This is a genomic window from Kiloniella antarctica, assembly GCF_042682825.1.
Lineage (GTDB): Bacteria > Pseudomonadota > Alphaproteobacteria > Kiloniellales > Kiloniellaceae > Kiloniella > Kiloniella antarctica.
This window is the reverse complement of sequence record NZ_JBHUII010000001.1, coordinates 1076363-1191705: the sequence shown is the minus strand read 5'-3', so window position 1 is coordinate 1191705 and position 115343 is coordinate 1076363. Positions and strand designations below refer to the sequence as shown.

Sequence of the window (115343 nt, the reverse complement as noted above, 5' to 3'; positions counted from 1 at the left end):
TTCATAACCCAATCCGAAGACGGGAAGCACTTAACCCAGAGCTTTAATACGGCTGTTCATACGAGACAGCTTGCGAGCTACAGTGTTTTTAACCAGAATCCCGGCACGAACGCCACGGTGCATTTCAGGCATAGCAGCTTTAAAAGCTTCCTGAGCTGCAGGCTTATCGCCTTCGCTAATGGCAGTCTCAACACTTTTCACAAAAGTGCGGATACGACCAAGGCGAGATGAGTTCAATTCATAACGACGAGCGTTACGACGGATCCGGGTCTTCGCAGAAAGATGATTAGCCATAAGATTGGCGCCTATTCTTCAATAATAATGAATCTCGAAAGTTGCGGCGTTATAACGGTGCCCCGAGAGTTCGTCAAGTAAGATGAGTCGATTTAGTAAACAACAATGGCTCTAACTCAATGGATTTGAACTATAATGAACGATTATCAAACGATAATACCCTGAAAAACCCAAAGAATCTTGAAAAATCAACGATGCTTCCAGTTAGCTTTTCTCTTTTCAATAAATGCCATCATTCCTTCACGCCTATCTTCTAAAGCAAAAGTAGAATGGAAGGTCCGGCGTTCGAAGCGGAGTCCCTCACTCAAACTTACCTCATACGCACGATCAACAGCCTCTTTTGCAATCATCGTCGCAGGCAAAGAATAGCCTGCAATTTTCTTGGCAGCAGCAAGAGCTTCTTCAATCAAACTATCTACAGGAACAATACGGCTGACCAAGCCACTCCGCTCAGCTTCTTCCGCATCCATCATCCGACCCGTAAGGCACATATCCATAGCCTTGGCCTTACCAACCAAGCGTGTAAGTCGTTGTGTTCCGCCTGCACCTGGAATTGTGCCTATTGTAATTTCAGGCTGACCGAATTTTGCGTTATCCGCTGCGATAATAAAATCACACATCATCGCCACTTCACAACCACCCCCCAGTGCATAACCAGCAACAGCTGCAATGACTGGCTTGCGGGTGTTGGCAAGAACTTCCCAATCATCTGTGATAAAATCTTCGCGGTATACAGTTTGGAAATCCTTGTCGACCATTTCTTTAATATCAGCTCCGGCAGCAAAAGCTTTTTCAGAGCCAGTAACCACAAGACACCCAATACTATCGTCAGCTTCTAAATCAGCGACAGCCTTCCCCAACTCACCAATGAGACCGACACAAAGCGCATTCAAGGCCTCTGGTCTATCAAGTTTAATCAAGCCAACGCGGTCATATTTTTCAACAATAATATATTCGTACGACATTTATGGGGAGCTCCTAAATTTCTATCGCCAAAGTTTTCATCACCAAGTGCGAACGCTAAAATTTCCATATGCGGAATCTGTTCTCTAGAGTGCCGGATGTTTATTGGGAGGGCGCGAGTATAATTCGCAGAATCGATCTGCTATTTTCCACACCGTCCAGGATCTCAATTTTCAGCACCTCACCTTCACGCTGAAAAAGCCCCTCACCGAAAACACTCCACCCCAACTGCGGCAAAGTACGGCCATAAAAGCTTCTGATTTCAGATTGCTCTAAATATCCAGAGGCAAATCCCTCAACAATCCGACCTTCAGGCTTATCAAAGACAACACCGAGATCCGGCATTTCTTCCATTCCAGGAACAATGGGAACCCCGTCACTTCCTGTAAAAAAAGAACCTTCGAACGCCCAAACATTTTGAACGCTCAGCATCAATGCAAACGCCAAGAACATTCCCAAAATGGGGGAAACAAGTTTTGACCAACAACGCGAAATGTAAAACATAGCTACCTTGTACCCTAGTGCTGACACTCAGGACAATAGAAAGTCGAACGACCGTTCTGCTGAATCCTTTGTATAACAGGCTTAGCAGTCTGCCCAGAAAGCCCCCCTGACGGACAGTGCCGACAAACCTCACCCTCTCGGCCGTAAACAGTCCAAGAATGCTGAAAATACCCTAGCTCCCCCGATGCCTGCACATAGTCTCTCAAGCTCGACCCACCGGCTTCAATCGCGCGATTAAGAACATCCCGAATTGTGCTAGCGAGGATTTCAGCTTCCTTTTGGGAGAGCGTACTTGCAATTCGGTCAGGAGCCATTCTTGAAAGGTGAAGCGCCTCGCAGGCGTAAATATTGCCAATCCCTACAACCACACGTTGGTCTAATATGGCTGCTTTGATATTTGTTTTCTTGTTTTTGATTTTTTCAAACAAGACAGGTCCGCTGAACTCATTCCCAAGAGGTTCCGGCCCGAGGTCTCTAAATGCCTTATGCGCGCTAAGTTCCGATTGACACACCAGATCCATCATCCCAAATCGACGTGGATCACAATATCTAATTTCTTCATCGTCATCCGTTTCAAAAATAATATGATCATGCGCCCCCAAAGGTGGTCGTTCTCCTTTGGGTAAAATTGTCACACGCCCCGACATACCAAGATGAAAGAATAAAACCATATCATCATCAAGATGAGCCAATACGTACTTAGCCCTCCTACTCAATCGCTTTACCGTGCGGCCAGTTAACCGTTCGGAAAACCGCTCTGGCAAAGGAAAACGAAGATCGTCCCTGCGCTGAACAACTTTTCGGAGTACGCGCCCTTCAAGGCTCGGACGCAATCCTCGCATAACAGTTTCTACTTCGGGGAGCTCAGGCATGACCCTTAATTCCTTTGCGTTCGACAAGCTGCAGTACTATATCATTCACCCAGATACACTAAAGTGTATTGCTTTAGCCACAGTAATTAACACCGTTATTAGCACAGTTCTTAAAATGTTATTAGAACCTAATTCAACTCGTATTCAAACTACCCCATAAGCGGCCGGATTATCTTCATGGCAGATACAAAAAACACCCAAAGTTCAACAGCAACCACTCACTTTGGTTACGAAGAAGTTTCTGTAGGCGATAAAAAAAATCGTGTCCGGGGCGTTTTTGAAAGTGTCGCGAGTAAATACGACATCATGAATGACCTCATGAGCGGTGGAGTACATCGCCTGTGGAAGGCATCCCTGATTGATTGGGTTAACCCTCAACCAGGGGAATCCCATCTCGACGTTGCCGGCGGTACAGGCGATATCGCAATGCGTATTATCGACCGTGTCGGTCGCGATAAGGCTGGACTTGTTACAGTATGTGATCTTACCCGCGAAATGATGTTGGTCGGACGAGACCGCGCCATCGACCAAGGCATCCTCCAAGGTATAAGCTGGGCTTGTGGCAACGCAGAAAGTTTACCTTTTCCAGACCGTTCTATGCACTCCTATACCATTGCTTTCGGCTTGAGAAATGTCACCCATATCAACAAAGCTCTTGCTGAAGCACGCAGAGTTTTAAAACCTGGGGGACGTTTTTTCTGTCTTGAATTCAGCCAAGTTGTATTGCCCATATTAAGTAATATTTATGATCAGTACTCGTTCAAGGTTTTACCAAATATGGGGCAACTTGTTGCGAATGATCGTGAATCATATAAATATCTCGCAGAATCCATTCGTAAGTTCCCCCCCCAAGACGATCTCATAGACCTAATGAGAACCGCCGGGCTCGAGCAATGTAGTTATCGCAACCACACCGGAGGCGTTGCTGCAATCCACTGTGGCTGGCGCATCTGATAGGCAAAGGTAAAGAGCACTTTCATGTTCAAGAACATAGCGACACTTTTCCGCCTTATCGCCATAGCACGGGTTCTTGCTCGACACGACGCTCTTGCTGCGCTCGAAGAACAACGCCTTGTCCCTGGTCGGCTGGCAGCCATCGCTATCTGGTCTGGACGGCGCCTTTCGAAAAGAAACGTCAAAGGACGTCCGGGACAAAAACTGGCTGCTGCACTGACAGAACTTGGCCCCACCTTCATTAAACTCGGTCAGTTTTTATCAACCCGTGCAGATCTTTTGGGGGATCAACTTGCCGCTGATCTCTCGCACCTCCAGGACCAACTCCCGCCTTTCGATGGGGCTGAAGCAAAAAAAATTATTGAATCAGAGCTCGACGGCGATCTCGATCAATTATTTCTGTCATTTGATCCAACCCCTATTTCCGCAGCCTCTATCGCTCAGGTTCACTTTGCCGAAACGCTTGAAGGCGAACCTGTTGCCGTCAAAATTTTAAGACCAGGAGTTGAAAAAAGTTTCAGGAAAGATCTCAAACTTTTCTATAGCCTTGCTACACTCCTTGAAAAAGCTCGCCCATCATTACAACGCTTCAAACTACATGAGGTCGTCTCAACTTTTCATGACACCGTTCGTCTTGAAATGGACCTCCGCATGGAAGCTGCAGGAGCCTGCGAACTTGGTGATAATTTCAAAGGCGACTTCACCTACGACACCCCCGACATAGATTGGGAGCGGACGGCAAAGCGTGTCCTTACAATGAGTAGAATCGAAGGCATCTCTCTTGATGACCGCGACGCCTTGATTGCCGCAGGTCATGATCTGGAAGAGATCTTAACGACCGCTGCTGCAATTTTCTTCAATCAAGTTTTTAGAGATGGCTTCTTTCACGGTGATCAGCACCCAGGAAACATGTTTGTCGGTGACGATGGCCGAATTGTCGCCGTCGATTTTGGAATAATGGGCCGCGTAGACAAGACGACCAGATACTTTCTCGCTGATATGCTTATTGCATTGTTACAAAAAGACTACCTAAAACTGGCACAAGCCCATGTAACCGCAGGCATGATTCCTGCGAATCAGTCGGTAGAAACTTTTGCTCAGGCCCTTCGTTCTGTCTGCCAACCCATTATGGGAAAAGATTTAAGTAGTTTTTCTTTTGCCAAAATGCTTGGCCAAATGCTTCATCTCGCTGAATCTTTTGACATGATAATTCAGCCCCATTTACTACTTTTACAGAAAAATATGGTCATGGCTGAGGGGATTAGTCGCGGGCTTGATGAAAGCCTGAATCTTTGGACCATATCTCAACCATTAGTAGAAGAATGGGTTGTCAAAAATCGCGGTCCAGAAGCACGTATCAAAGAAGGATTATCAACACTGACAGATAGTATTGAAACCCTGCCAAGACTGATAACCAATTTAGAGACCGCCAGTGAGATGTTCTCTCAAAAAGGGTTGCGCTTACATAGCAAAACAATCCAAGACTTTCATCAAGAAAGTAGCGGGACAGCCAAGTGGGCTTTTATTGTCGCAATCGCTAGTTTTACATTCTCCATTGGATTTGCTGTAAATTTTATATTTTTTTATAGTTAATCTTTATTAACATTCTCTTGTTGACATCTGATCGTTTTGTCCAAAAAATTGATATTGTAACTTACGTAACCCTACAGTGAAATAGTTCGATTAATAATGATATCAGGTAAACGTATTCTACTGGTAGTTACTGGTGGAATTGCCGCATACAAGTCTTTGGAATTGATTCGCCGCCTGCGCGATAGCGGTGCTTTTGTTCGCGCTATCCTCACCAAATCCGGTACTGAGTTTGTCACTCCTCTTTCCGTTTCCGCTCTGACGGGCGAAAAAACATTCATTGACCTTTTTTCCCTCACCGATGAAACTGAAATTGGTCATATACAGCTTTCCAGACAATCTGACCTCATTGTGATCGTGCCAGCCAGCGCTGATTTTATGGCGAAGATGGCGCACGGGCGGGCAGACGATCTAGCCTCAACCGTCATGCTTGCGACAGACAAAGATATTTTATTGGCACCAGCCATGAACGTTCGAATGTGGGATCACCCTGCGACACAGGAAAACCTTGCAACACTAAGAAAACGCGGTATTCAGGTTATTGGCCCAAATGATGGGGCAATGGCTTGTGGAGAGTTTGGCCCTGGACGCATGTCCGAGCCAAGTGAGATTCTGGCGGCAATTGAAAGTTACTTTGCTCCAAAGACCACCCCCTTAGCGGGCCACAGTGCTCTTGTCACAGCGGGCCCGACTCATGAGGCTCTGGATCCCGTTCGCTACATTGCAAATCACTCTTCTGGTAAGCAGGGATATGCCATTGCACGGGCACTAAAGACACTTGGCGCGAATGTCACTTTGGTATCCGGACCGACTCATTTGCCCCCTCCGGACGGTATTACATATATTCCCATAACCAGCGCTCGAGAAATGCTCAAGGCATGTGAAAACGCACTCCCTGTTGATATTGCTATCTGCACCGCTGCCGTTGCCGACTGGCGCGTGACGGAGCAAAGCAATCAAAAGATCAAAAAGATATCTGGTGACGATGCGCCAACACTCAGCTTCATACAAAACCCAGATATCCTTGCGACCCTATCCAAACAAGGCCCAAAGAGACCAGGCCTCGTTATTGGATTTGCAGCAGAAACGGAAAATGTTGAAAGCAACGCCAAATCCAAGCGACAACGTAAAGGTTGTGATTGGATTTTGGCAAATGATGTGTCCCCAGAAACAGGTACTTTTGGAGGCGACGACAACACTTTATTTCTGATTGATGAGACCGGAACGGACTGCTGGGAGAAAATGAGCAAAGAAGCTTCCGCAGCAAAACTTTCCGTCCTCATTGCCGATAAACTTAAGCTCAACACTTGAAAACATTAAATAAGAATGCAGAAAGATTAGTATGAACGCTTTGAGCATACCTGTCGTTCAACTCTCGCATGGAGAAGGCTTACCTCTCCCAAATTATGCCACACCGCAGTCTGCAGGTATGGATTTACTGGCCGCGATTGATGGTACGATAAAGCTTGCTCCTGGGGATCGTATCCTGATCCCAACTGCACTCACAATTGCACTGCCGACAGGATACGAAGCCCAGGTAAGGCCTCGTTCCGGTTTGGCGCTTAAAAATGGTATAACCCTGGTAAACACACCAGGGACTATTGATGCCGACTATCGAGGAGAAATCGGCGTCATTTTGATAAATCTCGGAAGTGACACCTTCACCATAGAAAGAGGCGCAAGAATTGCCCAAATGGTGATCGCCCCCTGTATTCAGGCGAATTGGACACTTAGCACCTCCCTCGATGCGACAACTCGAGGTCAAGGTGGTTTTGGTTCGACAGGCGTTAATTCAGAGATCTAGAGGGACTGGGAAGACAACTATGCTTCGGCTATCAAAAAAACTACTCTTTGCAATAGAGGCTGTTGTAGATATCGCATATCACGCTGGGTCTAGCCCTGTGCGGTCAACAGAAATTTCACGACGCGAAGGTATCCCACGACGATACCTTGAACAGGTCCTCCAACAGCTTGTCCATAACGGCATTCTTGCCGGTCAACGTGGTCCTCGCGGAGGATATCGACTGGCCAGAGAACGTCGAAGGATATCAGTAGGTGACATCATTCGAGTTGTTCGCGATCACGAAGGAGCTATGGATCCTGCAAGTGACAATGAAGGATCCGAAATTGGGATTAATGTGGTTCGACCAATCTGGGTTGACATGCAAAGCGAAATAATGGAGCGTTTCGACAAGATAACCATTGAACAGCTTTGCGACGAAGCACGTAACCAAAACATCCCCAGTGAGGCAACAGCCGCAATGCCCGATTTCAGCATTTGAACGGGCAGGTCTCTTGGGTTGATTTTAGTGAGCAGCCATGAAGACCGAAAACAGCAAGTCCTCTTCTTCTTTTCGAGGTAAAATATACGATTCGATTCTCGATACCATTGGCGCTACTCCACTGGTTCGATTGCAAAAACTTGCTACTGCCCACGGCTCAAAAGCCGAGATTTTGGGTAAGTGTGAGTTCTTTAATCCATTGGCATCAGTCAAGGATCGAATCGGGTATGCCATGATTGAGGCCCTTGAGGAAGCCGGTGAACTGGACAAAGATACGGTTATTATAGAGCCAACGAGTGGCAACACAGGTATTGCCCTTGCATTTGTCTGCGCGGCTAAAGGGTACAGACTTATTCTCACAATGCCAAAAACCATGTCGGCCGAACGTCGCAAGATGTTGCGTTATCTTGGAGCAGAGCTTGTTCTAACCGACGGCGCAAAGGGTATCAGTGGGGCAGTCACAAAGGCTGAAGCCTTGGTAAAAGAGCTCCCCAAGGCCGTAATGCCGCAGCAGTTTATGAACAAAGCGAACCCTGCTATTCATAAAATCACAACCGGAGAAGAAATCTGGCATGATACTGTCGGAACGGTTGATGTCGTCGTTTGCGGTATAGGAACAGGAGGAACTCTCACGGGTGTTGGGTCTGCACTCAAAGAGCGAAACCCTGAAATCAAGATGGTTGCCGTCGAACCAGAAGACAGCCCGGTTCTTTCTGGCGGACAACCAGGCCCTCACAAAATACAAGGAATTGGCGCCGGGTTTATACCAAGCATTCTCAACACGAGCCTCATCGACGAAGTTATACGCATTGGAAATGACACCGCATTTAGAACTGCACGGGAAGCTGCTTCACTGGAAGGCTTGCCAATTGGAATATCCTCTGGCGCCGCTCTTGCCGCAACACTGGAAATTGGAGCGCGTCCTGAAATGGAGGGCAAAAAAATCGTCGCTATACTCCCCTCTTTTGCAGAACGTTATTTAAGCACAGAGCTTTTTGATAATATATAGTAAGACCTTTAACCAAACGAGTGGCATCGCGTGACACAACAGCCTGAAATTGAACTGACCGATAACCAAATTGATCGCTACGCGCGCCATTTGGTTTTACCAGAGGTTGGTGAAGAAGGTCAGCTAAAATTATTAAATTCTAAGGTGTTGGTCATTGGTGCGGGAGGGCTTGGCTCTCCTCTACTGCTTTATCTTGCCGCAGCTGGAATTGGCACTATTGGTATTGTCGACGATGATAAGGTTGATCTCTCAAACCTCCAACGCCAGATCATTCACGACACGGATCATATAGATCACCCTAAAGTTCTCTCAGCCGCCACAAGGCTCAAAGCCATCAACCCCGATGTTGCTGTTCACACTCATGAACTTCGCCTCACGGAAAAGAACGTCGATGCACTGGTAAAAGACTATAATCTCGTCGCAGATGGTTGCGATAACTTTAATACCCGCTACCTGATCAATGATGCTTGCTATAAGCAAAAAATCCCACTGGTTTCAGCGGCGATTATGCGGTTTGACGGACAACTCACGACATTCCGTGCCTTTGAAGAAGGCGACAAGCCCTGCTATCGCTGCCTTTTTGGCGATGAACAAGTTGCGGAAAAGGGAAGTTGTGCTGATGTCGGCGTCCTTGGTGCCCTTGCCGGAACAATGGGAAGCTTACAATCTGTAGAAGTGATCAAGGAATTGCTGGATATTGGAGAGAGCATGGCCAATAGCCTGCTGCTTTATGATTCTCTTGGTACTTCTTTTCATCGTATGAAGACCAAACGAGACCCTGCCTGTAGCCTTTGCGGTAATCATCAACCATCCTAGACGTAAAACCTTATAAAAGCTTCTCGATCGGATACCCGGAAAACTGCTTCGATGTATTGAGCACGACATGACTGCTGATATTCATCACACCGGGAGTGTCTGTGGCATCCAAAAGGTAATCGTTGATTTCGTTGTATCTCCCCATATCTGGCGCAACAATACGCAAGCAAAAATCAAATGACCCGCTTACCATATAACACTCCACGACTTCGGGAATATTCTGTACATAGTCTTGAAAGGCCTTGAATTGATCGCGGCTATGATCTTTCAAGGTTACGGTCGCAATCACCATTACGGACCGACAAACCCGTTCCAGATCGACCATGCCAAAATAAGGACCGATAAATCCACGTTCCTCAAGCTTTCTAACTCTGTTCAAACAAGAACTTGGAGACAAATTAACTCTGACAGATAGCTCCTGATTAGTAATACGTGCCTCTTCTTGGAGAATCGAAAGAATCTTTTGATCTAATCTATCCAATTGTTGATTAAGTGACATTTTCTTTCCTTAAACAGCACGTATTTCGTATTCTAAAATTATGCTCTCCGCCATCAAATCTCAAGACAATATCCATAAAATATTGCTTTTCTGATAGTATTTCAGAATTTCCACAAAACAAAGCTTCTCATACACAACGATAAATATCAGCACTAACAAAAACCGAAGATAATTTGGTACAGAGCGCTTAAACCGCAGTATCTGCAGTTAAAAGGAGTGACTTCGATAAGACCTTCGGCAGATCCTGCGGTAGAATCATGTGAAGCCATACAAAGTGGCAACCTGCGCAACAACCGCACAAATTACTACAGGGACACTCACTAGATAATTCTACTGAGGCTAGATCCACCAAAGGAGTAAAATATGTCAAACGTTCTTCCTGGCCGCGAAGCCATGATGACTACCTACAATCCCCCTAATATTGCGTTTGAAAAAGGTGAAGGCACATGGCTTTTCGCTGAAGATGGCAAAAAATATCTCGATTTTTACAGTGGGATTGCGGTTTGTGCCTTTGGTCATGCACATCCCCATTTGGTTAAAGCTCTTAAGGATCAAGCGGACAAGTTTTGGCATTGCTCCAATATGTTCAGAATTACTCAAACAGAAACACTTGCACAGCGTCTGACTGAGAACAGTTTCGCAACAAGTGTCTTTTTTAGCAATTCTGGCGCTGAGTCTAACGAGTGCGGCCTCAAGATTTTACGTAAATACCAAGAATCAAAAGGCCGCCCCGAACGTAAACGTATCATCGGCATGTCAAACGCTTTCCATGGCCGTACCATGGGGACAATCGGTGCTGCCGGAAATCCTGCGCATACTGCCGGGTTCCTGATGGACGATGAAGGTTACGATCAAGTTCCTTTCGGCGATCTCGCCGCTCTTGAAGCAGCGATCACAGACAAAACCGCTGGTATCATTTTTGAACCTATCCAAGGCGAAGGTGGTATACGTCCAGCGCCTGCTGAATATGTACAGGGCATTCGCGCTCTTTGTGACAAGCACGATATCCTTATGATGGTTGACGAAGTTCAATGCGGCATGGGCCGCACTGGTAAACTCTTTGCTTATGAATGGTCTGGCGTAGAACCTGATGTCATGTCCCTTGCCAAAGGCATGGGTGGTGGTTTCCCTGTTGGTGCATGCCTTGCCAATGACAAAGCCGCTGAAGCCATGATCTTTGGTACACACGGTAGCACATTCGGTGGTAATCCTCTTGCTGGTGCCGTTGGCAATGCCGTAATGGACCTGATGATGGAAGATGGTTTTCTGGCTTCTGTTACAGAAAAAGCCAACAAAGTACGCGCTCAACTTGAAGAGCTTATTGCCAAGCATCCCAAAGCGTTGGTCTCCGTACACGGTATTGGTTTGATGATTGGCTTGAAATGTGTTGTGCCTAACGGTGACATGCTTCTTGAGTTAAGAGACCAAGGTCTTCTATGCGCCAAATCTGGAGATAATCAGATCAGGTTCCTCCCACCGTTGAACGTTTCCAACGAAGAGCTCGACAAAGCTATCGAAGTACTCGATCGCGTCTGCTCTAAACTAACAGCATAGGAAAGAGCGGTCGATGACCTATACCCCTTCTCTCGAATGGATCGATCAACAACAGGATAAAATGTTATCCGAAGTGTTATCGCTCTGTGAAATCAATTCCGGTAGCGCCAATGTGCCCGGCATTGAACAGGTCGTCGACCGCCTTTCTGCTTTTGCATCATCTCTCGGTGCTGAAGAAGAACGTATTGATCTCGAACCACGAAGTGACGTCTTGGACAGTGGTGAGGTCGTTAAAAGCCAAAGCGGTCCTCTGTTACGTTTGACCAAATGGCCCAACGCAAATCGTCGTGTTCTGCTGGTTGGTCACAGTGATACTGTTTATCCGGTCGATCATAAATTTCAACGCTGTAGTAACCTTGATGAAAACACCATAAATGGTCCTGGTGTCGCCGACATGAAAGGGGGCATTGTCGTTATGATGACAGCGCTACAGGCTTTGGAACGTAGCCCCTACGCTGGCAATATTGGTTGGCAGATTATTATCAACCCCGATGAGGAAATTGGCTCGTTTGCCTCTGCACCTCACTTAGATCAGGCTGCACGTGCAGCAGACGTAGGGATGATTTTTGAACCGGCCCTGGCTGATGGCACTCTGGCAGGTGCCCGTAAAGGCAGTGGAAACTTTACCCTGATCGCACGAGGTAAAGCCGCTCATGCGGGTAGAGAACATCACCTCGGACGCAATGCCATTGCCGCACTGGCCAGAACAATTGCTTTGCTTGATGGTTTAAACGGACAGCAAGACGGCGTGACCGTCAATGTCGCCAAGCTTACAGGTGGCGGCCCCAACAATGTCGTTCCTGACTTTGCCCTTTGCCGCTTTAATATCCGTGTTCCTAGCCCAGAAGGGCAAGCGTGGGCAGAATCCCAAGTTCAAAAAATAATCTATGAGATAGAGCAAGAAAACGGCATATCGTTAGAACTACATGGCTCTTTCGGACGACAGCCAAAAGTAATGGATAAGGCCCATCAGCAACTATTCTCTCTTTTGAAAAGCTGCGGTGAAGACCTTGGTCTTTCCACAGAAGCCAAAGCCACAGGCGGTTGTTGTGACGGGAATAATCTCGCCGCAGCAGGCCTTGCCAATATAGACACACTCGGCGTTCGAGGCGGTGCAATTCATAGTACGGATGAATTTCTTCTCATCGATAGCCTAAGTGAACGCGCTAAACTTTCTGCCCTGCTTTTGCTCAAGCTGGCAGCTGGTGAAGCAAGCTGGCCCGACCGCGCAACAACCGCCTAAACAGGCTTATTGGAATTAGGGAACACTCCCGATGTTAATTATTAGACCAGCACGACAAAGCGATTTAGGTGACCTCATGGACCTATCCCATGCCGTCGGAACCGGTATGACGTCTATGCCTGCCAACGAAGGAGCCTGGCTCGAAAAGCTCACCCGCTCAGAAGCCAGTTTCAAAACTCCTGCTCAAGGTCCTCAGGGTGAAATTTACTTTATGGTTCTTGAAGACACCAAATCACAAAAGGCTGTAGGAACAACGGCTCTATATGCTGGTGTTGGATTAAAATCTCCTTTTTACTCTTACAAAATATCAACGCTTGTAAGTGCCTCTTCAGAGCTCGAAACCACTCGTAAATTGAGCGTTATGCTTTTGGTCAATGACTATACCGGAGCAACGGAAATAGGGTCGCTTTATCTTTCAAAACAATACCGTCAACCAGGCATAGGCCAGTTCCTTTCCCGATGTCGCTATTTAACTCTTGCTGACTTTCCTGATCGTTTTGGGGACATGGTAATGGCCGAGATGCGAGGATGGCAGGATAAAGATGGTGGATCACCTTTTTGGACACATCTCGGTGAGAAGTTCTTTGGTATCGCTTTTGAAAGTGCTGACAAGATTTCTTCGGTCAAAGGGACTCAAATCATATCCGATCTGATGCCAAAGTATCCGATTTATATCGACCTCTTACCAGAAGAAGCCCAAGAGGTTATTGGCAAGCCACACGAATCCTCTTCTCCAGCTCTGCGCTTATTGGAAAAAGAAGGCTTCAGTTTTAATGGCTACGTCGATGTTTTTGATGGCGGCCCTTCTGTTGAGGTTCCCACCCGGAATATTAAAACTTTGCAAGCCAGTCAGGTTACAAAGCTTGGCGACGCTGAAGAACAAGATCCGGCCGAAGATCAATCCAACCTCTACATGATCAGTAACGCCAATATCGCGACCTATCGCATGTGCCTTCAACCTGCAAAAATTGACTTGGATGGTACAATAAAACTTACACAAGAAACCATAGAAGCACTGCGCCTAACTTCAGGCGATCAAGTACGTTATGTAAAATTCCGGGAGAAAAGACCATGAACCAACAACAAAAACTATACATCAACGGTGAATGGCGTGTTGGACAAGGGGGGGAACTGAGCTCTCTTAATCCAGCAAGTAACGAAATTATCTGGAAAGCCACATCAGCGACAGAAAGTGATGTAGACGATGCGATCTCTTCAGCACGCGCTGCACTTCGCGGTTGGGCTCTGGCACCTATCGAAAGCCGGATCGAAGTCATCACCCGCTACCGTGACCTCCTCAAGGAGCGTCAGGAAGATATCGCTGTTGCCATTGCTATGGAAACCGGAAAACCGTTGTGGGAAACCCGCACAGAAGCTGCTGCCATGGTTGGTAAGGTCGCCCTTTCTCTTGATGCCTTTGAAAAGCGTACTGGTGACAGTGAAAACAAGATGGGCGAAGGTCTAAAGGCAACCCTGCGTCACAAACCCCACGGTGTAGTTGCCGTTTTTGGCCCCTATAACTTTCCTGGGCACTTGCCAAATGGCCATATCGTTCCTTCTCTTATTGCCGGAAACACCCTTGTCTTCAAACCAAGTGACCAAACCCCAATGGTGGCTGAGGTTATGGTGCAGACTTGGCACGATGCAGGCCTTCCCGCAGGCGTTCTCAATCTGGTTCAAGGCGCTAAAGAAACCGGTATTGCCCTTGCCGGTCATGATGGGATTGACGGCCTGTTCTTCACAGGAAGTTCTGCCACGGGCGAGCTGTTACATCGCCAGTACGCAGGACAGACAGGTAAAATTCTTGCCTTGGAAATGGGCGGAAACAATCCTCTTGTTGTCATGGATGCGGCCGATCATGAGGCTGCCGCCTACCACACCATCCAGTCTGCTTACATAACTTCTGGACAGCGCTGCACCTGTTCGCGTCGTCTTATTGTACCTATTGGGGCAGAAGGTGATAAGTTCATCGAAACCCTCACGCTGCAGATCAACGGTATCAAGGTTGGTCAGGATGACCCCGAAAATCCACCGTTTATGGGATCTCTTATATCCAATGCTGCTGCTGATGGTATTCTTGCCGCTCAAGACAATTTGGAACGTCTTGGCGGGAAGATTATTCATAAGGCTGAACGCCTTTTCGCAGACAAACCTTTCCTCAAGCCCGGTCTGATCGACGTTACTGACATTACCGATCTCCCCGATGAAGAATACTTCGGTCCTCTTCTCCAGATTATTCGCGTTGCAGATTATGACGAAGCCATCCGGGTTGCCAACAATACACGGTTTGGCCTGTCTGCTGGTATTCTCACTGATTCAAAAGATCTTTGGGAGAAGTTCTGGATTGAAAGCCGTGCGGGTATTGTTAACTGGAACCGCCCTCTCACCGGGGCCAGCGGATCTGCACCATTCGGTGGCGTGGGTGCCAGCGGAAACCATCGTCCGAGTGCTTTTTACGCCGCCGATTATGCTGCTTATCCTGTTGCCTCCCTCGAAGCCGAAACTCTGGATATTCCGAGCCAACTAACACCCGGCATTTCTCTGGGCATCTCTCTGGATGTTTCTCGGCAGAAAAAAGGATAGAGCCATGACCTATTACGAGGTCAATTTCGACGGTCTTGTTGGCCCTACCCACAATTTTGCGGGTCTGTCTTACGGAAATATCGCTTCTGATAAATCTGCCAAAGGTACATCAAGCCCAAAAGGGGCCGCCCTTCAGGGCCTGGAGAAAATGAAAGCCCTGTCAGATATGGGTATGAAACAGGGTGTTCTTCCTCCTCAAGAACGCCCCCATATGCCCACCTTGCGCGGCCTGGGTTATAGTGGGAGCGACAAAGACATTCTTGCAAAAGCTGCCAAGGCTGATCCTGCCCTATTTGCAGGTGCTTGCTCGGCCTCTTGCATGTGGGTTGCCAATGCCGCGACGGTATCTCCCCGGCTAGATACGCACGATGGCAGAACACACTTTACCCCAGCCAACTTGATCTCCATGTTCCACCGCTCTATCGAACACCCCATAACAGGGCGAACTTTGCAGACCATTTTTGCCGATGAAAAGCGCTTCGCCCACCATCCGGCGTTACATAGTAGCCCTCATTTCGGGGACGAAGGAGCGGCGAACCATACCCGGTTCTGCACCAATTATGGCGAACCCGGTGTTGAATTTTTTGTTTACGGCGTTGAGGCCTTGCGTAAAGGTGCTCCAGGTCCACAAAAATTCCCAGCCCGTCAAACCCTCGAAGCATGCCAAGCTGTTGCCCGCCGACACGGTTTGTCTGAAGACCGGACGGTTTACGCCCAACAAAACCCGGATGTCATTGATCAGGGCGTATTCCACAACGACGTTATCTCTGTTGGTAATGGCCGGGCACTTTTTCATCACGAAAAAGCCTTCCTCAACACTGAAGCCCTAAAAGAGGAATTGAACAGTAAACTACCCGACGGCGACATGATTTTTGTCGAAGTTCCCGATAACAAGGTCTCTGTAGAAGATGCGGTACAGAGCTATCTTTTCAACAGCCAGTTGATCGCGCCTGCGGGTAGCGGAAGCAACGCAATGACCCTTATTGCCCCAATAGAGTGTCAGGAGAATACCCGGGTTAAAAATTACCTGGATGACCTTGTCGCCCAAAATAGTGCCATAAATGATGTTAAATATTTCAATCTGCGCCAATCGATGAAAAACGGCGGTGGCCCAGCTTGTCTCAGGCTCAGGGTCGTTCTTAATGAAACGGATCTCAACCATTTAGGTGCCCGCGTCATTCTTGATGATAGTCTCTACACCGATTTGAGAGACTGGGTATCGCGGCATTACCGGGATGAACTAAGCCCGGATGACATTAACGATCCTGCCTTGCTTTATGAAGTTCGTGCGGCTTTGGACGAGCTGACCACCATTCTAAAACTCGGAAATCTTTATGAGTTCCAGCGGGCTTAAGTCAGGCTCCCGTCCTGATTTAAGCTTTTTATCCCGGGCAGTTCTTCTGCTCGGGATCTTTTTTATCATCAGGTATCATAAAGGTCCGAACGTGTTGGCGGCATGCCCGACAGCCCCTTTGTTCGCTTTGACGCAACCGTCTGAAAAATATTCAAGGTGCCGCGGGTAAAAGCCAAAGAAACCCCCGTAAGATAAAGTACCCAAAGCCGGTAACGTTCGGCCCCTGCTTCCGCAATAGCAGCATCTGAATTTTCCATCAAACGTCGCGCCCACAGCTCTGTGGTTCTTGCATAATGCTCCCGCCAGGCTTCAATATCATGAACTTCAAATCCATGAGCCTCAAGATTGCGCGCTGTCATCCCGATATGATCGACTTCCGCACCCGGAAAAATATATTTCAGCATTGAATTATATTCGGGGCGTTTACGGTTAAATTTGGCATCACTGCTCTTGCCACGTCGGGTAATGGCGTGGTGGAGATAAAGTCCTCTGGGTTTTAACAATCGATTTACCGTCAGATAATATTCACGGTGATTTTCAATCCCGACATGCTCAAACATGCCAATCGACGACACCTTGTCAAAAGCTCCCTCCAACAGGCGGAAATCTTTTAATTCCACCGAAACTTTATCTTCCAGTCCCCGCTCTTTAATTCGTTCTTGCGCCAAGCTAAGTTGCTCTTCCGAAAGCGTCACCCCCAATGCCGTAACACCGTAATGTTCTGCCGCATAACAAATAAGCGCGCCCCAACCACACCCAATATCCAGCAGACGATCCCCCGGTTTCAAGCGCAGCTTACGACAAATCATATCCAGCTTATCGGTTTGCGCCCTCGCCAGATCATTCGACCAGTCAGTAAAATATCCGCATGTGTAAACCATTTCCGGATCAAGAAAGAGCTCGTAAAAACGGTTTGAAACATCATAGTGATAGGCAATGTCTTCTTGAGCGCTACCCCGTCCCGATGTTGCGCCTTCGCCCTTGAGGTTCAAGTTTTGATTTTTGCTTCGGGCAAACATCAGAGGTAAAAATGTCTTGAGAAGAAGCGGCTTATTCAGGCTTTTGATCAGAGCTTTTGTCTTCCCCTTTGGGCGCTGCTCAGCAAGGTCAAAAAGCGTTCCGCCACGAATATCCAACCCGCCGGATAGATACAAATCAATCACGGTTTTCAACTTGGGACGGCGGAGAAGTTTTGTCAGAACGGACTGATCAGTCATAGCGAGACGAAGGCTATTTTCGCCATCCTTGGAAGCAGGAACCGTTGATCCATCCCAGAGTTGGAAGGCGAACGTCAATCCCAACTTTTCGTGTAAATGAGCCAACGCGCGCGTAACAGCTTCAAGTGTACGGTCTTGTCCCATCACAGACATCAATGATCCCTTGTAAAATAATCTGACGATAACACCACACTAAGCTCAAGCTTATCCAAGCAAAGGTTGTACGGCAATACCATTGCTCGCGTATCCTAAAGTTATGCCTGAAGACGTCCTTGACTTGTTTAAGACAGTAGGTCCGACCTTGTTTTCTTAATTTTTGGCCCCATTTCTTGCAGATCGAATTGGGTCGCAGGTTTAATTAAAGATTATAAATGTCATGATTATCGCGATATGACGGGTCTCTTGCTTGTAACCTCCAGCCCACACCTGTAGTCTATGCTCAAGTTTTACCAACAAATTCAACCACTCAACGATCAACAAATAGAGATAAACAAACTATGGACATCATTCTCGGCCCTTTGATTCAAGTTATATCGATCGCCCTAGACCTCTTCAAATGGGCTCTGATCATCTCTGCGATCATGAGCTGGCTGGTTGCCTTTAATGTTATCAATACAAGCAATCAGTTTGTAAATTCATTGGGCACATTCCTCTATCGCATCACAGAGCCTGCTTTGCGTCCGATCAGACGTTATGTGCCTTCTATAGGCGGAATGGATTTGTCTTTTATCGTCCTGCTTCTGATCATCATATTCCTACAGTTGATGCTTCATAATCTTTATGTGCAATTCGTTTAGATAAAACCTATCGTCAACAACAATTTCCAATAAGAAGGTATCGTTACAATGTCTCATTCTCTCGAATTGACCAGTACCGATATTCTTCTTGTTGTCGACGTCCAAAACGATTTTTGTGATGGCGGAACCTTGGCTGTTCCCAATGGAGATCAGGTTGTCCCTGTTATCAATGGCCTCATTGATTGCTTTCATCACTCCATTGCTACTCAGGATTGGCACCCAGCTGATCATCAATCATTTGCCTCATCTCATGAAAATCAGGAACCTTTCTCAACAACAGAGCTTTCCTACGGATCACAAATTCTTTGGCCAGATCATTGTATCCAGGGAGAGACGGGCTCAGGTTTTCACAAAGACCTCGACCAAGATTCTCTTGAGCTGATTATCCGTAAAGGTTTCAGAAAAGAGATCGATTCTTACTCCGCCTTTTTTGAGAACGATAAATCAACAAAAACCGGCCTTGCTGGCTATCTTCAAAATCGTGGCATCAAGCGTATTTTTCTTTGTGGTCTAGCGACTGATTTTTGTGTTTATTACTCTGCAATTGATGCCATAAAACAAGGTTTTGAAACCTTTGTTATCGCCGATGCCTGCCGCGCAATCGATATGGATGATTCTCTGGCAAGAGCCATGACACATATGCGGGAAGTTGGGGTTGAGATCATCAGTTCCGACGAACTTTAACCTAATTACCCGATCACTCGATCCGTAATTCAAAACAGATTGCCAAGCTCGCTTGAGATAAGTCATTGCATCGCTCGCGCTAAAGCCATAAGTAAGTCGAAAATTGGTGCGCTCCCTCTTTTATGGGACAAGACACCGGGATCGACGAACCGGGATTAACTAAGGAGATCTAGTGATGTCAACTGCGACGATTATCGACGGCAAGAAATTTGCTGCTGGCCTACGTGGCCGCATTGGGGAAGAAGTCACCCGCATTAAGGCCGAGCACAACTTGACCCCAGGTCTTGCGGTTGTTCTCGTCGGTGAAGATCCTGCAAGTCAGGTATACGTTCGCAGTAAAGGCAAGCAGACTCTCGAAGCCGGTATGAACTCTTACGAGCACAAGATGTCTCCTGAGACTACTCAAGAAGAGCTGCTTGCAAAGGTTGAAGAGCTTAACAACGATCCTGCAGTTCACGGTATCTTGGTTCAGCTACCTGTTCCTGCCCATATCGACGATCATGCAATTATCAATGCCATTGATCCAAACAAAGATGTCGACGGTTTTCACGTGATCAATTCAGGCCGTTTGGCTACAGGCGGCAAGGGTACCAGCGCGCCAATGGTGCCTTGCACACCTCTGGGTTCCATCATGCTATTGAAAGATCATCTTGGCGATCTCTCCGGCAAAACAGCCGTCGTTGTTGGCCGCTCCAACATCGTTGGTAAACCTATGGCCCAACTTCTTCTGCAAGAAAGCTGTACTGTTACCATCGCACACAGCCGTACCAAAGATCTCCCCGACGTTGTTCGTCAAGCTGATATCGTTGTTGCTGCAGTTGGTCGTGCCGAAATGGTCAAAGGTGACTGGATCAAACCTGGAGCCACAGTAATCGATGTTGGCATCAACCGTATTGAAGTTGATGGTAAGAACAAGCTGGTTGGCGATGTCGCAACAGCAGAAGCAATGGTAACCGCAGGAGCAATTACCCCTGTTCCAGGCGGCGTAGGCCCGATGACGATTGCTTGCCTATTGGCAAACACGCTAACTGCAGCCTGTCGTCAACACCACATCAAAGAACCCAAATTGCTCTGATATCCAACATATTATATGAATAAAAAAAGCCCTGAATTAAAAAATTCAGGGCTTTTTTGTATCTTCGGTATGAATGTTACTACTCTTTCTTATCAAGCCTAATTTTAAAGGCTGATTAAGGTCCTAAGAGATGTAATTAGTCCTTAGCGATAACGAGCTTAAACAGCCCTTTAATCGGCGCTTTAGGATCAGCAACTTCACCCTTGCGAATAATGTTGATTCTACCAGTACGCGCAAGATGCAAAGCTTGCTGGCGAATTGCTGGTAAATATTTACGCCAAGTATCAGGGCGTTCGTCTTTTTTGGCACGCGGCTTGTAGTAGGCACGTGCAAGGTTATCCGGGCTCACAGGTGCTTCTGCACCATGAAGTTCTCCAAGAATAAAGATGGCCACGGGGTCATCTGTTTTTTTCTTTTCTTCGCTCATGACGGTCTCTTTCATCAATAATTGAGCCTTCACTAACGTGAAACAGCCTTTTGAGCAAATACAATCGTTATTTCGGGTTGCGTGGCTGTCCTGTGAAAAAGGAATAAGGTTTCTTTTTCTCGTAAATATTCCAAATAAAAAAAGCCCCGCAAAAGCAGGGCCTTTTCTTAAACAAGGCAGAACAAATTATTTTTGTTTGTTCAAAAGCTTTAGTCGTAAAGCGTTCAGCTTGATAAAGCCTGCCGCGTCACGTTGATCATAAACCGTATCTTCTTCGAAAGTTACGTGCTCAAGACTATAAAGCGATTTCACAGACTGGCGCCCGTTTACAATCACATTACCTTTATAGAGAGAAAGACGAACCGTGCCTTCGACATGCTCTTGAGATTTATCGATCATCGCCTGAAGCATTTCACGCTCTGGGCTGAACCAGAAACCATTGTAGATAAGTTCTGCATATTTTGGCATCAGCTCATCTTTAAGGTGCATCGCGCCACGGTCCAATGTTATGGATTCGATAGCACGGTGCGCTGAGAGCAATATCGTACCACCCGGGGTTTCATAAATCCCACGTGACTTCATACCCACAAAACGGCCTTCAACAAGATCGAGACGACCAATACCGTTGGCACCACCAAGCTCATTAAGCTTGGTCAGAATTTCAGCAGGCGACATCGTTACGCCATTGATACCAACCGCGTCACCCCGTTTAAACTCAATCGTAATTTCTGTCGCTTCATCAGGCGCATCCATTGGGGAGACAGTGCGAGAATAAACATGCTCGCCCGCTGCAATCCATGGATCTTCCATTTCCTTGCCTTCTGATGATGTATGCAGAAGGTTGGCATCAACAGAAAACGGTGCTTCACCACGCTTGTCTTTGGCGATCGGAATTTGGTGCTTTTCAGCAAACTCGATAAGACTGGTACGGGACATCAAATCCCACTCACGCCATGGCGCAATTACCTTGATTTCCGGATTAAGAGCATAGCAGCTAAGCTCAAAACGAACCTGATCATTACCTTTTCCTGTTGCACCGTGGGCAACAGCATCAGCACCAACTTCTTCCGCGATCTCAATCAAACGTTTTGAAATTAGGGGGCGCGCAATTGACGTTCCAAGAAGATAAACACCTTCATAAACCGCGTTCGCACGGAACATCGGGAAAACATAATCACGAACAAATTCTTCGCGCACATCTTCAATGTAAATATCCTTAACACCGCAAGCTTCAGCTTTCTTGCGTGCTGGCTCCAGTTCTTCGCCTTGGCCGAGGTCAGCCGTAAAGGTGACAACCTCACAGTTATAAGTTTCCTGGAGCCATTTCAGGATTACTGAAGTATCAAGTCCGCCCGAGTAGGCCAGAACGACTTTTTTGATATCGCCCATAAGAGTTCACGCCCCTGTAAATAGTGGCTATGCCGCGAAGGCGGCATAATTGCCGTTTTTAGGTAAATCTGCGGGGAGTATAGGTAAATCTTGGTTTAGAGCAAGTATTGTCATCACCGATTACATGGAAAACCTTACAAAACACACCTAACTCAATTAGTCTTATTCAACCTTAAGACACCTGTGGCTGATTGGACCACTGATTAGAAGGTTCGGGCAAACGCATTAACTGACGGATATGTTGTGTGTTTTTCTCTGATGTCAGATTTGAAAGTAACTGTAGAGCAACCTCTACGCCTGTACCTGGTCCCGTTGAGCTGATCAGCCCCTTGTCCACAACAACAGCCATATCAACGAACTCTGCCCCAAAAGCTTCCAATTGATCTTTTCGCTTACCACCGGCTTGGTGATAAACTGTTGCCCGGCGATTTTTTAGAACGCCAGCGTGTCCTAGAGCAAGAGAAGCAACACAAACTGAGGCAATAGGTTTATTCTCGCTTTCAAAAAATTTAATAACATCTGAAAACTCGACAGAGTAGGCATCTTCGTAAAAACCAGCCCCATCAAAGCCTCCTGGGATTGCCAAAGCATCAAACTCAGTAAGATCGACTTCCTCCAAGACTTTATCGGGAATTGCAGAAAACCCGAATGTACATTTCAACGGAGATCGCAAGCCAACTGAAACAAGTTCAATTTTCTCTTCACCATCAATATCAGCCCATCCAAATACATCCGTAAAAGCAGCAGCCTCAAGCAATTCAAAACCATCGGCAAGCAGAAGTAATATTCGTTTCATTGTGGCCTCTTATATCTTTACCCAGTTTAGGAATCGCCTTTGCGCTTTACAGATCCAGGATCAATTCAGCTTGTTCATCAGTTTTAACAGGAACCGCTGAACAAAGCAGAACCTCACCATCAGTCAAACCAACAGAATGACCTCTGGGATAAATCACTGAGCCAGATTTAACTTTTGAAGTGCAGGCCCCACAATTCCCTGACCGACAAGAAAAATCAGGAGATAAACCAACTTCTTCCGCAAGTTGTAACAGGCTTCCTTTTTCAGAATTCCACTCTGCTTCAAGATTTGATTTAGCAAACCGAACAACAACTGGCTCATTCGGTAATTCCGTTGAATCAACTGTTTCTAGGTTTCTAATAGAAACACTTGCAGTAAAATCAGCCTCAGAAACTTGGCTTTTAAGAACCATCGCAGGTCCAAAACTCTCGTAACGGATCCGATCGTCTCTAACACCAAGCGCGACCAATGCTTCATAGAGAGAAGACATAAATGTAGAAGGGCCACACAAATAGAAGTCATAGTCATCAAGAGACAGCAAATTTTGTAATAATTTCAAATCAATACGCCCCTTACGATTAAAGTCTCTCCCCAGAATATCTCCGGATTGTGGTAGGGAATAACTGTTGTGTTCTTTCAGGCAATCAAACCAAGTGCCAAGCGCATTTAAATATTTTTCAAAGGCGTGCTCTGATCCATTTCGCGTACCATGAATGAAATGAATTTCCCGTTTACTTTGTTTGCCTTTAGCTTCTTCAAGTAAGCTTTCAAGCATCGCTATCATAGGCGTGACACCCACACCTCCAGACAGGAAAACGACAGGACGATTACTGTCCTTATCCAGGTGAAAGTCTCCTCGAGGCGCCTGCGCTTCAACAACATCACCCGGCTTAATTCGGTCATGAAAGTATTTTGATACTAAACCAGTTTCTTCGCGTTTAATCGACAAACGATAAAACCGCCCATTAAAAGCATTAGAGACCGTATAAGTTCGCCGTACCTCACGCTTACTCCCGTCAGATTCAGGAATTATCATCTTAATTGGGAGATGCTGTCCGGGCTCATAGTCAATCAGAGCTTTTTTATCTTCAGGGACGAGATAAAACGACGTTATTGTTTCACTTTCTTTCTCGATTTTCGCAACGACGTAACGTCGCCACGCATCGCGATCTCGAGTAATGGCAAGAACTTCATCCGCATCTTCCCAGCTCCCAGTCAAATCGAGGAAGGATGAATAGCTTTCAAATTTCCACCTCATCGGCAAGCTTTTCTCGACACGTACAGCTTCATCGATTGTTACTTGGACCATACGTTGAGCATCTGTAAAGGCCCTGACTTCTGGACCATCCCAGATAATTTCGGCAGTACCTGTAATATAAAGTAAATCGCCTGAGGTGAAGTCTGGGACCAAGATTCCTACCTTCGGATAAAGCTCTATATTTCCGATAGTATTAAAGTGATTATTGCCAGGAAAATCAGGAAAAAGTAAGGTTTTGTTATCAATAACTTTAAGAAATCCGGGCTTCCCTCCGCGATGCGACGCATCGACCCCATGTCGACGATCACTCTCATCTTCAAAATATGCAGATGCGATAAAGAAAGTATCAGCTTGAGAAATAATTGCCCGGCTGCCTGTATCTAAATCGCCGGATCGAAAGACCGATCTCTCGATCACATCAGAAGTTCGCGTTTCCTTCAACGAGGGTGTACGTGCTTGAATAAATTGAGGGCAGTTACCAAAGCTTTGGTCCACCTTAATGGCAAAACCACCAGATTCAGTTCCTCCAATGACCTTGCCTGTTAATCGATTTCTGCGCCGAGCATGAAATTCAATACCAAGGAATCCTAACGGATTGCCTGTTTTAAGGTTTTCTCTCAACGGATCTCCAAACAATGGAGCATTATCAATAACCATCGAATATCTATCAGGCGATCGAATGAATCCTGCTGGGCCAACTACCATCGATGCCCAAGGACGCCCTTGTTCATCGAGTGATCCCACTACAATTTGAGGGAGTTGTGAGTAAAATTCACGATGTTGGTCAGGAAGAAAATTTCGAACAAATTTCGGAGCATAACTGTGAACATTCTCAAGTACGCCTAGACGCCGCTGAACAGTTAACTCACCTTCGTGAAATGGTGTCGTTTTCGGGTCGAAGAAAGAATCACTCATCACAATACTCCTACTATCTGACATTGCCAGACCATGGCTTTAATCGGAGAACAATTTTGACTATTTATGCCTTTATGTTCCCCGACCTCATCATAGCGCTCTGCTTATGTCGCTTGGTTTAGGGGCGTTTTTTGCATACCGACAAAACCAGACAGGGTTTCGATCCGACTGATCCAGGCTTGAATGTTCGGATAACTCTCTAGTGAAACACCGCCCTCTGGGGCATGGGCGATATAAGTGTAAGCCGCAATATCAGCGATCGTGATTTTGGTACCGGTTAGATAAGCTTGATTTTCGAGTGTATTGTTTACAGTTCCAAACAAACCATTTGCACGAGCTTTGGCTCCCTCATGGTCAAGATCCGCACCAAACACCGTCACCAGACGCGCCGTAGCGGGACCAAAAGCAACTGCTCCTGCAGCAATTGAAAGCCAGGCTTGAACAGCGGCTTCTTCTGTTGCATTTGCTGGATTCCAAGTTTCTTTGCCATAAGTCCGAGCCAAATAAACCAAAATCGCATTTGAATCCCACAGTACTGTTCCATTGTCATCAAGCACAGGAACCTGACCAAAAGGATGCATTTTTAAAAACTCGGCATCTTTGTGCGCACCAGTCATAAGATCAACGTCAACTAACTGATAATCAAGGTTGAGGAGTGACAAGAAAAGTTCCACACGATGTGAGTGGCCAGAAAGAGCGTGACGATAGAGTTTGATCATTATTCTAATCCTTAATAGCAGCTGTTGAGAAAGTTTATAAAACTTAACAAGAACGGTGGGAGTTTTCATTCCGTCTGTAAGTAAACTAATTCACTAGCCATTCATTTACTATCCATAGATAATGAACATGATTATAAACAAAATAGATATAATTATGGATACAATCGATTCTATGCGTGCCTTCATCAATGTCGTTGAGCAAGGCGGATTTACAGCCGCCTCTAAACGATTGGGCATTTCAACTATGCTTACGAGTAAGTACGTAAAGCAGCTTGAAGAAAAGATCGACGCACGATTGCTCAATCGCACGACCCGACGGGTAAGTGTTACCGAACTGGGCCAAGCATATTACGACAGATGCCTTTCCATTATTGAGCAAGTCGACGAACTACAAGATCTCGTGAGCGAACAAACAGGTACAATCAAAGGACATTTGCGCGTCACGGCCCCTCGTGTTCTCGGAGAGGAAATTGTCGTGGATTGCGCCAATGATTTCATGAAGCTACATCCCAAAATTACCATGGACCTCCGCCTTGAAGAACGTACGGTAGATATTGTTCAAGAAGGAATAGATGTCGCCGTCAGGTTGGGGGCTCTAAATGATAGCAGCCTAATTGCCAGGCACATCGCCAAATACAAATATCTGTTGTGTGCTTCACCCTCCTATCTCAAAAAACGTGGAACCCCCACGCATCCAACACAATTAATCAATCACGATTGTATCGTGGGCTCAACGATCAGCCCAACCAACCAATGGGAATTTATTATAGAAGGCAAAAAAACGGTCCTGACAATCAAACCAAGGGCCCGGGTCAACGCTGCACAACCCATCCGTAAAATGGTATTGGAAGACCATGGAATAGGCATGTGTTTGATTTCAACTGTGCAGGACGACCTTGAACAGGGAAAGTTGGTGCGTGTATTAGAAGAATTCGAAGCTTATGATCGTAACGCTTATGTCATATATCCGCATAGGCGTCACCTTGCTCCTCGGGTAAAGGCTTTTGTCGATCATATTGCTCTTCACTTCAGACGATCTGACAAAGTCGAACACTAATGCGGAAACTCTCCAGCTTGGTTATAATTGTTCCAGGCAAACCAATAGGAAATATGACCGGACAATCTCGCCAATTTCACCCCTGAACTTGATATCAATTCATTTTCAGTAAGCTGCCAAGTATCATTTTCACTTATTAGAACAACATCGCGATTCCCTGCTGAAAAAACTTCCCCGTTTCCTTCATACGCTCGAACCGTTCTGGTTTCTTCGTCTCCAACAAGAATGATGGAAAGACCATCTATCTTATCATTTACGACTTTTGATTTCCCAAAGTCAGATAACGGCCAAGCCTTTTCTTTTCCACTGACCCTAAGAACAAAAACGTACGACTTTGCGGCATGATCATCTTCATTGACAGAAACAGGAAACATTAGTTCTGGTGAAGAAAAATATTTCCTGTAAGCAACACCTGATCCATAATCCCTCTGAAATCCAGTCTCAATCGAAAGAACTTTTGTATTGGGATTATGTTTTTTCCATTGCTGCCACGTTGTTATGGTCACTGGACGGGTTTTTAACTCAAGCTTGCTTCCCGCTAAATAGCCCACTACTGGACGTCCTGTGAATTGATTCCAAAGCGAGTGAGTCTGTTTGTCGTACATCAGCTTATTTGAACGGTAAAGAAACCCCGATGATCCAAAAACAATAGGCTCTTTCCCACCGCCTATATCAGTCTCATAAAGGATTCCAGATCCGCAAAGTGTACAATATGCCAATGCAACGGAAACACCACCGATCACATCATTAAACATTTCATGCCAGTTCATAATTCGAAGGGGATAAGCACGGGTATCACCGTTTATGGACACCCCGAACACTAAATCATCATCCCTCAGGTATTCTGCACCCTCTGTGCTTGTAAGCGCCGGATTATCAAGTGACGGAATACCATCCTTATTAACACCTCCCCATGCAATCTCTTCCAAACGAATAGAATGACGAACGCCTGGGTAGAGAAAAACAGAGAAGTTTGGATCAATGAGGGTTACAACCTTAGCCTTAACAAAATCAAAGCCCTCAAACGGTTTGATTTGTGGATTGTTCTCTTGCCAAAGCATCCAGTCACCCCAACTCTGATCAGGATGCCCTGTCAACTTAACAAGTGTCGCCCGCAGTTGAGAGTCTTGAGGATTAAATCTTAACGCCTGAATAAGGACAGCAACGACATCTGTTTTCCCCCTTTGCTCGAAGGCCATGAGACTCTCGCTACGATCTTCGCGACTACCCACCAGTATCTTCAAACTCTGTTCGACAATAAAGGGGGGATGGCGAACATTTTGTGCCAGAAGATGAAGTGGCATCACACAGAAGAACATAGACACGATCAGGGCATAAGCCCTTCTCGTAACAATCAAGATCAACATATTCTCACGACCTCCGAACTATATTCAGCGTAGGTCGCTTTCTTTAAAGCGTAAAAACACAGAACGTCACGCTTCTGTGACAGTTTGTGACGAACGAATCAGAACCGCTTCATTCTCTTCAAGTCAGAGAACTAATTACGATTGGGCCATATTTCATGATGACTATCGATAACAAAGGGATGCGCATGTCGATGTGGCGCATGATAGTGCGGATGGCGATGTGGTTCAGGTCCTTCCCAACCCTCATGATCATGGGAATGGTGTTCATCATGAGTGTGAAGATGCAGATGCGATACTTCAGGATGTAAATGCGTTAGCACCTCATTATCGTTTGCTGGCCATACCCAAAACGCAATCAAGAGACCAATTAAAACGCCCCCCGACGCAACCAAAAAAGTCTCATTCAATCCAAGATAAATCCCCAACCAACCAGCAACAGGATAGGTAATGAGCCAACAAGCATGTGACAAAGCAAAGTGAGCGGCAAAAATTGTGGGTAAATCTTCTTTATGCGCAGACTTCTTAAGCAATAACCCCCCGGGAGTCTGGATCAGGCACATTCCTGCTCCAATTACTCCCCAAATGATCAGTGCATAGCCATACCCGAGGTTCAAAGATGCAACAAATAAAGTAGGGAGTAACAAAACGGCACCACTTAGCATAATTTTTCTAGGCTTGAATATCGCCAATATCTTTCTAAGGCCAAGCGCAGCAACCATAGATCCAAGACCCGCCGCCGCAAGAAAAATTGCAACGTCTTCGTCATCACCAGAAAGGTTTTCACGTACATAAACCACAGTATTGACGATCACCATGACTCCCGCAGATGAAACCGCAAAACTGAGCGCCAACAGGCCTCGCAATCGAGGTGTCGCCAAATAAATTTTAGTCCCCCTAGAAACACGACGAAAAAAACTTGTTTCTTCTTCTGTTCGCTTTACTGCAGGCAACACGACAGTAACGACAAGAAATGCTGAGGCTAAAAATCCAAGAGTTGTTCCTAAAAAGAGCCAATGAAACGAGATAACAGTCAGTAATAACCCTGCAAATAACGGACTCAAAAGTGCTTCCAGATCGTAGGCTAAACGAGAGAGAGAGAGAGCCTTCGTAAAATCAGCTTCATCGGGTAATAGATCTGGAATTGTTGCTTGAAAAGTCGGAGTAAAAGCTGCTGAGAACGATTGAAATAAGAACACCAGTACATAAATTTGCCAAACCTCAGATACAAAGGGCAAAAATAAAATCATCACGGCTCGACAAACATCCAAAGATACCAAAAATGTCTTACGTGGAATCCGATCAGCAAAAGCACCAACAATGGGGGCAATACCTACATAAGCAATCATTTTCAAAGCCAAGGCTGTGCCCAACACCGCACCTGCATTTGCACCAGCAAGGTCATAAGCAAGCAACCCCAAAGCAACTGTCGTCAATCCACTTCCCATCAACGAAAGGATCTGTGCTGAAAACAAATGTCTATAAGCTCGGTTCGCAAGGATGCTAAACATAAAGTAATCGATATTCTGTCACAGTTTTGAAGATTGGATACTCTTACGCTATCCCCCTAGGGGGGATTGATCAAGATTGGAATCTAATTTTCCACTCTTATAATTTTTATTTTTATTTTTGGTCAAAATTTATTTCCTTCTTATCCCATTGTTTTTTATATATTTTTAATGAAAATGAAGAATTGAGATAAAATAAATTCATCTTCATGACAAAATCTTTACTTTTTCACTTCTAAGCTGCCTTCAAAATAATATTCGATACAAATGACCCTTCAAAATAATGAACCCAATAAAGTCCCAAAAGGTCATAGGCTAAGGAGAAGTACAAATGGACGCCGAAAGTGTGGTCAAAGTCCTGAACGATAAAGATGACGGCAATATACTTATTGAAGATACAGATACGGAAAATAATGCAAAAGAGAATCAGGCTCCCGAAATAAAATTTGGTATCGGTAAACGATTGATTCTCGCGTTTGGTATTGTCGCTTCAATGACCATACTTGTCAGTGGTATAAGTTGGTACAACCTCACAAAGTTGAACAAGACCCAAATAGCGCTTACAGAAGAATCTGTACCAGCAATCACTGCTGCTCTTAAATTGTCAGAAGAGATCTCCAGACTGGCCGCAACAGCCCCTCTCCTAAAATCTGCCTCTAGCACGCCCCAAAGGGATCAACGTTTTCTCGATCTCCAAAGCTCTATACTCTCCGCACAAGGATACTTGAGTGCTCTCAATGATTTGAATGTGAGCCCGGAAACGGTTACAAGTATTCAGGGCAGTCTTGGTGCAATTCAGCCAAAGATTGAAGAGCTACGTGATCTTGGCAATGAAAGTCAAATTTACGCCCTTCGTCGGCAGGAAATTGGAAGCCAACTCTCAACTTACCGTGATTTGGTTGCCAAAGAAATTGCTCCACACCTGATAAAAGTTCGCCTCGGTGTCATCGACGGTGAAGGCGAGATACTACAACTCTTCCAGTTACAACAAGGTCTTCTAGACTTTAAAGGTTCAACGAACTTGCTTTTAGGCCTTTTGGCAGAAGGCGGTCAGACAAATACCCTCCAGGGGATCGAAACAATTGAGCAGCTTTTCCTCACCTCCCTAGGGTCGATGGCTTCACCTCTTTCAAAACTTACTCAAACTCAGGAAGTACCTCAGCTGACAGAGCTGTTTCAAAACCTCCTAAAGCTTGGCAGTAAAGGTGACCTACAGGACAATATATTTAAACTCCGCAAAGCCGAGCTTACCGCTTTGAATAAAAGCGATGAGATCATGGAAACAACCCGGCAGCTGGCAGAGGCTCTCTCTGGCCAGATCAGTGATCTCGTCACCAATACCGAAACTGACATCGCCGCTACAGCAGAAGAAAATAAAGCCTCTTCTCAACAAACAGAACTGATCATGATTGCCATAGCCGCAGCTTCATTGATTATCTCGATTCTAATTGGTTGGTTATACGTAGTCAGATCACTTCTAAGGCGTTTGATGGGTTTGGTTTCCTCTATGGAGCAAATTGCCAATGGCGATTTGACAATCAGTATTCTTAGAAACGGCAACGATGAGATCAGCAAGATGGGATACGCTCTCGCAGCTTTACGTAACGTCTCACGTGAAGCTCAAGATTTGAAGGAAGAACAAGAGTTAAGCCAAACCCGCATGGAAGAAGAAAAACGACTTAATTCTCAAAAATTAGCGAATGATTTTGATGCTTCTGTTGGCTCATCGATTGCTATTCTTTCAAGCAACGTAACCGCCATGCGAAACCAAGCAAAAGAAATGCAGGGTCTTGCAGAAGAATCACAAAAAGAGGCTCAAGAAATCAGCGGTGCAAGTGATTCAATGTCGAATGATATCTCGACTGTTGCTTCAGCCACAGAAGAGCTTTCTGCTTCAATCTCAGCTATCTCAAGTCTTGTGAGTAAAAGTACCGAATGTTCCGGCGATGCGGTCAACCGTGCGACAACCATGAACGGCAACATTACTCGTTTGAACGAGGGTTCTCAAGAAATCGAAAATGTTATCAGTATGATTAGCGGCATCGCAGAACAAACCAATCTGTTAGCTCTTAACGCCACGATCGAAGCCGCTCGTGCAGGCGAAGCCGGTAAAGGCTTTGCCGTCGTTGCCTCTGAAGTTAAAAACCTCTCCAACCAAACGACTTCTGCGACAGAAGATATTCGTACACTTATCGGCAATATACAAAGCGAAATCAGCAGTGCAGTTGATGCTGCAGAACAGATCGATAGGGTGATTAAAGAAATTAGTGATATTGCCGGGGGAATCTCTACTGCCGTCGAAGAGCAAGGCGGCGCGACCAGAGAAATCAGCCGAACCGTCAACCAATCCGCAACAAACTGTTCTGTCATTGCGGAACGGGTGCAGGGCGTATCTGCTGCCTTGAGTAAGACCAATCAATCTATGGGCCAAGTCATCAATGGCGTACAGAAGATTGATGAGGAAAGTACATTGCTAACGGAGAATGTTGAACAATTCCTCAATTCTGTACGGGCTTAGCCTGAAAATCCTACTCTTTAGTATATTGAGCACAGCCCCAAAGTATTAAACTCAGATGGGCTTTAAACTTTGGGGCTGTGCTTTTTTATTGGTAAAAACTCGCCTAAGATATCGCTTGTGCCACCAATGAAATCGCAATTGTCCACATAATTAAGCCAACCAAACAGTCAAGAACACGCCAAGCGATTGGACGATTGAATAAAGGGGCTAACCACTTTGCGCCAAGACTCAAAGAAAAAAACCATAGGAATGAAGATAACACGGCTCCCAAACCAAACCAAAGGCGGGTTTCTTCAGGATAACGACCCCCGATGGATCCAAGCAAAACAACCGTATCCAAGTAAACATGTGGATTGAGTAAACTTACGCCAAGAGTTGTCACAATCGCCTTTTTGAGTGTTTGCTCTGCTGCGCCATCCTTAGGGGTCAGTACTCCAGGATTCAAAGCCGCCCGAAAGGCGTTCAGGCCGTACCAAAACAAGAATAGCGCGCCGCCCCAAGTTGCGAGGACCAGCAACATAGGATTTGACGTTATCAACACTCCCATTCCCGCGACCCCAAGGACAATCAGAATTGCATCCACCAGACTACAGGTAAAAGCAATGACATACTGATTATTGCGACGTAATCCCTGGGTCAAAACAAAAGCGTTCTGTGCACCGATAGCCATAATTAGGCTCGCCCCAATCCCCATTCCCTTTAAAAAAGGGGCTACTACTCCCAACATCTCTACCTCCTAAAACTCACTAAGTCTCTTTTCCATATTTGGAAACTCGGAATTGCATTTTAAGAAACGAACCGCCAGAAGTATTGCTAATATATTTTATGTAACATTAAATTTTTGAATGTCACGCTTCGTCTTCCTCAACAATCCACGGTTCAGCCTTACCAGCTGTTTCCCATTCCTGCCACGCAGGGAGGTTAGTCATGACAAAAGAGTACCGAACAACGATTGGATCATCACTCAGCTTATATTTGGCAATGCGATTAACAACAGGGGCAAACATGGCATCAGCATTGGAGAATGCGCCAAAAAGAAATGGTCCGCCCGAAACCTCCAGACAATCCCGCCAAATATCAATAATGCGTTTAACATCTTTGTACACACCATCTGAAACAGAAATAGCCTCTTCTGCTCGGCGCATATTCATGGGACATTCCGACCTCAACGACATAAAACCACCGTGCATTTCATGCGCTATGCATCGTGCTAATGCACGATCCTTTATATCTTTGGGCCACAAATTGGCTTCTGGAAATTTTTCGGCCAAGTACTCAAGAATAGCCAGGGATTCCCATACAGATATCTCATCGTCCTGCAGAACAGGCACCTTTTTCGTTGGTGAGAACTCCCCGAAATGTTTGTGCCCTGTCTCTTCATTAAACTGCGAAAAAACTTCTTCAAACTCAATGCCTTTTACTTTCAATGCAATCCAAGGCCGAAAGGACCAAGATGAGTAATTTTTATTAGCAACAATAAGTCTTAAAGCGCACATACGATGGTTTCCTTTGGTATTTTGACAACACGAAGCGGGCTCTATTCCCCCTTACAAACGACAGTCACTATGGTTTATAGAATCAGGCCGCACTAGAGGTCATGGTGCAATTGGCAAAAACGCCATGAATTTTGTCAGTATCCTAATAAAATACCTTGTTCTAAGAAACGTCATCTGCTGTATATTTAATATAAACCTACAATAATTAGCAGTTCTAATAATCATGTTTGACTATCGACAGCTCGCCACCCTCGCCGCGATTCTCGAAGAAGGCAGCTTTGACAGAGCCGCTCAAAAATTATTTATTACCCAGTCGGCAGTATCACAGCGCCTACGCCAGCTTGAAGACAAACTAGGACAAACGCTGGTGGTACGAAGCACACCTCTCACAGCAACATCTGCGGGACAGCGTCTTCTCAAACACTACAAACAGGTCAGCTTATTAGAGAACGAGCTCGATGAGGATCTCCAAAATCAGGACGAAGGAGGTTATACGACTTTAACAGTTGGTTTGAACGCTGATTCAATTGGAACCTGGTTTTTGGATGCTGTTCGAGATTTTGTCTTTGAGAACAATATCCTTTTAGACCTTAAGGTCGATGATCAGGAACAAACCCACCATCTCTTGAGAACGGGTGAGGTTCTAGGCTGTATCAGCAGCAGTGCTTCAGCAGTACAAGGCTGCCGATGTATTCCCTTGGGACAAATGGTATATCGCCCCCTGGCCTCTCCTGATTTCATAACCCGCTATGCCCCAGAAGGTCTTTCAACCGAAAATGCTTCCAATATTCCCGTCGCAGTGTTCAATCGTAAAGATCCCTTGCAACACCGTTATCTCGAACAAAAATTTGACGTTACCAAATTCCCCCATCACTTAATCCCTACTTGTGATGGCTTTGTCTCTGCGCTGATCAAAGGGTTTGCTTACGGCTTGATTCCGGACCAACAAGGGCAAGAACATATAAAATCTGGAGCCCTAGCCTCAATTGACCCAACTTATCAAATTGCAATCCCGCTCTATTGGCATGTATGGAATCTGCAAACAGATCTCATGAAGGGTTTAACACGCTCATTGACCTCCGAAGCACGGCGGGTTCTCATCCCTATTTCCGCTTAGTCCTCAAATATTAGAGCCCGTATTAGTGAACTCTTGAATGATAGCTAGTTATGACAATAAAAAATCGTAAATTTTATACCGACGCCAATCGTGCATCGTGGGAAGAAGTTGCCCCTCGTCATAGGTCTTCAAACCAAGAAGAGCTCTTGAACGCCGTTCGCGCCTCAGACTTTAACGCCTTGCACAAAGAGTTTGTAGAAACTTTGAATCTTATTGATATCAAAAACAAAAACGTCGCCCAAATCTGCTGTAACAATGCCAAGGATTTACTTTCGGTTATTAAGCTCGGTGCACGCAGCGGAGTTGGCGTTGACGCATCTGCAGGCTTCATTGACCAAGGCAGAGAAATTATCAACGCTGCGGGGCATCAGGACGACATTAAACTCATCGTCAGCGACGTATATGACCTCCCCAAAGAGCTCGAAGGCCAGTTTGATATCGTCATGACAACAGTTGGTGTTATGAGCTGGATGCCCGATCTTCCAGCCTTTTTTCAAATCATCAACAGTTTGCTTAAACCCGGCGGCCATTACGTGGTCGAAGAGATGCACCCCGTTCTTCTGATGTATGAAGCAGGCGATAAAGGAGCTTCGCGCCCAATGTATTCATATTTCAAAGATGACCCTTGGAAAGATACAGACGGTTTGGATTACTTTGGGCATGTTGAATACGAATCAAAGCCGAGTTACAGCTTTCAACACAAAATGGACGATATCCTGATGGCTGGGATCAATCTTGGTATGCGCCTGAAACATATAAGAGAAATTGGTCACGACATTTCAAATTTTTGCATGGATTTGCAACATCAAGAAGCCAAACCTCCTCTTGGGATCAATTTAATATTCGAAAAACCTGCCTAATGAAAATTTTCAAATGAGAAAGGCCTGATATGCTCAGGCCTTTCTCATTATATACACCCGTTTTTGACTTCTTTTCTACGTGCTATTCTACCACACAAGGTTTTCTGGTTTTTCTTTTGCGCTCTGATTCTGATTTTAACTGGCCGCAAGCAGCAAGAATATCTTCGCCTCGCGTGGTTCGAACCGGCGCAGAAATACCATTTTCAAACAGGAAATTAGAAAACCGGCGAATCTGGTTATTTGAAGAGCATTCGAAAAATGATCCCGGCCATGGATTAAAGGGAATCAAATTGATTTTCGCTGGAATGCCTTTGAGAACTTGAAGCAGCTTTTTCGCATCTTCCATCGAATCGTTTACATCCTTAAGCATCACATACTCAAAAGTAATACGGCGGGAATTGCTAACGCCGGGGTACTCACGACAAGCATCCAGTAGTTCTTTTAGCGGATACTTATTATTGATCGGCATGATCTTGCCACGAGTTTCGTCATCCGTGGCATGCAAAGAAACAGCAAGGTTAACTCCGAGCTCTACGCCGCAACGACGAATCTCCGGAACAACACCCGATGTAGAAAGTGTGATACGACGTCGTGAGATTGAAAGGCCTTCACCATCCATAACGATGTTTAAAGCAGCACGAACATTCTCGTAGTTATAGAGCGGTTCCCCCATACCCATCATCACAATATTGGTTACGCGACGATTAAGACCTGAGCTCGGCCATTCATCCATCGAATCCCGCGCGAGAATAATTTGTGACACGATTTCATTTGGAGAAAGGTTTCGAACGAGCGGTTGAGTGCCCGTATGGCAAAACTTACACGTAAGCGTACAACCAACTTGCGACGACACACAAAGAGTTCCACGATCTTCTTCGGGAATAAAGACCGTTTCAACCTCGTTGCCATCAGGGAATCGCAACAACCATTTTCGGGTGCCATCAGTTGAGACTAAATCTTCCACGACTTCTGGGCGTCCAACGACGTATCCCGCTTCCAGCTTTGCCCGGAACGGTTTTCCAAGTGACGTCATTTCTTCAAATGAACTGGCTCCACGGTTATAAATCCATTGCCACAACTGTTTGGCACGGAATTTTGCCTCTCCCATACCAAGAACTTCAGCTTCAAGTTCTGGGCGTGAAAGACCAACAAGAATCTTGCGTCCATCCTCTGCAAGTGAAGATGGAGGAGCAAAAGCCTTTGCGTGTCCTCTGGACGAATTTTCTACAGGAGCCGTGGTCATTGCTTTTCAATCCTTCTGGCAGATCGATTCATCTGCACCTGAGGCTTAAATAAAGCGAGTCGCTTCAGGGTTCAAGCTGATTCGCCCTGCACTTGTTGCATAGCAGAGCCATTAAGCCAGTTAATCTGCCTGATCGTGCGATAGAATTTTCGTACGCAAGCCCAATCAAGCCAAGATAAATGGATAATTATTTTTTACCACAGGCTTGGTTAATGGAGCGATAAGCTGCAGAAAAACCACTTAAAGAATAAGTATCTTTGGTTTTGGTTCCTCTCGCAGAAACACCACTTACAACCAAATTAGATCCCTTGACCATCGAACTGATGACTTTTTTGTCAACATCAGGATTATAGGCCCATGCAGAATCACCTGTCGTGAAAAATTTATATTGGTTCTTACCAACACTCAGAGTCGCTTCACTGCCTTTTTTGTACGCATACCCGGTCTGAATATTAACTTCGTCCCAACGCTTCTCGCCCGTACGGTGTGATACGATCAGATAAATATCGCCACGCTTTTTATATTTTCCCACGGCCTTCTTCGGCACAGAAGTAATAAAGCAAACCTTGTGACCATTCTCGCTATAGCTATAGGAAGCCCAGTCCTTATGTTCACCAATGACTTCAATTTTTTGAGCCTGACTTGATGTCATACTCAAGAAAAAAGCACCAAAGGAGATGGTTACCATAAGGGCCATACGAATGGCTGAATTCATAAACAATACTTTGCTCATCATCTTCCCTGTTACACTTAAGCTCAACACGTCAATTCTAATATACTCTACGGGTAATCCGTAAAGTTGGTAATTCTAAGGCAGGATTTTTAAATTCGCCCTGAACCTTTAATCTTTTTTTGTTCTGATAATTTGCCCGCCCTGAACATGTTTGGGTAAAGCAATTGTCTCAGCACGCGGATTAACCGGTCTACCGGGAAACCTTCCCATAGAAATCAGACGATCATAAAGCACGATTGCGCCCGCAACACCAACATTGACACAGAACTTCATGGGAATTTTCACAATAAAGTCACAACGCTCCTGCATCTCAGGAGACAGACTGCCCTTTTCCGGACCAAGAATATAAGCCGCCTGCATCGGATGACGAAAACTAGGTAATTCGATAGACTCGTCTGTTAATTCAACGCCCACCAACTGAACACCTTTTGGCAGAACCATTTCCTCAACATTATCAAAATTATATAGCGGCAAAGTTTTAGCCGCGTCAGAAGTATCTGACTGCCTGACCTGTTTACTGTCATATTTGGGCGCAACAGTAAAAAAGAAACTCGCTCCAAAACTATGTGCAGAACGTAGTAAATTCCCCAGGTTCATGGGCTTACTGCCACCTTCGACACCCATGCCGAAAAATCCTCTCATCGTTCTCTCTGCCATAGTCTTATCCGGTTCTTTCTTTGGTCTGTTAATGTCTGATACTTTCCGCCTATAATGCCAGCGAAATAGAATCATTGGTTGAATTAGGCTTTCTCCCACCAGAGTTTACCTCTGAATAGAGCCTAGCGTCCTTAACAAAAGAGTTTTCTAGTGTCGGATCAAACAAAAAACAACACATCATCCTCATTTGGGGAACAAATAAGCCCTGTAATGGTCGAAGTTACCCGTGGAAACATGGTCGAAAGTATCCATCGTGCGACTTATGTCGTCGTGGATGCAGCTGGTAAGGTCGTCCTTTCTGGTGGTGAATACGAAAGAATGACCTATGGCCGTTCCGCAATCAAGTGTATGCAAGCCTTGCCACTTATTGAATCTGGCGCCGCAGATGATTTTAATCTGACAGATGCCGAAATCTCTATTGCCTGTGCAAGTCACGATGGTCAGGCGCTACATGTAAAAACGGTTCAGGCATGGCTTGATAAAGTAGGCTTCATTCCTGATGATCTCGAATGTGGATCACATCTGCCTTACCACATCCCCTCTATGGTTGAGTTGCTCAAAAGCGGTGGCAGCGAATCAACGCTTCATAACAACTGTTCAGGTAAACACGCCGGATTTTTAACCGTGTGTAAACAAATGGGCGTCGACCATAAAGGTTACGTAAACTACGAACACCCCCTACAGCAACGTATCCTTGGTACGATGGAAAGTATGTGCGGTCTTGATCTTGGCAGCGCACCAAGAGGTGTTGATGGCTGTGGAATTCCTGTCATTGGCGCCCCTCTCGCTAACATTGCATTGGCTATGGCACGATTTGCGGACCCTTCTGATCAACCCGAAGCTCGGCAAGATGCCTGTGCGCGTATTATGAAAGCAATCGCAGCTGAGCCCTTTATGATTGCAGGGTCTGATCGCTTTTGTACGAAGATAGTTGAAGCCACGAAAGGCCGCGCCCTTATCAAAACAGGTGCAGAAGGTGTTTATACGGGCATTATCCCTGAGCTTGGCTTAGGCATCGCGCTCAAAGCAGATGACGGCGTTACCCGATCTGCGGAAACAGTCATTGGTATGATCCTTAAACACTTAAAGATCATCGATGATGAAACAGCTCTGGCGCTTAAGGACATCCTTGAACCACCTTTGTTTAATAGAGCAGGTATTCAGGTTGGCCAAACCCGTGCAGCACAAAATTCACCCTTTTAAGTCCTACGGATGAAGACACTCCCAGTTATGCGCATATCTATATATTTTTTCCTATAGGTTATTATTTGTGTAACGGGGAGCACAGTAGTTAAAGCCCCTACTGATCACGGTCATATCAACCCTAGGTCGGAGTAATCGGATTGACCATCCAAAATCAGCCTGAAGTTCAAGATCAATACGAAGCCTATCCCTATCCCTCACGCGATCCCAGGGATGAGAAAAAGCGCCTTATTACGGGTTCCCCAAGCAATCTCGCAGAACTCAATCACTACCTTTTTTCAGGCAATCGAGATTTCAGCCAGCCGTTTCGCGCTCTTGTCGCAGGGGGTGGCACAGGTGATGCCACAATTATGTTGGCACAACAGCTCGCAGATGCTTCCCCCGACGGTAAAGGTCACGAAGGTCAGGTGACCTACCTAGATTTATCCTCAGCCTCTCGAAAAATAGCTGAAGCCCGCGCTAAGGAGCGGGGCCTCACCAATATTACCTTTATGAACGGTTCCCTGTTAGATCTTCCTGGATTTGGCCTTGAGGCATTTGATTACATTGATTGTTGCGGCGTTCTCCATCACTTGAACGAACCCAAAGATGGCCTCAAAGCCTTGACCTCTGTCCTCAAAGAAGAAGGTGGTATGGGGTTGATGGTTTATGGAAAATATGGTCGTGAGGGAGTGTACGAAATGCAGTCTCTGCTCCGCGATTTAGGTAAAAATTGCACGACGTTGTCCGAACAGATAACACTCACCCGCCGCTTACTCGAAAAAATCCCTGCCAGTAACAGCTTTCACCGTAATCCCTTTGTTATCGACCATAAGGCCAGCGATGCTGAACTGGTTGATTTGTTGTTGCACAGCTGCGATCGCGCCTACACAGTACCCGAAGTCATCGAGCTGGTCAGTTCAGCAAGCTTGAACATAGCAAGTTTTATCGAGCCTATTCGCTATCAACTCGAAACATATCTCAAAGATCCGAAACTACAACAATCCTCCGTTGGACTAAGCAGAATGGAGAAAGCAGCTGTTGCCGAAAAACTTGCCAGTAACATGAAGCTGCATATGTTTTATGTAACACGCAAAAAAAATACCATTGCGGATCTTTCCACAACGGACCGATCTAAAATGGAAACTCTTATCCCAATCTTTCGCGACATGTCTGCGCAACAACTCTCCAACAACCTAAAAAAAACGACAACCCTGAAATCAAATTTGGATGGCGTTCCTCTCAATTTGCCACTCCCTCGCCTCGCTTCTGCAATCGCTCTACGCTGTGATGGTCGCAAAAATCTATCCAATATCTATGCCGAATTGAGAGAGTTGGACCAGCGTCTTGAATGGAGCATTTTTGCTCAACAATTTGAGATATTCTTCAAAACATTTAACAACCTCAACCACCTCTTTCTTCGCAGGTAATAACAAAGCCGATTTTCTCCAAAGTCAGATCTTATAGCATGACAATAATCTGAGACTAAAGTAGGGTTAAATTCCTTCAGCCGATCGGCCCTCATACCTTATGCCTGTTTCCAGTACGACTGCTTTTAAAAATATCCCTGTGCCAATTCAGGGCGCATTACTGGTTGTCATCGCCACCTTTGGCTTTTCGGTAATGAATTTGTTTGTTCGTATTGCCAGCGAAGAGCTCCCCCTTTTTCAGGTTACTTTTTTTAGAAACTTTTTTGCCTTTGCATTCATGTTTCCCTGGCTGTTAAAGGTTGGTTTTTCTGGTATAAAAACCGACCGATTGAAGTTACATTTCATCAGATCCGCAGTCGGCATTTCGGCCATGCTGATCTGGTTTGCATCCGTTAGCTGGCTCCCCATGGCACAGGCTGTGGCCCTGAACTTTACAGTACCTTTATTTGCAACAATTGGTGCGGCACTCATCCTAAAAGAGGACGTAAAGCTGCGTCGTTGGGGCGCAACGACAATGGGTTTTGTCGGTGTCCTTGTCATCATACGCCCAGGAGTCGGTGAGTTTAGCCTCCTGATGCTCTTGCCAATACTTGCAGCTCTTTTAATGGCAGGTTCCGTTATGGTGGTGAAAACCCTTACAAAAACCGAGAGCGCAAGCGTTACTGTTTTTTATACAACTCTCTTCATGACGCTGATTTCTTTCGGTCCTGCGGTAATGGTTTGGCAGTGGCCTAGTGCAGATGTTTGGGCTGCGGTCATTGGACTCGGAATAATCGGAGCTATTAGTAATCTCTTGATCACGAAGGCTTTGGCAATAGCTGATGCTTCCGCTGTTATGCCCTTTGACTACGCACGATTGCCCTTTATGGCTTTGATGGCCTTTATGGTGTTTGGAGAGGTTCCCGATTTTTGGACATGGGTTGGTGGAATAATAATCGCAGGTTCAGCAATCTATATCGCTCATCGAGAAGCTAAGATACGCAAACGTGCAGATGAAAAAAAATCTACCCGAGATACAATCAAAGCCGCAAGTGACGCGCCACAAGGCACGCCTTAATTAGCTCAGCTTGGATTGTTTATATTGGTCTTTTTTTTGTACTTCTCAAGAGCATTTCGCCACTTCTCAACAGTCTCAAGTGACGTACTCTTTGAAAAAGCAAGATACATATCATACTCACCAATTACCGCGATTTCGCTAACGGCACTCATTAAAACACCTTCTTCTTTTGCCATATAAGCCATAAAGACATCAGAGGTTTCTAAAATATCATATCGTCCTTTTAATAAGAGAAACAAAGACTTACTGACATTTAAAATTGGATTTAAATTTTGGAACTTTAACGTTGTTAACAACTCTTCGCCCGCACCCCCCAATTGAATAGCAACACTGCCAACTTTTCGAGCCTGTATGAGATTTTCTTCCCTATCTCCTGAATAAAGGTGCTTGTTTTCACTTTTAGTATACAGCCCGACCCTTACCGCATAAAGAGGCCCGACCCATTGAAAATCCGGTTCCCTTTTCGGTGTTCTCACAATAGAGAAAATACCCGTGTTCTTTTTTTCAGAAGCATATTTATAAGCTCGAACCCAAGGAAGCACAGTCATTTTCGGGTCTTCGCCGACATCTTTTGCTAAGGCACGAACGATTTCAGGACCAATGCCAACGAGTTCCCCATTTGTTATATAATTATAAGGGGGGAAATCTTCAGTATAAAGCTCAACGGCTTCTACTTTTACACCCATAAAAAACAAGAGCGCCAAGATACAAAATAGCTGTTTCATCATCACATTCATCCTCTGAGCCCCCTCAGATGTCAAACATAATAGAATAAAAGGATTAGAGATTACCTAAGATTTTTTGACAAAACGAAACTTAATCAAGATCTTTGAGCAAATCACCAGCCTTTTGCCTATGCTCTTCCTTTACGTGCGCATTGACTGAAGTAATAGCTGAAACAAGCACCGAAATATCATCTGTATAGCCAAGTCCTACCAAAAAATCCGGTATTAGATCGGCGGGAACCACAAAATATGCAAGAGCAGCCATAAGGATGGCCTTCACCCTTATAGGTGTATTTGTATCCATGGCGCAGAAATAAGCCGCGAGCAATTTTTCTGAAAAACTAATTTTCGCGGCAACTCTTTTAAGCTTTTGTAAAAATTTCTGCTTAACGAGCTTCTCATCATCTTCGAGCAGCACATCTTCAGGTTTATTTGGATCAGGTTTTCGTAATTGAATAAATCGCATATTAAACATATGGGGTATCACCGTCACATTAAAAAGGCTCTGTCCCATACAAATTCTTCTGGTTGAAGTTACACTATACTTTTGACGCAAAAAGATTCATTTTTTTGGCCAACTCAACATCCAGTACAGACAATCCGTCGCAATCATGTGTCGTCAAGACGATATCAACCTTGTTATAAACATTAAACCATTCAGGGTGATGCCCCATTTTTTCAGCTACCAATGCAACCCTGTTCATAAAGCCCCACGCCTGATTAAAACTCTTGAACATAAAAATTTTGCGAATAGCATCTCTATCTGACTCCATCGTCCACCCTTCAAGCGATGAAAACAGGTTCTTACGTTCGTCTGAGGTCAATTTTTCTGGTACCTGTCGACTGGTCATATTCATACTTCCTGTGATAACGAAATTTGTCCTTTTGTTAACAATAGCATAGAATAATTATCTGTAAGAGTGAACGATTTTTAAAATGTAGCGACAGTGTTAAACATTGACAGTGCCTCTGATTCTATGCCTATTGCCGTCCTTAGCATTTTGGATATAAGAAAATGGGCCAACTTCACAACGTAGAGCGTTTTACCACTCCCCCAGAGATCAGTGATATTGAATCTCTGGCACGTGAATCCTACGCCCATATGCCTGATGAGCTTCGGGATGTTGCGAGCCAAATCAAAATTGAAGTTCAGGAGTTTCCATCAGAATACATGATGGAAGCAATGGATTGTGAAACCCCTTTTGAAATGCTTGGCTTATATCAGGGCGTCGATCGCAAAAGCCCTACAGATAGAGATCTAAGTGAAGAAAAAGATACCGTATTTCTTTTCCGTCGTCCGATTCTCGATTTTTGGTGTGAAAACGGCGAGGACTTAAGTCAGGTCGTTAATCATGTCCTACTCCAGGAAATCGGCCACTACTTTGGCATCAGCGACGATGACATGGAACAAATGGAAAGCCGCACCCTAAGCCTTTCCTAGGTTTCTTTAGAAATTCTGACTAAGATTCTACAACGACTCCCGAACGCGCATGCGTAAGACAGGCAAAACCTCCTCTTCAAACCAGGGATGTTTTTTTAACCATGTCGCAGAACGCCAACTCGGGTGAGGTGTAACAAAATAATCTGGAAGATATTCCTGCCAGCAACGCACTGTTTCAGTAAGCGTTTTCTTTTTCAGTTTACCCAAATAATAGCGTTGTGCATATTGCCCGACTAACAATATAATTTGAATATTTGGCATCTGTTGTTTGAGTTTTTCATGCCAGAGCGGCGCGCATTCTGGTCTCGGCGGTGCATCACCACCTTTCTCTATCCGGCCAGGGTAACAAAAGCCCATCGGCATAATTGCAATTCGGCTTTCATCATAAAAGGTATTTGGATCAACACCCAACCATTCTCTAAGACGGTTCCCAGATGGATCGTTCCAAGGTATTCCGGTTTCATGAACCTTCGTACCTGGCGCTTGACCAATAATCAGAATTTTTGCAGTTTTAGACGCTCTGACAACAGGCCGCGGACCAAGAGGAAGATCAACTTCACAAACCCGACAAGCGCGTATTTTTATGAGTAAATCGTCCATCGTCCTTGTCTACCCTATCCAAAAAAACCTTACGGAGCTTCTGAGTAATTTATGAACGATGGAAATAGAAGATACAATTCAAGGGATTGTGAAGCTTGTGACGAAATCTAGAGTTTTGACTATAATAAGACCTTATTATCTATAAGCATAGGCGCCCATCAGGAAATCAACCACTTCACCATCCGAGGCCAATGGGACGACAATCGACTGAAAACAAACATGAGGTCGTCCGATAGAAGCCATTGATCCCTCAATTTCATAAACTGGTTCTTTGTTGTCCACTGCCTGCTTAAGGGTTGTAGATGCTGTAACAACAACCTCATCTCTTTCCAACTTACTCCATAACTCACCCTGTAACGGAGCTGACACGACCTCCCGGAGCTCATTCCCGCAGATCCTGACTTTGAAATCTTTGCCACCCTCAATAACCTCAAACAATATGATAAAGTTTAGAAGGCCGCGAAGTTCGACTGGGTCCATAGTGTCTTTATGGGGAAGCTTCTCGCCTTGACACTTTCCTTCCCAATAGGTCAGAAAACCCTGAAGAGGCTGATTTAAGAGAAGAGGTTCACTCTTCTCTCTGATAACTGCTTCTGACACCAATATTTCCCTTAAGGTTACGACTAAATTTTAACTACCTAAAAAATTGATTTATAAAAATATAAATCTACTATTTAGGTAATAAATAATGCCGATTGATGCTATAAGAAGCAAGCTTAATAATTGATAAATATAGATTAATTAGAGTTTCGTTACGAAACCAAAACGAAAGGTTATACTTAAGATTGCCATCTCAAATACCAGTACGCTCAAGAACACTTAACCAGTTTTCGCTGGCAATTTTTCGAATTAGTTGATTCCCGAACCCAGCAGAACGAAAACTCTCCATAAGCTTAGGCAGTCCTGCAACATCCTTAAGATCTGAAGGCACCAAGCACCCATCGTAATCCGACCCAAGTGCCACGCCATCCTCACCAAGCTTTTCCACAAGATAAGCTGTATGTCTCACCAGAACCTCAAGAGATGTATCCACATTATGGGCGCCATCTTCACGTAAGAAAGCAACGTGATAATTTATCCCGGCAAGACCTTTGCTTTCTCGTATCGCATCAAGCTGTTTATCTGTTAAATTACGTGCAGAAGGGCACAGAGCATGCGCATTAGAATGCGAAGCAACCAAAGGCTTTGTCGATATTTTTGCCACATCCCAGAAACCTTTTTCAGTGATGTGCGATAGATCGATCATTACGCCCATGCCGTTACAGTTTCTTATCAGTTCACAGCCCGTATCTGTTAGCCCTGTACCAGTATCAGGCGAACTAGGAAACGCCATAGGAACACCATCAGCAAATATATTTTTACGACTCCAAACTGGCCCTATGGATCTCAACCCGGCTGCATAGAGCACTTCTAAGGCATCAAAATTAGCATCAATTGCCTCTGCACCTTCTATATGCATGATCATAACCAGTTTACCCGCCGTCATTGCCGTCCGAGCTTCGGAAATTGACCGAGCAATAACGATCTCCCCCTTACTTTCTCTTTCCAAGCGCTGGGCCTTTGCAAACATGCTATTCGTAAAAATCAAAGCACCAGGCTGATCTATTGGAGCAAAGTTAGCAGGGTCATTAGGATCAAAAGGTACACCAGAAGTATCGTCATATTTCGATGGCGTAAACATGGCAAAAAGACCGCCAGTAAATCCACCTCTACGTGCACGCGGCAAATCAATGTGGCCTGTTTTATTTTCCTCAAAAAAAGATACTTGTTTTGAGGTACCTTCGTTCATGACGTGCCGCAGAAGTGTATCGTTGTGACCATCAAAAACCGGAATAAGTGTTTCCGTCATTTTCATTCCTGTTTGTTCTAATTTTTAAGTAAAACTTTATACCAAAAGGCTATTTTTTATGTTTGGCGTTAGTTTTACAGCTCCGGACGATAACCTTCACTGGCTTCGAGCAACTCACGTGTATATTCATGCTTTGGTGTTGAATGTCTCATAGTTTCCACATCCATAACCTCGACGATTTTACCATGGCTCATCACTGCGATCTCATCGCACATATGTGCAACAACAGCTAAATCATGAGTTACAAGAATATAGGTCAACTTACGGTTTTTACGAATATCCGAAAGTAGATTGAGTATCTCCGCCTGCACGGATACGTCCAATGCCGACGTTGGCTCATCCAACAAAAGAATAACTGGCTCCAACATTAAAGCACGCGCAATAGCAACCCTTTGACGTTGCCCACCTGACAACTGGTGTGGGTAACGAAACCGAAAAGAAGTTCCCAGCCCAACATCTATAAGCGCCTGATTTACCCGGTCATCAATGTTGTCAAATTTATGAAGACGTAACGGTTCGGACAAAGTCCGATCAATACTATGACGCGGATGCAAAGAAGCATAAGGATCCTGAAAAACCATCTGGATCGTACGACAATATGACATCTCACGTTTTTTGTTGATGTGCTCGCCATCAACATCAATGACGCCATCCCAGTCAGTCACGAGACCGCTGATCGCGCGAAGGACTGTGGATTTACCTGACCCGGATTCTCCGACAAGGCCGAATGACCCACCCTCTGCCACAGAAATAGAGACGTCCTTTACCGCTTGAAAACGGTCATGTCCTTCCCCAAAATAGACATTCAAACTATCTATCTGGAGTGCAATTTTTGCCTTACCCACGTTATTATGATTGGGTTCGATCGTTTTATCACGTGTGGGCATCGACACTGGGATCCTCTATCCACTTGGGGTCACGCTCAAGAACGGACAGTTGGTCTTTTGGTTTATGAATATCAGGTAATGCATTAAGCAAACCACGGGTATAGGGATGTTGAGCATTCTGCAATTCATCCGCTCGGCAAGTTTCAACTATTCTACCGCCATACATGATAATCACGCGATCACAGAACGACGCAACCAGGTTCAAATCATGACTGATAAAGATCAAGCCCATACCGCGTTCTTTGACAAGCTTATCCATGATTTGGAGTACCCGCATTTGCACGGTTACATCCAACGCAGAAGTCGGCTCATCAGCGATCAAAAGATCCGGCTCAGGAATAAGCATCATGGCAATCATGATACGTTGTCCCATCCCTCCAGAAACTTCATGGGGATAACTATCATAAACCCGCTCGGCATTACGTATTTGAACTGCGTTGAGCATATCGATCGCACGTTCTTTTGCTTCGGCACGAGATGCATTGGTATGCACACGGTATGCTTCTGCGATTTGATCACCAACCTTCATAACCGGATTGAGTGAAAATTTCGGGTCCTGCATAACCAAGGATATTTTATGTCCTCGGATACTCCGCATTTCCTTTTCGCTAAGTGCCTGTAAATCCTGGCCGTCAAAAATGATTTTTTTGGCTTCAACTTCTCCTGGAGATTTAATCAAACGTAGGATTGCTCTCCCCGTCATAGATTTTCCGGAACCGGATTCTCCAACAATACCGATACGTTCACGTCCGACAGAAAAAGAAATCCCACGAACCGCCTCGACGACACGCTTCTTGGACGGGAAACGAACCCAAAGATCTTCAACTTCTAAAAGCGGCTTGCTCATGAATCTGCTTTCTTTGGATCGAGAATATCGCGCAACCCATCTCCAAGTAAATTAAACCCCAGAGAAACAATAAAAATTGCCAATCCCGGCATTGTTGCAATCCACCAGTGATCATAAATAAAGGTTCGACCAGCTGAAATCATTGCACCCCACTCGGGACTAGGCGGTTGAGCACCCAAACCAAGGAAACCTAAGCCGGCTGCCGTCAGAATAATACCCGCCATATCCAAGGTTACCCGAACGATTAATGACGACATACACATTGGCCAGATATGGCCAATAATGATCCTTATTCTCCCTGCACCCTGCAACTGGATTGCAGCGATATAATCACTATGGCGTATCGTCAGAGTTTCAGCGCGGGCAATACGCGCATAAGGCGGCCAAGCAGTAAGCGATATCGCCAAGACGGCATTTTCAATACCCGCGCCAAGAGCTGAAACAAAAGCCAACGCTAGAACCAAACGTGGAAAGGCCAAAAATATATCTGTGATCCGCATCAAAACGGTATCAACCCATCCGCCGAGATAACCAGATACTGTGCCGACCAACAGACCAAACACAGGTGCCGTAAATGCAACCAAAGCCACGATAAACAATGTTATCCGCGAGCCATAGACGACCCTGCTCCAAATATCTCGCCCACTATCGTCGGTACCAAAAATATGACCGTCAGTTTGAGGGGGTAAAAGGGTTGCTTTTAAATCCTGTATTGAAGGGTCGTGGGTCGCTAATAATGGAGCAAATATCGCAACCAAAATTAACACAACAATGATTAAAAACCCTACAAAAGCGAGTTTGTTGGCACAGAGAGATTGCCATCCGGCATAAAGCTGAACCATTTGCGCATGAAAACGTGATTCTGGGGCATCGCTTGTCAGCCACGCCCGAACCCCTTGTTTTAGGGCAGGTGTATCAGAATTCATTGTCATTTCGCCCTCGGGTCTACGACTTTATAGAGAAAATCAGATAATAGATTGAGCCCGACAAAAATCATTCCAACAACAACTGTTCCTCCAATAACAGCATTCATATCAGCAGAAAGAAGCGCAGTCGTAAGGTAGGACCCTAAACCTGGCCAAGCAAAAATGATTTCAGTTAAAACAGATCCCTCAAGCAGGTTTGCGTAAGAAAGTGCAATAACCGTTATTAAGGGGATCATAACGTTACCCAAGGCGTGTCGCCAAACAACAGCATGTTCGGAAAGACCTTTGACTCTCGCGGTTGTGATATATTCCTGAGATAACTGCTCTAGCATGAATGACCGCGTCATACGGCTGATATATGCGAGTGAATAATATCCTAAAATAGAAGCTGGCAAAATTATATGGGAAAGTGCATTCCAAAAAATATCGATATCACCTTCGATAAGGCTATCGATTAACATTAGCCCTGTGACGACAGGAATAACGTCTTCGTAATAAATATCTAAACGACCTGGTCCACCAACCCAGCCGAGAATACCATAAAAGATAATCAGACCGACCAAACCAATCCAAAAAATAGGCATTGAATAGCCAAAAAGTCCGACAAATCGGACAACTTGATCTTGCCATTTCCCTTCGTTAACTGCGGCAACCACTCCCATTGGCACACCAAAGGCAACACCGAATATTGTTCCGAGCGAGGCGAGTTCCAGCGTTGCAGGAAATACCCGTAGAATATCTTCAGTTACGGGCCGAGCAGTCAAGTTGGACATCCCGAAGTCACCTTGAGCAATTTGATGCATGAAAATGCCAAACTGAACAAGTAAAGGTTTATCCAAACCAAGAGATATGTAGGCAGCGTCGTAAATTTCCTGCGAGGCACGTTCTCCAACGATTGCCAAAACAGGATCAACCGGCATAACACGACCGATAATAAAGGTAACAAACAACAAACCCACTAAAGTAAGCAACACGGAGAAAAGAACCGTGATCAAACTTTTCAGACGCTTTAGAAGCGGCGCGGTTCCCCCGCGCCGCTTCGGCGTCGCTGTATCAACAGCATTACTCATCAAATACTACTTTGTAACTGTCCAATAGAAGACCTGAGTAACAGCAGAACCTGTATAGAAGCCCTTAACATTGGCGCGTCTACCTGTTTGCTCATTTTTTTGGAACATTTCCACAAACGGAGAATTAAACTGATGATCTCTCTGCATATCAACATACATCTGAGCACGTTTTACTTTGTCCGTTTCTTGAGAAGCCGCTTTTGTCAAAGCAGTCAATTCAGGAATATCCCAAGCATTACGCCAAGCTAATTTACCAGCATGTTCGCCATTATTATCAGGGTTAGAGGCAAAAGTATCTGCATTTGTATGCGGATCTGGATAATCTGGCCCCCAAGCACCAACATAGATCTGGAAGTCACGCGCACGATATTTACCCAGAATTTGCTTACCAGTTCCTTGTGTCAGGCTGATATTTATCCCTGCCTGCTTAAAGGTATTTTGAAGCGATTGGGCAATCTGAATACGTTCTTGCGCATTACGCACAATGATTTCCGCATCAAAGCCGTCAGCATACCCAGCTTCTGCAAGCAGGGATTTTGCCTTGGCAACATTTAGACTGAACGGTTTGTCTTTCAACTCACCCATATAAGTCAGAGGCAAGAAGGCCTGATGAACAACGTACTGCCCCTTAAGGAAAGAATTCACCATTCCATCATAATCGATGAGATACCGAAGAGCCTCACGAACTTTCGGTTTCGAAAGAATGGGATCTTTCTGATTCATGGAGATATACATGATACGACCACGAAGATCGTTATCAACGGCAAGATCAGCGTTGCTCGAAATACCTTCGACATCTGTAGGTGTCAGATTACGGGCAACATCGATATCTCCCTTTTCAAGGAGAAGACGTTGGTTCGCAGATTCATCAATGTGACGTACAATAACACTTTTCATAGCTGGTTTATGCAGCCAGTAATCAGAATTAACCTTCAAGCGATAAGATTCACTTGGTTTCCAGCTAACAAGTGAGTAAGCACCGGAACCCGCAGAATTTGTCTGCAGCCATTTATTGCCCCAGTCGCCATCAACTTCGTGAGACTTTACAACCTTTGCATCAACAATAGAAGAAACCACTGCTGCAAAACAGTTCAAAACAAACGATGGCGCATATTTCTCATCGGTTTTAACGACTAGAGTATAGTCATCTGTTGCTTTGATAGTTGCTTCAAGATTATCAGCATTAAAACCAAATTGAGTGAGAATGAAAGAGGGTGTCTTTTTCATAGCTACAGCACGACGGAGAGAGAACTCTGCATCGTGGGCTGTTATTGGGTTACCGGAATGGAACTTCCGACCCTTAGCAATTTTAAACGTAAACGTTTTCCCGTCATCACTAATGGTCCAGCTTTCAGCCAAACCAGCAACGTAGCCTTTAGACAGGTCATTTGGATCAAAACTTACCAGCTTGTCATAAACGTTATTCGCATAGTCTGACCCGGCAAATTCAAACAAATCTTGTGGATCAAGCGATGTAATATCGTCAATTCTGTTGGCAACGACGAGAACATTATCTGGTGTTCCAGCATACGTAACAGACGTAGACAATGCGGTAGCGGAGACGGCCGTGGCAAAGACCAGGCCTTTTAATAAATTTTTTATTTTCACTTTGGACTCCCTGTATTAGATGCGGCGCTTTTTTAGGAGAACCTGAATCTGATTCTCAACGAGTGTTTATGCGTCGCTAAATTAGCGTTGCCGTTCTCAGGGAATTTGTCAACTTACAGAAGCCAGAACAAAGCTCCGTAATTAAAGGTTATTACTCAATTTTTGCTCTAAGTATTCAACCTATGAACGAAAATATGTAACAATACTATTTTTTAATTTGCACGTTTAACAAGATCTACATGTCATCTAGGTCCTTACTAATATTGACAAAATCATAAATTTTATAATTATTATAAAAATACGCGCATGGGCTGTCATCAGACCTCTTTCATCGTTTCAATCAAGTCAGCGTTCATTAAAATTTAAGATCCGAAAATAATTTATGACTCTCGATCCCTCACCTTATTCCCTTACGTGCAAGCTTCGTCATAAAAAAAGAGACATAAATCAAAATCTCTAAAGAAAAATTGTATACAATCATTTCTAGACAGCTTAACTGTCTTAGTCTTTAAATATACAAATCAAACGCATATACGAATAGGGTCTTCAACCAAAACCTCACAAATCACGCTTTATTTCAGGAATACAAGAGATGACGAAATACAAAGTTCTCTTTGTATGCACCGGGAACATTTGCCGTTCACCAAGTGCCAATGGAATTCTCCGCCATAAATTGGCCGAGGAAAGTCTTAGTCATCTCATCGAAACGGATTCAGTGGGCACTCACAGTTATCACATTGGCGAAGCGCCGACGTCTCAGGGACTTAAACTCGCATCACAAAGAGGTTATGACTATTCTGACCTGAGAGCGCGACAATTAAAACAGCACGATTTTCATGACTTTGACCTCATTCTTGCTATGGATTGTGGACATATGAATATACTGCAAAGTAAATGCCCCCCAGAGCATTTACCTAAACTATTCATGTTTTTAGATTTTTGTGATGAAGCGAATAAGGAAGTCAATGATCCATATTACGGCGGGCCATCTGATTATGAAACCATGTTGGATGTCATTGAAATTGGCGTTACAGGCTTAATTTCACACCTCAGTCAGAAATTTCATGAATAAGCCCCCAAATACAGGGAATACCCCCTCTGATAATAATCAGGATCGCATACTCCTTGGCATATTCCTTGCCATTGCCATGGTGTTTTGCACATCGGTTATGGACGGCATCGCTAAATGGCTCACGGCCTCCTATAGTATCGTAAGTATAATCCTAATCAGGAACACTTTTAGTCTGCCAATTGCTTTTATTCTGATGATAAAAACGGGTGGCCTAAAAAATATGAAATCGGATCGGCCTTGGTTGCTGGCCGCGAGGTCTTCTCTCATTATTTTTGCGGCAGGGTCTTTCTATGCCGCTCTTCCTTTTATGCCCTTGGCCGAGGCCTTTGCAATTGCTTTTGTTGCCCCCCTTTTCACTACCGTTTTATCAATTATTTTTTTAAATGAAAAAGTAGGACCTCATCGTTGGGCTGTCCTAGGCACTGGTTTTATCGGTGTGTTGATCGTCCTTCAACCTGGTACAGACAGTTTTCAACCGGCCGCAATTTTCCCAGTAGCAGCAGCTTTTTTTTATGCCGTCCTCATGATTATGACCCGACAGCTCAGGCACCACAGCACCTCTTCTGGCATGACTCTTTGGGGGACTATCGCGACGGTCTGTTTGGCATCAATTTCTCTCGTTCTACCTTGGGAACCTTTCGCTTGGACATTACCGAGCGGCAACGATCTTCTGCTTCTTGTTGGCATGGCGGGGGTTGCAACAACCGCACATTTTCTTACTGGTCAGGCTTATAGATATGCTCCCGCTGCAGTCATAGCCCCCTTTGACTATACAATGCTATTATGGGGTATGATATTTGGCTGGGTGTTCTGGCAGGAAATACCCGAAATTCATGTGCTGGCGGGCGCAGCTGTAATTATCTCCAGTGGCCTTTATCTTATATATCGAGAGTCTCAGGCCAAGAATAAAACGGTTCAGGATAATCCGCTTCTAAAAAGTAACACGCCCCCGACGGCGTAAGCTGACTAGAATAAAGTCCAAAACTTTCGACCACAAAAGGGGGATGAGAAAAAAGATTGTTCTCCTTCAAATAATTCCCAAAAGCAAATCCAGGATCATTTTTAAAACGACAAAGGGTTACGTGTGGGGTAAATTTTTCACGATCCAGTCGAATACCAATGGATTGGGCTGCATGTTCAACTTTACGCCTTAAATCTGCTATCTCAGGTGTTTTTTCGACCCCAACCCAGAGCATCCGCGGTCGGCTTTCTCTACCAAAAAAACCAACCCCACTTAAACGGATCTCAAAAGGGTTAAAGTGTAACCGACTGAAAACATCATCCAAGTCACGTGCTTGTCCACCATCAATATCGCCAAAAAAACGGAGCGTTAGGTGAAAGTTTTCAGGAGCCACCCACCGTTGGCCAGGTAATCCCTGGCAAAGTCCCAGAAGACGTAATCGAACTTCTTCAGGTAGAGCAATTGCCGAAAATAACCGCATGGGTGCCTCCTGTATATAAACTTAACGCGAAGCCTTTATTTCAACTGATGATCACAGATTACTGTGACATGCATAACTATTTAATTTTTAATAATAAACACTATAAATCAATAAGACTTAAGGACATGGAATAGTATGTTTTTTCCCCAATTCCTCAATCTCTTTCAACAAGTCTGTCGACAAAGTTATCTCAGCAGATTCAATATTTACCTTTAATTGTGCCATCTTTGTGGCCCCAATTATTGGTGCTGTAACAAAGGGACGTGATCGGACATAGGCAAGAGCCATTTGCGCCGGATCAAGGCGATGCTTTTCAGCCAACCCGATATAATCTGCGACAGCCATCTGGCCACGCTCGCCCATATACCTCGTATTATCAGAAAAAAGGCTCATCCGTGCGCCTTCTGGGCGGGCGCCATGAAGATATTTACCTGTCAAAACTCCAGCCCCAAGAGGAGCATAAGATAACAACCCGATATCTTCTCTCATTGCAACTTCGGCCAACCCGACTTCGAAGCTTCTGTTCAACAAGCTATAAGGATTTTGAATGGAGACCATCCGCGGCCCCTTACCTTCTTCTGCAAGTTGAAGAAACTTCATCGTTCCCCAAGGAGTTTCGTTCGATAATCCGACGTGGCGAATTTTACCGGCCTTCACCAAGTCATCCAGTACAGCCAAAGTCTCTTCGGGTTGAGTTATTCTTTCCTGATCGTTGTGTTCAAACCCAAGTTGGCCGAATAAGTTAGAATTACGATCTGGCCAATGCAGTTGATAGAGATCGATATAATCAGTTTTCAAGCGACGCAAAGAATTATCCAAAGCTGCGACGATATGTTTGCGGTTAAAACGGGAAACTTCCCCACGGATATAGGTCTGTGCCGGGCTTGGTCCTGCAACCTTCGAAGCGAGAATAATTTTATCTCGACTTCCCTTTTCCTGAAACCAGTTGCCGATTATTTCCTCTGTCCTTCCATAAGTTTCCGCTTTTGGAGGAACGGCATAAATTTCAGCAGTATCAAAAAAGTTAATCCCCTGATTGACAGCGTAATCCATCTGTTCGAAGGCCTCTTTTTGGGTGTTTTGCTCCCCCCAGGTCATTGTTCCCAAACATAATTCGCTGACTTTAATGTCGGTACGGCCAAGATTTTTATATAACATTCAATTTCCTGTGTATTTCGTGTGTAGATCAATAAATCTATGTAAATTAATAAAAGAGCGTCAGAACACCGGTATAACCATAAAGGCGGTCATGAGAAATTTCGCCGTTGGCAAAAAAACCAACCAGCGGCATATCCCCGAATTCTTGCCGAATAACATTTAATTCCTCGGAATTGGGTCCAAACAAAGCCTGACCGCGCCCTAGACATGAATAATACAATCCAGCCTTTGGCGGACTAGGCAGGCGTGCGCGCATCGCATCCAACAGGCGATTGAGATCTTTTCGGGCCCCTTCATTATCTCGACGGCAAAAAAAGAGCTCTTGTCCAACTTCGACTTCTTCTGTGATGTTCAATGAACCGTCACTGGTATCAATACTCATTAAGTTTCGTACCAGATAATCATCTTGGTCTGTTCCTTCAACGGGGAAACCAATAAAAATGTACCCCCCAATTTTACTCAGATCCCTTGCAAGAAGTTCCCCAATATCTTCCTTCATCACCTCTAGTGCCGGGCGTCCATCTATGGAAAATATTTTTCGTTCATCAACGGAAGTAACCCGCCTTTTCGGACCAATAGGGCTGCAACCCTGGGTCAAACCGGTAATCGCAGGCGCTGTTTCGTTAAAGAAAACTCCCGAAACTGTAGATTCCGTTAGATGATTTGCAATTTGGGGAAGATCGGAGCGAGAGGAGGACAAACCACCAACCAAATAAGTTTCCAGACCCGCGGCTAAAGATGAGAGTTGCAAAGGTAAATCGTAATTTCTCGGATCCCCATGGACAACACTAAGATAAGGAGTATTTGTCTCCAGCCATCGCTCTACGCCCTCGCCCGTCACAACGAGTTTGATACCCTCTTCGGTTTCAACCTGTCCAGATTCAAAAACCTGAAAGCTCCCCACTGGAAACGCCCCAACAAGAATCGTAAGTCCAGGAGCGTCATATATCTCTTGCGCTGAAATTCGCCCCAGCTGATCAGCGGCGGTTGCAGCAACACCAATGCCAACCGTCCCGCTCCAGTTCTCAATTCCTATTTTTTTCCGTAAATAAGCCAGGATACTCGACAGGTCATCGACAAGAATATCGGATATATAAATAAACCCGAGATTTGCCCCGCTTGGGATATCCCCAATACCCATAACAACTTCGTTACAGGCCTTTGCCCATTCAGGAGAAAGTGAACAAGCAGCTTTAAATCTTGGAGCGATAAACGGCATCGTTATTATGTCCTACCTTCGAGTAATGGCTCCAAGTAGGGAAGAATTCCTTTCACAATTTTATCCACACCATTTCGGTTTGGATGGATACCATCTGCTTGATTCAGTTCAGGGTTCAACGCTACACCACTCAAGAAGAAGGGATAAAGCTCAACGCCAAACTCCTTTGCGAGTTCAGGGTATATTTTATCAAATTCAGAAACATATTCTGCACCCAAATTTCTCGGAGCCTGCATTCCTGTCAGAAGAATTTTTGCGCCAAAGTTCTTAAAGCCCTGCAATATTTTACGTAAATTTTTGCGAGTTTCAGATGGCTCTAACCCACGAAGGCCGTCATTCGCACCGAGCTCCACAATAACCACTTCAGGTTTATCGATCAGCGCCCACTCTAATCGTGCAAGTCCAGACGCCGAAGTATCTCCGGAATTACCGCCATTGATCACTTCCACAACATACCCTGCTTCATTCAGAGCTGACTGAAGCCGATCAGGAAAGGTATCCCCAGCCTCCAAACCGTATCCATGAGTGAGGCTATCACCATAGGCGAGTAATTTGATGGAATTTTCAGCAGAAGCAGGACTTCCATAAACCATGAGAGAAAATAATAGAAACAAAGTGCTCTGAATAATTTTACGTACCATAAATTGATTCGTCCAATCTCGACAAAATGAACATGTTATTACACTGTATACATAGAAATGGGTTTTGTCTGGATAAGGAACAAGGATTTCCTTTAAATCTACAGTTAACATTCTGGTGATTGAATTCTTAGCTTAAAATACCATATAGCTTATTGATCAAAGCATTATGACATCGAAAAGAAAGTCCTGCCGCTATGAACTCTGGTTCTCCCAAGCTCGTTCATCTGTCAAACGTGAACCTCACCCTTGCATCACAAGCAGGCACCGTCGACATTCTTAAAAATATTAATCTCGATATTGAAACAGGCGAAACCGTTTCCGTCGTCGGACCTTCTGGTGCTGGAAAATCATCCATGATGATGTTGATGGCAGGTCTTGAAGCAGCAACCTCAGGGCTGGTCGAAATTGATGGGAACGATCTCGGCGCCCTGGACGAAGACTCTCTGGCCAGATTCAGACGGGATGCCGTTGGTATTGTTTTTCAGGATTTCCACCTGATTCCAACCATGACAGCCCTTGAAAATGTCGCCGTGCCTTTAGAGTTTGCCCGCAAACCTGACGCATTGTCGCGCGCTCAGGCTCGGCTAGAAGCCGTTGGACTCGGCCACAGACTGGATCACTTTCCGGGCCAGCTTTCCGGCGGAGAACAACAGAGAGTTGCCTTGGCCAGAGCTTTTGCCGCGGAGCCAAAGCTCCTGCTCGCGGACGAGCCCACGGGAAATCTCGACAGTGCAACAGGCGAAATAATTATCGACCTTTTGTTTCAACTTCAAAAAGATCACGGCACGACCCTCGTTCTGATTACCCACGACCAGCGGCTGGCCAAAATGTGTAACAGGACCATTACTCTTAAAGACGGCCGCTTGAGTGAGAGCAAACAAGACACCTCTTCCGCCTTAGTTCAGCAGGGATAATCTCAATGCGCCAGCGTTTGCCCTTTTCCCTTGCTTTAACCTATGCGTTTCGTGAACTCCGCGGTGGCCTAAAGGGCTTTCGTATATTTATTGCCTGTCTCTTTTTGGGCGTCGCCGCCATAGCAGCGGTTGGATCTATATCTGCTGCGATTGAACAAGGTTTACGAAACGATGGTCAAAACCTGTTGGGGGGAGATATCGCCCTAAACCTCGTTCACAAAAAAGCAACCGATGCACAGCTCAATTGGCTTAAGGATAAAAGTAAAGTCTCCTTGGTGCGAGAAATGCGTACAATGGGCAAACAAAATCGCGACGGTGGCAAACGCACTCTGATTGAATTGCGGGCGGTAGACCAGGTCTACCCGCTGTATGGCGATGTCATTACCGAGCCGACCCTGCCGTTGCACCAAGCCTTAGCGAAAACCGATCAGGGCTGGGGAACCGTTATCGCCCCCAACCTTATGCGCAAACTTTCTCTTCAGGTTGGCGACCAGATTATTATTGGCAACGGGAAATATCAAATTCGTGCCGCCTTGGTTAAAGAGCCGGACCTTTCAACACGGGCCTTTACCTATGGCCCAACTGTTATGGTCTCAGGAGAGAGTCTAGAAGGCACAGGACTTATTCAACCCGGAAGCCTTGTACGATATGATTATCGGCTCGCCCTTCCTCAAAATACAGATCTAAAAGCTTTTCAGGAAAACCTGACCACCACCTTCCCTGAAGCGGGCTGGAGAATCAGAAGCTCAGAAAAAGCAGCTCCAAGGATAAGCCAATTCATCGACGTCCTGGATATGTACCTTACCTTAATTGGCTTGGCCGCACTTCTGGTAGGCGGCGTTGGTATCGGTAATGCTGTAAAAAGCTTCATGGACAGCAAAGTCGGTGTTGTCGCGACACTGAAATGCCTCGGCGCCCCTTCACGCCTGATATTCCAGATATATCTTGCACAAATTCTGGTTCTGACCTTCTTTGGTACCTTGGCCGGATTGGCCGCAGGTGCTTTGGCCCCCTATTTGGCCGCCGAATTTGCCCAAGGCGTCCTCGGTTGGGAGATTGCTGCCAATCTCTACATTGAACCCCTGGCCCTCGCCGCGTCATTTGGTTTCCTTACCGCCTTCACCTTCTCGATCTGGTCATTGTCAAAAGCCGGCAAAACCTCTCCTGCCCGGTTGTTTAGAGATTTAACATCTCCCATCACGGGACGACCAACCTTCAAGGCGATGGGTGCTTTATCGATCAGTGCTGTTCTGCTGGCCTTAACAGCGATCGCCTTCGCGAATAATCCAAAAATCGCTGGATTTTTTATCGCCGGAACTATCCTAACTTTCATTATCTACAATCTTGTTGGTTTGTGCGTCACCAAACTTACAAAATTGCTTCCCCGTGCCACGCATCCTGCCTTGAGAACAGCTGTTGCCAATCTCCATAGACCCGGAGCGCCAACAACCAGCGTTATTCTCTCTATGGGCCTTGGACTAACCGTTCTGGTGATTGTTGCCCTGCTTGAGGGTAATGTGCGTCAAGCCGTAACCCAGAGCCTGCCAGAAGAAGCCCCCGGGTTTTATTTCATAGATATACAGCCCAATCAGGTAGAAGAGTTTGAAAAACTCGTCAACGCAACAGAAGGCGTAAGTGAACTTCGTCGTGTTCCCATGATGCGCGGCAGGATAACCGCTGTAAACGGAACCCCGCCCTCTGAACTTAAAATCCCCCCCGAAATTCAGTGGGTGTTCAGAAGTGATCGCGGACTGACCTGGTCGGCAGAAATGCCTCGTAATACGAATATTGTCGCCGGAGAGTGGTGGCCGGAAGATTACGACGGGAAACCCCTTGTCTCCTTGGATCAAGCTGTCGCAAAAGGCCTAAACCTCTCCCTTGGCGATAGTTTGACCATTAATCTCCTGGGTCGCCCAATCGACGTAGAAATCGCCAACTTGCGCAAAATTGAGTGGGGTGGTCTGGAGATTAATTTTGTCATGGTGTTCTCCCCCGGCCTGATGTCGCGCGCGCCCCAAACTCATATTGCCACCGTAAAGGCCGCGCCCGAGATTGAAGACAACCTTGAAATTGCGGTGACAGATACCTTTGCCAATGTGTCTTCCATTCGGGTCAAAGAAGCGCTTCAAGCCGCCACAGACTTACTCAGCCACGTTGCCATCGCCCTATCCGTCATCGCGTCTGTTGCACTGCTTGCAGGAACTCTCGTCCTGGGTGGTGCGGTTGCAGCTGGTCATAAACGTCGAGTTTACGATTCGATTATCCTCAAAGTGCTCGGCGCAAGCAGGCGGTCTCTCGCAGCCACTTTCTTTTTGGAATTTGGCATGCTCGGCCTGATATCCGCACTTGTCGCAACGGTTATTGGCTCAACTGCTTCTTGGGCCATCACGGTTTACATTTTAAAGTTGGAGTTTTCTTTAATAACCGAGGTTGTACTGCTAACTCCAGCCATCGCCTTGATCGCTACTTTGATCTGTGGGTATGCCGGAACATGGAGCGCTTTACGCCAACGTCCGGCGTCGCTACTCCGTAATGAGTAAGTTATTCGCAATTAAGATGATAAAAACCGAGTTTTTTGGTGGATTATTGTTGATTCTTTATCCGTAACACCCAATATTAGTCATAACTTTAAGTTAATATGAAACGAGGTTTCTTATGATTAACCGTTCCTCACACCGCAGTGTTGGATATGGTCAGACGGCAACAGCTGAAGAGATTGATGCTGGCCTACGTGCCTATATGCTCGGTGTATACAACTATATGACGATTGCTCTGGGCATAACCGGCCTAGCTGCTTTTGGTGTTTCACAAAGCCCTGAGCTAATGAATGTAATTTTTGGCACCCCATTGAAATGGGTTGTTATGCTTGCACCATTGGGAATGGTTTTCTTCCTAAGTGCCCGTATAAATAAAATTCAAGCCTCAACTGCTCAAATGTTGTTCTGGGTTTTCGCTGTGTTGATGGGAGTTTCTTTAGCTTCTATCTTTGTCGTATACAACATGGGCTCAATCGCTCGGGTATTCTTTATCACAGCCGCTGCCTTTGCTGGTTTGAGCTTAGTTGGTTATACGACAAAGAAGAACTTGTCAGCGATGGGATCGTTTCTCATCATTGGTCTTTTTGGTCTGATCATAGCAAGTGTTGTAAATATCTTCCTTGCCTCACCTGGCCTTGAATTTGTGATCTCTATCATTGGTGTTTTGATCTTTGCTGGTTTGACAGCTTACGATACTCAAAGAATCAAACTGATGTATATAGAAAGCGATGGCTCAGAGGTTTCACAGAAAAAATCTGTTATGGGGGCTTTGTCTCTCTACCTGAACTTCCTCAACATGTTCATGTTCCTTCTACAGCTCCTAGGGAACCGCAATTAATTCCAAACTAATTTTCAATTGGTTGCAACAAAAAAAGCCCGGTTCGTCCGGGCTTTTTTCTGTCTATCGAACTTTCAAATTCAACTATATTAAGTTTGGCAAACAAGCTCGACTTTCTCTTTCAAGGATGCTGCAACTTTTTTCAGAAGCTCTGGACCTTCTCCACGAATTTCATTGGATACAATGGACTTCATTGTTGTCAGGTGTGCTTCATACAGCTTGAGGAAAGCAGGGTTTAAGGTGTCCTGAGAGATTTGAAACTTCAATAGAGTATGATAGCTGAGCCCGATCTCGGTCATCAATGGATAGCCAAAACTCGACCCCTGACCCTTTACGTTGTGAACAATGCCTTGAGCCTGTTTCACAGCTTCTTCGATACTATCCCTATTATTCTGGCTATTATCGGTTTGGCTTTTCAGATCGTTTAACAAACCCTCGAGAACAAATAAATCTTCCTCGACACCTGTTTTATATAAGTCAGCAAGCTCATCATCAGTCAGAGGTACTTGGCTAGGTCCTGTCACTCACACATCCTTAATTTAACTAAGAGATACTGCAAAGTTACTCGAAATAAGTATTCCAAGACAAACCAAATGAACACATTACCAAGTTCTTGATATAATTATTGCGAGCAACCTGCCTAATGATAGCCCCAAATACTATACCATCTATTAACAAACCCTTTTGACCGACCACGACATGCTTGTCTATAAGCCATATTATGGATGCTATTGCCCCCCAAATACTGCCACACAAAGATATTCTAAGCCGTGTTTTTGGCTACGACAGCTTTCGTGGTGATCAAGAAGTTATTATTCGCCACGTCATTGATGGTGGCGACGCCCTCGTCTTGATGCCAACCGGAGGCGGAAAGTCTCTCTGTTATCAAATCCCAGCCATGTGTCGCCCAGGAGTGGCAGTCATTGTCTCTCCCTTAATCGCTCTTATGCAGGATCAGGTAACAGCCCTTCAGCAACTGGGGGTCAAAGCGGCCGCGCTGAATTCATCTCTGCCCTATTCAGAAATTCTTGCCACCGAACGCGCCATGCGATCGGGCGAGTTGGAGATGATCTATGTCGCACCAGAAAAATTATTAACGGAAAATTTTCTGAATCTGCTCGATCAATGTGATCTTGCTCTCTTTGCCATCGATGAAGCACATTGTGTTTCGCAATGGGGACATGATTTCAGGCCGGAATATCTCAAGCTCAGCCAGCTGAAAGAGCGTTTCCCCTGGGTGCCAAGAATAGCCCTTACCGCAACGGCAGACGGACCAACCCGCCAGGATATAAAAGAGCGTCTTCACCTCTCCGATGCCCGTGCATTTGTCGCAGGATTTGATAGACCCAATATCAGATACCGCATTGGCTTAAAAGCTGCCCCCAAGAAGCAACTCACAGATCTCCTAGAGCGTGAGCACGCAGGGCAGTCGGGCATTATCTATTGTATGTCGCGAAACAAGGTCGAAGAGATTGCACAATCTTTGTGCGAAAAAGGCTTTAATGCCCTGCCGTATCATGCCGGACTCGGCAAGGATATCAGGTCAGGCAATCAGGATCGTTTTCTAAAAGACGACGCTGTTATTATGGTCGCGACAGTGGCCTTTGGGATGGGAATCGATAAACCCGACGTTCGCTTTGTCATCCACCTTGATTTACCAAAAAGTCTTGAGGCTTATTATCAAGAAACCGGACGTGCTGGTCGAGACGGCCTGCCAGCTGAAGCCTGGATGATCTACAGCATGAACGATGTGGCCCGACTTTATCATATGGCTTCGCAGTCCGATGCTCCTGAAGCGCAAAAACGGATCGAAAACCGGAAGTTGGAAGCACTGCTCGGGTTTTGTGAAACCACTCGATGCCGACGGCAAGTTCTCTTGGAATACTTTGATGACAACCCTATAGATCCTTGTGGTAATTGCGATACTTGCCTCGATCCTGTAGAAAGCTTTGATGGCACTGAGGCTGCACAAAAAGCACTCTCCACAGTCTATCGTACAGGCCAACTTTTTGGTTCAGCCCATGTCATTGATATCTTGCTGGGCGCCAAGACCGAACGCATCGAAAAGCTTAGACATGATCAACTCAGCACCTTTGGGATTGGAACAGAATTCCCCAAACAGGAATGGCGCTCGATCTTTCGACAACTGGTCGCTCTTGGACTTCTAAAAGTTGACATGGAAGGGCACGGCTCTTTTCAACTCGGTGCAGAATGTCGCCCTGTTTTACGTGGCGAAACAACAGTTTTACTTCGACGCGACCCGCAGAAGAAAACCCGCGCAGCTTTGCGTGAACGCTACAAAAAATCCTTTGGGCCTGCTGCAACAATCGACGATCCACAAGACGAAGCACTCTTCCAAGCACTTAGGGCACGTCGTCTGGAACTCGCCAAGGATCAAGGTGTTCCACCCTATGTCATTTTTAACGATAAAACACTGCTCGAAATGGTGATGGCACGTCCGAGAGATTTAGGCGACATGGCCAATATTCCCGGCGTCGGCAAGCGCAAGTTAGAGCGCTATGCTGATACCTTCTTAAGCGTGGTCAATAAAGGCCGGGATTAACCCAAGGTAACCACCAGATTAACTTTGGGGATTACATCGGGGTTTACTTTTGTAACTCCTCAAAAAAAACTGTTCGCAGAAAAGTTAAAAGTTAGCCCCTTAATGAGATTCAGATTTTTTGGGATCCTCAGGTTCCGTTGTTTCTTCGTTTTCGTCTTCCCAAAACCCTGGACCGTCCTCAAGCATTTCATGGTGCTCGCTCGCGGTTGCCGCTTCGCTCTCGACAAGACCTAGTTCTGGATGCGCCTGTACATAAGCATGCTCCGCCTCGGCCTCGGCTTCAGCTTCAGCCTCTGCGATAACTTCTTCATACCACTCTTCACCTTCCGGAGTCATTGTCACAACCATGGTGGAAGATTCCAAAGGAACCCCGATATAATCACCCTGATCAGCAATTGGAACAGACTCGCGAACAGTCATACGATAAACGCCAAAAAAACCGATCATAAGCAACGTCAGTGAAAGACTATAAACGTATGAATTCGGTCCGAATTCCCCAATCAAGAATGAGCTCGTAATAGGGCCAATTACAGCCCCCACTCCACCGATAACGATAAGCGCACTTGTCGCAGCCACAATTTCTGAAGCTTCAAGGCGGTCGTTCGTGTGGGCAATCGCAAGTGAATAAAGTGGCATACAAAGCGCTCCAAACAACAAAGCACTAATCAAGAACATCGGTGTTGCTTCTGGGCCGGAAAACAAATTTAAAGAAAGGGCTACAACCCCGGCAAGAAGAGAAACAACGATAAGGACAATACGTCGATCGAAAGCATCTGAAGCCTTACCAATTGGGAATTGTAAAATAACACCTCCGATTGAAACTGCGCCCATAAACAGCGAAATGTCTTTCGGACTCATATTCAGCTCTCCACCATAAATAGAGCCAATTCCAAAGATCTGAGCTTGCGCGACGCCAACACCAAATGCACAGACAAAGCCAAGTGGTGATATTTCGTACACTCGCCGTAAACTTACAGGTGACGGACTTTCAAAAGCAGGAACTTGTGCCGCAGTTAACGCCGTGGGAACTAATGCCAAAGACACCACAACCGACATTAAAACAAAGGGCGTAAAGCTACCGGGATCTGAAATATTGATCATCAACTGTCCCAGAGCCACACATCCATACAAAACGATCATGTAGATAGAAAGAAGCTGACCGCGAGTTTCATTCGTCGCACTATCATTTAGCCAACTCTCAGCAACGATATAAAGCCCTGCAAAACAAAACCCTGTAATCAACCGCATTGCCGCCCAAGCGTATGGATCAATGAAAACCGCATGAAGCAAAGCGGAAGCTGAAGATAACGAAGCCAACGCAGCAAAAACACGGACATGGCCAACTCGGGACAAGGCTTTTGGGGTAACAAAGGATCCAACAAGATATCCCACAAAATAACAGGTCATCACAACACCTGTCGCCTCGGTCGAGAAGCCTTCCATTGAGGCACGCACCCCAAGGACAGTGCTCTGTAACCCATTGCCAAGCATTAGAAAAGCGACGCCGAGTAAGAGTGCCCATGAATTCGTTATAGCCGTCAGCATAATCTGTTTGTCCCTTGCCCGTGCAACCAATAAATCACGTAGTAAACCTGAATGATAAAAGAGTATATGGAGTAAAATATGAACAGCTTCTTATTTACCAGCGACTTTTCATTAATCAGTCCTGAGAATAATTCAACCACTCTCAACACATTGATTTACATTAATATTTTATAAAAAATCATTAAATTCGAATAAAGAAAGGCGCCCAAGATCAATTCTCGGGCGCCCAAAAAGTTCTAATCACGCCATGTTCGCCGTACTTATTGCAGGCGCTCTAAGCAAAAGGTGCTTCAAGCTTCTCTTGCTCAAAAGCCCGTACAACAGAAGGGCGTTCGCTGATTAATTTCACGTTTTTCCCAAGATATTTCATCGTGCTTGGTTTAACTTCCAAAAACCGACCCCAGCGCGAAAGCATCAAAAGATAAAAATCCAACAATGATGTAGCTTTACCCATCATATAAGGGCCTTTTTTTCCAAGCTGCGCATCAATAATACGGAAATAGTCCATCAACCGTGCCTCAGCTGACGCCTTAATTTCCGATGCATCACTCGTATCAGTGCTATAGCGTTCCGCGTAAAAATAGACCAAAAAATCGGTTTGCACAGTGTTGGTGAAAAACATCAGCCATTGGTAAAATTTCGCACGTTCAGGAGTCGAAATTTCAGGTACCATGCGTCCCTCGGGATGACGATCAGCCAAGTGTAAGCAAATAGCTGCGGTTTCAGAAATAACCATAGCACCATCTTCGAGAACAGGAATACGTCCCGTTGGATTGAGAGCGAGATAATCCGCACATTTATGTGCCTGATTATCGCGATCGACATAGACCAATTCATAATCAGCACCCAACTCTTCCAATAACATATGCGGTGTTACACTCGCATTTCCGGGGTAATAGTGCAGTTTATACATGAGCTGAAATCCAATGGTTAGATCAAGAAGAGTAACAATTCTGATAATAACCCCGGGTGGTCAAGTTAAATTGCTTTTATCTTTCTATATTATACGCGCAAAAACGTCATTACATGTTATCGAATTCAACTATAGAAATAAATTTATGAAAAAGCACAAAGTCCGAGAGTAAATGACCTTGAATCGAAAGGAATTGGTAAGAATTTAGCCCTAGAATCAATCACAGTTGTGAAATAGTGCAAGCGTAGGTAATGAACGAAAATAGACAATACAAACGGTATGCTGCCGGGGACTGTGCCTCCTTGGGCCTTGATGGGTCCTGGCATCCCTGTTCCGTCCAAAATCTATCCAGTAATGGCTTGTTTCTTGAAACCTTCTGCCGGCCTCCGATTGGTACAGTTGTTGAACTGAATCTGAGTAGCCTAGGCAGATATTGCGGAACTGTGGTTCGGCATGCCTGGGACGGTGTCGGCGTGCAGTTTCGAGATGGCAACCCTCATGCCATTCCGCTTCACGATCACAGACAAGGCGCCTTATTCAAAGATAACTAAGTCTTTAGAGATTACTATATCAAAAAATTCTTGATCTTTAAGCAGCAGGTTTTCTGTTTTTCAGTTTTAGTGCTGTAATTTTATAAATATCCAAACCAGTAATACTGGCTATTTCTCGAAGAGAAAGCTCTGTTTCTCGCAATAAAACCGCTGCATGAATTTTAGGTGGCATACCGCGTGGTTTTTTGCTTCTGATTTTTTTTGGACCCGCTAAACTTTTTTGAGGTTTATTATCCTTCGCCAAACCGCGATCATAAGCGGCTTTTAAAGCAGCCTCATGACGTGCTTTTTCTTCTCGAAGGTGCCCCTCCATCAAATGCAGTGAATTAGCAAAAACACGTTCTGTTGCAGACATACTATAAGACGCCGGGCGCGCTTTTTGCTTAGGCTCCTCTGCAGGACCACCTTCAGCAGCTTCCTCTAACGTCATGTTGTGTTTCTTAGCCATACGCTTGGCTGCAGCCAACGCATTATCTCTTTCACCCTCGTAAGGGCTTAATGCCGCAACCTGCAACAGGTTATGAAACCGGATACGTTCTGCTTCTGAAAATCCCTCACTAATTGCCTTGTTTCCTTAAATTCGAGCCAATCCGCCCATTATATTCAAAATTTACTTTAAGAGCAGTAAAAGTATTTAACTTTTCTTCGAGGGCACATCACTAATCTGTTTTTCTGATACGATCTTCTTTTCCCCTGATACTGGCTTACCTTCAAGCAAGTTCAGCAACAGAATAAAGGGGATAAAAAAAATCCACATAATATAATAGACTACGCGCGCCATAGAATTTTATTTTCGTTTGTTTGCATGAGAAGCATCATCACTCTCATCTACATTATCTTCCTCGACGGAAAAACGCCCCGCTGTCGTCTCATGAGCAATTCCAGAATGTAATGCAAGTAAGACTATGTCTGCATCCACACTTTCATCAAAGACCTTGGTCATTTCCAAACGGCGCAGCATATCTTTACTCAAATCAGCACCATTGGCATCTTCAAAATCTTCTGTACCTAAAAAACAATAGGTGAGAAAACAAGCGAGATCATGCAATACTTGCTCTGCATTATTCTGTAACAACCCCCGGTCTTTGGCCAAACCATAGAGCGCCAGTTTCACCGCATCCGATATAGATGAACTATAGGCCCCAGAATCCCTCAGGCCATCGTCGATCATATGGATTTCTTTTTTACGACCGAAAAAGCCAAAGATCATTGTTGGGACCCAATAACGCTAAAAATTCATAATACTGCAATTTAATAGGCCTCGATATTTTTAAAAACATCCAATTTAGCCTACAATTACTCACAAGAGCACAGATATAGTGCATCTACGTGAGAAAGAAAACTCTGCATCTTCACATAGCAATGAGATTTTGGAATATATTGTCGTGTAATTTGATTGCTCCAAGGCAAATGCCGCACTAGCCTGTGAACGCATATAATATAATATTTACATAATCGAGGCTCTTCATGTCCCAACCTGGTTTATCCCATCGCTTTACAAAAGCTATCGTCCGTCAGCCCAGCAAAAGTATAACTATGGGCCTGAGAGCCGATGATCGCGGTGAGCCAGATGCAGATCAGTTTGCCCAAGATCACAAGACTTACATTTCTGCACTTGAACGTGCTGGAGTATCTGTCAGCACTTACCCTCCCTTAGAAGAGTTTCCTGATTCAGTTTTTGTGGAAGATGCAGCTCTTTGTTTTCCAGAAGGCGCAGTTATTCTTCGACCTGGTGCACCAAGTCGAACGGGTGAAGCGGAAATCATGCACCAACTACTCGTTTCCTATTTCGAAGATATTGAGCGTATTGAGGACGATGAGGGCTATGTCGACGGCGGCGACATCCTTGTGACAGAGCATGCTGTGCTAGTTGGTTTATCTGAACGAACAAACCAAGCTGGGTTTGATGCTCTAAAGAAAAAAATCGCAAAATGGGGCTATGAAGCTAAGGCCATCAACACCCCAGAAGGCGTATTACATTTTAAAACCGATTGTGGTTTAATTGGCCCCAATGCTGTCTTGGCAACCTACCGCCTATCAGATGCAGAATGCTTTTCCGGGATGAAGATCGTAGAAGTTCCCCGTGGAGAAGAAACTGCAGCCAATGCCATCTGTGTTAATGATACGGTTCTTCTATCCGCAGGTTTCCCCAAAACCGAAGAACTGCTTCGAAGTGAAGGCTATCAGATTACTTTAATTCCAACACAACAGGCCGCTCTTGTTGATGGTGGGCCTTCTTGCATGTCCCTTCGGTTTAACCCAATTAAGGTCTAATTTTTTATTAAGAGCAACAGAACCCAGAAGATCTGAAAACTAGAAAAATGTGTGGACGCTTCGCTTTAACGACACCGATTGCAGACCTCAGCAGTTTAATGGGTTTTCCCGAACGTCCGAACTTGGAAGAACGCTATAATATCTGCCCGACACAGCCTGTAGCTGTCGTCATTTTAGCAGGTAAAGGTAAAAAACACTTCACTTTACATCACTGGGGCCTGATTCCGAATTGGGTGAAGGAACCCAACCTCAGTAAGCCAATGCACAATGCGCGTAGCGAAACTGTGACCGAAAAACCTTCTTTCAAAGGTCCTTTTCGTGGTCGTCGGTGTCTTATTCCTGCCAACGGATTCTATGAATGGCAGGCTGGACGGCAAGGCAAACAAGGCTATTACATTTCCAGGCCGGACAACGCGCCTTTTGCCTTTGCCGGAATCTGGGATGATTGGCTTGGTGCCGACGGCAGTGAAATGCAATCTTGTGCTATTCTAACGACTGACGCCGGACATGATACTTGTCATATTCATCACCGCATGCCTGTTATTTTGTCAAAAAACAACTACGACAAATGGTTATTTAAAGGAGGCCACGATCTGTTGCGACCACTTCCAATCAATAGTCTGAAAGCCACAGCGGTGTCTTCTTTTGTCAACAACGCCCGAAACGAAGGTCCCGCCTGTCTGGAGCCTCAAGCACTACAAACGAACCTCTTCTAAACAACCCCACACCCCACGAGTCAAAAAATGCCCGATCAAGTATCTTCAATTTCACGTAAATCGAAAAACTTCATGGGTGTTAAAGACTATTGCAAGAGTGACAATAGTCAGGCTGTCATTATGGGACTACCTTTTGATTGCGGGACAGATCCAATCCGTATTGGCGCGCGACATGGCCCTAAATCAATTCGAACCCAATCTCAAATTTTGGACCCTTATATATTTGGTTTTTCAGACATTAACCCCCTCGAAAAATTGAATCTTACTGACTTTGGAGATTTGGATCTTACTGCGGGTAAATTTGACGATGCCTTTGAAAAAATAGAAACAGCACTTGATTATCTGTTAATCAACAAAGTGATTCCTGTAACTTTTGGTGGCGATGGTATGGTAAGCTTGCCTCAAATGAGGGCCATGGCGAAACACTACAAAGATCTCGTTGTCCTACACTTTGATGCACACAGTGACGCCTATCCAATCCGTGAGGAACGATACAATACTGCCACAACCTTCACCTGTGCAGCCCACGAGAAACTAATAGACACTCGGAACTCTTACCACATCGGCTGCCGGGGGCCTGCCTCACAGCCTGCGCTGGCTGAATTTGCACGACAACTTGGTTATCGTGTCATCTCAATGGATCAATTGTTTGACGAAGGCCCCGTCCAAGTCATCAACACAATAAAAACCAACCTCGCCGACAGACCGGTTTATCTCTGTTGGGATATGGATTTTTTTGATGCGTCATGTGTCCCAGGTGTTTGCGAACCAACGTGGGGCGGTCCCAGCGCACGCGAAGGATTGTCTATTCTCAAGAATTTATCGGGGTTAAATATTGTGGGGATCGACATCAACACTGTTTGTCCTCCCCATGACCAGACAAACATGTCAGCACATCTTGCTGCAAATGTTGCGTTGCTTGCTCTGCACCTAATCGCACGAGACTAACAAGGCGTAAACATACTCAGCGGTGAAATCCATACAAAACAACCTTACAATTTCAGATCAAAATCATCTAGTCTTCGATAATTTCTGAAATTAAGATTTCTTCAATCCGCCCTGTTCACTCCGTATAAAATTGCTATTGTTTCTTCTTGCCGCCAAACAATTCCATATAAAGATTCCAATCAAAGAGGCCCAGAATGTCAGCAGCTGTTGTAAGTGATCTTCTCATATACCCTATTAAATCTACTGCTGGCTTATCAATGCACCAAGCCTCCATCTTGACGTCAGGCCTTGCCGGTGATCGTCGCTATCTCATTACAAAGCCCGACGGAACATTTGTTACGGGCCGCACCCACCCCAAAATCACAGCAATCACCTGCCAGTACAGAGGTCAACACATCAGTCTTTCTCATGAAGATGTTACCGATCTTGTTCTTAACCCTTCAGATTTTAACGACCAGTACCTCGACACCTCTGTTTGGGGCACGGATATGATCGGCCAAGAATGTGGAAAAATAGCCGATAACTGGATTAGTCAACTACTAGGCGAACCTCTCAAGCTTTTATATTTTGGTGATCGTTCAGAGAGATTTGTCAAACAACACCCGGAAAATGATGTCAGTTTTGCAGATGGTTTTCCGCTTCTGTTAATCGGTGACAGCTCTTTAATTGAACTTAACAACCGTCTTCTTGCACCAGTATCAATGGCCAATTTCCGCCCCAACATTACCATCTCTGGCACCAACCCTTTTGAAGAAGATAGTTGGTCTCAAATACGTATCGGTGATGTTAGGTTTGAGTTACCTGCACCTTGCGCACGCTGCGTATTTACCACAGTCGATCCTTACGCTCATGTTGCCGATAAAATCATCGAACCGCTAAAAACTCTAACAAAATTCAGGCAAGAAACAGGTGGTAAAAATGTCATGTTCGGCGAAAACATGATCCCAATAAATACTGGGTCTGTTCGGATTGGCGATCCTGTCGAAGTCCTTAAAACCAAGGGCAAACCCGTTTACATTGATAATTGGCAACCACAGTCAAGCCGCCTTTCAAACCATTTATCCCCTAAACCCTCAAGTAACTTTGACAAAAGTCCGATTTTGTTACGCTGTGTTCAAGTCATTGATGAAACGTCTGACGTCAAAACCTTCAAATTTACAGCGGACCCCGTACAAAGATTTGATTATAAACCTGGACAATTTTTAACTCTCTTTGTTCCGATTAATGGCACCATTATCAGCCGCTGCTATACAATCTCATCAAGTCCTTCGCGACCAGATCTATTGACGATAACGGTTAAACGGGTATCAGGCGGGACAGTGTCAAATTGGCTTCACGATCATGTAACTGTAGGTTCCAGTCTGGAAGCCAGTGGGCCCTCTGGTATTTTCCATCTTCAGGAAAAACAAAATCGGAAACTTCTGCTTATTTCAGGGGGGTCTGGCATCACACCAATGCTCTCTATGACGAGATTCATGGCTGATATTGGTTTAAATTATGATGTCTGTTTCCATCATTCTGCCCAAACACCCGCTGATTTAATTGCATGGCAAGAACTCAACCTTTTGGCCCGACAGCTCCCCGGCTTAACGCTTTCCTACAACACTTCCAAAAGCGCTCCAATTCCAACAATTCAAGAACAAGGGTTTGAGGGCCGACTATCGTCTGACATCATCAAAAAAATATGCCCAGACCTCTTGGAAAGAGAGGTCTTTGTCTGTGGACCAGACGGCTATATGAACGCAACTAAAGAGCTTTTAGTTGGCTTAGGTCTCTCTTTGGATAGGTATAATCAAGAAAGTTTTTCAATCGAACCGTTACCTATACCTGACGATGCTTCAAGTGCCTCTTATAGTATTGTGTTTGCCAAATCGGGTATAACTGCTGAAATCAAAGGCAATCAGACGGTGTTAGATGCTGCCGAAGCCGCAGGTATTGAAGTATCATATAGTTGTCGCGCAGGACTTTGTGGTACCTGCAAAAGTGATATCACTAACGGTAAGATACTCGCCAAAAATGCATTGGGATTATCGGAAGAAGACACGGCTAAAGGACGTTTCCTTGCTTGCTGTAGCTATGCTAAATCAAATTTAAAAGTCGAGTTATAAGTCTAGAAATACCGCCTATTCTTTCGAGACGTGTCCCGTTAGAATAGGCTCATCGAGAACTTGATCTGCCAACAGACATTAGTCTTCTTGAAGGCTTGGAATATTGTAATATAGATCCAAGGCTTCAGGATTGGCCAAAGCTTCTTTATTAGCTACTTCACGTCCGTTGATAATATCGCGGACAGCAAGTTCCGTGATTTTTCCTGAGCGCGTTCTTGGAATATCATTTACAGCAACGATTTTTGCCGGAACATGACGTGGGGTACAGCCTGTACGAATACGGGTTTTGATTTTTTTGATCAACTCATCGCTCAAATCACCAACACCATCTTGCAAGATGACACAAAGTACCACCCGAACGTCCTCGTCCCAATTTTGTCCAACGACAATGGCCTCCCGAATTTCATCAAGGGTTTCGACCTGACGATAAATCTCGGCTGTTCCAATGCGAACACCACCGGGATTAAGCGTGGCGTCGGAGCGACCGTGAATAATTAGGCCTCCATTTTCGGTTACTTCCAGAAAGTCACCATGGGTCCAGATGTTTTCAAACCGTGCAAAATAAGCCTTATGATACCGAGAACCGTCATCGTCCCCCCAAAAACACAAAGGCATTGATGGGAAAGGCTCTGTACACACAAGCTCTCCTCGATCGTTAGAGACAGGCTTACCCGTATCATCAAAAGCCGAAACCGCGCACCCAAGAGCAGGTGTTTGAATTTCCCCCCGATAAACCGGGCCAATTGGGTTCCCCAACATAAAACAGCCCAGGATGTCTGTGCCTCCAGCAATGGAGGCAAGTTGCACATCTTGTTTCACATGGCTGTAAACAAAGTCAAAGCCTTCTGGCAATAGTGGAGACCCTGTCGAGAAAATTGCTCTCAGATGAGGTAATTTATATGTTTCAATAGGATTTTCGCCCGCTTTTTTCAGTGTATCCAAGTATTTTGGTGACGTTCCGAAGTGTGTAACCTTCTCTTGCTCAGCCAAATCAAATAAAATAGTAGGACTACCTGCAAAAGGAGAACCATCATAACAAATCAGAGTCGCGCCACAAGAAAGTCCCGCAGCAAACCAATTCCACATCATCCAACCGCAGGTGGTAAAATAGAAAAGACGATCACCTTCCTTCAAGTCACCATGAAACTTATGCTCTACAATCTGCTTCATCAACGCACCACCCACCCGGTGAACGATACATTTTGGAGCGCCTGTGGTTCCAGAAGAGAACATAATATAGAGCGGATGATCAAATCCCTGATGGATGTATTCGATTTCTTTGGCATCATAAGGATCAATAAAATCGCGTATATCCACGGCTTTTTTTACATCATCTAGGTTTAAAGAAGCACCAGACCAAGAAAGCACAACAACCTTTTCAATTGAAGAGATTTGATTCGCGACTTCGCGTACTTTCCCAAGAACATCATGGGTTTTCAAATTATATTCATAGCTGTCAGGGGCAATAAGAACTTTTGGTTCAATCTGACCAAACCGATCAAGGATACCCTGCACGCCAAAATCAGGTGAGGCCGAAGACCAGACCGCACCAATAGCTGTTGTTGCAAGCATAGCAACGATTGCTTCAGGCATATTTGGCATCAGTCCGGCAACACGATCACCAGGTTTTACACCTTGTGCTTTTAAAGCCTGAGATAAACGGGATACCTCATTGTAAAGCTCATCTCTGGTAAGGGACCTTTGACGGCCTTTCTCTCCCCAAAAAACAACCGCTTCCTGATCTCCACGATAGCGCAGGAGATTTTCAGCAAAATTGATTTTGGCATCTGAAAACCATTTACTGGATTTAATATCGGCATCGTTACGGGTAAAAACATGCTCACCTTTGTGACCTGAGATTTCAAAATAATCCCATGCCGCCGACCAAAAATCGGCAATATTGTCAACAGACCACTGATGCAAAGAAGCAAAGTCACTTACAGAGGCTTTACCTTGATGTTCCAGCCAGTTCATAAAACCCGTGACAATCGCACTTTTTACGCGTTCTTCACTTGGTGTCCACAAAGGTTTTGCCACAGAAGTCATGATGCTTATCGCTCCCAGATATTTTATTGTTTTATCGCCAGCATTTTTTATTTAGTCAATATTTATGCTGCACCGCACACCAACCGTCAAGTCACACAAAAACTATGCGTACTGACAAAATCAAAATTTGAAATTTTCGATATGAATATCATCCATTGACGCGGTGATGTAGTTGACCAAGCGTAAGCTGGCTGCGCTCAAATCACCTTGGCGATAAAATAACCCAACTTCGACATCTGCCAAACCAGGATACCCGCTTTCGGTTGCAATAATCTGCAAGCTATCCGGAACAGTTTTTTCTGATAAAACCGTTAACCCAAGTCCAGCTTTCACCGCCGCCTCGATTCCCGACTGGCTCGGACTACTATAAGCCACACGCCATTTTTTTCCAGCTCTGGTCAAGGCATTCACAGTCCTCTGGCGATAGAGGCACCCTTGAGGATAAACAATTAAAGGTAAGGTATCTTCTTGCAATAACTTTTCATCTCCATTGCTCACCCAGGCCAACCGATCAGACCAAGTTTTGGCGAGCGAGGGTGAATTTTCATCCCCACAAAGTGCAATAACAACGTCGTATTCATTATTATCGATTCCCTGTATCAAGTCTTTACTGATCCCGCAGTTTACCTCAAGCGTTATCCCCTCATGGGCGCTTGTGAATCCACCCAAAATTGTAGGAAGCAGCGAAACCGCAAAGTCGTTCGGCAAGCCAACACGGACCACACCCCCAATTTTGGGTGATTTCAACCGAGAGATTGCCTCATCGTTTAATGCCAGGATTTGTCGTGCATAATCGCGAAGAACTTCGCCCTCTTCCGTCAACTGAACTTTTCGTCCCTTTCGGCTTAACAGAGGCACTTCAAGAAGATCTTCAAGTCTTTTCAGCTGCAAGCTAATCGCGGGTTGGGATCGTCCCAAAATTTCTGCTGCGCGCGTGATACTCCCAAGATCATGTACCATCGAAAAAGTGCGCAGTAGATCCGTTTGAATATTAATCATAAGGCGAAAAGGCTCTTTATTTATAATGCAATCAAGTTTCATTATGCACAGGCACCTCTTGGTGAGGAAATAGCCTTATGAAAGATAAAGCCCGATACTGATCAAAATCAACATCGGGCCTCAATAGTGAGCTCCTTTGCAGGAGTCGAAGGGGCTGGAATAGGTAAAATTTAAGTTGTCTTAGTTATTAATGATATTGTGTTCTGGCCCATACGGGAATTTAGTAATGTTTTCTGCACCATTTTCACCAACGACCAGAATGTCGTGCTCACGATATCCTCCGGCGCCGGGATTCCCTTCTTCAACCATAATCATTGGCTCCATAGAAACGACCATCCCAGGTTCGAGAACAGTTTCAACATCCTCTCGAAGTTCCAAGCCAGCCTCTCGCCCGTAATAGTGGCTCAAAGTTCCAAAAGAGTGCCCATAACCAAAAGTTCGATACTGTAACATATCGTGCTTTTTGAAAATTTCATTGAGTTCCGTAGCAATATCACAGCATCGCACACCCGGTTTAATCAGTTTTAATCCAGCTTCATGAACCTCAACATTTGCGTTCCAGTACCGCATATGCGCATCAGAGGCATGACCCGCAAACAATGTCCGTTCAAGTGCCGTGTAATAACCTGCAATCATCGGAAAACAATTCAGGCTGAGAATATCACCTGATTCAATTTTTTTACTCGTTACAGGATTGTGCGCGCCATCCGTATTAATACCAGACTGGAACCAAGTCCAGGTATCCATTAGCTCGCCGTGAGGAAAGGTATTTGCAATATGCCGGACCATCGCTTGTGTTGAATGAAGCGCAACCTCATGTTCTGGAACCCCAACAGAAATAGCTTCTGCACAGGCAGCGCCACCAATGTCTGCCGTAGCTGCGCCATGCTTGATGATCTCAATTTCTTCAGCAGATTTGATCATACGTATTAGCATTGTTGGGGCAGCAATATCAACACAATCTGGCATGCCCAGAGCAGTTGACATTTTGCCTTTGTTATCCAAATTTATGTGATCAAATTCAAGCCCCACACGCTTTATATTTTCACTCATCAGTTCTTGTTGAATAGCATAAAAATAACTGTCTTTTTGCCAATCCGTATAAATGACATTGTCATCAAAACTTCGGCGCCAAGGTTGTCCACCATCAATATTGGCTGTAACGGAGACATGTTTTTCTTGTGTTATCACAAGGCCGTAAGGACGCCCAAAAGAACAATACACAAAGTCATTGAAATAATTGACATTGTGATAGGAAGTAAGAACCACAGCATCAATATCCTTTTCCACCATATAACGCCGTAATTTTGTTATGCGGGTAATCATTTCTTGTTTAGAAAATGTGCCTTGTACTTTTTCCCCATTTTTAATGCGTAGGATACGTTCCATCACTTGCTCCACTAAAGCTCTGATTAATATTTAGCTTAGTAATAGCAAAATCATATTCATAAATATAATTTATATATTAAATTATATTATAAATTATATTTATGGATTTTCAAAAAACCTAAAATCAACGCACTTTTTGATGGTGTATGTCTGTAATTGAAGTGCGAGGGCCCCTTCGGGGGAAGGAACCCTCGCGACGTAAAGCCACCAGCTTTTAAGGGAAAAGTAGTGGCTTAGACGTATTCGATTTAAAGATAATGTGAATCGATATTGATCGGCCCACAACCTATCTCTAGCAAGATCATTACCGATAAAGCGTAAACTTGTAGAGAAATCAACAAGTTTATATTATGTCAAATTTTACTAAAATTTTATATATCTCAATAAGATAGAGTGGATAAGGCTCAGAGGTCAATGACATGCAAACAATGGCTTACATTTTTTCCATCTTCGCCAAGTGGTAAATCGATAGAATTGATTTTAACTAAATGACATCTAGCGTCTGGAACCACACCTTGAGTCCGACCAATATAAGGGCCTTTGCTTATTTCCGCGAAATAAGCATAAGCTCCTCCTTTCCAATTAACACCCACCGAAGCGCAAAGGAGTTTATTGGTTAAGTCTCGGTCCCGTAATCGAGCAAAATCAGATCCATAAATTTTGAATCTAAAGTCATTATCTTCCTTTTCCGAAACTGAAACTCTACTGTGCACCCCCCCAAAATCATCGAATTGAAAATTGTCCCAAGCAGGTAATAAGTGACCATTCCTCTTAGAATCCCAGAGATTAAGAACGTCTTCAAAACCCGGTAATATTGGTAACGGATTAAGAGAATAACATTGTCTATTCAATTCGTGCTGGGAGAAGGAAAAAAGACCCTCAGTTAACAAAATAACTATCCTATGAATTGACAAGAATACCATCATAACATGTGTCGTACTGATAGCAACTTCTACCTATAGTGTAGTTAAAAACTATACTTTGGAACAAGTAAAACTTGAAACATTATTAAAATATTTCTTTGTAACAAATTTATTATTCAATATGTATTTCTTTTAAATTCCAGATCCAGTTCGAAGTAGAAGTGCTTTCATAATCTGGATTTTTAACTCCACAAGGTAACAATAATCTTGTAGGACCCTTTTCTTCTACAGCAATCTCCTTCTTCCTAAATCGTGTTGCAATAAAAGCACATTTATTCTGCAATATTTCCTTGTCGAGTTCGATAAGATAGCCATCCAATGCCACCAAACGAATTGACTCCACGTCCATAACACCAGCCAAAGCTAATATATCTTCTAGCAAAACTCCTTGGTATTTCCCTTCTTCTCCATTCCAAATTTCGGGGATTTCAGTCTCATATATAGTAATTTTTTCCAGATCACTCAGTCTGAATTTAGTTATCTTATCTCCATCAGCCACCAGCAGAACGCGGTTATTACTCGTAACTTCTACCAACACCCCTTCGAAGGGATAAACGGTTTCCGCGTGAACAAGTCTCCCCCATAAAAGAGCCGTGACAAATCCACTGGTAAGCAAGAAACGAATAAGAAAAGACAGACCCATACCAAATTCTCACAAAACATAAAAATCACTCAAGAAAATCATACCATTTACGCTTAAATAAAAGATTAAGCCGACACATTCCATTGATGAAAATTAAAATGGTAGTGAGAAATTCGTTATAAACTGGAAAGGTAATAGTGCCCTCTTGAGGCGTGTATTTATTTATCTATAAATTAGTTTTCAAATAACGAAATCAAAAAAACCAAACGGTATTTAGCAGGTTTAATTACCCCAATAAGAAAAACAAACAAGTCTGGCGATCGACAGTACTCTAGTTACAAACACATAAATCGTAACGTCACAGATCAGTTAAGTCGTCCTGTCCAGGTTGACCGCGACATTTCAATCAAGGGGCACCTGTTCATCACAACTTTCAAACCAGCATCTTCAGCCAACTTTGCTGCAGCATCGTTCCGTACATCAAGTTGCATCCACACAACCTTAGCGCCTATTTCAATCGCTTCTTTTGTAACAGACAAGGCTGCATCGGATGAGCGAAAGATATCAACCATATCGATATGACGCCCCAAAGATTTATAAAGCGACAACAAAGAGAAATGACAAATTTGACCATGGATTTCCCTTTCCGCCTGCCCCGGATTAACAGGAAACATCTCATAGCCTTCATCTAGCAATGCCTTAAAGACATAATTACTTGGGCGTTCAACCTTCGGACTGGCCCCAACCAATGCGATTGATCGAACCTCTCTCAAAATGCCCCGGAGATAATCTTCAGGATAATCATCGTGGTTCATGGTCTAAAGCTCATGACTGTAAGAAAAAACATTAAGCTCCAACATCTCTTGCAGCCCCTTCGATAGCTGTAGGTTGAGAGATAATAACCTCGTGGTTTCCTTTGTTACCCCCTTCATTATCCAAAATAACAGAAGGGCCAGAATCAGAAGTGGACTTTTGATTTTTTATTTCCAAAGTTTTATCTTCGCGCAACACCGTTGGACGTTTCCAGCTCAAGCTATCAAAAGCTCCACAATCACCACAATGAGCCTGCCACGTATCTGCAATAGCGCCGCAGGAACCACAAACCCAATTGTGAGCAATCAGAGCTGTTTCCGCCTTTTCAAACCACTCCGCCGCAGCACGCGTATCACCATGCTCTTCGGTTTCAAGCCTCCCCATCAAGCGACAAACCAACCGACTAGCACCACTGTTTTCCGAAGCAAGTTTGAGGTGACGGCGCGCTTCCCCCCAGAGCTTCGCCGATAAATTTGCTTCGGCAAGGGCAATATGGCTTTCGTAATGATCTGGATTTTTAGAAACCATTTGTCCCAGACGCTTTACTCTTTCAACAGCCGATTCCATTGGCCAAAGCCCAACATAGGCGCGTGCAAGGTCACGATGAGGCTGTTTACTCCAGGCCTTACGCAAAGTCTTTTCAGCATCTTTAGTTTTCCCTAAACGTCCAAAAATTTCCGCCAAAAAAGTGACCGCGGGCACGAGATCGGGCGCAAGTTTATATGCTTCCTTCGCATGTGTGAGAGCTTCTTGCTCCAGTCCTTTACCACCAGCGTTTAAAGCCTGCTCCAGCTTAACAACAGCGCGCTTTCGCCCAGCATCTGCATTACTTAAGACTTTGGTTTTAGCTCCTTCTTTAAGAGCCTGATCTGCCGAATTGAAATCACCCGTGGCTTCTGAAAGCTCGAACAGACTTTCCAGCACCCAAGGCGTTTTGGGACTCAAGGCGTGAGCCTGTCTGGCAAGTTCAAGCGCCACCTTTAAATCACCGCGACGCTGTGCCTGCATCAAAAGCCCGCGTAGTCCCAGAAAACGCGTTTCTTTACTTTCCAGCATTGCGGTAAAGTAATTTGTCGCCGCGTCTTCGTTGCCTTGAAGCTGGGCGGCCTGTGCAGATAGCAACATCGTCAACGGCGGTTCATCTGAAAGCAGAGACTCAGCTTTTTTCGCCATGGCCATCGCTATTTGTGCTTCGCCTGCAGCCACAGCAACCATGCCGTGGGTCAGGGCCTTGTAGCCTCGTTTTTGACGATTATCTTTGCGCGCCTGGCCAAAAAGTGCGGGCGCATTGATCAACGTGCGCCAAAAGCGATAGAGAAATGCAGCAGAAACAGCAAGTGCGACAGCCCCTAGAAAGAGCACACCAACCGTGGTTTCAAGACGATAGCCAATCCAGTCAACAGACACAGTACCTGGACGGTTCGCTATCCAGATAACAATGGTCAAGATTAATGCGAGTTTAATGAAATAAATCAGAGTACGTTTCATATTATTGTACTCCCCCAACACCGCTGCCTTGTTCTGTCACCCCGATCAAAAGTAGTGCCAGTTTGCCGCTGACTCTCTCACCCTCCTGCCGCTGTTTCGCCAGAACCAACCAATTTTCCATTCCCCGGCTTGCTGCGCTTGTCAGACTTTCCAACTCACGTAAAGCCCCGGAAAGATCGCCTTCAACCATATAATTTTCAGCTCTCGCAAGAACGCTTGAAGTTCCAACGCCATCCAAAACCTCAATTGGGCGAATTGAAATCACATCACTTACGCGACCTAAAGCCTTGTCCACCCAGCTTTGCCCACCTGCAATCTTATCCGCAGAAAGGGCGTTTCGGGCCGCGGCCGGAAAGCCAGCACGCAGTTCTGTTAGGCTTGGGAGGCCAGAAGCTGCAAAAGACGAAAGCGGTGAAATTAAATCCTGCACTGTACTATTTGTAGAGGCCACTGCCCGGACGAGATCAAGTTCTTTAATGAAAGGTCCCGACCCTCTGAGAGCATCACGTAGTTGTAATACACCCAAAGCAAGATAAACATCCTCGGTGGCTGGAACCTTTGTTTTACCGGGACTTGCAACCTTTCGCGTTTTGAGGTCGCTAACTTCAGTTATAAGAGATGACAATTGAGATTTCAAAGCACTCAACTGCTGGAGCGAAACAGAATCCGATGAAGACGTCCCTGTACTGGGTGTGGTACTCGGTATAGCTCCAACACCAGAAGATCCATCTGTTGCCAATGCGATTTCCAACTCTTGCAAACGGTCTTGGGTTTTACGCATATCACCGCGAAGAGAATCCATCAATCCCTGGTCGATATCACCCGTTTTCACAACCACTCCGCCGCTGGTAAGGTCGCTTAATTGGCGATCAAGTTCGGACTGATCCAATTTTAAAATCCGAACGTCTTCAGACAGAGCAAGAAACCGATTAGGATCTACAGTCTGATTCTGGTTAGAAAATGCGTATTGTTCAAGTCCAACAATTCTGTCTTCAAGATCAACGACCGAGGTTTTAGAAATATCCCCTCCCAAAGAGGGAATATTCTCTACAAGAGGAAGCCAGTGCCCCCGGAAGAAAACAATTCCAGCAACGGCCAAGGCACAGAAACCCATACCGTAGAGGAAGCTGTTCAAGCCTCCCCCTTTACGAACAACCACAAGCTGTGGATCAATCCCTGATGTTAAGTCACTCTCTTTCTTATCCGTTTTTGGACCGTGACCAGAGTCACCGAATGATTTATCAGCAGATGACTTACTACCCGAAGAAGGTACTGAGCTTTTTATTTCTGGGATTGGAGATTTCGAGAACGATGATTTCCCCGTTGAAGCATCCGAAGATTGCATTACTGGCTTTGAATCGGATTTAGAATCCGGTTTTAATGATGTAGTTTGATCCTGTTCAGTCGGTTCATTTTGCAAATTATCGCTTTCCCGGACCCTTGTAACATCTAAGGTGATTTTGGATTTTGCGGCTGCTTGTAAAATTTCTTCATGCCGAGCAGCGGGTATCGAGTCTCGCTCCTTCCAACCCTGAACAGTGCTCACGGCAATACCAAGCTTATTCGCTAAAGGTCTCAAGCCGCCAAAAGCTGTGATAATTTCATTTGCCGGGCTTTCTTGAACAGACGAAAGAGAATTTTTATCTTTATCAGCTACTGAAGTAGGTACTTTGCTATTTGAACTCGTAGGTGATTTTTTTGATTTGTCGCCCGATTTATTCGCCATGCTTAACCTCAGTCATCCAGAAATCTATTTTCAAGAAAACTATGCGCCAGAGTTAAGGGAAAATCTAGTACGTACGTACACTTATTTGTCTGCAGCCATTAACCTGAGTAAAGATTGTCGCGTGGGATGTTCCGCAGCAACAACTTCCATACCTTTAATATCCTCTAGGTATTTACTCACAGCAGGACTGAGGCAGTAAGCTCGGCACCCCTGCAGCTTATCTTCAAGTTTTTCTTGTTTAAGAAGTTTGGAAAATGTACGCGAAGAGCGAGGGGAAAAAAAACTTATCTCTTTAATATTATTAGATTTTATTAAATTCGTAACAACAAAATTCAATTGGGTAATTGCCTTGGCTTCGTAGAGAATTTTCCGTTGGTAACAAAACCCCTTTGCCGTTAAAATTTTCCCGAGATCGCCGGCAAGTTTAGAGGCAGCAGGATGAACCAAAACGCCTCCACCAAGCGGAAGATTCTCGCACACAAGCTCAGCTAAATCAGCAACATCACCATTTGCAGAATATACCTTTTCGAATCCGGCATCCCGAGCTGCTTCTGCAGAAGAATTTCCAACGCAATAAACGGGAAAACTAAAGTCATTTGAATTTTGACAAAGCGCACGTACACCGTTCGCAGAGGTAATCAAAATGGCCTGTACGTTCGAAAGGTCTAGCTTATCCTCAGGATAAAAAAGAATATCGAACACAGGAAAGAGGATGACATCTCGACCCATGGTCTTGAGTTCAGAGACAAAAGGCTCATGATCGACAACTGGCCGTGTTACGAGATGTTTTATCATCCTGGTCTCAAGATTCCCTTTGAAATTTGGTTTTCTATTTAGGCGGATGTGCTGCAGCTTGATGCGCTTCAAGAGCTTTGAAAAAGGCATCTCCCGCCTGCTCTTTCAACTCTCGCCCAGCGGAACGCCCCATTTCAATGGCTTCGGAGACAGGTCCTCGGCGCTCTGTCGTAAAAATTTTACTACCGTCTGGTGCAGCAAGCATGGTGCGAAGGTACATTTCATTGCCTTCTATTTCAGCAAGCGCTGCAATAGGCGTACGACAAGATCCATCAAGCTCCGCGAGGCAAGCCCGTTCAGCAGAGATACGTTGCATGGTTGGCTCATGATGAATGGTATCAACATAAGCGCGAACACGAACATCACCAGTACGAACTTCCAAACCAACCGCTCCTTGAGCCGGTGCAGGCAGCATTTCTTCTGTAGAAAGAGCAGAGGTTATTAATTCAGATTGCCCAAGACGGTTTAAACCAGCCACGGCGAGCAAAGTCGCGTCAACCTGACCTTCTTTGAGCTTTCGGAGTCTCGTTTGCACAGAACCCCGAAAGGTAATAACTTCCAGATCAGGTCGCTTGGCTTTAATCTGAGCCTGTCGTCTCAAGGAAGCAGAGCCGACAACTGCACCTCTAGGTAAATCTGCAAGAGATTTTCCTTTGTTTGAAAACAGAGCGTCTCTGGGATCTTCCCGCTCTAAAACCGTAGATATCTCTAATCCATCAGGCAACCAAGTTGGAACATCCTTCATAGAGTGGACAGCAATATCGACGCTGCTGTCTTGAAGTCCGTCTTCAATTTCTTTGGTAAAAAGGCCTTTGCCGCCAATGGCTGAAAGCGCTCTGTCTTGGATCTTGTCCCCAGTGGTTTTAATAACAACGATTTCAATCGCACTGTCCGCCGTAAGATCGGCATGAGCTTCGCTTAAAAGGCGCTTAACTTCGTTTGCCTGCGCCAGAGCAAGCGGGCTACCGCGGGTACCAAGTCGAAGGATAGGATGATTAGTCATTTATAACAGCCATTATACATAAATTTTTATACAAAGGATTTGATCAATTCAGTTTCAATCTCACCTTACCCGTTCAAGATGATCCCGACAATTCCCACCGCGAGAACAACTGACGCGACCAAGCGACGCAGAACAGCTCCTTCTCTTAGATACAGCCCTCCGATAAGAACTGATATTGGAATAGAAATCTGACGCACTGTCGCCACGGCAGCAACATCAGCTCCTTCACTGAAGACATAGAGTATAAGGTAGTAAGAACAATAACAGATCGCCGCCATTAACAAATAATGTAATGGTCTGTTCAAAAAGGCTTTGAACGTACGCTTCGCCGCATTGTCACGATCAATAACCCAATACAGCAGGCAATAGCTCGGAAAACACATTACGTTTACCAAGAACATTAATACTGGCGCCTCTATTTCCTGCATTAAGGAAGCATCAGCAAGGGTATAGATTCCCGTCCCACACAAAGCCAAGACTGCAAATCCAAGCGTTATGGGATCTTCCAGCAATTTCCGGCCCCGCCTATAAAGCAAAGCAAAAGCACCTACGAGAACCATCAAAACAAAAATAATTATCAGAAGATCGTATGATTGACCTAAAATGAGAAAATTGAAAGAAATCACGATTAGAGGGGTCGAGCGAACAATAGGGTAGTACGCAGATAAATCACCCCGTCTCAATACCGCAACCAAGCCACTCCCGTAACACATTTGACCGATCCAAGAGAGAACAATGCCGTCCCAAACCTGGAAGGCTCCGCCCCAGTCATAACCCGCGAGTAAAGTATGGATAAGAGTTATAAAAACAAGACCCAAAGTAAGGCCTAAAAATCCTATACGTTGATCGTCACCTTTTTTAATAAGGGTATTCCAAAGAGGATGAAGACAGGCTGATAATATAACCAGCGTAGCTAAAACGATGTCCAAATTTTACACTCACACCATTGGTAGGGCCCGCGATGCTTCACGAACCTCATAAATTAAAATTCTTTACCGTTATGTGACAAAAAGGACCGACATGGCAATTAATTACGGGAAAGAAAGGTATTTTAAGAATGGATCAAAATCAGACCTTACAAACTTTCCGCCCAGTCGATTCCATCCGCAATCCATTCAGTTTTAACACTATGCCCTCCCTTATGCAGACAAAGTTCCAACGCTTTCCCTGAGCGACACTTACTCCAAACCTTACAATCCATATCCTTCAAAGAAATTTCGACAGGAGTAACATCACACCCATTAACGTCTTCCCAGATCGCCATCCCCTGACGCACATCGCCCTGATGCCAATTTGCACCGATGGCCCGACCATTCATTGGGACAACCCTGTCATTCAACCCGTGAATATGACGAATGTTTACCGGGCTTTTACATGTCGCGGGATGAGGACGCCAAAATGAACCAGCTATGGGGAAAATAGCTGAAAATTCACTTCCCATATAACAACCCACATCCCAAACCATCGACCCTCCTTGAGAAAACCCCGTTGCCCAAATGTGGTTCTTTTGAGTTTTCCAGTTCGCCTGAACATCACGCAGAATATTTTGTGTAAACGTGATCTCATCGCGTGCTTCGCTCGGTGCCCCAACATTGGACCAACTGCGATTTAATCCGTTGGGAATGATCAAAAGAACACCACGGCTTGATGCCAGACTGAGCAAGGCCTTGTTGTTTTTGACTGTATCTGCTGATTGTCCATAACCGTGATAATAGAACAAAACAGGCAGAGAACTATCAGAGGGAACTCCCTCTGGCATCACAACAACATAATCACCCCCCGCGACACTTCGGTCCTCAACATCAGGTGCAGCCTGAGAAAGCGTCGCAAAAGCCAAGCCAAGAATGACAAGCACTACGACAACCAGAGTTTCAAAGAGTTTCATGTAAGCTCCAAGGGCGTGTAAAAATTCATAATTTTAACCATTACCTTAAATAGCTCTCTTTTGAGCCTCACAGTAAATTCAAATTTTGGTTATGAGCACGGCTAGATAAAAATCAGCACAGAAACCACTTCTAACGGTACCTCATATTATAAAATAAAAAGGGAAGACTTGCTGTATGATTAGAGATGGTATTTTCTAAGGATGAATGATTTAATTGAGTACGAACCCAATGGGTTCTACCCCTCAACAAAATATGGAAGCTATGAAGGTCCTCGGTATCGAAACCAGCTGTGATGAAACAGCTGCTGCAATTGTTGATGGCGACCACACTATTCTCGCCAATAAAGTCCTCACCCAACTCGAGGAACACAAGCCCTATGGTGGCGTCGTACCCGAAATTGCAGCGCGCAGCCATATGGATCACCTTGATCGACTGATCAGGGAGGCGCTGGACGATGCAAAAATCGGTTTTGATGACCTTGATGGTATTGCCGCAACAGCTGGACCAGGTTTGATCGGTGGCGTTTTTGTTGGTGTTATGACCGCTAAAGCAATTGCTGCATCACGGAAACTACCTTTCCTGGCCGTAAACCATCTTGAAGGACACGCACTAACAGCACGTCTGACTGAAGGAGCCGCCGCAGAGTTTCCTTACCTGTTACTTCTTGTCTCCGGTGGTCACTGCCAATTACTCGCCGTGGAAGACGTCGGCTGCTACACTCGGCTTGGCGGTACTATTGATGATGCGGTTGGCGAAGCTTTCGATAAAACGGCAAAAATGATGGGATTACCTTATCCTGGTGGCCCTTTAATAGAACAGATTGCCAAACAAGGTAATGAAGATCGTTTTGATCTTCCACGTCCGTTGAAAGGTCGCTCCGGATGTGACTTCTCCTTTTCCGGTTTAAAGACAGCAGTACGTAAAAAGATAATTGAAATTATCGGTGAAGGTGGCAATCCCGACCATATGAGTGCGCTTGATAAGGCAGATCTCGCCGCCTCTTTTCAAAAAGCTGTTGGCGATGTTCTTATCGATCGCTGTAAAAGAGCCATGGATATGTTTGAAGAAAAATTCGGACGCCCTGGACCTTTGGTTGTCGCTGGTGGCGTTGCCGCTAATCTTACTCTTCGTGCGAAGCTGAAGGAATTGACAGATACGCGTGGCACAAAGCTATTGGCGCCGCCTGTCAATCTATGTACCGACAATGGTGTGATGATCGCTTGGGCTGGTTTGGAAAGGTTACGCCTTGGCCTTACGGATTCTCTTGATTTTGCACCAAGACCACGATGGCCTCTGGACCAACTCACTGGCGTGAAAGACCTTCATAAATGACCAACAACCTAGGTACCAATTCTGCCAAACAAAAAGTAGGCGTCATTGGTTCCGGAGCCTGGGGAACCGCTCTTGCGGCTGTCGCTGCAACTTCAGGAAATGAAACCACGCTTTGGTCCAGAAATAGTCAGGTTGTTACTGATATAAACAATAAGCATGAAAACAAACTTTACTTAAAAGGCGCTGTTCTAAACCCCATTATTCAAGCGACAACTGAGATTGATGACCTTTCATACTGTAATGTCATTCTACTCGTTGTACCCTCACAGCATTTACGTTCTGTACTCGAAATGAACCGAAGTAAAATCCAAGATGGAGTTCCCTTGGTTCTTTGTTCTAAGGGTGTTGAAATTTCCAGTGGCTTGTTGATGACTGAAATGTTGGCCGAAATTATGCCCAACAATCCCATAGCAGTGCTCTCAGGACCAACTTTCGCAATCGAGGTGGCAAAAGAGCTTCCCACCGCAGTAACTCTTGCCTGCTCAAACGAACACCTTGGCCAACAATTGGCACAGACACTCGGAAGCAGGTCTTTTCGAATTTACCATTCCACCGACCCCATAGGCGCAGAAATTGGTGGCGCAGTAAAAAATGTAATCGCCATAGCCTGCGGCATCGTTGAAGGGCGTAACCTTGGCGACAACGCAAGAGCAGCACTGATTACACGGGGACTGTCTGAAATCGTCAAGCTTGGACTCGCCAAGGGAGGGCGTCGGGAAACCATGATGGGTTTGGCCGGAATGGGCGATCTCACGCTTACTTGCACGGCCACACAATCGCGTAACTATGCCCTTGGTAAAGCCCTGGGTGAAGGCATAGCAATTGACGATTACTTGAAAGGCCGGATAACTGTTGCCGAAGGCTTGAGTTCCAGTAAATCCGTTTCAACCCTCGCCAAAGATTTAAAAATTGATATGCCGATTTGTAATGCCATCTGTGAAGTACTGCACCACAAAGCCAATATTGATCATACCATCGCCAATTTATTGGCCCGCCCTCAAAAAGCAGAATTTTAGTAATTATATAACCACCCTATTAAAGACCAAAAGGAACTTAACCGTTATGAAATTCATCTTCTCTTGTGTTGATAAAAAAGATCATACTCACGTACGCGCTGACAACCGCCCGGCCCATCTTGAGTATCTAACCAAATACATGGATCGTGTAGTTGTAGCAGGCCCCACCCTCGGCACCGATGGCGAGAGCATGACAGGTAGCCTGCTTATCCTGGAATTTGAAGATGCCGCCGCTGCTCAGGATTTTGCTGAGAACGACCCGTACAAAAAAGCTGGATTATTTGAACAAGTCACCATTACTCCTTGGAAACAGGTTCTTCCAAAATAAATCGCTCTTTATTGAAATTAAAACGATATAGCGTCGTTTGTGAGTAGAACAAGCGATGCTATTTTACTTACACATACCTTCGAGAGGGTAGATTTTTGTCTTACTGGCTCATAAAAACTGAACCCAATAGCTGGTCTTGGGAAGACCAAGTAGCCAAGGGTGTTGAACATTGGGATGGTGTGCGTAACTATCAGGCTTCCAATAATATGAAGGCCATGAAACAGGGCGATCGGATTTTTTTCTACCACTCAGTAAAGGAGAAGAAGATTGTCGGTATTGTCGAAGTCAGTACGGAATACTATCCCGATCATACCGACGCCAAAGATCGATTTGGGATGGTCGACGTTAAAGCTCTCTACCCGATGGAAAAGGCCGTCAGCCTTGAAGATATCAAAAAAAATGATGCCCTGAAAGACATTGCTCTCTTAAAGCAATCTCGATTATCGGTCATGCCAATTAGGGACGAAGAATGGAAAATTATCTGTGAAATGGGCGATACAAAACCAATATAAAGTCCTCAAAAAAACTCTATGATTTACTTTGCGTGGTGAGAACTTTCTCAACCGCCTGTTCCAGTGCCGTAATTAATCCTCTATCCGATTTTCCACCATTTCCCTTCATTTTTTGAGCGAGTATAATCTTCATCGTGTTCACATGGGCTTCAACGAGATCAAGTCTCTTTTCAGCTGTTGCTCCGCCTTCCTGGATGAAATGACACAGAGATTTTGCTGCAGAAGTAAGCAGAGGGAAGTTAAAAGTCGCCGCCTGCCCTTTGATATTGTGGCCAACAACGTGAATTTCTTCGATAAAATCACTCTGACTTTGTGCGCCCATTTCAAGGCTTTCTTTTGCACCCTCTAAGAAATCAGAAATTTTCTGTACATCTTTAGCAACCCATATTTCATAATCACCTTCCATCCTTGAAAGAGCTTCTTCTGCAGAGGCAACAATGTCTTTCAGCTCCGGTCCACCGCGCGATGGCACTTTCGGTTTTAGATTATTGGTCGGCATGTGCAATGTGGCTTCCAATTCCTGATTTCCTGAACACTAAAAGCGACTTTGGAATACGATTAAGTACAGTTCTGACATAAAACCATAAATTATTGTAAATACAAGTAATCTCTGTGAGAAATGAACTAAGAGTATCGCGACTGTAACCCCTTATCTCATGTGCATATTTTTAACATTTTGATGAATAGAAAAACGCCAAAGATATTCTAACCAAAGATCTATGATTACATTAATTTTAAAAAATCAGGAAAAACAACCGCCAACCCACAACGCTGCATCCCAGAATTTTTTTCCAAAAGCATCAAGCAATTCTGGGAAGAACAAAAGAGTCGTAAAACAAATTAACGTTAATCCGACGACAACCAATAAATGACTTAAAAATGGTTTCATATCCAGCCTCATCCCCCTCAATGCAAATCCCCAGAATAAACACTTTTTCTCAAACATTCTAAAAGTTTTAAATAGATTCATAGAAGTTTGGCGACCACATTTAACTTCTCAATAAATCAAATTCGTCGTTTTCCTATTTTTTTTATCAAGCATTAACCAGTTATCTCTACGCTTACATATTGTCCTTCAAATTCACTTTATCTAGTGAAAAGAAAATACGTCTGGAAAATATATGAGTCTGGAAAATACGATTAAGTCTCTTAAGCACGAGAGAGATCGTTTCTTGACGTTTGCTTTTTGCCGCGCTGATCTTCTGATTGAACTGTCTGAAAACCATAAAATTGTTTTTATCAGTGGAGCTACACAAAGTATTTTTGGATTGCCAATTGAAAAATTGATCGACGTTCCTCTCTCTGAGCTTGTCTTACCTCACGAAGCACCTGTTTTGGAAAATATCCTTGCTGGCATGGTCAACGGCACACGACCAGAACCTATAGAACTCATCTTCAAAAAGGAAGAAGGCGCTCCTCGACCTTTATCTATCACTGGATATTTTGTTCAAGATTTGGAAAGGCATTATTTTCTTTCCTGTAAAACACCTAGCAATATAAAGGCAACGAGTTCAAATCCCGATCGAGCGGCAAGTGGAGGCATTGTCCACGACAGGATCAGTTTTGGAGAAGCAGTTACCGAACATCTTATAAATCATCCCGAAGATAAACTTACCTTTATTGAGCTTGAGAGCTACGATGAATTCGCCAAGGAACTCAAAAAAGAAACCCAGCAAGAGCTTTCTGAAACCATTAATAGCTACCTTCGTGCAAGCTCAACAGAAGCCAACTCAGCAGCTTCTTTTGGTAATGGTAAATACGGCATTATCAGTCGACCTGATCTCGACATAGAGAAATTAAGCGATGAAATTTCACGACAGGTTAAAGCTGCCGATCCGAAAGGCATCGGCCTAAAAGTAGAAAAAGCGAGTATTGCTCTAGCCGACAGTGGTATATCTGGGGGTAATGCCGCTCAAGCCCTCAGTTTTATGATCCAGCAGTTTGCCCAAGATCAAAATCAAGCCTTTAGCTTGGAAGAACTTGCCCACTCTCTCCCTGAAATTCTTGCACGCATCCAAAAGACAGCACATCGAATTAAAAGCGTTATTGACGGCGCTGATTTCATGATGGTTTTCCAACCTATCGTCGACATTAAAACCCGCGACATTCATCACTACGAAGTCCTCGCCCGCATAAACGGAGAGACCGGATCGCCGCAAGAATTTATTAAATCTGCTGAAGATCTCAATTTGATCAAAGGTTTTGACCTCGCTTTGTGCCGTAAAGCTATTAACTGGATCGAAAACAACCCCAGTAAAAAATATAACCGCTCAATCGCAGTGAACCTTTCCGCAGCTTCTATTGGCGATAAAGATTTTTTATCGCAGCTTATTCCAATGCTCATTCCTCTTAAAAACACACCGGATTCACTCCTATTTGAAATCACAGAATCAACCAAGATCCCAGATCCAGAACATGCTAACAGTGCAATACAAGCCCTCAGGAAGCTTGGTCATAAGGTCTGTCTTGACGACTTTGGGGTTGGAGAGGCTTCACTTCAATATCTCAGACAATTTCAGGTAGATATCCTGAAAATAGATGGATCCTACGTCCGTGATGCTCTAGGGGATGAGACCTCTGCACACATTTTGAAATCAATTGCCGATCTTTGTAAAAAACTTAATATCTATACCGTTGCCGAGATGGTTGAAGACGAAGAAACCACCCAACTTCTCATCGATAGTAATGTCGACTATGGTCAAGGTTATTATTTTGGTCGTCCCTGTAATGACGTCACCGTTTTTGAAGAACCGCAAAAGCCCCGTATGGTCGTCAGACGTGGTGAAAACACAGAATCATGGTCCTAATCTCTTCTTAAAATAGCTTATCGTCACATTAATAAAGCCTATGGTGTTTATAGATATGAATTATCTGGCCACCTTCTATTCAAAAATACTGATCAAAGAAAATTGGTGCGTTGCAATATAATTTTCATTTCAAGAGCAATAACTTACCGTTTATTTCTAGAAAACCCTTGAGAAAGCAGCAAAATCCGTAAATAATCCCTGCGAACAAAAACCGCTGTAAAAAATAAAACAGCGCAACAATAAAAATAAGTATGGGAGACTGAAATATGTCGGACGCAACTGTATTCCCCGTCCCGGAAGAACTCGCTGCCAAAGCCTGGGTAGATGAACCCCGATACCTTGAAATGTACCAAAAATCTGTTGATAATCCAGAAGAATTTTGGACTGAACACGGGAAAAGCATCCACTGGTTCAAACCTTTTACAAAAGTAAAAGATGTAAGCTATGGACCTGGGGATGTTCACATTCGTTGGTATGAAGACGGTACCACTAATGTTTGTTACAACGCCATTGACCGTCATCTATCAACAAAAAAAGACGACACAGCCATCATCTGGGAAGGTGATGACCCGAGCGAGCACGAATACATTACTTACGGTCAGCTCCACAATAATGTCTGTCGTTTTGCCAATGCAATGAAAGCACGAGGCGTTAAAAAAGGTGATCGCGTCACCATTTATATGCCTATGATTCCAGAAGCAACTTATGCGATGTTGGCTTGTGCACGTATTGGCGCAGTACACTCTGTCGTTTTTGGAGGTTTCTCTCCAGATGCTCTGGCCGGACGCATTCTTGGCTGTGAATCAAATTGCCTTATCACAGCAGATGAAGGCTTACGCGGAGGACGCAAAGTTCCCCTTAAGGCAAACGCTGACAAAGCTCTTGAAAGCTGTCCCAACGTAGATACTGTTTTTGTTGTAAAGCGTACTGGTGGCGATATTACATGGAACAATGAACGTGATGTTTGGTGGGATGAAGCCTGCTCCAACGCTGACAGTGATTGCCCCGCTGAAGAAATGAACGCAGAAGATCCACTTTTCATTCTCTTCACATCTGGTTCAACTGGGCAACCTAAGGGGGTCGTTCACACAACAGGCGGGTACCTCGTTTACGCGGCAATGACACATAAGTATGTCTTCGATTATCATGATGGTGATATTTACTGGTGTACCGCTGATGTTGGCTGGATTACAGGTCATAGTTATATTGTCTATGGCCCACTTACCAATGGTGCTACGACTTTGGTTTTTGAAGGTGTTCCAAACTATCCAACCGCTTCACGGTTCTGGGAAGTTTGTGACAAGCACAAAGTCAATATTTTCTACACTGCGCCAACCGCAATTCGCGCTCTAATGCGTGAAGGTCTTGCACCTGTGAAACGAACATCTCGTTCCACCATACGCCTCTTGGGTACTGTTGGTGAACCCATCAACCCAGAAGCATGGAACTGGTACCACGAAGTTGTTGGTGAAGGCCGATGCCAGATTGTGGACACTTGGTGGCAAACAGAAACAGGCGGTATTTTGATCACACCTCTTCCCGGTGCGACCCCGCTTAAACCTGGTTCAGCGACTCGTCCGTTCTTTGGCATCCAGCCACTTCTTGTCGACAATGACGGCAAGACGCTCGAAGGCGCAACAGAGGGTAACCTCTGCATTGCAGATTCCTGGCCCGGTCAGATGCGGACCCTTTATGGTGACCATGAGCGATTTATTCAAACATATTTCTCAACCTACAAAGGTCTTTATTTCACGGGTGATGGCTGTCGTCGTGACGAAGATGGCTACTATTGGATTACCGGTCGCGTTGATGATGTGATCAATGTTTCAGGTCACCGTATGGGAACGGCTGAAGTGGAATCAGCCTTGGTCGCACACCCCAAAGTCGCAGAATCAGCTGTTGTCGGCTATCCCCACGACATTAAAGGTCAGGGCATCTATGCCTATGTCACCCTTAATGCGGGTGAAGAACCCAGTGATGATCTGCGCAAGGAGCTTATAACCTGGGTTCGCAAGGAAATCGGCCCCATTGCAACACCAGATATGCTGCAATGGGCACCCGGTTTGCCAAAAACACGTTCTGGGAAAATCATGCGCCGCATCCTACGCAAGATTGCCGAAAACGATTTTGGTAGCCTAGGGGATACCTCTACACTTGCCGATCCAAGTGTTGTTGATGACCTCATTGATAAGCGCATGAATAAATAAAGCCTTCGCGCTTAGTATCAAAAGGGCCGTTCTGATTGTGCGGCCCTTTTTCTTTCTCTCTTCCTCAGCCATGTCCCAAGGCCCAGCCATGACAAAGCTTGTAGAAAAGTCTTTCTTTTTCTTAAGACACGGCGAAACAGACTGGAACAGAGAATGTCGATATCAGGGCCAGCATGACATTCCACTCAACACGGCAGGTATAGCCCAAGCAACAACGGCTCGTGAGCTTTTGATGGAACAAAACATCACAGTAATTCACACAAGTTCTTTGAGCAGAGCTTTTAAAACCGCCGAAATTGTAAATACTAAACATAATGTTCCTTTGATACCCCACAGATCTCTTTGGGAGTGCCACTATGGAGAACTCGAAGGGCAGCTCAAAAACGATCCAACCGTAGATCTGCGCTGGAAAAAGGGCGATACTCCCAAAGGAGCAGAGAGTTATATTGACTTCTCAGCCCGAATTATAACCTTACTTAACAAGGTTTTATCTTCCGAAGGGACGGCCCTGATCGTCGCACACAGGGCTGTTTTTTGGCCCATTTTGGAAGCGATGGATATCGGTACAAGCTCAAGCCTTGTAAATGCGCAGCCTGTCTATTTAGAAGCCCCCAATGCGCTAAACAACAATTGGACCATAACTGAAATCATCTAAAATCTGGTCACCATTTGGTCTTAAGATAGTCAAGAAACACTCTTAGCTTTAAGGGAACAAAATCAAGCTGTTGATAATAGGCCCACATCTCAAAGGGCACGCTTGTATAATCGGTTAGGACCGGAACCAAGTCCCCCCGTTTAAGCTCATCGCGAATAAGCAGGGCTGGAATGTAGGCTATGCCCCGGTTATGAAGCGCTGCAGAAATAATAACTTCGGTATTATCACTGACAAATTTACTGCTTACCTCAACATTATTAATCACCAGGTTTTCACGGATCATTGCGTCTTCTTCAAGATCAGCAAAAGCCCACTTCCCTCCTCTTTTCGATTTTCCATATAAAAGACAGTTGTGATTTTCAAGATCAGACAGAGTCTTAGGCGTATCATGTTTTGCTAAATATTTAGGCCCTGCAAAAAGTTGATTGGAATATCTGCATAAAGAAAAACCGATAAAGGCCCCGGAATCAAAATTGTCCACCCGTCTGGAGAGAGACAGGTCAGCGCTTGCAACAGGAATATCATCATAGGCCACAGACAGTAATTCAAATTCAATGTCTGGATACCGGGCCATAAATTCATCCAGTACAGGCACCAATACGCGGTTCAAAACCGGTGAAGGGGCCGCAACTGTTATCCGGCCCTTGGGAATTTTTCCCAAACTCTGGGTTTCATCTAGAAGAGATTGCCATTGGCCTTCGAGAAATCGGATCCGCTGATAAAAGTGTTTCCCCGCTTCCGTGAGCGAAATCCGGCGTGTCGTGCGCCTTAACAACTGGACACCCAGTGATGTTTCCAGTTCTGCCAAGCGTTTGCTGATTACAGAAGGGCTTACGTTCAGCACACCCGCAGCAGCGGTCATTGTGCCTTCTTCAATAACGAGCCTGAAAATAAGAGCATGATTAAAAGTATTCATATTATTTCCAATATGAGAACAGTTACTTCCCAAAATGCTCAATTGTTTTCATTTAGGCAAATCATAATATGCGGCAACCACACCATCAAACAAAGGATAATCTATGTACGCCATCGAAATATTGACTTGGGAGAGCCAGCCCGACGTGACTGATTTGGAAATGATCAATGCAGTTCAGGCAATGGTTCCAGATCTAAAAAAGCTTCCCGGCTTTCGATATCAGTCTCTTTCCAAAAACGGTAAAGGTCAGTGGGTAGAAATCTATTACTGGGACACGGCTGAAGATGCTCATAACTCAAACGACTCAATGGCCGACAAACCTTCCCTCCAGCAACTCTTGGGTCTTATCGACGTGAAAAGCCTCACCATGGAGGTATTCGCACCACTTCAGGAATCCAAACCTCTTCAACTTTAATTCTACGTCCCCGAGATTCCACGAAATCATGCTTGGTATAAGGATTAACTTGGTTCTTTTAGAATCGCATCTTACCCCAAGCTTTCGTGGATCTTTCTTTCGGGATCAATCGCCGCTCTTTCGCTTTGCCGGATGCTTTTCCATATCTGGAACAAGGCGTCTGACAACGCTGTTTCGCCAGCCAAAGGGGTCGCCTTCGGATCAGGTTTTATGTACCCGGCATTCATGGCTTGGTAATAAGCAATCCAAAGCTTTGCAGATTCAGAACTAAGCCCCTGATCTTCCATTATTGATTGCCATTGATCCTCTGGGAGGGACAGCGAAGCGATGTGCTTTGTCAGCACATTATGTCCCGCTTCGATTATTTCGCTTAAATCATAAGGTTCCGCCCCATGCAGTTCCATAAGGTGATGGCCCTCGATGGGGTCGACAATGGCCGCAACCAGGACCGAAACCAAATCTCTTTGCGACACCATTGGAAAAGCAACTTTCTCGGCCAAAAAGCTTGGGAAGACAGAATGGTGCTTTGCCATGGATAAGGCCGGCGCCAGGTTCTCCATCAAGAAAGCTGGGCGTATAACGGTCAGGTCGGGACAAAGCTTGGATAATTCTGATTCCAGCTCTCCAAGTGAACTTGCCCAACCGTGTGCCCCTTTGGCCCCAAGAGCAGACAGGAAAAGAATTTTGGGTTTTTCTTTGGTTTGGGATAAAGCATCGATCAAAGCTGAATGATAAGCGGTACTGTCTTTCAGTGAACCATTCTCATTGCTATAGGGCGGGGCGATAAGAAGAGCCGTATTTACGCCTTCTAGTGCTTTATTCCAGCTTGATGCATGCCTCGGGTCGCCCTCATTAAGCTCGGCCCCTCTTCCGCGCCACAGGTTCCTGCATTCAACATCTGTCGTTAAAATACGCACAAGTTGGCCTTGGCCCAGAAGTTGTTCCGTAACCGCACGGCCAATAGGTCCGGCTGCATCAGCAATGAGGTACATCTATGCGCTCCTTTATTAAACTCGCTCTCTTATCTCTCCCGAAGCAAAGCCGAGCAAGTACCAAAAAGCCGCAGGAAAACCTGATAAAGAAATAAAACAGTTACTTTGTTTTTGAAAGTTACTTGGAAATCCATTATCTAAAAGGTAAGCGTGCCCTCTTTTACTAGGTTTTATATGCGTTCCAACTGCCCCATATCTCGAACACTTGATCTTTTGGGAGACAAATGGACTCTCCTTATTATTCGCGACCTTATGATTATTGGGAAAAAGCAATATGGTGAATTCCTAACTTCACCAGAAAAAATATCCACCAATATATTGGCGGAACGGTTAAAGCGCCTCGAAGTTGCGGGCATTATAGAAAAACGAGTTTACCAAAATAATCCGCCCCGGTATGAATACCTCTTGAGCCCAAAAGGAAATGATCTACGCCCGTTAATCCGGGAAATATCTAAATGGGGGTTGGAAAATTTGGAAGGAACTGAAATCCCTAGTTTTTTAACAAGAAACACAGATTAGCTTTTATAGCTTCTTTAGCACACCTCCCCAATACTTTTGCCAACTCACCTTAATCCTCTCACACTCTAACAAGGCACATCCACGGCCTTACAAAGAAAGTGCATTAACGGCATTGTTGCTTTAAAGCCTTCAACGACCTCAGCGAGAAATTCGGGTCCTTGAGCTGCCTTAGCTGTTGTTTTGTGCATAACAAAGAAAGTTTTGCGCTTTAGATCATCAATATGAGGGTCATCAGCAGAGAATCCTTTCGGTGGCCGTTTGAGGCCATCGCCTCCGATTTCGCCAAAAATTTTCTTCATTCTTTTATCATTTAGAACCTTGGACCAAGCATCCGGGCGATCCGCAATTGCGCGTCTAATCATATAGAGGGCATCACTGGGAGGCATCCAGATTCCGGCTCCATACAGAACTTCATCCGGCGCAAGATGCACATAAAACCCTGGAGCATGAGCATCTCTGCCAAGGGAGTGACGGAAATGACAGGCGGCATGTTCTTTATAAGGACGCTTGTCCTTGGAGAAACGAACGTCTCTGTGAATCCGAAACATCGACCCGCCATTACGCCGGGCATCTGCGACGAAGTGCGGCGTTATGTTTGCAAGAGGCTCGACCATAGCTTCAATAAAGTCGAGCAAATGGTCCTGAAGCGTTTCCCGGTACCGAGATTTGTTTTCCGCAAACCAGTCACGGGTATTATTTTCTTTTAAGTCCTCAAGAAAATCAAAACCGGCTTTGGGAAAACCGGAAAATTTACCACTCATACTTGTCACCCCCTAGGAAAAGCGCCCTCGTATTTTGGAATAGTTTCATCCATCCTATCCCAAGGGACCGCGCTTTTAACAAACATATCTGCGTTAGGGGTAAATATTTCTGGCTTATCCAGACTGGTGGCTAGAATCAAGATCATGCCTCGAGCGATTTCAGGCTCTCCGTAAACCCTACCGTTACAATGGGAACAACAAAAAGCACGCATCCTCCCTCCTGAACCACCCTCATGTTCAAAACATCTGGTCTCTCCTGTCACAGAAAAACTCTCTGGCGGAATTCCCATAAGAGAGACATAGGGACCGCCGCTCAGCTTTTGACAATCTCGACAATGGCAATTGATTTTGATTTGAGAGTTCAAGCAGGTTGTTTGATAACGAACCTTTCCACATAGGCATCCACCCTCTAAAATTTCTGACATAATTTCCATTCCTCCTATAATTAAAACGTTATTTTCCAACTTCAATTCAGCAACTTGCAAAATAAAAGTGACTAGATTGTGGCACTTGATGACAAAAAGCAAACACAAAGCCCGCAAAAGAGGCGTCCTGAACAAATGTTTGCCACATTTCAAACACTTACCCTTTTTCTGACATAAATATGCTCGAACTTACTGCCCAACTTTGCCTTCTTCTTGTTCCTTCCCCAAGTGTGCTTCCAAGCCTTATGTTTTGAGGACAGCAAACGTTAATTTTGGAACAAAGGAACAGACAATGAAAAAATTATTCGCAAGTATCATCGCTCTTGGAATTATGGGTACAGCAACATTGGCAAGCGCAGCAGAAATGTCCGGCCGCGTGATGACCACAGATGAAGCAACCAACACCATCATTATGGAAAATGGAACCGTTCTTGAACTCTCAGGAGATCTCTCCGTAAAAGGCCTTGCTCCTGGAACCGAAGTCGTTGTGACTTATGATGAAAAAGACGGTAAAAACCTGGTAACTGACATCGCGCCAGCTTCATAAGCCTAAAAGCTTAGTCAATTTGCCTAAATACATTTTGGCAGCAAGAATATAGGGAACTCCCTTGTTCTTGCTGCCATTATTTATGTCATTGAAATTTATGTAATGTGAAATTTATGTAATGTGAAATTTATGTAATGTGAAATTCGGCACAAAGTACTTGATAGTTGGAACACCTGTACTTGATGTTAGCCCTAAGCACTACTCTATATCAGAAGGAGTATTAACCTCTTTTGCACGAGAGTCAGCCAACCGTACTTTGCGCGCCTCTGCATACCGTGTCGCATACTTAAACGAGAGCCAATACCCAAGAATACCGAGGCCAAGACTGTAGGGGATAAATCCTACAAAAATAGAAGTCCCGACTTGCTCCAACATAAAACGGAACACTTCAACTACAGTTTCCCAGACACCACCTTCGAGCGTCAATTTCTCAGCCATCATCCGAGAAAAACTCTCAAAATCCTGCTCGCCATCAAAATCAAGTAGAAGAATGCGACCTGTGATGTAATAGAGATAATACAGTGGTATCATTGTCAGAGGATTTGAAAGCCACGACCAACCCATGGCAATAATCAGACTAAAATGCCACCCCACCACATATCGGCAAAACCACCAGGCGATAAAAACGGTATAAAGCTGAATACCTACGGTCGGTGTCATCCCCAAAACCAAACCGACCATCACGCCGCGAGCAACCGTTTCAGGCTGATCAACTGATCGAAGAACAGGTATAACAAGTCGAAAATAAAGAAGACGAAGCAATCCGGCGATTGTCTCTTTCTTATTTCGGGCATGTATCTTTTTCTTGAACCAGAATCTCATTTACTTTTTTGTGAACGCCCTTTGTTAACCGGATTCTCTGCGATCTTTTTTTTATCGTACTTGTGACCGCTCTTAGCGACTGTTATAAACCAAAATTATCTATAGTCCACGGACAAAAATCCTCGCTTCGAGAGATAACAAAACCATAGGACGTTTAAACTATCTCATGCAGAGGGCATCAACAGCATGAATCTTCCCAATTGGCTAAGTGTATTCAGAAGCGGCGCAGGTTTTATCGTGATTTACCTGTTGCTGGCTGGTACCCAAACTGACCTCATCGCGGCGATTGTCGTCATGATGATCGCTGAAATATCCGATATGGCAGATGGTCATATTGCGCGCCGGTATGGTCAGGTTACAAAGCTGGGAATGATTATAGATCCCATGAGCGATAGCCTTTACCGTGCCATGGTCTTTATTGGATTCTTGGGCATTGGATGGATCTCTGTTTGGTTTGTGGCCATCATTATTACTAGAGATATCATCGTTTCCTACTTGCGCATATTTGCCCAACAGCAAGGTTTTACTATGGCTGCGCGTACCAGTGGCAAGATTAAAGCCATTGTTCAAGCTTGTGCTCAGGTATGGACCGTTGGCCTCTATGCCTTGAGCGGATTTTTTAGTCAGTATATGGACACCGTTGAAGTCTCTTTTTGGTTACTCGCCACAGCAACAGCAGTAACTGCCTGGTCAGGGATAGACTATGCACTTGGGTACATCCAGTCTATGCGTCAAGGTCAAACTAAATAATCATCACCCATCACCAACAAGAATCTCTTTAATAACCCAGGGCGCAAATTGAGAAATCTCGGGCAAACATCTTTGCTCCAAAATTTCTCGCGACTTCTCTCCAATCATTTTTTGAAGAGATTCGAGTTCGTGACGACGGGTCGCCAGCATAAGACTCCGCGAAAAAGCAGGCCCAGGTAAAGGTGCACAACGAATAGAAGGCAAGTGCGTTTTGGCTTGCAACAGACAAAGCGGTGTTGTGATCGCCCAACCAATCCCTACACCAACCATGGCAAGAGTCGCATCTGCCGTATCAAATTCAAATCGCCTGCGTGCTTCAAGCCCCAGACGGCGCAAATGTGTTTCAATATTAATTCCGGTGAGCGATCGTGAACTGTAACGCACCAACGGAAGATCCTCGATCAACTCTTCCAAACTATCAACCGGCTTTTCATAGCTGACAGGTAACGCAAGCACGAAAGGTTCCTGTAAAAGACGATGGGAGATGATGCGTTCATCTGCCGGAATCGAACCTTCCGTGATAACGACATCCACTTCACGCGTGAACAAGCGTTTGAAGTGAAGTTTCGTAAGGCCAGACCATACGGACCATTCCACCGCCTCATCCATCAATTCACGAACAAGGTGAGGTCCTACAGTGGTACCAAACGAATCAACCATCCCAACATTTAGCCGTGGCAGGGATCTTTGTTGATGGGCGCGAACTAAAAAAGAAGTTTCGCGCGCCGTATCAAGTAAGGATTTGGCCCGCTCAAAGAGCGTCCGGCCGACAGGCGTAAGCGCAGGTGGGCGCACAGACCGATCCATCAGCATTACATCCATCTTCTTCTCCAACCCGCCAACAGCCTGAGAAACTGCGGATTGAGTGATACCTTTTTTCTGTGAAGCCGCGGTCATGCCCCCAGCCTCAACAACCGTTACAAAGATATCCAGAGCACGAAGATCAAGGTCGAGGTGTGACATTACCCAAGCAACATATCTGCAAGTTCAACAAACCCTGCGCCGGATTTTTTATTTGTGACCCAAGTTGGCTCATGAGAGATTCGACCAACAAAATCTTGCACGTTCGCAACCCCCACAGAATTTGGAAAGCGGGCAAACATTGGTGCATCATTAGGAGAATCCCCCGAAAAAACGACCTGATCGAGGATCTCATCAAGCTCAAGCCCATATACTTCTCGAAAGAGAACTTCCGTCATGGAAAGTTTATCGTAGTCTCCAAACCAACCGTTGACGTGGATAGAACTCACCTTTGCTTTCGCCCCAGCATCTTCAAACAGGGTTACAATCTTATCGATATCTGCCTGAGATAAGGGGGCGACATCTTCGCAAAAATCTACAGCAAGATCAGCAACGCGATAATCCTGATCAGAAGCTATCCCCGAACCCGAAACAGCCTGAACAATTGAGTGTCGTAATTGCTCAATCTTCAACCGATCGGCTTGGCGTTCACTTTCGCTTTTCCAAAATCGACAAGTCATCTTTTTTTGAATCGGCTCATATCGGAAATAAAAAGCACCGTTTTCTCCAACGATCGCCTCGACAGGCCACATACGAACGATGTGATCACACCACCCTGCAGGACGCCCGGTAATAGGAATAACCTTCAATCCTGACTGGCTCAGGCGTTCAAGAGCAAGATAGCTTTCAGCCGTTAAACGGCCATCACTGGTGATTGTGTCGTCAATATCGGTCAGGACATAGCGAATATTTTTACGTGCTGCAGAAGGAAAATCGTTTAAAGGCTTCATTATTATTCCAATTCAGAGGGCCCGGCCTAGAACCTTAATACGGGTTGCTCATATACCTAGCTCCTGAAATCAAAAAAGAAAAGATCCTCACAAAAGTAAGATTTTAATAATCGGATATATCTTAAGTATCATAAATCAAAGTTGACAAAACTGTCGTGCTTCTAACACTGGAATTTATAGGTCACAATGCGTCAACCTACCTCTGAATGTTGATATGCCTCTAAAGAAATATTTTTTGCGCCCCCCCTAAACCAAATTAACAATACTCTTGGGATTCATTCCCCGTCACTCTTTGGCAAATTTTACAATGGCATACTGTAACACGAGAAGGGGTACACAGAACGCCATATCTGATTTCACCGCATAAACAGCCTCCTGCCGCAATTGACATTGATCATCTCCCTACTCGACATTATTTCAAAGACAATACCATAGCCTATATCAAACAGCGTTAAGGTCTGTTCCTAATCGGATTTAGCCAAATCATTTCGAGAATCTACTGCTTTGTGGCTCTATCAAAGACTTTTGCAAGTTTCATACACCCCTCTTCAATCTGTTCCCGATCACATGCACCAAACCCCATCAGCAAACCCTGTTGAGCTTGTTTTGGATCGCTATAAAATAGTGATAATGGGGATGCAGAGATTCCAACAGCATCAGCAAGCTCGACAATCCGACGATCAGTTACCCTCGCTTTGGCATAATCAGTTAAGTAAGCAATGATATGTAACCCGGCATCGTCAGGGGTAACTCTGAGATATTTAGAGAGAAATCGACAAATACACTCCACCAAAATTTGTTGCCTCACACCATAGATACGCCTCATACGGCGAATATGAGAAGAAAAATGCCCTTCTGCCATAAAGTCAGCCAAGGCAGGTTGCGCCAAAAGAGAGGACCTTTCATCCATCAGCGTACGCGCAGAAGAAACCGCCTCAATTAAGTCTTCCGGCACCACCAGGTAACCCAGACGGAGGACATGAAACAGCACTTTGGAAAATGATCCGAGATAAACGACTCTGGAGGGTTGTTTACTTCCTCTATGGCGCTCTGCTTCAAGCCCTTGTAACGATGTCAGAGGCTTTCCTGAGAAACGAAATTCACTTTCATAATCATCTTCGAGAATCCAGGCGTTGTTTTCTTCAGCCCAATCCAATAACTCCAAACGTCGACGTAAGGACATCACGGCCCCCAGAGGATATTGATGCGAAGGCGAAACCACTGCCATGCGTGCCTTTTCAGCCATGCGCCGACCTTCTGATACAGATAAGCCTTCTAAGTCCACAGGGACGGGCACCATTTTTACGCCTGCCGAATGTAACGGACCACGCAATCCAGGGTAGCCCGGCTCTTCAAACCAAGCGACATCTCCTGCATCCAATAAAAGCCGTGCCATCAAGTCAACAGCCTGTTGCGCACCAGAGGTAATCATCACCTGACGCCAGCTACAATCAAGCCCTCTTGAAGTTCTTAAATGATCAGCAATAGATTTGCGAAGAGGAATATAACCACAAGGGTCGGGATTGCGCAGAATATCCTGTTTTGGATACCGCCATGTTCTCGCCAAGGATCGTGCCCAAAGAGGAAAGGGGAAAGCAGTAACATCCGTCATTCCCGGCGCAAAGGTTGGCGCGTTTCGATGAACCCGCTTTTCCATTTCGGCCAACTCCCGACCACGTTTTGAAAAGCCTGGGCCTTTCTGCTGCTCCTTGTTGATTTCCTTTTTGTGAACATCTTTAGGAAAAGAACCCATATCATCTGGCAACTCTTTCGAGATATAGGTTCCAGAACCTGTCATGCCTTCTAAATACCCTTCGGCAAGGAGCTGATCAAATGCTCCAAGAACCGTGTTACGAGAACACTTGAGTTCTTTTGCCAAATACCTTGTCGACGGCAAACGTTCTCCGGGTTGGAGGCGGCCCTTGAGCACAAGGTCTCTGATCTGACCAAACAGTTGCCGTTGCAGAGGCTGAGCCTCGTGTCTGTTCAAGTCAATCTCGAGAAGAGGTGTATTTGTTGTTCGCGTAATCATGACCACCTTTAAATGGTACTTCGTAATAATAAGTTTTATTTATTTAGTAGTACCAATTATTCACTCTCAGACAATCAGTAAAAGCAACATACGAATCATCAATTACACCGAGGCAAATTGAACCCTAACAATATCTTTGCTGTATTTTGATCAGGTTCCTGTTATGAAAAATTAGGAGATGATCGCTTATTAAACCTTTGTCCCCTTAACTTACGAACACTCAAAGCTATAGATCATAACCCAGAACATAACTTGAGAAGTCAATAATGTCAGAGCAAAGCGAAGATACATCTAAATTACTCGCTCTTTTCGCACCAGGTGCCTTTGTTTTGCTTTGGAGTACAGGGTTCGTTTTTGCCAAGATGGCTTTACCTTACGCTGAGACCATGACGCTTCTAACCGTACGCTTCTTAATCGCCGTTGGTCTCTTACTGGTTATTTCAATAATTTGGCGCGCCAGATGGCCAAAGTCCATCCCTCAAACCCTTCATATCGCTGTTGCAGGAATTCTGTTACATGCAACATATCTCGGCGGAGTCTTTGCCGCCATTGAACGCGGCCTGGAAGCAGGCGTTGCAGCCCTTATTGTTGGTATTCAGCCTATATTAGTGGCTTTTGTTGCAGGAATTTTATTAAAAGAGCATGTCTCTATCCGACAATGGCTTGGTCTGATACTTGGTGTCAGCGGGGTTATTCTTGTTGTATGGTCAAAGTTACAAGACGGCCTTGGCACCAGTTTGGGCGTCGGGATTGCTGTAGTAGCTCTTTTAGGTATTTCCATCGGTACCATTTATCAAAAACGTTTCTGTGGCGAAATGGATTTACGGACCGGAGCGGTGATCCAATATACTGCCGCAGCTATTCCAACAGGGATTCTCGCCTATTTCACAGAAACTATGGTGATCAATTGGACAGGAGAAATGATCTTTGCGATGGCCTGGCTTGTTATTGTATTGTCTGTAGGCGCCATTAGCCTGCTTTATCTTCTTATTCGAAAAGGCGCTGCTTCCAAAGTTTCTAGTCTGTTTTTCCTTGTCCCACCAACTGCCGCAATTATGGCTTGGTATTTATATGATGAAACCTTCCATTCCATCGCGTTGCTCGGAATGGTCATGACAGTTATGGGCGTGGCTTTCGTAAATTTACGTCCGCTGAAACGCTTTGGACTGAGAACCCGACCGAGTTAAGAAAATAGACTAAACATTAATGCGGACTTATTATTTATTATCCATCAAGCGATCTTCCAGATCGCAGGCTTCATCTATAATAAGGGTATAAAGTTTACGGATAAATTCCCGATCCAAGCCTTTCTCTACTCCGGTATCTGCATTTCTCTCGCGGACTTCATCAACACGATCTTTTAATATGGCAGGAATACCGTGTTTGCTTTTAAGATCTGCAACTTCACGGATAACTTCGAAGCGTTGAGAGAAGAGTTCCATAATCTGATCATCAAGATCATCAATACGGCGACGATAAGGTGCGAGAAGCTCCATTACTTTACGTTACTCCGAAATCAGGTCAACAAAGTCGACACCGGAAACCAATACACTAACAGACAGCTTAGAAATCAACACATATGCCCTTCCGTTCCCAGTCGCCATAACGTGTTGGCTCTGGACCACCTGGACCGCCGATCTCTTTTTTCTTCTCTAAGCCTTCCATAAGCTCTTTTTCACGCTGAAGTCTTACTTCCATTGCGTTATCAAGATCTTGTGGCGTAACTTTCTTCCGCTTAACACCTGAAACCGCTTCACCCGGGGCAGGAAAGTGGTTTTTACGATTTTTCTGTTTCGGTGTATGCGTTGTAAAAGATCGAGTCATAATTATTGATATGGCATTTCCCCACCTTGATGCCAACCCTTGTCGGCAGAATTATCCTTGTAATTTTTCATCTTCAATTTGATCTACCAATGTTTCTATTAAAAACACCGTTTTCTCGATATTGCAGAACATTATTTTTGTATTTTTTATCGTCAAACATACCACCTACGCAAATTTTGCTATTTTCTCCATCCTCAGACGTGGTAAACCCTTCGCCATGACAGAAAATCGCACCAACTCAGATAAAGCTACACCCCGAAACACCAAATCTGGTAAAGGGTCTGGCAACCGTCGCCCAGCCAATCCACGAAAATTGGTTCTGGCACTTTTAAAAAACATCATGCGGGAGCAACAAACCCTTGATGAAGCCCTGAGCAATCATCAGGCTGATTTTGAAAGTATGGAGCGGCGGGATCGAGCTTTTGCCCGGTTGTTGATTTCAACGCTTATGCGCCGTCTGGGTCAAATCGATAAGGCGATTAATGCCTGTATGAAGCGCAAGCTTCCTTCTAAAATGGCCGACGTGCGCGATATCATTCGACTCGGAGCCGTGCAGCTTCTCTATCTCGACACACCTCCCCACGCAGCCGTCAGTACCAGTTTAGATTTAGCAAGTGGCCCCCGCATCAGCGGCAACAAGCCCTTGATGAACGCTGTGCTCCGCCGCCTTTCTCGCGAAGGTCAGGAAATGCTTGCAGCCATGGATGAAGGTTACGACAATCTGCCCCGATGGCTCTGGAACAAATGGGTCAGTACCTATGGCGAAGAAACTGCCCGTGCGATTGCTTTAAGCCATTTGGCAGAAGCACCCTTAGATATTACTGTTAAAGATAACCCCGCGGATTGGTCCCAGCGACTAGAAGGAACGATCACTTCTGGAAATTCCATCCGCCTATCTCCCGGTACTGGAGATCCTGTATTCCTTGAAGGTTATGATGAAGGTCAGTGGTGGGTACAGGACTTTGCTGCCAGCCTCCCTGCCCTCTTACTTGGTTCGGTTGTGGGTAAACGCGTTGGAGATATTTGTGCCGCCCCTGGCGGGAAAACAGCCGAATTGATCTCTGCAGGTGCCACAGTCACCGCCGTGGATTCTTCAAACAAACGCATGAAGCGTGTCCATGAAAATCTTGAACGCCTTCAGTTAAAGGCAGAAGTAATCACCGCAGATGCGCGGAGCTGGCAGCCAGAAGAAAAATTTGATGCCCTGTTGCTCGATGCGCCTTGTTCTGCAACCGGAACTCTCCGCAAACATCCCGAACTTGGTCGTATCAAACGTCCTGAAGATATCGAAGCCCTTGCCGATCTTCAGGCTGAGCTGCTTAATAACTGCGCTGATATGATTACCGTCGGCGGCACACTGGTCTACGCTACCTGCTCGCTGGAGCCAGAAGAAGGCCAACTGCAAATAGAGAAATTTTTGGCAAATAATGCTGATAAATTCGAACGTATCCCTGTACAAAGTAGTGAGCTCGGGGAAGCAGAATGGCTACCAGAACTGTTAACAAGCGATGGAGATCTTCGCTGTCTGCCGTGTCACAGACACGACGAAGGCGGCATGGACGGGTTTTACGCCTGCCGCCTTCGTAAACTTGCCTAACCTTTGATTTTCCTTAGCCCCGTTTATTTAGGGCCAACCGGTTAAGCTGCACGGATGCCTTGGATAAAGGCGTCTACACTCTTGCGCATCTCTTCGGCTTGAACAGCCAGATCATTAGACGCGGTTAAAACTTGCTGTGAAGAGTTTCCAGTTTGCGTTGACGCTTCACTTACCCCTTGCATATTCGAGGTAACTTCCGCAGTCCCCGCTGAAGCCTCTTGTACGTTACGAGAGATTTCCTGAGTGGCAGCCCCCTGCTCTTCAATCGCAGAAGAAATTGAAACGGAAATTTCGTTCATTGATTCGATGGTCTTACCAATCGCCTCAATTGCGTCAACAGCCGTCCGAGTCACACCTTGCATCTCACCAACTTGACCACTGATCTCCTCGGTGGCTTTTGCTGTTTGATTCGCAAGGTTTTTTACTTCACTCGCCACCACAGCAAATCCCTTACCAGCCTCCCCAGCACGGGCCGCTTCAATGGTTGCATTCAATGCAAGAAGATTTGTCTGCTCAGCAATATCTGAAATCAATCCGACAACTTCCCCAATCCGATTAGAAGCTTCTTCAAGGCCTTTGATTGTCGCTATATTGGCATCAGCTTTAGAAACCGCATCACTGGCAATCACGCTAGATTCACCAACCTGACGGTTGATTTCCTCAATGGAACAACTCAATTCTTCGGCTGCAGCTGCCACAGTTTGAACATTGACTGACGCCTCTTCTGCCGCCGCCGCCACGGTGTTTGACCGAACAGCTGTATCTTGGGCAACAGTTGACATCTCACTTGATGTATTTTTCATCTGAGATGCCGCGGCACCCACAAGTGACAGGATCTCATTACTATCTGTTTCAAACCGCGCTACCAAATCTTCTATCCGTTTGGTCCGCTCTTCACGTTGAGTAACCATTTCCATTTCTTTGGCCGCCATCTCGTCTTGCGCAATGGCATTCTCTTTAAAGGTTTGTAATGCAGAAGCAATATCACCAATTTCGTCTGTTAAGGTCAAACCAGAGATTTCAAATGTCTTATCACCTTCAGCCAACATCAGCATTTCAGAAGTAGATTTTTGCAAAGGCTTCACAATCGACCGTGCAAAATACCAACCCAACATTGCAACAAGAACCAACACACTCAGGCCAATAATAAGAATATAGATTGCAGCTTCAAAGGAAGGAGTTAAGACCTCTTCTTCGTCGATTTCTGCCATCAAGGCCCAACGTACACCCAAAAAATCAAGTGGTTGATAAGCTGATAGGACATTAATACCACGATAGTCTGGAACAACAGCAATACCTGCTTTTCCCTCAAGAGCCAGACGCACCGTTTCAGTTTTAACTTCGGTACTTAAAATTGTTGATTCTTTTGAAAACCGAGAATCACTCCGCATCAAATAATCTTTACCAACGATATAAGTCTCGCCAGTTTCACCCATACCGGTTTCTTGCTGTAATACGCCATTTATTCTATCAATCGGCATTTGGAAAATAAGAACGCCTAAAAAACCATTATCAGAAACAATAGGCGTAGACATGAAGCTTGCGGGTGCACCAGAACTTGGTGAATAAGGAGCGAAATCAACAAAGCTCAAGCTACCTGCTTTTTTTGTAGCGAGAGCCGCTTTGAAGGCTTCTGCAAGGCCGGTATCCTTATACTTACCGTTAATCAGGTTGGTCGCATAATCCAGCTCTTTAAACACGGTATAGACAACATTGCCTTCTGCATCGACCAAAAATATATCGTAATAACCACGCGCAAGCAGCATTTGACGGAACCAAGGATGAAAGCGTCGATGCTCTGTGTGATAGACATCCTCAGTCGCAGGTCCGTTATAAAGGTGTTTTTCACCTATTTTTTCGGGGCTCCCTTGCGGGTTCGTTCCTTCCGCAGTTTTGTCATTTATATAAATTCCATGTAGAGATTTTAGTGGATCCTTATGTAATCGTTTCTCATCTTGAAATCCAAGAGTGAGATTTAACATCCCATTCTGTACATATCCATTTGCAGCTGAAACCACTAAATCTTCTTCAATAGATTTTAAATAGCTATTCAACGAAGTTTGTCGGGATCCAGCCAAAGCTAATAGTTTTTGCTCTTCGAGATGCATTAAACTTGCCGATGTATTTATAACACTAAACACACCTACAGAAACGACAGATAAGGCTGAAATTATAACGAATAGAATGGGAAGTTTTTTTGATATTCTCATACCAAATATCTTTGAAATACTCATAACTCTATGAATCCTCCTATTGCCCCTTAAATCTAGATAACTTTATTTTTTATAAGTTCGGGTGCTATCCAGATAATTATCGATCTGCATACTATGATATGCACAAATTCTTAAAAAGAACTTAAAGATTTTTAGGGCAATTAATCACAAAACCCCAACAACTACGATTAACATATTGAAAACATTATATAATTAATATATTTATTAAATCAGTAAATGTGTAGCATTAAAAAATCATTATGTATTTTATAGAGTATACATTAAAAATTCATTCTACATCTTAAAATTCAACCATGTATAGGAATCTTTAACCCCACTTTTACTTGGTCCATTACAATATTGGTTTTAAACTTACTAATTTCAGAATTTCCAAAAAAATACTCTCTCGTAAATTTCTCATAATGCTGAATATCTCTTACGAGCAATATAATAATAAAATCGGCTTCGCCTGTTGTGTAATAACATTGCTGCACCTCTTCTGCCTGTCGCATCCTACGTTTAAATGCATCAAGAACGTTCAAGTTTTCGCGCTCCAGACTCACTTCTGTAATTACCGTCATGGGATGGCCTAGTTTCCTAGGGTCGAGTAACGCGACTTCAGCACGAATAACTCCACTGTCTCTCAAGCGCTTCAAACGCTTTTGAACTGCTGCCGGTGAAAGTCCTACGCCTTCGCTAATACGCTCGGCTGTCATACGGCTATCAGTTTGAACCTGTGCTAAAATTTTATAATCAAATGTATCCATAACGATCTCAATCAGAACAGTTTATTGAAATTGAACCTAATTTTATCTGAAAGATAACAATATTCAATTATTTTCAGACAATACTTATGATACTCTTCCAACATATAAAATAAAGGTTCTGATTATGGCTATTGTTATCCCACGAGCTCTTAGCGCTCTAAAAAGTAAAATGACCGATATCCGTCAGGATCTTCACCGCCATCCTGAACTTGGATTTGACGAACAGAGAACCGCTAAGATCGTAGCCTCAGAACTTCGATCCTATGGCTTGGAGGTTTATGAAAAAATTGGCGTCACCGGGGTCGTGGGTATTCTCAAAAGTGGTGACAGTAATCGAGCTATTGGTTTGCGGGCAGACATGGACGCACTTCCCATACAAGAAACCAGCCCCCACGACTATCCATCTCAAAATAACGGTGTGATGCATGCCTGTGGCCATGATGGCCATACCGCTATGCTCCTTGGTGCCGCATGCTATCTGTCAAATAATCTCAATTTTGAGGGCACAGTCGTCTTTATTTTCCAACCCAGTGAAGAGAATGGCCTCGGTGCAAAGGCAATGCTTAAAGATGATCTTTTCACAAAATTTCCCATCGATGAGATATACGGCATGCACAACCTTCCTGGGGCACCCAGAAACAGTTTCTCAACCCGAGAAGGAACGATTTGTTCTAGCGAGAGTCTCTTTGAAATTAATATTCAGGCACGTGGCGGGCACTCAGCAATGCCACAAAAAGGGGTCGATGCAATCCTTGTTGGTTCAGAAATCGTTCAGGCCCTGCAACACATTGTTGCCCGTAAATTAGATCCTAGCAGCGGTTGTGTCGTCTCAGTTACAGAATTCACAACAGATGGACGGCGTAACGTTCTTCCGGGTAATGCCTTACTTAAAGGCGACGTGAGAGCACGCACACCCGAAGACCGCACACAAATAAAATCTTTGATGCAACGTATCCTTGATGGCATTGCACACTCACACGAAGTGGAGATCCATTTTTCCTTTCAAACCGAGTTTATCGAAACCATAAATTCACCAGAACAAACCGCGGCATCAATCACGGTAGCAAAGGGCCTTTCTGATCAAGTTGACGGCAACAGATCACCCATGTCCTTTTCAGAAGATTTTGCACTATTTTCCCAGGCCAAACCTGGTTGTTTTATATTAATCGGCAATGGCACTGAAGGCTTAAACGGCAAGCCTCTTCACGCATCAGATTATGATTTTAACGATGAAATACTAACAACCGGGGCATCTTATTGGGCGTCTCTGGTATCCGAACGCCTTCCCAAGCAGGACATAATAAAATGTTAAGAGCTTTTGAATCTACCGAACTAGTACATATTCCCTACCAGCGACACAGCGGGACCGCCAAAGAAGACATTATCACACGCGAGTCTTTTGCATCAGCGATCGCAGAAATAACCGCTTGGGACGGCTATGCAGCAACACCGCTACATCATTTAAAGGCTCTCGCGACAAAACTCAATCTAGGGGACATCCTCTACAAGGACGAGGGACCGCGGTTTGGATTGGGGTCATTTAAAGCTCTCGGCGGTGCTTATGCAGCCGCCAAAGTTCTCCAACACGAACTATCAAGGAAAATCGGTAACCAAGTTGACTTAGCTGATATTCGAAACGGCCGCTATGTATCACTGGCCAAAGAAATTACCCTCGTGTCTGCCACCGATGGCAATCATGGACGTTCCCTGGCTTGGGGCGCACAGAGATTTGGAGCTGCTTGTAATATTTACATCCACGAAGCCGTTAGTGAAGGACGTGCAGAAGCAATGCGTCATCTTGGTGCAAATGTTATCCGTATTGATGGCGATTACGATGCCTCTGTTCACTTGGCACGAAAAGAGGCTGAAATAAACGGTTGGTTTGTTGTCTCGGATACCTCGTGGGAAGGTTATAGAGACCCTCCCTTAGATGTTATGGCCGGGTACGGCGTCATGACCGACGAAATCGCCCAACAGATGGAATCGCCTCCAACCCATGTCTTTCTTCAAGGTGGGGTCGGCGGTCTGGCTGCCTCCGTTTGTTCTGCACTGCGCCAACATTGGGGACAAGTTGCCCCACGTGTCATTATTGTCGAACCGAATCATGCCGCCTGTCTGTTTGAAAGCGCTCAAAGCGACGAAATGAAATCTGTACATATTTTTGAAGAAACAATAATGGCTGGATTATCATGCGGTGAACCCTCTCCAATTGCTTGGGAAATCTTACGGGAAGAAACTTCTGATTTTATCAAAATTTCAGATGATATTGTTGCACCAGCAATGCGATTATTGGCGAAACCGCTTGGTAACGACCCCTCAATTGAAGGTGGAGAGTCCGCTGTTGCTGGTCTTGCCGCGGCTTTGGTAATCGCTATAAACCCCAAACTAAGAAACTATTTTGACTTTGACGAAACTTCCAAAATACTTCTAATAGGTTCAGAAAGTGCAACAGATAGGGCTCTTTACGAGCAAGTTATGACACAGAATTAAGGCCCTTCAACCTCTTGTCTTTATCCGGCAAAACCTTGCGAAGAAGAGTCTATACTGGTACGAAAGTTATTCTTATTCCTACTGGTAATAGGGCTCTTTGCCCCAGAACAAGAACGAACCGGATAAATGCAAAAGAAAACGCGTATCGCCCCCTCTATACTCGCCGCCGATTTTTCACAATTGGGCTTGGAAATCCAGCGCCTTGATCAAGCCGGGGCAGATTACATCCATGTGGATATAATGGACGGGCATTTTGTACCCAACATTTCTTTTGGGCCTTCAATTACCAAAGCTGTTCGCCCTGCTACGGCAAAACCCTTTGATGTCCACCTCATGATCTCTCCTGTCGATCTTTACATCGAAGCTTTTGTTGATGCAGGGGCTGACATTATTACCATCCACCCTGAAGCCGGCCCCCACTTTCACAGGACAATACAATTGATCAAGTCTCTGGGGGTGAAAGCCGGACTTGCGCTTAACCCTGGAACTCCGGTTGATATTGTGGATCATGTAATTGAAGACCTTGATCTTCTACTGGTCATGTCAGTTAACCCTGGTTTTGGCGGTCAGTCCTTCATTCCAGATTCTTTAAACAAAATAGCATCA

115 protein-coding genes (1 of these 115 cut by a window edge) are annotated in these 115343 nt (G+C 44.9%); 50 read left to right on the top strand and 65 right to left on the bottom strand.

The window, feature by feature from the left end:
* Positions 1–30: 30 nt before the first annotated feature.
* From rpsT to mutM, 4 genes are all read right to left on the bottom strand, one after another.
* Positions 31–294 carry a 30S ribosomal protein S20 gene (gene rpsT / locus ACFSKO_RS05665; RefSeq protein WP_380249288.1) on the bottom strand — a complete coding sequence of 88 codons (264 nt, stop codon included), beginning with the start codon at positions 292–294 and terminating at the stop codon, positions 31–33.
* A 188-nt stretch (positions 295–482) separates the two neighbouring features.
* Positions 483–1259: an enoyl-CoA hydratase gene (locus tag ACFSKO_RS05660; RefSeq protein WP_380249286.1), complete on the bottom strand. Its 777-nt coding sequence runs from the start codon at positions 1257–1259 to the stop codon at positions 483–485.
* Positions 1260–1359: 100 nt separating this feature from the next.
* Positions 1360–1761, bottom strand: a complete 402-nt coding sequence (locus ACFSKO_RS05655; RefSeq protein WP_380249284.1) for a hypothetical protein — start codon at positions 1759–1761, stop codon at positions 1360–1362.
* A gap of 14 nt (positions 1762–1775) precedes the next feature.
* Positions 1776–2633 carry a bifunctional DNA-formamidopyrimidine glycosylase/DNA-(apurinic or apyrimidinic site) lyase gene (gene mutM / locus ACFSKO_RS05650; RefSeq protein WP_380249282.1) on the bottom strand — a complete coding sequence of 286 codons (858 nt, stop codon included), beginning with the start codon at positions 2631–2633 and terminating at the stop codon, positions 1776–1778.
* Positions 2634–2810: 177 nt separating this feature from the next.
* Between mutM and ubiE the strand changes: the two genes are divergently transcribed.
* The 7 genes from ubiE (at position 2811) to ACFSKO_RS05615 (ending at position 9284) form a co-directional block, all read left to right on the top strand.
* Positions 2811–3587 (top strand): bifunctional demethylmenaquinone methyltransferase/2-methoxy-6-polyprenyl-1,4-benzoquinol methylase UbiE, encoded by a 777-nt coding sequence (ubiE, locus tag ACFSKO_RS05645; protein ID WP_380249280.1) that lies wholly within the window; start codon positions 2811–2813, stop codon positions 3585–3587.
* Between the two features lie 24 nt (positions 3588–3611).
* Positions 3612–5180, top strand: a complete 1569-nt coding sequence (gene ubiB, locus ACFSKO_RS05640; RefSeq protein ID WP_380249278.1) for a 2-polyprenylphenol 6-hydroxylase — start codon at positions 3612–3614, stop codon at positions 5178–5180.
* Positions 5181–5276: 96 nt separating this feature from the next.
* Positions 5277–6488 carry a bifunctional phosphopantothenoylcysteine decarboxylase/phosphopantothenate--cysteine ligase CoaBC gene (gene coaBC, locus ACFSKO_RS05635; RefSeq protein WP_380249276.1) on the top strand — a complete coding sequence of 404 codons (1212 nt, stop codon included), beginning with the start codon at positions 5277–5279 and terminating at the stop codon, positions 6486–6488.
* A 31-nt stretch (positions 6489–6519) separates the two neighbouring features.
* Positions 6520–6981, top strand: coding sequence for a dUTP diphosphatase (dut, locus tag ACFSKO_RS05630; protein ID WP_380249274.1), 462 nt, complete (start codon positions 6520–6522; stop codon positions 6979–6981).
* Between the two features lie 19 nt (positions 6982–7000).
* Positions 7001–7459 carry an RrF2 family transcriptional regulator gene (locus tag ACFSKO_RS05625; RefSeq protein ID WP_380249272.1) on the top strand — a complete coding sequence of 153 codons (459 nt, stop codon included), beginning with the start codon at positions 7001–7003 and terminating at the stop codon, positions 7457–7459.
* Positions 7460–7496: 37 nt separating this feature from the next.
* A complete protein-coding gene (cysK, locus tag ACFSKO_RS05620) occupies positions 7497–8468 on the top strand; it encodes a cysteine synthase A (protein WP_380249270.1) in 972 nt (323 codons plus the stop codon).
* Positions 8469–8498: 30 nt separating this feature from the next.
* The gene (locus ACFSKO_RS05615) at positions 8499–9284 is read left to right on the top strand and encodes a HesA/MoeB/ThiF family protein (RefSeq protein ID WP_380249268.1); all 786 of its coding nucleotides are present in this window, start codon (positions 8499–8501) and stop codon (positions 9282–9284) included.
* A gap of 10 nt (positions 9285–9294) precedes the next feature.
* Here the strand turns inward: ACFSKO_RS05615 and ACFSKO_RS05610 are convergent, their stop codons facing one another.
* Positions 9295–9783 (bottom strand): Lrp/AsnC family transcriptional regulator, encoded by a 489-nt coding sequence (locus ACFSKO_RS05610; RefSeq protein WP_380249266.1) that lies wholly within the window; start codon positions 9781–9783, stop codon positions 9295–9297.
* A gap of 363 nt (positions 9784–10146) precedes the next feature.
* Between ACFSKO_RS05610 and ACFSKO_RS05605 the strand changes: the two genes are divergently transcribed.
* Genes ACFSKO_RS05605 through astB form a run of 5 tightly spaced genes read left to right on the top strand, consistent with a single transcriptional unit; the run spans position 10147 to position 16517 of the window.
* Positions 10147–11337 carry an aspartate aminotransferase family protein gene (locus ACFSKO_RS05605; protein ID WP_380249264.1) on the top strand — a complete coding sequence of 397 codons (1191 nt, stop codon included), beginning with the start codon at positions 10147–10149 and terminating at the stop codon, positions 11335–11337.
* Between the two features lie 13 nt (positions 11338–11350).
* Complete coding sequence (locus ACFSKO_RS05600) at positions 11351–12580, top strand: hydrolase (protein ID WP_380249262.1); 1230 nt, start codon at positions 11351–11353, stop codon at positions 12578–12580.
* 31 nt (positions 12581–12611) lie between these two features.
* Positions 12612–13655, top strand: coding sequence for an arginine N-succinyltransferase (locus ACFSKO_RS05595; protein ID WP_380249260.1), 1044 nt, complete (start codon positions 12612–12614; stop codon positions 13653–13655).
* Entirely contained in the window at positions 13652–15163 is a 1512-nt protein-coding gene (gene astD, locus ACFSKO_RS05590) for a succinylglutamate-semialdehyde dehydrogenase (protein ID WP_380249258.1), read from the top strand. Before ACFSKO_RS05595 ends, astD begins: the two co-directional genes overlap by 4 nt.
* Before the next feature lie 4 nt (positions 15164–15167).
* On the top strand, positions 15168–16517 hold the full coding sequence (gene astB / locus ACFSKO_RS05585; protein WP_380249256.1) for an N-succinylarginine dihydrolase: 1350 nt from the start codon (positions 15168–15170) through the stop codon (positions 16515–16517).
* A 68-nt stretch (positions 16518–16585) separates the two neighbouring features.
* Here astB and ACFSKO_RS05580 read toward each other — a convergent pair whose 3' ends face one another.
* Positions 16586–17887 (bottom strand): class I SAM-dependent methyltransferase, encoded by a 1302-nt coding sequence (locus ACFSKO_RS05580; RefSeq protein WP_380249254.1) that lies wholly within the window; start codon positions 17885–17887, stop codon positions 16586–16588.
* A 344-nt stretch (positions 17888–18231) separates the two neighbouring features.
* Between ACFSKO_RS05580 and ACFSKO_RS05575 the strand changes: the two genes are divergently transcribed.
* From ACFSKO_RS05575 to folD, 3 genes are all read left to right on the top strand, one after another.
* Entirely contained in the window at positions 18232–18531 is a 300-nt protein-coding gene (locus ACFSKO_RS05575; RefSeq protein WP_380249252.1) for a YggT family protein, read from the top strand.
* Between the two features lie 48 nt (positions 18532–18579).
* Complete coding sequence (pncA, locus tag ACFSKO_RS05570; RefSeq protein WP_380249250.1) at positions 18580–19215, top strand: bifunctional nicotinamidase/pyrazinamidase; 636 nt, start codon at positions 18580–18582, stop codon at positions 19213–19215.
* Positions 19216–19390: 175 nt separating this feature from the next.
* On the top strand, positions 19391–20290 hold the full coding sequence (folD, locus tag ACFSKO_RS05565; protein ID WP_380249248.1) for a bifunctional methylenetetrahydrofolate dehydrogenase/methenyltetrahydrofolate cyclohydrolase FolD: 900 nt from the start codon (positions 19391–19393) through the stop codon (positions 20288–20290).
* Positions 20291–20426: 136 nt separating this feature from the next.
* Here folD and ACFSKO_RS05560 read toward each other — a convergent pair whose 3' ends face one another.
* From ACFSKO_RS05560 to ACFSKO_RS05540, 5 genes are all read right to left on the bottom strand, one after another.
* Complete coding sequence (locus ACFSKO_RS05560) at positions 20427–20717, bottom strand: DUF3253 domain-containing protein (protein WP_380249246.1); 291 nt, start codon at positions 20715–20717, stop codon at positions 20427–20429.
* Between the two features lie 186 nt (positions 20718–20903).
* Positions 20904–22106 (bottom strand): argininosuccinate synthase, encoded by a 1203-nt coding sequence (locus ACFSKO_RS05555; RefSeq protein ID WP_380249244.1) that lies wholly within the window; start codon positions 22104–22106, stop codon positions 20904–20906.
* A gap of 172 nt (positions 22107–22278) precedes the next feature.
* Positions 22279–22902 (bottom strand): DJ-1/PfpI family protein, encoded by a 624-nt coding sequence (locus ACFSKO_RS05550; protein ID WP_380249242.1) that lies wholly within the window; start codon positions 22900–22902, stop codon positions 22279–22281.
* A gap of 46 nt (positions 22903–22948) precedes the next feature.
* Positions 22949–25075 carry an FAD-binding oxidoreductase gene (locus ACFSKO_RS05545; protein ID WP_380249240.1) on the bottom strand — a complete coding sequence of 709 codons (2127 nt, stop codon included), beginning with the start codon at positions 25073–25075 and terminating at the stop codon, positions 22949–22951.
* Between the two features lie 104 nt (positions 25076–25179).
* Positions 25180–25794, bottom strand: a complete 615-nt coding sequence (locus ACFSKO_RS05540; protein ID WP_380249238.1) for a glutathione S-transferase family protein — start codon at positions 25792–25794, stop codon at positions 25180–25182.
* A gap of 154 nt (positions 25795–25948) precedes the next feature.
* On the opposite strand from ACFSKO_RS05540, the gene ACFSKO_RS05535 reads away from it, so the two are divergent.
* The gene (locus ACFSKO_RS05535; RefSeq protein WP_380249236.1) at positions 25949–26851 is read left to right on the top strand and encodes a LysR family transcriptional regulator; all 903 of its coding nucleotides are present in this window, start codon (positions 25949–25951) and stop codon (positions 26849–26851) included.
* On the opposite strand, the gene ACFSKO_RS05530 is transcribed toward ACFSKO_RS05535, so the two are convergent.
* Positions 26848–28218: a DUF3179 domain-containing protein gene (locus ACFSKO_RS05530; RefSeq protein ID WP_380249234.1), complete on the bottom strand. Its 1371-nt coding sequence runs from the start codon at positions 28216–28218 to the stop codon at positions 26848–26850. The two genes, ACFSKO_RS05535 and ACFSKO_RS05530, sit on opposite strands and share 4 nt — an antisense overlap.
* A gap of 131 nt (positions 28219–28349) precedes the next feature.
* Complete coding sequence (locus ACFSKO_RS05525; RefSeq protein WP_380249232.1) at positions 28350–29726, bottom strand: MFS transporter; 1377 nt, start codon at positions 29724–29726, stop codon at positions 28350–28352.
* A gap of 328 nt (positions 29727–30054) precedes the next feature.
* Here ACFSKO_RS05525 and ACFSKO_RS05520 point away from each other — a divergent pair, with 328 nt between their 5' ends.
* Positions 30055–32241, top strand: a complete 2187-nt coding sequence (locus ACFSKO_RS05520; protein ID WP_380249230.1) for a methyl-accepting chemotaxis protein — start codon at positions 30055–30057, stop codon at positions 32239–32241.
* Between the two features lie 103 nt (positions 32242–32344).
* On the opposite strand, the gene ACFSKO_RS05515 is transcribed toward ACFSKO_RS05520, so the two are convergent.
* Entirely contained in the window at positions 32345–32968 is a 624-nt protein-coding gene (locus ACFSKO_RS05515; protein ID WP_380249228.1) for a LysE/ArgO family amino acid transporter, read from the bottom strand.
* A gap of 121 nt (positions 32969–33089) precedes the next feature.
* Complete coding sequence (locus ACFSKO_RS05510; protein ID WP_380249226.1) at positions 33090–33737, bottom strand: glutathione S-transferase family protein; 648 nt, start codon at positions 33735–33737, stop codon at positions 33090–33092.
* A gap of 223 nt (positions 33738–33960) precedes the next feature.
* Between ACFSKO_RS05510 and ACFSKO_RS05505 the strand changes: the two genes are divergently transcribed.
* Both ACFSKO_RS05505 and ACFSKO_RS05500 read left to right on the top strand, forming a co-directional pair.
* Complete coding sequence (locus ACFSKO_RS05505; RefSeq protein WP_380249224.1) at positions 33961–34854, top strand: LysR family transcriptional regulator ArgP; 894 nt, start codon at positions 33961–33963, stop codon at positions 34852–34854.
* 50 nt (positions 34855–34904) lie between these two features.
* Positions 34905–35714, top strand: coding sequence for a class I SAM-dependent methyltransferase (locus tag ACFSKO_RS05500; protein ID WP_380249222.1), 810 nt, complete (start codon positions 34905–34907; stop codon positions 35712–35714).
* A gap of 82 nt (positions 35715–35796) precedes the next feature.
* Here the strand turns inward: ACFSKO_RS05500 and rlmN are convergent, their stop codons facing one another.
* The 3 genes from rlmN to ACFSKO_RS05485 form a co-directional block, all read right to left on the bottom strand.
* Complete coding sequence (gene rlmN / locus ACFSKO_RS05495; protein ID WP_380249220.1) at positions 35797–36957, bottom strand: dual-specificity RNA methyltransferase RlmN; 1161 nt, start codon at positions 36955–36957, stop codon at positions 35797–35799.
* Between the two features lie 187 nt (positions 36958–37144).
* Positions 37145–37690, bottom strand: a complete 546-nt coding sequence (locus ACFSKO_RS05490; RefSeq protein ID WP_380249218.1) for an invasion associated locus B family protein — start codon at positions 37688–37690, stop codon at positions 37145–37147.
* Between the two features lie 108 nt (positions 37691–37798).
* The gene (locus ACFSKO_RS05485) at positions 37799–38347 is read right to left on the bottom strand and encodes an RNA methyltransferase (RefSeq protein WP_380249216.1); all 549 of its coding nucleotides are present in this window, start codon (positions 38345–38347) and stop codon (positions 37799–37801) included.
* 150 nt (positions 38348–38497) lie between these two features.
* On the opposite strand from ACFSKO_RS05485, the gene ACFSKO_RS05480 reads away from it, so the two are divergent.
* The 3 genes from ACFSKO_RS05480 (at position 38498) to ACFSKO_RS05470 (ending at position 42016) form a co-directional block, all read left to right on the top strand.
* Positions 38498–39550: an asparaginase gene (locus tag ACFSKO_RS05480; protein WP_380249215.1), complete on the top strand. Its 1053-nt coding sequence runs from the start codon at positions 38498–38500 to the stop codon at positions 39548–39550.
* Positions 39551–39690: 140 nt separating this feature from the next.
* Positions 39691–40959: a class I SAM-dependent methyltransferase gene (locus ACFSKO_RS05475; RefSeq protein WP_380249214.1), complete on the top strand. Its 1269-nt coding sequence runs from the start codon at positions 39691–39693 to the stop codon at positions 40957–40959.
* Positions 40960–41059: 100 nt separating this feature from the next.
* Positions 41060–42016, top strand: a complete 957-nt coding sequence (locus ACFSKO_RS05470; RefSeq protein ID WP_380249212.1) for a DMT family transporter — start codon at positions 41060–41062, stop codon at positions 42014–42016.
* A gap of 5 nt (positions 42017–42021) precedes the next feature.
* On the opposite strand, the gene ACFSKO_RS05465 is transcribed toward ACFSKO_RS05470, so the two are convergent.
* From ACFSKO_RS05465 to ACFSKO_RS05455, 3 genes are all read right to left on the bottom strand, one after another.
* Positions 42022–42741, bottom strand: a complete 720-nt coding sequence (locus ACFSKO_RS05465) for a substrate-binding periplasmic protein (protein ID WP_380249210.1) — start codon at positions 42739–42741, stop codon at positions 42022–42024.
* A gap of 91 nt (positions 42742–42832) precedes the next feature.
* Positions 42833–43216 carry a YkvA family protein gene (locus ACFSKO_RS05460; RefSeq protein WP_380249208.1) on the bottom strand — a complete coding sequence of 128 codons (384 nt, stop codon included), beginning with the start codon at positions 43214–43216 and terminating at the stop codon, positions 42833–42835.
* A gap of 64 nt (positions 43217–43280) precedes the next feature.
* The gene (locus ACFSKO_RS05455; protein ID WP_380249206.1) at positions 43281–43592 is read right to left on the bottom strand and encodes a 4a-hydroxytetrahydrobiopterin dehydratase; all 312 of its coding nucleotides are present in this window, start codon (positions 43590–43592) and stop codon (positions 43281–43283) included.
* Between the two features lie 164 nt (positions 43593–43756).
* Here ACFSKO_RS05455 and ACFSKO_RS05450 point away from each other — a divergent pair, with 164 nt between their 5' ends.
* Positions 43757–44182, top strand: coding sequence for a metallopeptidase family protein (locus tag ACFSKO_RS05450; RefSeq protein ID WP_380249204.1), 426 nt, complete (start codon positions 43757–43759; stop codon positions 44180–44182).
* A gap of 27 nt (positions 44183–44209) precedes the next feature.
* On the opposite strand, the gene ACFSKO_RS05445 is transcribed toward ACFSKO_RS05450, so the two are convergent.
* The 8 genes from ACFSKO_RS05445 to ACFSKO_RS05410 all read right to left on the bottom strand — a co-directional run bounded on the left by ACFSKO_RS05445 (position 44210) and on the right by ACFSKO_RS05410 (position 51969).
* Positions 44210–44782 (bottom strand): uracil-DNA glycosylase family protein, encoded by a 573-nt coding sequence (locus tag ACFSKO_RS05445; protein WP_380249202.1) that lies wholly within the window; start codon positions 44780–44782, stop codon positions 44210–44212.
* Between the two features lie 135 nt (positions 44783–44917).
* Complete coding sequence (locus tag ACFSKO_RS05440; protein ID WP_380249200.1) at positions 44918–45382, bottom strand: PAS domain-containing protein; 465 nt, start codon at positions 45380–45382, stop codon at positions 44918–44920.
* A 193-nt stretch (positions 45383–45575) separates the two neighbouring features.
* A complete protein-coding gene (locus ACFSKO_RS05435) occupies positions 45576–46631 on the bottom strand; it encodes a dipeptidase (RefSeq protein ID WP_380249198.1) in 1056 nt (351 codons plus the stop codon).
* Between the two features lie 74 nt (positions 46632–46705).
* Positions 46706–47518, bottom strand: a complete 813-nt coding sequence (locus tag ACFSKO_RS05430; protein ID WP_380249196.1) for an ABC transporter ATP-binding protein — start codon at positions 47516–47518, stop codon at positions 46706–46708.
* Positions 47505–48365, bottom strand: a complete 861-nt coding sequence (locus tag ACFSKO_RS05425) for an ABC transporter ATP-binding protein (RefSeq protein ID WP_380249194.1) — start codon at positions 48363–48365, stop codon at positions 47505–47507. The genes ACFSKO_RS05430 and ACFSKO_RS05425 overlap by 14 nt, the downstream gene beginning before the upstream one ends.
* A complete protein-coding gene (locus ACFSKO_RS05420) occupies positions 48362–49291 on the bottom strand; it encodes an ABC transporter permease (protein WP_380249192.1) in 930 nt (309 codons plus the stop codon). The genes ACFSKO_RS05425 and ACFSKO_RS05420 overlap by 4 nt, the downstream gene beginning before the upstream one ends.
* 2 nt (positions 49292–49293) lie before the next feature.
* The gene (locus tag ACFSKO_RS05415; RefSeq protein ID WP_380249190.1) at positions 49294–50361 is read right to left on the bottom strand and encodes an ABC transporter permease; all 1068 of its coding nucleotides are present in this window, start codon (positions 50359–50361) and stop codon (positions 49294–49296) included.
* Between the two features lie 6 nt (positions 50362–50367).
* Positions 50368–51969 carry an ABC transporter substrate-binding protein gene (locus ACFSKO_RS05410; RefSeq protein ID WP_380249188.1) on the bottom strand — a complete coding sequence of 534 codons (1602 nt, stop codon included), beginning with the start codon at positions 51967–51969 and terminating at the stop codon, positions 50368–50370.
* 592 nt (positions 51970–52561) lie between these two features.
* Between ACFSKO_RS05410 and ACFSKO_RS05405 the strand changes: the two genes are divergently transcribed.
* Complete coding sequence (locus tag ACFSKO_RS05405; RefSeq protein ID WP_380249186.1) at positions 52562–53041, top strand: low molecular weight protein-tyrosine-phosphatase; 480 nt, start codon at positions 52562–52564, stop codon at positions 53039–53041.
* Positions 53034–54002: a DMT family transporter gene (locus ACFSKO_RS05400; RefSeq protein ID WP_380249184.1), complete on the top strand. Its 969-nt coding sequence runs from the start codon at positions 53034–53036 to the stop codon at positions 54000–54002. The genes ACFSKO_RS05405 and ACFSKO_RS05400 overlap by 8 nt, the downstream gene beginning before the upstream one ends.
* On the opposite strand, the gene thpR is transcribed toward ACFSKO_RS05400, so the two are convergent.
* From thpR to ACFSKO_RS05380, 4 genes are all read right to left on the bottom strand, one after another.
* Positions 53920–54483 (bottom strand): RNA 2',3'-cyclic phosphodiesterase, encoded by a 564-nt coding sequence (thpR, locus tag ACFSKO_RS05395; protein ID WP_380249182.1) that lies wholly within the window; start codon positions 54481–54483, stop codon positions 53920–53922. The genes ACFSKO_RS05400 and thpR overlap by 83 nt on opposite strands.
* Positions 54484–54600: 117 nt before the next feature.
* Positions 54601–55641, bottom strand: coding sequence for an NADP(H)-dependent aldo-keto reductase (locus ACFSKO_RS05390; protein WP_380249180.1), 1041 nt, complete (start codon positions 55639–55641; stop codon positions 54601–54603).
* Positions 55642–55687: 46 nt separating this feature from the next.
* A complete protein-coding gene (locus ACFSKO_RS05385; RefSeq protein WP_380249178.1) occupies positions 55688–56860 on the bottom strand; it encodes an FIST signal transduction protein in 1173 nt (390 codons plus the stop codon).
* Between the two features lie 5 nt (positions 56861–56865).
* Complete coding sequence (locus tag ACFSKO_RS05380; protein WP_380249176.1) at positions 56866–57501, bottom strand: arylesterase; 636 nt, start codon at positions 57499–57501, stop codon at positions 56866–56868.
* Between the two features lie 194 nt (positions 57502–57695).
* Between ACFSKO_RS05380 and ACFSKO_RS05375 the strand changes: the two genes are divergently transcribed.
* From ACFSKO_RS05375 to ACFSKO_RS05365, 3 genes are all read left to right on the top strand, one after another.
* Positions 57696–58415, top strand: a complete 720-nt coding sequence (locus ACFSKO_RS05375) for an ABC transporter ATP-binding protein (protein WP_380249174.1) — start codon at positions 57696–57698, stop codon at positions 58413–58415.
* A 5-nt stretch (positions 58416–58420) separates the two neighbouring features.
* Complete coding sequence (locus ACFSKO_RS05370; RefSeq protein WP_380249172.1) at positions 58421–60955, top strand: ABC transporter permease; 2535 nt, start codon at positions 58421–58423, stop codon at positions 60953–60955.
* Between the two features lie 115 nt (positions 60956–61070).
* On the top strand, positions 61071–61790 hold the full coding sequence (locus tag ACFSKO_RS05365; RefSeq protein ID WP_380249170.1) for a Bax inhibitor-1/YccA family protein: 720 nt from the start codon (positions 61071–61073) through the stop codon (positions 61788–61790).
* Positions 61791–61879: 89 nt separating this feature from the next.
* Here the strand turns inward: ACFSKO_RS05365 and ACFSKO_RS05360 are convergent, their stop codons facing one another.
* Positions 61880–62314, bottom strand: a complete 435-nt coding sequence (locus ACFSKO_RS05360) for a hypothetical protein (protein ID WP_380249169.1) — start codon at positions 62312–62314, stop codon at positions 61880–61882.
* A gap of 197 nt (positions 62315–62511) precedes the next feature.
* Between ACFSKO_RS05360 and recQ the strand changes: the two genes are divergently transcribed.
* On the top strand, positions 62512–64353 hold the full coding sequence (gene recQ / locus ACFSKO_RS05355; protein ID WP_380249167.1) for a DNA helicase RecQ: 1842 nt from the start codon (positions 62512–62514) through the stop codon (positions 64351–64353).
* Between the two features lie 99 nt (positions 64354–64452).
* Here the strand turns inward: recQ and ACFSKO_RS05350 are convergent, their stop codons facing one another.
* Both ACFSKO_RS05350 and ACFSKO_RS05345 read right to left on the bottom strand, forming a co-directional pair.
* Positions 64453–65898, bottom strand: a complete 1446-nt coding sequence (locus ACFSKO_RS05350; protein WP_380249165.1) for an MFS transporter — start codon at positions 65896–65898, stop codon at positions 64453–64455.
* Positions 65899–66172: 274 nt separating this feature from the next.
* Positions 66173–66811, bottom strand: a complete 639-nt coding sequence (locus ACFSKO_RS05345) for a glutathione S-transferase family protein (RefSeq protein WP_380249164.1) — start codon at positions 66809–66811, stop codon at positions 66173–66175.
* A gap of 251 nt (positions 66812–67062) precedes the next feature.
* Between ACFSKO_RS05345 and ACFSKO_RS05340 the strand changes: the two genes are divergently transcribed.
* Positions 67063–67362: a PilZ domain-containing protein gene (locus ACFSKO_RS05340; protein WP_380249162.1), complete on the top strand. Its 300-nt coding sequence runs from the start codon at positions 67063–67065 to the stop codon at positions 67360–67362.
* A 37-nt stretch (positions 67363–67399) separates the two neighbouring features.
* Here ACFSKO_RS05340 and ACFSKO_RS05335 read toward each other — a convergent pair whose 3' ends face one another.
* Together ACFSKO_RS05335 and ACFSKO_RS05330 are read right to left on the bottom strand one after the other, a co-directional pair.
* Positions 67400–67828 carry a hypothetical protein gene (locus tag ACFSKO_RS05335; protein WP_380249160.1) on the bottom strand — a complete coding sequence of 143 codons (429 nt, stop codon included), beginning with the start codon at positions 67826–67828 and terminating at the stop codon, positions 67400–67402.
* Between the two features lie 321 nt (positions 67829–68149).
* Positions 68150–68572, bottom strand: a complete 423-nt coding sequence (locus tag ACFSKO_RS05330; protein ID WP_380249158.1) for a hypothetical protein — start codon at positions 68570–68572, stop codon at positions 68150–68152.
* A 257-nt stretch (positions 68573–68829) separates the two neighbouring features.
* On the opposite strand from ACFSKO_RS05330, the gene ACFSKO_RS05325 reads away from it, so the two are divergent.
* From ACFSKO_RS05325 to ACFSKO_RS05310, 4 genes are all read left to right on the top strand, one after another.
* Positions 68830–69636, top strand: coding sequence for a dimethylarginine dimethylaminohydrolase family protein (locus ACFSKO_RS05325; RefSeq protein WP_380249156.1), 807 nt, complete (start codon positions 68830–68832; stop codon positions 69634–69636).
* A gap of 47 nt (positions 69637–69683) precedes the next feature.
* A complete protein-coding gene (locus tag ACFSKO_RS05320) occupies positions 69684–70352 on the top strand; it encodes an SOS response-associated peptidase (protein WP_380249154.1) in 669 nt (222 codons plus the stop codon).
* Between the two features lie 27 nt (positions 70353–70379).
* Positions 70380–71300 (top strand): arginase family protein, encoded by a 921-nt coding sequence (locus ACFSKO_RS05315; protein ID WP_380249152.1) that lies wholly within the window; start codon positions 70380–70382, stop codon positions 71298–71300.
* Between the two features lie 194 nt (positions 71301–71494).
* Positions 71495–73408: an MOSC N-terminal beta barrel domain-containing protein gene (locus ACFSKO_RS05310; protein ID WP_380249150.1), complete on the top strand. Its 1914-nt coding sequence runs from the start codon at positions 71495–71497 to the stop codon at positions 73406–73408.
* A 78-nt stretch (positions 73409–73486) separates the two neighbouring features.
* On the opposite strand, the gene ACFSKO_RS05305 is transcribed toward ACFSKO_RS05310, so the two are convergent.
* The 12 genes from ACFSKO_RS05305 to ACFSKO_RS05250 form a co-directional block, all read right to left on the bottom strand.
* Positions 73487–75454 (bottom strand): acetoacetate--CoA ligase, encoded by a 1968-nt coding sequence (locus ACFSKO_RS05305; RefSeq protein ID WP_380249148.1) that lies wholly within the window; start codon positions 75452–75454, stop codon positions 73487–73489.
* A gap of 120 nt (positions 75455–75574) precedes the next feature.
* Complete coding sequence (locus ACFSKO_RS05300) at positions 75575–76453, bottom strand: LysR substrate-binding domain-containing protein (protein WP_380249146.1); 879 nt, start codon at positions 76451–76453, stop codon at positions 75575–75577.
* 180 nt (positions 76454–76633) lie between these two features.
* Positions 76634–77842, bottom strand: coding sequence for a M24 family metallopeptidase (locus tag ACFSKO_RS05295; RefSeq protein WP_380249144.1), 1209 nt, complete (start codon positions 77840–77842; stop codon positions 76634–76636).
* Positions 77843–78246: 404 nt separating this feature from the next.
* Entirely contained in the window at positions 78247–78732 is a 486-nt protein-coding gene (locus ACFSKO_RS05290; protein WP_380249142.1) for a PAS domain-containing protein, read from the bottom strand.
* A gap of 145 nt (positions 78733–78877) precedes the next feature.
* The gene (locus tag ACFSKO_RS05285) at positions 78878–79408 is read right to left on the bottom strand and encodes a hypothetical protein (RefSeq protein ID WP_380249140.1); all 531 of its coding nucleotides are present in this window, start codon (positions 79406–79408) and stop codon (positions 78878–78880) included.
* A gap of 305 nt (positions 79409–79713) precedes the next feature.
* Positions 79714–80163, bottom strand: a complete 450-nt coding sequence (locus tag ACFSKO_RS05280) for a CoA-binding protein (protein WP_380249138.1) — start codon at positions 80161–80163, stop codon at positions 79714–79716.
* Between the two features lie 31 nt (positions 80164–80194).
* On the bottom strand, positions 80195–81649 hold the full coding sequence (locus ACFSKO_RS05275) for a heme biosynthesis protein HemY (RefSeq protein WP_380249136.1): 1455 nt from the start codon (positions 81647–81649) through the stop codon (positions 80195–80197).
* 1 nt (position 81650) lies between these two features.
* Positions 81651–83375 carry a COG4223 family protein gene (locus ACFSKO_RS05270; RefSeq protein WP_380249134.1) on the bottom strand — a complete coding sequence of 575 codons (1725 nt, stop codon included), beginning with the start codon at positions 83373–83375 and terminating at the stop codon, positions 81651–81653.
* Between the two features lie 81 nt (positions 83376–83456).
* Entirely contained in the window at positions 83457–84170 is a 714-nt protein-coding gene (locus ACFSKO_RS05265; RefSeq protein ID WP_380249132.1) for a uroporphyrinogen-III synthase, read from the bottom strand.
* 34 nt (positions 84171–84204) lie between these two features.
* Positions 84205–85173, bottom strand: a complete 969-nt coding sequence (hemC, locus tag ACFSKO_RS05260) for a hydroxymethylbilane synthase (protein WP_380249130.1) — start codon at positions 85171–85173, stop codon at positions 84205–84207.
* A gap of 65 nt (positions 85174–85238) precedes the next feature.
* Positions 85239–86102, bottom strand: a complete 864-nt coding sequence (locus tag ACFSKO_RS05255) for a hypothetical protein (RefSeq protein WP_380249128.1) — start codon at positions 86100–86102, stop codon at positions 85239–85241.
* 146 nt (positions 86103–86248) lie between these two features.
* The gene (locus ACFSKO_RS05250) at positions 86249–87058 is read right to left on the bottom strand and encodes a CE1 family esterase (RefSeq protein WP_380249126.1); all 810 of its coding nucleotides are present in this window, start codon (positions 87056–87058) and stop codon (positions 86249–86251) included.
* A 262-nt stretch (positions 87059–87320) separates the two neighbouring features.
* Here ACFSKO_RS05250 and tsaD point away from each other — a divergent pair, with 262 nt between their 5' ends.
* From tsaD to ACFSKO_RS05230, 4 genes are all read left to right on the top strand, one after another.
* Positions 87321–88391, top strand: coding sequence for a tRNA (adenosine(37)-N6)-threonylcarbamoyltransferase complex transferase subunit TsaD (gene tsaD, locus ACFSKO_RS05245; RefSeq protein ID WP_380249446.1), 1071 nt, complete (start codon positions 87321–87323; stop codon positions 88389–88391).
* Positions 88388–89407 carry an NAD(P)H-dependent glycerol-3-phosphate dehydrogenase gene (locus ACFSKO_RS05240; protein ID WP_380249124.1) on the top strand — a complete coding sequence of 340 codons (1020 nt, stop codon included), beginning with the start codon at positions 88388–88390 and terminating at the stop codon, positions 89405–89407. The genes tsaD and ACFSKO_RS05240 overlap by 4 nt, the downstream gene beginning before the upstream one ends.
* Positions 89408–89453: 46 nt before the next feature.
* Positions 89454–89735, top strand: coding sequence for a YciI family protein (locus tag ACFSKO_RS05235; RefSeq protein WP_380249122.1), 282 nt, complete (start codon positions 89454–89456; stop codon positions 89733–89735).
* A 95-nt stretch (positions 89736–89830) separates the two neighbouring features.
* On the top strand, positions 89831–90247 hold the full coding sequence (locus tag ACFSKO_RS05230) for an EVE domain-containing protein (RefSeq protein WP_380249120.1): 417 nt from the start codon (positions 89831–89833) through the stop codon (positions 90245–90247).
* Between the two features lie 16 nt (positions 90248–90263).
* On the opposite strand, the gene ACFSKO_RS05225 is transcribed toward ACFSKO_RS05230, so the two are convergent.
* Together ACFSKO_RS05225 and ACFSKO_RS05220 are read right to left on the bottom strand one after the other, a co-directional pair.
* Complete coding sequence (locus ACFSKO_RS05225) at positions 90264–90746, bottom strand: hypothetical protein (RefSeq protein ID WP_380249118.1); 483 nt, start codon at positions 90744–90746, stop codon at positions 90264–90266.
* 243 nt (positions 90747–90989) lie between these two features.
* Positions 90990–91136, bottom strand: a complete 147-nt coding sequence (locus ACFSKO_RS05220) for a hypothetical protein (RefSeq protein ID WP_380249116.1) — start codon at positions 91134–91136, stop codon at positions 90990–90992.
* A 232-nt stretch (positions 91137–91368) separates the two neighbouring features.
* Between ACFSKO_RS05220 and ACFSKO_RS05215 the strand changes: the two genes are divergently transcribed.
* The 3 genes from ACFSKO_RS05215 to ACFSKO_RS05205 all read left to right on the top strand — a co-directional run bounded on the left by ACFSKO_RS05215 (position 91369) and on the right by ACFSKO_RS05205 (position 95916).
* Complete coding sequence (locus ACFSKO_RS05215) at positions 91369–93054, top strand: sensor domain-containing phosphodiesterase (RefSeq protein WP_380249114.1); 1686 nt, start codon at positions 91369–91371, stop codon at positions 93052–93054.
* Positions 93055–93320: 266 nt separating this feature from the next.
* Complete coding sequence (gene acs, locus ACFSKO_RS05210) at positions 93321–95261, top strand: acetate--CoA ligase (protein WP_380249112.1); 1941 nt, start codon at positions 93321–93323, stop codon at positions 95259–95261.
* Positions 95262–95349: 88 nt separating this feature from the next.
* Positions 95350–95916 carry a histidine phosphatase family protein gene (locus tag ACFSKO_RS05205; protein WP_380249110.1) on the top strand — a complete coding sequence of 189 codons (567 nt, stop codon included), beginning with the start codon at positions 95350–95352 and terminating at the stop codon, positions 95914–95916.
* A 7-nt stretch (positions 95917–95923) separates the two neighbouring features.
* On the opposite strand, the gene ACFSKO_RS05200 is transcribed toward ACFSKO_RS05205, so the two are convergent.
* A complete protein-coding gene (locus ACFSKO_RS05200) occupies positions 95924–96832 on the bottom strand; it encodes a LysR family transcriptional regulator (RefSeq protein WP_380249108.1) in 909 nt (302 codons plus the stop codon).
* A gap of 103 nt (positions 96833–96935) precedes the next feature.
* Between ACFSKO_RS05200 and ACFSKO_RS05195 the strand changes: the two genes are divergently transcribed.
* The gene (locus tag ACFSKO_RS05195) at positions 96936–97247 is read left to right on the top strand and encodes a hypothetical protein (protein ID WP_380249106.1); all 312 of its coding nucleotides are present in this window, start codon (positions 96936–96938) and stop codon (positions 97245–97247) included.
* Positions 97248–97318: 71 nt separating this feature from the next.
* Here the strand turns inward: ACFSKO_RS05195 and ACFSKO_RS05190 are convergent, their stop codons facing one another.
* A complete protein-coding gene (locus ACFSKO_RS05190) occupies positions 97319–98239 on the bottom strand; it encodes an NmrA family NAD(P)-binding protein (protein ID WP_380249104.1) in 921 nt (306 codons plus the stop codon).
* A 150-nt stretch (positions 98240–98389) separates the two neighbouring features.
* Between ACFSKO_RS05190 and ACFSKO_RS05185 the strand changes: the two genes are divergently transcribed.
* Complete coding sequence (locus tag ACFSKO_RS05185; protein WP_380249102.1) at positions 98390–98758, top strand: winged helix-turn-helix transcriptional regulator; 369 nt, start codon at positions 98390–98392, stop codon at positions 98756–98758.
* Positions 98759–98823: 65 nt separating this feature from the next.
* Here ACFSKO_RS05185 and ACFSKO_RS05180 read toward each other — a convergent pair whose 3' ends face one another.
* Together ACFSKO_RS05180 and ACFSKO_RS05175 are read right to left on the bottom strand one after the other, a co-directional pair.
* Complete coding sequence (locus ACFSKO_RS05180; RefSeq protein ID WP_380249100.1) at positions 98824–99519, bottom strand: DUF2461 domain-containing protein; 696 nt, start codon at positions 99517–99519, stop codon at positions 98824–98826.
* Between the two features lie 5 nt (positions 99520–99524).
* The gene (locus ACFSKO_RS05175) at positions 99525–99944 is read right to left on the bottom strand and encodes a GFA family protein (protein ID WP_380249098.1); all 420 of its coding nucleotides are present in this window, start codon (positions 99942–99944) and stop codon (positions 99525–99527) included.
* Between the two features lie 292 nt (positions 99945–100236).
* Here ACFSKO_RS05175 and ACFSKO_RS05170 point away from each other — a divergent pair, with 292 nt between their 5' ends.
* Positions 100237–100491, top strand: coding sequence for a DUF1344 domain-containing protein (locus ACFSKO_RS05170; protein WP_380249096.1), 255 nt, complete (start codon positions 100237–100239; stop codon positions 100489–100491).
* Between the two features lie 198 nt (positions 100492–100689).
* Here the strand turns inward: ACFSKO_RS05170 and ACFSKO_RS05165 are convergent, their stop codons facing one another.
* Complete coding sequence (locus tag ACFSKO_RS05165) at positions 100690–101313, bottom strand: DUF2062 domain-containing protein (RefSeq protein WP_380249094.1); 624 nt, start codon at positions 101311–101313, stop codon at positions 100690–100692.
* A 186-nt stretch (positions 101314–101499) separates the two neighbouring features.
* Here ACFSKO_RS05165 and pgsA point away from each other — a divergent pair, with 186 nt between their 5' ends.
* Positions 101500–102063 (top strand): CDP-diacylglycerol--glycerol-3-phosphate 3-phosphatidyltransferase, encoded by a 564-nt coding sequence (pgsA, locus tag ACFSKO_RS05160; RefSeq protein WP_380249092.1) that lies wholly within the window; start codon positions 101500–101502, stop codon positions 102061–102063.
* 3 nt (positions 102064–102066) lie between these two features.
* On the opposite strand, the gene ACFSKO_RS05155 is transcribed toward pgsA, so the two are convergent.
* The 4 genes from ACFSKO_RS05155 to pdxR form a co-directional block, all read right to left on the bottom strand.
* Positions 102067–103026, bottom strand: coding sequence for a LysR family transcriptional regulator (locus tag ACFSKO_RS05155; protein WP_380249090.1), 960 nt, complete (start codon positions 103024–103026; stop codon positions 102067–102069).
* Positions 103026–103814 (bottom strand): HAD-IIB family hydrolase, encoded by a 789-nt coding sequence (locus tag ACFSKO_RS05150; protein WP_380249088.1) that lies wholly within the window; start codon positions 103812–103814, stop codon positions 103026–103028. The genes ACFSKO_RS05155 and ACFSKO_RS05150 overlap by 1 nt, the downstream gene beginning before the upstream one ends.
* 256 nt (positions 103815–104070) lie before the next feature.
* On the bottom strand, positions 104071–104205 hold the full coding sequence (locus ACFSKO_RS21065) for a GFA family protein (RefSeq protein WP_465262309.1): 135 nt from the start codon (positions 104203–104205) through the stop codon (positions 104071–104073).
* A gap of 105 nt (positions 104206–104310) precedes the next feature.
* Positions 104311–105846 carry a MocR-like pyridoxine biosynthesis transcription factor PdxR gene (gene pdxR, locus ACFSKO_RS05145; RefSeq protein ID WP_380249086.1) on the bottom strand — a complete coding sequence of 512 codons (1536 nt, stop codon included), beginning with the start codon at positions 105844–105846 and terminating at the stop codon, positions 104311–104313.
* A 266-nt stretch (positions 105847–106112) separates the two neighbouring features.
* Here pdxR and ACFSKO_RS05140 point away from each other — a divergent pair, with 266 nt between their 5' ends.
* Positions 106113–107033 carry a DMT family transporter gene (locus ACFSKO_RS05140; protein ID WP_380249084.1) on the top strand — a complete coding sequence of 307 codons (921 nt, stop codon included), beginning with the start codon at positions 106113–106115 and terminating at the stop codon, positions 107031–107033.
* A 30-nt stretch (positions 107034–107063) separates the two neighbouring features.
* On the opposite strand, the gene ACFSKO_RS05135 is transcribed toward ACFSKO_RS05140, so the two are convergent.
* Both ACFSKO_RS05135 and ACFSKO_RS21060 read right to left on the bottom strand, forming a co-directional pair.
* The gene (locus ACFSKO_RS05135) at positions 107064–107342 is read right to left on the bottom strand and encodes a chorismate mutase (RefSeq protein WP_380249082.1); all 279 of its coding nucleotides are present in this window, start codon (positions 107340–107342) and stop codon (positions 107064–107066) included.
* A 67-nt stretch (positions 107343–107409) separates the two neighbouring features.
* Positions 107410–107670: a DUF1674 domain-containing protein gene (locus ACFSKO_RS21060; RefSeq protein ID WP_417457201.1), complete on the bottom strand. Its 261-nt coding sequence runs from the start codon at positions 107668–107670 to the stop codon at positions 107410–107412.
* Positions 107671–107887: 217 nt separating this feature from the next.
* Here ACFSKO_RS21060 and ACFSKO_RS05125 point away from each other — a divergent pair, with 217 nt between their 5' ends.
* The gene (locus ACFSKO_RS05125; RefSeq protein WP_380249080.1) at positions 107888–109267 is read left to right on the top strand and encodes an RsmB/NOP family class I SAM-dependent RNA methyltransferase; all 1380 of its coding nucleotides are present in this window, start codon (positions 107888–107890) and stop codon (positions 109265–109267) included.
* Positions 109268–109308: 41 nt separating this feature from the next.
* On the opposite strand, the gene ACFSKO_RS05120 is transcribed toward ACFSKO_RS05125, so the two are convergent.
* Together ACFSKO_RS05120 and ACFSKO_RS05115 are read right to left on the bottom strand one after the other, a co-directional pair.
* On the bottom strand, positions 109309–111501 hold the full coding sequence (locus ACFSKO_RS05120) for a methyl-accepting chemotaxis protein (protein ID WP_380249078.1): 2193 nt from the start codon (positions 111499–111501) through the stop codon (positions 109309–109311).
* Positions 111502–111788: 287 nt separating this feature from the next.
* Positions 111789–112247: an Lrp/AsnC family transcriptional regulator gene (locus ACFSKO_RS05115; RefSeq protein ID WP_380249076.1), complete on the bottom strand. Its 459-nt coding sequence runs from the start codon at positions 112245–112247 to the stop codon at positions 111789–111791.
* Positions 112248–112371: 124 nt separating this feature from the next.
* Here ACFSKO_RS05115 and ACFSKO_RS05110 point away from each other — a divergent pair, with 124 nt between their 5' ends.
* The 3 genes from ACFSKO_RS05110 to rpe form a co-directional block, all read left to right on the top strand.
* Entirely contained in the window at positions 112372–113559 is a 1188-nt protein-coding gene (locus ACFSKO_RS05110) for a M20 aminoacylase family protein (protein WP_380249074.1), read from the top strand.
* The gene (locus ACFSKO_RS05105; RefSeq protein ID WP_380249072.1) at positions 113553–114737 is read left to right on the top strand and encodes a diaminopropionate ammonia-lyase; all 1185 of its coding nucleotides are present in this window, start codon (positions 113553–113555) and stop codon (positions 114735–114737) included. Before ACFSKO_RS05110 ends, ACFSKO_RS05105 begins: the two co-directional genes overlap by 7 nt.
* A gap of 126 nt (positions 114738–114863) precedes the next feature.
* A protein-coding gene (gene rpe, locus ACFSKO_RS05100; protein WP_380249070.1) for a ribulose-phosphate 3-epimerase crosses the window boundary here: on the top strand, positions 114864–115343 show its 5' portion. Its footprint extends 183 nt past the window's final position; 480 of the gene's 663 nt are visible here — the first part of the coding sequence; the start codon lies at positions 114864–114866; its stop codon lies beyond the right edge, outside the window.

Bases quoted from the DNA above. Each gene is read 5' to 3' on its own strand.
- rpsT (WP_380249288.1), bottom strand. From the start codon at position 294: ATGGCTAATCATCTTTCTGCGAAGACCCGGATCCGTCGTAACGCTCGT.
- ACFSKO_RS05660 (WP_380249286.1), bottom strand. From the start codon at position 1,259: ATGTCGTACGAATATATTATTGTTGAAAAATATGACCGCGTTGGCTTG.
- ACFSKO_RS05655 (WP_380249284.1), bottom strand. From the start codon at position 1,761: ATGTTTTACATTTCGCGTTGTTGGTCAAAACTTGTTTCCCCCATTTTG.
- mutM (WP_380249282.1), bottom strand. From the start codon at position 2,633: ATGCCTGAGCTCCCCGAAGTAGAAACTGTTATGCGAGGATTGCGTCCG.
- ubiE (WP_380249280.1), top strand. From the start codon at position 2,811: ATGGCAGATACAAAAAACACCCAAAGTTCAACAGCAACCACTCACTTT.
- ubiB (WP_380249278.1), top strand. From the start codon at position 3,612: ATGTTCAAGAACATAGCGACACTTTTCCGCCTTATCGCCATAGCACGG.
- coaBC (WP_380249276.1), top strand. From the start codon at position 5,277: ATGATATCAGGTAAACGTATTCTACTGGTAGTTACTGGTGGAATTGCC.
- dut (WP_380249274.1), top strand. From the start codon at position 6,520: ATGAACGCTTTGAGCATACCTGTCGTTCAACTCTCGCATGGAGAAGGC.
- ACFSKO_RS05625 (WP_380249272.1), top strand. From the start codon at position 7,001: ATGCTTCGGCTATCAAAAAAACTACTCTTTGCAATAGAGGCTGTTGTA.
- cysK (WP_380249270.1), top strand. From the start codon at position 7,497: ATGAAGACCGAAAACAGCAAGTCCTCTTCTTCTTTTCGAGGTAAAATA.
- ACFSKO_RS05610 (WP_380249266.1), bottom strand. From the start codon at position 9,783: ATGTCACTTAATCAACAATTGGATAGATTAGATCAAAAGATTCTTTCG.
- ACFSKO_RS05605 (WP_380249264.1), top strand. From the start codon at position 10,147: ATGTCAAACGTTCTTCCTGGCCGCGAAGCCATGATGACTACCTACAAT.
- ACFSKO_RS05600 (WP_380249262.1), top strand. From the start codon at position 11,351: ATGACCTATACCCCTTCTCTCGAATGGATCGATCAACAACAGGATAAA.
- ACFSKO_RS05595 (WP_380249260.1), top strand. From the start codon at position 12,612: ATGTTAATTATTAGACCAGCACGACAAAGCGATTTAGGTGACCTCATG.
- astD (WP_380249258.1), top strand. From the start codon at position 13,652: ATGAACCAACAACAAAAACTATACATCAACGGTGAATGGCGTGTTGGA.
- astB (WP_380249256.1), top strand. From the start codon at position 15,168: ATGACCTATTACGAGGTCAATTTCGACGGTCTTGTTGGCCCTACCCAC.
- ACFSKO_RS05580 (WP_380249254.1), bottom strand. From the start codon at position 17,887: ATGTCTGTGATGGGACAAGACCGTACACTTGAAGCTGTTACGCGCGCG.
- ACFSKO_RS05575 (WP_380249252.1), top strand. From the start codon at position 18,232: ATGGACATCATTCTCGGCCCTTTGATTCAAGTTATATCGATCGCCCTA.
- pncA (WP_380249250.1), top strand. From the start codon at position 18,580: ATGTCTCATTCTCTCGAATTGACCAGTACCGATATTCTTCTTGTTGTC.
- folD (WP_380249248.1), top strand. From the start codon at position 19,391: ATGTCAACTGCGACGATTATCGACGGCAAGAAATTTGCTGCTGGCCTA.
- ACFSKO_RS05560 (WP_380249246.1), bottom strand. From the start codon at position 20,717: ATGAGCGAAGAAAAGAAAAAAACAGATGACCCCGTGGCCATCTTTATT.
- ACFSKO_RS05555 (WP_380249244.1), bottom strand. From the start codon at position 22,106: ATGGGCGATATCAAAAAAGTCGTTCTGGCCTACTCGGGCGGACTTGAT.
- ACFSKO_RS05550 (WP_380249242.1), bottom strand. From the start codon at position 22,902: ATGAAACGAATATTACTTCTGCTTGCCGATGGTTTTGAATTGCTTGAG.
- ACFSKO_RS05545 (WP_380249240.1), bottom strand. From the start codon at position 25,075: ATGAGTGATTCTTTCTTCGACCCGAAAACGACACCATTTCACGAAGGT.
- ACFSKO_RS05540 (WP_380249238.1), bottom strand. From the start codon at position 25,794: ATGATCAAACTCTATCGTCACGCTCTTTCTGGCCACTCACATCGTGTG.
- ACFSKO_RS05535 (WP_380249236.1), top strand. From the start codon at position 25,949: ATGGATACAATCGATTCTATGCGTGCCTTCATCAATGTCGTTGAGCAA.
- ACFSKO_RS05530 (WP_380249234.1), bottom strand. From the start codon at position 28,218: ATGTTGATCTTGATTGTTACGAGAAGGGCTTATGCCCTGATCGTGTCT.
- ACFSKO_RS05525 (WP_380249232.1), bottom strand. From the start codon at position 29,726: ATGTTTAGCATCCTTGCGAACCGAGCTTATAGACATTTGTTTTCAGCA.
- ACFSKO_RS05520 (WP_380249230.1), top strand. From the start codon at position 30,055: ATGGACGCCGAAAGTGTGGTCAAAGTCCTGAACGATAAAGATGACGGC.
- ACFSKO_RS05515 (WP_380249228.1), bottom strand. From the start codon at position 32,968: ATGTTGGGAGTAGTAGCCCCTTTTTTAAAGGGAATGGGGATTGGGGCG.
- ACFSKO_RS05510 (WP_380249226.1), bottom strand. From the start codon at position 33,737: ATGTGCGCTTTAAGACTTATTGTTGCTAATAAAAATTACTCATCTTGG.
- ACFSKO_RS05505 (WP_380249224.1), top strand. From the start codon at position 33,961: ATGTTTGACTATCGACAGCTCGCCACCCTCGCCGCGATTCTCGAAGAA.
- ACFSKO_RS05500 (WP_380249222.1), top strand. From the start codon at position 34,905: ATGACAATAAAAAATCGTAAATTTTATACCGACGCCAATCGTGCATCG.
- rlmN (WP_380249220.1), bottom strand. From the start codon at position 36,957: ATGACCACGGCTCCTGTAGAAAATTCGTCCAGAGGACACGCAAAGGCT.
- ACFSKO_RS05490 (WP_380249218.1), bottom strand. From the start codon at position 37,690: ATGAGCAAAGTATTGTTTATGAATTCAGCCATTCGTATGGCCCTTATG.
- ACFSKO_RS05485 (WP_380249216.1), bottom strand. From the start codon at position 38,347: ATGGCAGAGAGAACGATGAGAGGATTTTTCGGCATGGGTGTCGAAGGT.
- ACFSKO_RS05470 (WP_380249212.1), top strand. From the start codon at position 41,060: ATGCCTGTTTCCAGTACGACTGCTTTTAAAAATATCCCTGTGCCAATT.
- ACFSKO_RS05465 (WP_380249210.1), bottom strand. From the start codon at position 42,741: ATGAAACAGCTATTTTGTATCTTGGCGCTCTTGTTTTTTATGGGTGTA.
- ACFSKO_RS05460 (WP_380249208.1), bottom strand. From the start codon at position 43,216: ATGTTTAATATGCGATTTATTCAATTACGAAAACCTGATCCAAATAAA.
- ACFSKO_RS05455 (WP_380249206.1), bottom strand. From the start codon at position 43,592: ATGACCAGTCGACAGGTACCAGAAAAATTGACCTCAGACGAACGTAAG.
- ACFSKO_RS05450 (WP_380249204.1), top strand. From the start codon at position 43,757: ATGGGCCAACTTCACAACGTAGAGCGTTTTACCACTCCCCCAGAGATC.
- ACFSKO_RS05445 (WP_380249202.1), bottom strand. From the start codon at position 44,782: ATGGACGATTTACTCATAAAAATACGCGCTTGTCGGGTTTGTGAAGTT.
- ACFSKO_RS05435 (WP_380249198.1), bottom strand. From the start codon at position 46,631: ATGACGGAAACACTTATTCCGGTTTTTGATGGTCACAACGATACACTT.
- ACFSKO_RS05430 (WP_380249196.1), bottom strand. From the start codon at position 47,518: ATGCCCACACGTGATAAAACGATCGAACCCAATCATAATAACGTGGGT.
- ACFSKO_RS05425 (WP_380249194.1), bottom strand. From the start codon at position 48,365: ATGAGCAAGCCGCTTTTAGAAGTTGAAGATCTTTGGGTTCGTTTCCCG.
- ACFSKO_RS05420 (WP_380249192.1), bottom strand. From the start codon at position 49,291: ATGAATTCTGATACACCTGCCCTAAAACAAGGGGTTCGGGCGTGGCTG.
- ACFSKO_RS05415 (WP_380249190.1), bottom strand. From the start codon at position 50,361: ATGAGTAATGCTGTTGATACAGCGACGCCGAAGCGGCGCGGGGGAACC.
- ACFSKO_RS05405 (WP_380249186.1), top strand. From the start codon at position 52,562: ATGACGAAATACAAAGTTCTCTTTGTATGCACCGGGAACATTTGCCGT.
- ACFSKO_RS05400 (WP_380249184.1), top strand. From the start codon at position 53,034: ATGAATAAGCCCCCAAATACAGGGAATACCCCCTCTGATAATAATCAG.
- thpR (WP_380249182.1), bottom strand. From the start codon at position 54,483: ATGCGGTTATTTTCGGCAATTGCTCTACCTGAAGAAGTTCGATTACGT.
- ACFSKO_RS05390 (WP_380249180.1), bottom strand. From the start codon at position 55,641: ATGTTATATAAAAATCTTGGCCGTACCGACATTAAAGTCAGCGAATTA.
- ACFSKO_RS05385 (WP_380249178.1), bottom strand. From the start codon at position 56,860: ATGCCGTTTATCGCTCCAAGATTTAAAGCTGCTTGTTCACTTTCTCCT.
- ACFSKO_RS05380 (WP_380249176.1), bottom strand. From the start codon at position 57,501: ATGGTACGTAAAATTATTCAGAGCACTTTGTTTCTATTATTTTCTCTC.
- ACFSKO_RS05375 (WP_380249174.1), top strand. From the start codon at position 57,696: ATGAACTCTGGTTCTCCCAAGCTCGTTCATCTGTCAAACGTGAACCTC.
- ACFSKO_RS05370 (WP_380249172.1), top strand. From the start codon at position 58,421: ATGCGCCAGCGTTTGCCCTTTTCCCTTGCTTTAACCTATGCGTTTCGT.
- ACFSKO_RS05365 (WP_380249170.1), top strand. From the start codon at position 61,071: ATGATTAACCGTTCCTCACACCGCAGTGTTGGATATGGTCAGACGGCA.
- recQ (WP_380249167.1), top strand. From the start codon at position 62,512: ATGGATGCTATTGCCCCCCAAATACTGCCACACAAAGATATTCTAAGC.
- ACFSKO_RS05350 (WP_380249165.1), bottom strand. From the start codon at position 65,898: ATGCTGACGGCTATAACGAATTCATGGGCACTCTTACTCGGCGTCGCT.
- ACFSKO_RS05345 (WP_380249164.1), bottom strand. From the start codon at position 66,811: ATGTATAAACTGCACTATTACCCCGGAAATGCGAGTGTAACACCGCAT.
- ACFSKO_RS05340 (WP_380249162.1), top strand. From the start codon at position 67,063: ATGAACGAAAATAGACAATACAAACGGTATGCTGCCGGGGACTGTGCC.
- ACFSKO_RS05330 (WP_380249158.1), bottom strand. From the start codon at position 68,572: ATGATCTTTGGCTTTTTCGGTCGTAAAAAAGAAATCCATATGATCGAC.
- ACFSKO_RS05325 (WP_380249156.1), top strand. From the start codon at position 68,830: ATGTCCCAACCTGGTTTATCCCATCGCTTTACAAAAGCTATCGTCCGT.
- ACFSKO_RS05320 (WP_380249154.1), top strand. From the start codon at position 69,684: ATGTGTGGACGCTTCGCTTTAACGACACCGATTGCAGACCTCAGCAGT.
- ACFSKO_RS05315 (WP_380249152.1), top strand. From the start codon at position 70,380: ATGCCCGATCAAGTATCTTCAATTTCACGTAAATCGAAAAACTTCATG.
- ACFSKO_RS05310 (WP_380249150.1), top strand. From the start codon at position 71,495: ATGTCAGCAGCTGTTGTAAGTGATCTTCTCATATACCCTATTAAATCT.
- ACFSKO_RS05305 (WP_380249148.1), bottom strand. From the start codon at position 75,454: ATGACTTCTGTGGCAAAACCTTTGTGGACACCAAGTGAAGAACGCGTA.
- ACFSKO_RS05300 (WP_380249146.1), bottom strand. From the start codon at position 76,453: ATGATTAATATTCAAACGGATCTACTGCGCACTTTTTCGATGGTACAT.
- ACFSKO_RS05295 (WP_380249144.1), bottom strand. From the start codon at position 77,842: ATGGAACGTATCCTACGCATTAAAAATGGGGAAAAAGTACAAGGCACA.
- ACFSKO_RS05285 (WP_380249140.1), bottom strand. From the start codon at position 79,408: ATGGGTCTGTCTTTTCTTATTCGTTTCTTGCTTACCAGTGGATTTGTC.
- ACFSKO_RS05280 (WP_380249138.1), bottom strand. From the start codon at position 80,163: ATGAACCACGATGATTATCCTGAAGATTATCTCCGGGGCATTTTGAGA.
- ACFSKO_RS05275 (WP_380249136.1), bottom strand. From the start codon at position 81,649: ATGAAACGTACTCTGATTTATTTCATTAAACTCGCATTAATCTTGACC.
- ACFSKO_RS05270 (WP_380249134.1), bottom strand. From the start codon at position 83,375: ATGGCGAATAAATCGGGCGACAAATCAAAAAAATCACCTACGAGTTCA.
- ACFSKO_RS05265 (WP_380249132.1), bottom strand. From the start codon at position 84,170: ATGATAAAACATCTCGTAACACGGCCAGTTGTCGATCATGAGCCTTTT.
- hemC (WP_380249130.1), bottom strand. From the start codon at position 85,173: ATGACTAATCATCCTATCCTTCGACTTGGTACCCGCGGTAGCCCGCTT.
- ACFSKO_RS05250 (WP_380249126.1), bottom strand. From the start codon at position 87,058: ATGAAACTCTTTGAAACTCTGGTTGTCGTAGTGCTTGTCATTCTTGGC.
- tsaD (WP_380249446.1), top strand. From the start codon at position 87,321: ATGAAGGTCCTCGGTATCGAAACCAGCTGTGATGAAACAGCTGCTGCA.
- ACFSKO_RS05240 (WP_380249124.1), top strand. From the start codon at position 88,388: ATGACCAACAACCTAGGTACCAATTCTGCCAAACAAAAAGTAGGCGTC.
- ACFSKO_RS05235 (WP_380249122.1), top strand. From the start codon at position 89,454: ATGAAATTCATCTTCTCTTGTGTTGATAAAAAAGATCATACTCACGTA.
- ACFSKO_RS05225 (WP_380249118.1), bottom strand. From the start codon at position 90,746: ATGCCGACCAATAATCTAAAACCGAAAGTGCCATCGCGCGGTGGACCG.
- ACFSKO_RS05220 (WP_380249116.1), bottom strand. From the start codon at position 91,136: ATGAAACCATTTTTAAGTCATTTATTGGTTGTCGTCGGATTAACGTTA.
- ACFSKO_RS05215 (WP_380249114.1), top strand. From the start codon at position 91,369: ATGAGTCTGGAAAATACGATTAAGTCTCTTAAGCACGAGAGAGATCGT.
- acs (WP_380249112.1), top strand. From the start codon at position 93,321: ATGTCGGACGCAACTGTATTCCCCGTCCCGGAAGAACTCGCTGCCAAA.
- ACFSKO_RS05205 (WP_380249110.1), top strand. From the start codon at position 95,350: ATGACAAAGCTTGTAGAAAAGTCTTTCTTTTTCTTAAGACACGGCGAA.
- ACFSKO_RS05200 (WP_380249108.1), bottom strand. From the start codon at position 96,832: ATGAATACTTTTAATCATGCTCTTATTTTCAGGCTCGTTATTGAAGAA.
- ACFSKO_RS05195 (WP_380249106.1), top strand. From the start codon at position 96,936: ATGTACGCCATCGAAATATTGACTTGGGAGAGCCAGCCCGACGTGACT.
- ACFSKO_RS05190 (WP_380249104.1), bottom strand. From the start codon at position 98,239: ATGTACCTCATTGCTGATGCAGCCGGACCTATTGGCCGTGCGGTTACG.
- ACFSKO_RS05180 (WP_380249100.1), bottom strand. From the start codon at position 99,519: ATGAGTGGTAAATTTTCCGGTTTTCCCAAAGCCGGTTTTGATTTTCTT.
- ACFSKO_RS05175 (WP_380249098.1), bottom strand. From the start codon at position 99,944: ATGTCAGAAATTTTAGAGGGTGGATGCCTATGTGGAAAGGTTCGTTAT.
- ACFSKO_RS05170 (WP_380249096.1), top strand. From the start codon at position 100,237: ATGAAAAAATTATTCGCAAGTATCATCGCTCTTGGAATTATGGGTACA.
- ACFSKO_RS05165 (WP_380249094.1), bottom strand. From the start codon at position 101,313: ATGAGATTCTGGTTCAAGAAAAAGATACATGCCCGAAATAAGAAAGAG.
- pgsA (WP_380249092.1), top strand. From the start codon at position 101,500: ATGAATCTTCCCAATTGGCTAAGTGTATTCAGAAGCGGCGCAGGTTTT.
- ACFSKO_RS05155 (WP_380249090.1), bottom strand. From the start codon at position 103,026: ATGTCACACCTCGACCTTGATCTTCGTGCTCTGGATATCTTTGTAACG.
- ACFSKO_RS05150 (WP_380249088.1), bottom strand. From the start codon at position 103,814: ATGAAGCCTTTAAACGATTTTCCTTCTGCAGCACGTAAAAATATTCGC.
- ACFSKO_RS21065 (WP_465262309.1), bottom strand. From the start codon at position 104,205: ATGTCAATTGCGGCAGGAGGCTGTTTATGCGGTGAAATCAGATATGGC.
- pdxR (WP_380249086.1), bottom strand. From the start codon at position 105,846: ATGATTACGCGAACAACAAATACACCTCTTCTCGAGATTGACTTGAAC.
- ACFSKO_RS05140 (WP_380249084.1), top strand. From the start codon at position 106,113: ATGTCAGAGCAAAGCGAAGATACATCTAAATTACTCGCTCTTTTCGCA.
- ACFSKO_RS05135 (WP_380249082.1), bottom strand. From the start codon at position 107,342: ATGGAGCTTCTCGCACCTTATCGTCGCCGTATTGATGATCTTGATGAT.
- ACFSKO_RS21060 (WP_417457201.1), bottom strand. From the start codon at position 107,670: ATGACTCGATCTTTTACAACGCATACACCGAAACAGAAAAATCGTAAA.
- ACFSKO_RS05125 (WP_380249080.1), top strand. From the start codon at position 107,888: ATGACAGAAAATCGCACCAACTCAGATAAAGCTACACCCCGAAACACC.
- ACFSKO_RS05120 (WP_380249078.1), bottom strand. From the start codon at position 111,501: ATGAGTATTTCAAAGATATTTGGTATGAGAATATCAAAAAAACTTCCC.
- ACFSKO_RS05115 (WP_380249076.1), bottom strand. From the start codon at position 112,247: ATGGATACATTTGATTATAAAATTTTAGCACAGGTTCAAACTGATAGC.
- ACFSKO_RS05110 (WP_380249074.1), top strand. From the start codon at position 112,372: ATGGCTATTGTTATCCCACGAGCTCTTAGCGCTCTAAAAAGTAAAATG.
- ACFSKO_RS05105 (WP_380249072.1), top strand. From the start codon at position 113,553: ATGTTAAGAGCTTTTGAATCTACCGAACTAGTACATATTCCCTACCAG.